The organism is Streptomyces dengpaensis, from assembly GCF_002946835.1.
Lineage (GTDB): Bacteria > Actinomycetota > Actinomycetes > Streptomycetales > Streptomycetaceae > Streptomyces > Streptomyces dengpaensis.
This window is the reverse complement of sequence record NZ_CP026652.1, coordinates 3,323,817-3,438,146: the sequence shown is the minus strand read 5'-3', so window position 1 is coordinate 3,438,146 and position 114,330 is coordinate 3,323,817. Positions and strand designations below refer to the sequence as shown.

Below are 114,330 nucleotides of genomic sequence, written 5' to 3'. Positions count from 1 at the left end.
AGCACGGTCGGTGCCGACCGGGCGCTGCTCAAGGGGCTGCCCAAGGCGAAGGCCGACCTGACGTGGGTCCCGTGGACGCACCGCCGACTGGCGCGGGTCAGTGGGTACGGCGCGGGCATCGACTCGCCGGGTTGGTACGGGCATCTGTTCGGCGCCCCCGACCGCCCGATCGAGCGGTGGATGACCAAGGTGGCCCGCCTGCTGCGCGACGAGGACCGGAGCGTTTCGTCGGCCCACGTCATCGAGGCGGTGCGACTGGCCGACACGCTCGCCGCGATGCGCGGCCGCCCGCTGCCGGGACTGACCGAGACCACCGACGCCGTACGGGCCGTGATGTGCGAGGGCTCGGACGTGCCGCTGTCGCTCGTGCGGGACCAGCTCGTGGTCGGGGACGTGCTGGGGGAGGTACCGGAGTCCGCCCCCGCGGTGCCCTTGCAGCGCGATCTCGCACGGCTCCAGCGGCGGCTGCGGCTCAAACCGGAGGCGTTGGAGCGGGAGTTGGAGCTCGACCTGCGCAAGGAGACCGACGCCGAGCGCAGCAGGCTGCTGCACCGGCTGCGGCTCCTCAGCGTGGAGTGGGGCGAGCCCACCGCCTCGCGCGGCAGCACGGGCACCTTCCGGGAGACCTGGTGGCTGCGCTGGGAGCCGGAGCTGTCGGTGCGGGTCGCCGAGGCCGGCGTATGGGGCACGACGGTCCTGGCCGCGGCGACGGCCAAGGCCGAGGCGGACGCCGTCGCCGCACCCTCGCTGGCGGATGTCACGGCACTCGCTGAGCGCTGCCTCCTGGCCGAACTCCCGGACGCGCTGCCCGTGGTGATGCGGGTCCTCGCCGACCGGGCCGCCCTCGACGCGGACGTCGGTCACCTCGCCCAGGCTCTGCCCGCCCTGGTCCGCTCCCTGCGCTACGGCGATGTGCGCGGCACGGACACCCACGCCCTCACCGATGTCGCGGCCGGTCTCGCCGAGCGCGTCTTCGTCGGCCTCCCACCGGCCTGCGCGGCCCTCGACGCCGAGGCCGCCGAGGACATGCGACGCCATGTGGACGCGGTGCACGGCGCGGTGGGGTTGCTGGGGGAGACGGGCACGGTGTCGCCTGACGGCCCACCGCCCTCGGCGGGCATACGCGGTCGCTGGCACTCCGCGCTCCGGGTGCTGGCCGGGCGGGACACCGTCCCCGGGGTGATCCGCGGGCGGGCGGTGCGACTGCTGCTCGATGAGGGCGAGTTGGCGCAGGACGAGGCCGCGCGACTCATGGGGCTCGTGCTGTCGCCGGGGACGGCACCCGGGGACGCGGCCGCGTGGATCGAGGGCTTCGTCGGGGGCGGCTCCGGCGGAGGGATGCTGCTCGTGCACGACGAGCGGCTGCTCGGGATGGTGGACGCGTGGCTGGCGGGCGTGCCGGCGGAGGCGTTCACCGATGTACTGCCGTTGCTGCGGCGGACGTTCTCGGCATACGAGGCCGGGGTGCGCAGGACGTTGGGCGAGCTGGTCCGGCGTGGGCCGGGAGCGCGGGGGAGCCGGGCGGTTGCCACCTCCGGGATGCCCGGGTTCGCGCCCGACCTCGACCTCGAGCGCGCGGATGCCGTACTGCCGGTGCTGAGCCTGCTGCTGGGGCTGGACGAGTCCGACGACGACAACCTTGTGGAGGCGGCCCGATGACCGTACCGGCGAATGCGACCCCCGAGGGCGCCATGACGGCGGCGACCGGCGCAGGCGCGACAGGGAGTGGGGCCGGCGTAACCGATGCGACCGATGCGGCCGGGGCGGTCGACGGGACCGGCACAGCCGGAACGGGAGCGGCAGGCGCGATGAGAACAGCCGTAAGGGCTGGCAGGACAGGCAGGACAGGCACGGCTGGCGCGACGGAAACGGCCGGAGCAACCGGCACGACGGGCGTGGTCGAAGCAACTGCCACGACGGGCGCCGTCGACGCGGGCAACGAGCGGCTTCGCCGCTGGCGGCTTGTGCTCGGTGGGGACGAGGCGGACGGGACCGGATGTGAGCTCGCCGGGCAGGACGCCGCGATGGACGGGGCGCTCACCGCGCTGTACGGGAAGGGGAGCAAGGCGCAGTCGGGGCGGGACCGTTCGGCGGGGCTCGGGGCGTCGGCGCCGTCGGTCGCGCGCTGGCTGGGGGACATCCGGACGTACTTCCCGTCGTCCGTCGTCCAGGTCATGCAGCGCGACGCCATCGACCGGCTCGGGCTGTCCACCCTCCTGCTGGAGCCCGAGATGCTGGAAGCCGTGGAGGCGGACGTGCACCTGGTGGGCACCCTCCTCTCCCTCAACAAGGCCATGCCGGAGACGACCAAGGAGACCGCGCGAGCCGTCGTGCGCAAGGTGGTCGAGGATCTGGAGAAGCGGCTCGCCACCCGCACGCGGGCCACGCTCACCGGAGCCCTCGACCGCAGTGCCCGTGTCAGCAGGCCCCGCCACCACGACATCGACTGGAACCGCACGATCGCGGCGAACCTGAAGCACTACCTGCCCGAGTACCGCACGATCGTGCCCGAGCGGCTGATCGGCTACGGCCGCGCCTCGCAGTCCGTGAAGAAGGAGGTCATCCTCTGCATCGACCAGTCGGGGTCGATGGCGGCGTCCGTCGTCTACGCGTCCGTGTTCGGCGCCGTCCTCGCGTCGATGCGGTCCATCTCCACCCGGCTCGTCGTCTTCGACACGGCCGTGGTCGACCTCACCGACCAGCTCGACGATCCGGTCGACGTCCTCTTCGGCACCCAGCTCGGCGGCGGCACCGACATCAACAGAGCGCTCGCGTACTGCCAGTCGCAGATCACCCGGCCCGCCGACACGGTGGTCGTGCTCATCAGCGACCTCTATGAAGGGGGGATACGCAACGAGATGCTGAAGCGGGTGGCGGCGATGAAGGCGTCGGGGGTGCAGTTCGTGACGCTGCTCGCGCTGTCCGACGAGGGGGCGCCCGCCTACGACCGTGAGCACGCGGCGGCGCTCGCGGCCCTGGACGCGCCGGCATTCGCCTGCACGCCCGATCTGTTTCCCGAGGTGATGGCGGCGGCGATCGAGAAACGTCCACTGCCGATCCCGGACACCAGGTGAGCAGGAAGGAGAATCCGGACATGAATACCCATCGGTAACAGGGGACTTGCGCAACCTCGGGAGTCTCGTGCGAGGATCGAGGCGGCCTCAGAGCCTTCAGAGCCCTCAATGTGCCTTCGAGTGCTTTCGAGAGCCGTCACTTGCCTTCGCCCGGGAGGACCCTCCCCGTCTTGACCCTGTCAGCAGCGTTGCCCGCTGCCGCTCTGCGCGTGATGCGTACGGCGGCCGGACGACGTGCGCTGCAAGTGGTGCTGCTGGTGGGCGGGTTGTTCGCACTTGGGTTCCTTTGCGGGGAGCGGGCGCACGCGGCCGACGGGGTGGTGCCCACGACGCCGACGCGGGCCGTCGAGTCGGCCGTCCAGCGGACGTCCGAGGGCCTGGCGGGCGGGTCGGCTCACCGGACGGTGGAGGCTCCCGCGAAGCCCTCCGCCGCCGAGCCTCCCGCGAAGCTTCCTGTGCGGCAGGGCACTTCAGCGCCGGAGGCCGGGCCGATCCCGTCGACGAGCGTCACCACAGCCGCGACCGTCCCGGCCATCACGGACGTCACCGACACCGTCCGGCACGTGGTCCGGCCGGTCGCTGACAGGGTCGTCCCGCCAGCCGCCGACGACGCCGTACGGCCGATCGGCGATCTGGTGGAGACGGTCACTGGCGGGCTGGCCGACGCCCCGCCGAAGGCGCTGCCGTCCCTGCCCTCAATCCCCTCTGCTCCCGGTTTGCCCGCACTCCCGGGCGTCGGTGGTCAGACGCCGCCCGCGGGGTCAGCTCCGCAGCAGTCGGGCGGGGCGGTGGAGCGGCAGGGCGCGAGGATCGGGCACCCTGCCGGGCCGCAGGAGGCCGACGGGACGGCGACGTCCGTGTACGGCCCAGGTGTTGTCGTTGACGGCGGCCTCGCCGGCGTGCACCGCCACCGCGATGGCGTACGAGCGGGACACGCCCCCGCGCACCAGGCACCCCCGGGTGACCCGACCGGCGCGCTGGGCAACCGGTCCGCGGTCGACAACGGCGGGCCGCGGTACGGCGATCCGCATGCCGTCACTCCGAACCACCGGGCGCCGCTGCGGCTCGTGCCCGGTGCTTCCGCGGGCGTGACCGCGGCCGAGACCCGGGACAGGTACCGGGACATTCCCGTTTTCCCCGGCTAGGGCAGCCCTTCCCCCGCTGTAGGACCTGCCGCGCGGGGGCGGAGCAGGTCTGCCCGCCGTCCGGACCCCCCTCCGATTCCCGGACGGAAGCCCCGGAATGTCCCGAACTCTCGGAATCCCGAAGGATCTGACGTACGCATGAACAAGAACATTCGCCGTTCCATCGTCATAGCCGCCGGTGTCACCGGCGCGTGGGCGCTCGGCTCCACCGCCGCCAGCGCGGACGAGCTGCCCGCCGCGTCCGTGTCCGTGCCCGATGTGACCGCTGACGCCATGGACACGGTCGGCTCGGTCACCGACACCGTCGACGACGTGACCTCGACCGTCACAAACACCGCCGCCCAGAAGACCGCGGCCACGAAGACCGCGGCCACGAAGACCGCGGCCACGAAGACCGCGGCCACGAAGACCGCGGCCACGAAGACCGCGGCCACGAAGACCGCGGCCACGAAGACCGCGGCCACGAAGACCGCGGTCGCGGACGCCGCTGACGCCGCCGACGCCGCCCGTCGCTACGTCGACGCCGAGGTCCCCTCCGCCACCGACCTCGCGCGGACCAAGGCCGCCGCCACTGCCGCTGCCACTGCCACTGCCGAGCGCACCACCGGCGAGGCCCAGGAGACGGTCGCCGACGTCAGCGCCCCGCAGGACGAGGTCGACTACCTCTTCGGCCCGCTCGCTGCCTTCGCGCCCGAGCTGGAGAAGGCCCTCGCCGGGGCGCAGAGCGAGCTCGCCGGCGCCCAGCGGTCCGTCGCGGGCGCGCCCGCCCAGGTTCAGGGCGCCGTTGGCACCGCCACCGGCATCGCGGTCCCGGTCGTCGACGAGACCGCGGCCGCGGCCCTGCCGCCCGTAGTCGGCACCGCCCTACAGGGCGTCACCCCGGTCGCGGACCACGCCGTCGGGAACGTGACACCGCTGGCGTACGGCGCCGCGGGCAACGCGTCCGCGGCGGCGTACGGCGTGACCGGTGACGCGACGACCTTGGCGCAGGGCGTCGCCGACCAGGCGGCCGCGCTGGTGAACGGCGCCACCACCGACGCGACGACGCTGGGATACGGCGTCACGGGCGGCACGACCACCTTGGCGCACGGTGTCACGGGCGACGCGAGCACGCTGGCGTACGGCGCCGTCGGTGACGTACAGCCGCTCGCCGGTGGTGTCGCCGGTCAGCTCGTCGGCGACACCGCCGCAGCCGTCCTGCCGCCCGTCGCCGCGACCGCCGTGCACGGTGTCGTCCCGGTCGCCGGTCAGGCCGTCGGGGACGCGGGCGCGCTGGCGTACGGCGTCGGCGGCGAGGTGCGGCCCTTCGCTGGCGGCGTCGAGGGCGACGCGGGGACGCTCGCGTACGGCGTGACCGGCCAGGTCGCTCCGTTCGCGCAGGGTGTCGTCACCGAGGACGTGCAGCCGTTCGCCGCGGGTGTGGTCGGCGCGGTGCAGCCGGTCGTCGACCTGGTGCAGCCCGTCGTGGACGGTGTCGCGGGCAGCGCCACGACGCTCGCGTACGGCGTCGCGGGCGACGTGCGGCCCTTCGTCGGCAGTGTGGTCGGCGAGGTCGACCCGTTCGCGGGCGGTGTCGCCGGGCAGGCCGGCTCGTTCGCGCAGGACCTGACCGGAACCGTCGAGGCAGCCGGCGGCCCCCTCGCGGGCAACGCCGTCAGCGGCGTCCAGGGCGTGGCCGAGTCGGTCACGCCGGGCTACCTGCACGGTGCCGCCCAGACCGGCACGCACGGTGCGTACGGAACGTACGGAACGTACGGCGTCTGAGGCGACTCGCGCCGTCCCTCGCCGTAACCGCCGTACGCCCCGCTCTGCTGCGGCGATGACCGACTCCGCAGGGTCACGGCCCCGGACGGCCGAAAGCCGTCGGTCCGTCCGACCGGAACCTCGCGGGTAGGACGGGTGGTCCCCATTGGGGTGGGGACCACCCGTCCTGAGCCCCTACGGGGCCGTTCAAGGGGCCTCACCGGGCAAACCCCAGCCCGGTGAGGCCCTGCCCCGGCCCCTGCCCCGGCCCCTGCCTCGACCAGGGCTGTGACAGGTATCACCGCTCAGGTGTGATCTGCGATTTATGGACCTACCGGCGACGGCGATAACCTGCGAGACGGACATGCCGCGCGCTCGGACACCGTGTGCGCCACCCTTGTGACAGCGGACGTCACGTTGCCCTTCGCGGCACGCCCACGCATCCAACGAACCGCTAGCTCACTGATAGGGACGGACGCGCGTGGACCTGTTCGAGTACCAGGCGAGGGACCTCTTCGCCAAGCACGGTGTACCGGTGCTGGCCGGTGAAGTCATTGACACGCCTGAGGCAGCCCGCGAGGCGACCGAGCGTCTTGGCGGCAAGTCCGTCGTCAAGGCCCAGGTGAAGGTCGGCGGCCGCGGCAAGGCCGGTGGCGTGAAGCTCGCCGCCACCCCGGACGAGGCCGTCGCCCGCGCGACGGACATCCTCGGCATGGACATCAAGGGCCACACGGTCCACAAGGTGATGATCGCCGAGACGGCTCCGGAGATCCTGGAGGAGTACTACGTCTCCTTCCTCCTCGACCGCACCAACCGCACCTTCCTCTCCATCGCCTCCGTCGAGGGCGGCATGGAGATCGAGGAGGTGGCGGCCACTCGCCCCGAGGCCGTCGCCAAGACCCCGATCGACGCCAACGAGGGTGTGACCCCGGAGAAGGCCCGCGAGATCGTCGCGGCCGCGCAGTTCCCGGCCGAGGTCGCCGACAAGGTCGCCGACGTCCTCGTCACCCTGTGGAAGACCTTCATCGCGGAGGACGCGCTCCTCGTCGAGGTCAACCCGCTCGCCAAGGTCACCTCCGGCGACATCCTGGCCCTCGACGGCAAGGTCTCCCTGGACGAGAACGCCGAGTTCCGCCAGCCCGACCACGCCGCCCTCGAGGACAAGGCGTCGGCCAACCCGCTGGAGGCCGCCGCCAAGGAGAAGAACCTCAACTACGTCAAGCTCGACGGCGAGGTCGGCATCATCGGCAACGGCGCGGGTCTCGTCATGAGCACCCTGGACGTCGTCGCGTACGCCGGTGAGGCGCACGGTGGCGTCAAGCCCGCCAACTTCCTCGACATCGGCGGCGGCGCCTCCGCCGCGGTCATGGCGAACGGCCTGGAGATCATCCTCGGCGACCCGGACGTCAAGTCCGTCTTCGTCAACGTCTTCGGTGGCATCACCGCCTGCGACGAGGTCGCCAACGGCATCGTCCAGGCGCTGCAGATGCTCGCCGACAGGGGCGAGGAAGTCACCAAGCCGCTGGTCGTGCGTCTGGACGGCAACAACGCCGAGCTGGGTCGCAGGATCCTGTCGGATGCCAATCACCCGCTCGTGCAGCGCGTGGACACCATGGACGGCGCGGCCGACAAGGCCGCCGAGCTGGCCGCGGCCAAGTAAGGGACGAGGGAAAACCACAGCCATGGCTATCTTCCTCAACAAGGACAGCAAGGTCATCGTCCAGGGCATGACCGGTGCCACGGGCATGAAGCACACCAAGCTCATGCTGGGCGACGGCACGAACATCGTCGGTGGCGTGAACCCGCGCAAGGCGGGCACCTCCGTCGACATCGACGGCACCGAGATCCCGGTCTTCGGCACGGTCGCCGAGGCGATGGAGAAGACGGGCGCGAACGTATCCGTCCTCTTCGTTCCGCCGGCCTTCGCCAAGGCCGCCGTCGTCGAGGCGATCGACGCCGAGATCCCCCTCGCGGTCGTCATCACCGAGGGCATCGCGGTCCACGACTCCGCCGCGTTCTACGCGTACGCCGTGGAGAAGGGCAACAAGACCCGGATCATCGGCCCGAACTGCCCCGGCCTCATCAGCCCCGGCCAGTCGAACGCCGGCATCATCCCGGGCGACATCACGAAGCCGGGCCGCATCGGCCTGGTCTCGAAGTCCGGCACGCTGACGTACCAGATGATGTACGAGCTCCGTGACATCGGCTTCTCGTCCGCCGTCGGCATCGGTGGCGACCCGATCATCGGTACGACGCACATCGACGCGCTCGCCGCGTTCGAGGCCGACCCCGACACCGACCTGATCGTCATGATCGGTGAGATCGGTGGCGACGCCGAGGAGCGGGCGGCCGACTTCATCAAGGCCAACGTGACGAAGCCGGTCGTCGGCTACGTCGCCGGGTTCACCGCGCCCGAGGGCAAGACCATGGGCCACGCCGGCGCCATCGTCTCCGGCTCCTCCGGTACGGCCGCCGCGAAGAAGGAGGCCCTCGAGGCCGCCGGCGTCAAGGTCGGCAAGACGCCGACCGAGACGGCGAAGCTGGCTCGTGAGCTTCTCGCGGGCTGACCTCCTCAGCTGAACGTCGGTGGGCCCGTATCCCTTGCTGGGGTGCGGGCCCACCGGCGTTTCCCTGAAACCTTGATTGCGTGGCACCCGGTGTTGGTGGCTGTGCCCACCCTCCCCCACGCTCGGCTTCTCCCCCAGTGCCTTAAGGGCCTGGGAGGTACCCCCGGAGCGGGGGGACCCCCACCGCCCTGCGGAACGATTGCCCACAGTGGTAACTACCCGAGCTCCGGGGCCAGTCTCTCCGGGCCGTTTGCCGTTTGGGAATTGAGCTTGGCTTGCAGTTTCAGTTGTTGCGGCGACAGGGGGCCCGGGGCCGGGCGGGGTGGGAGGTCGTGGACCGATTCGCCCGGGGCCAGCGGGGGCTCGTAGTGGTCCGGGGCCGTTCCCAGGGTCAGTGCGGTGGCGCCGATGAGGAGGGCCGTGAAGGCGATGGCGGCGCGGGTCCAGCGCTGGGCGCGGGCTTCGCTGACCCAGCGGACGTTGACGGGCTTCGCCGCCCGCAGCCGCTCCGTGCCCGCGAGTCCGACGAGCCGCCGGTGCAGTTCCTGGGGATCCGCCAGCTCCGGCAGGCGCGCCACGACGGCTTCGCGGGCGTACAGCAGCCGGTTGGCCGTCGCGGGCGTGCTCGCCTCCGTCTCGGCCGCGGTCTCGGGCAGGTCGAGCCCGACCCCTTCGTACAGGAGCAGCGTGCGCCGGTGCACGGGCGGCAGGCTCAGGAGTACGTCGAGCAGCTCGCGGTCGGCGGCGTCGGAGGGCGGCGCCTCCGGATGCCGGTGCCGGGGGCGCAGCCGGTGCCAGGGGGAGAGCGCGTACTCGTGCGTGGCCGCCCGCACCCACCCTGCCGGATCCGGGTCCACGGCCACCTCGGGCCAGCGGTGCCAGGCCAGTTCGAAGGCCCGCTCCACGGACTCGCACGCCAACTCGCGCCGCCCGGTGAGCAGATACGCCTGCCGTACGAGGGCGGGGGCGCAGTACGCGTAGAGGGCGTCGAAGGCCTGAGTGGGCGTCAGGGTGGGCGGTGTCGAAGGCGGAGGCGGAGCCAGGGGCGGAGGAGTGGGTTTGGTGTTCTCCAGTGTCGGTGTCGGTGTCGGTGTCGGTGCTGGTGCTGGTGCCAGCGCCTCCTCGGCCGGTGCCGGGCTCGCTTCCGCGCCCACCAGCGCGGGAACCGCGGGCTCGTGACGGGCGGCCACCTCGGTCTCGGCGGGCGTCGGCCGGCGGTGGTCGGCCTCCAGCTCGGCGGCCGCGGTCAACAGCTGTGCGTACGCTTCCCGTTTGTGGCCACGCGGTGTCGTACGGCCGGACTCCCACGAGCGCACCGTCTTGGGGGTGACTCCCACCTTGGCCGCGAACTCGGCCAAGGTCAGCGACTGGGCCTCGCGCAGACGACGGCGCTCCTTGGGGGGCGGCAGCGGGGTGTCAGGGCTCTGCGTCATGTTGGACTCCCCAGGGCGCCCCTTCGTACGAAAAAGTGCATAGCTGCATATTGAGCGACACATCCGGGGTTCGGGTGTTACGACGAGAAAGAGCGTGTCGTTGGGACCATGGCGGTCGTGACCCACATGACCGACCGCAGGCCGCCGTTGTCGCCCCTGCCCTCCCGGATGCCCGACCGATCCCCCGGACTGGCCGCCGGCGTCCTGGGCGGCGCCCTCGCGGCGGGGCTCGGGCTCGGCTCGTTCGCCGTCCTCGTCATGGTGCTGTGGATCAGCTCGCCGTACCCGGACAGCGGGCCGGGCGGAGCGCTGCATGTCGCCGCCGCGTTGTGGCTGCTCGCGCACGGTGTTGAGTTGATCCGCACCGACACCTTGTCGGGGCTTCCCATGCCGGTGGGGGTGACGCCGCTGCTGCTGTTCGTGCTGCCGGTGTGGCTGCTGCACCGGGCGGCGCGCGACGCGGTGGACGGCGACTCCGACGCCGAGTCCGACGCTGACTTCGGTTCCGCTGCCGGCCACCTCGGATCCGGATCCGAGCCGGCCGGGCGCGCTGTGTGGGCCGGGATCGTCGTCGGTTATCTGTCCGTCGGTGGGGCTGCCGCGCTGTATGCCTCGGGCGGGGCGTTGCGGCCGTCGTGGGCGGGGGTCGTCGTATGCCTGCCGCTGCTGGTCGGGGGTGCGGCCGGGGCGGGGGTGTGGACGGCGTACGGGCGTCCGTGGGGGCCGATGCCGCTGTGGGTGCGACGGGTTGTCGCATCGCTGCCGTCCCTGCCCTTGCTGTCCTCCCTGCCTCCGTCCGTTGTGCGGCTTTCCGGCGTACGTGGTCTCGGCGGAGCCTCCGATGCCGTGGTGCCGGGGGCTCCTCGGTTCCTCGCGGGTGCGGTGCGGGCCGCCGGGGCGGGGGTGGCGGTGCTGGTGGGGGGAGGGGCGCTGCTGGTGGCGGCGTCGCTGGTGTGGCACGGCGGGATGGCTCGGGACTCGTTCGCGCAGCTCACCGAGGGGTGGTCGGGGCGTTTCGCCGTACTGCTGCTGTGTCTGGCCCTCGTGCCGAACGCGGCGGTGTGGGGGGCGGCGTACGGGCTCGGGCCCGGGGTCGTCCTCGGCGCGGGCCAGGTGGCGGGGCCCCTGTCCACGACCGCGCCGGGACCGCTGCTGCCTTCCTTTCCGCTGCTGGCGGCGGTGCCGGGGGCGGGCGGGCCGTTGAGCTGGGCGACCGGGGTGGTGCCGGTGGCCGCGGGGGTGACGGTGGGGTGGTTCGTGGCGGTGGCTGCCGTGCCGGGGGGTGGGTCGAAGGAGCGGTGGTCCCGGCGGCGGACGGTTGGCGCCGTCGGGCTTGCTGCCGTGGTGGGCGGGGCCGGGTTCGCGGTGCTTGCCGGGCTGGCCGGTGGGCCGCTGGGGGTGGCGGCGCTTGCCCACTTCGGGCCGGTGTGGTGGGAGGTGGGGGCCGCGGCGGGGGTATGGACCGGGGTGGTGGGGGTTCTTGTGGGGGTGGGGGTGCGGGAGTGGAGGGTGCGGGGGCTGCGTGTGGCGGTGCCCTCGTGTTTGTCCCGGCGGGATGGGGATGGGGCAGGGGGTGAGGTGCCGGCGGTGCCTGCTGCTGCGGCGCCGTCTCAGGGTGTGGTGCTGGACTCCGCGGGTGAGTCCTCTGAGGCGTACGACCTGCTGCCGGCCGACACCACGGGGGTCGGCTGGCACGAGGACGGCTCCCGCGAGGTTCGCTGGGCGGCGTTGAAGGACGCGGAGGCGCCTCCGGAACCGACGGAACCGGGCTGAGGCCGGTTGGGGGTGGGTTTTTCGCCCCCGCCGCCCCTACCCACTCCCGAACCTGGGGCTCCACCCCAGACCCCGCTCCTCAAACGCCGGAGGGGCTATCACAGGGGCGGAGGGGGAAATTCCTCCCCGGCCCCGGCGGTCAGCCGCGGGTGCCCAGGACGCCCTGCAGCTCCTTCGGGAGGAGGTCGTTGCAGGACTCCCTCGCGGCGCTGGTGAGAGCGTCGTTCGTGCAGGCGTAGTAGTCGCTGTACACGAGCTGTGCGGTGAAGGTGGCCGCCACCATCAGGATCGCGAGGGACGCGGTGACGATCCCGCTCACGGCGGCGGTCGTCTGCGGCCGCGCGTTCCGATCGGGCGCCGGCACGTCCGGATCCGGAGTGCGCGGCTTCGCGCGGAGGGCGCTGCCGCCCCAATACAGCGCGAGCGCACCGAGCAGCAGTGCCACGTACGGCCAGCTGAAGAGGGCGAAGAAGAACGCCCACATCCCGGAGAGCAGCGCGTAGCGCGCACGGCGCTGGGCCGGGTCCGTCGGGTCCCAGCGCATGCCGCTGCCCGGACCGCCGGCGGGTCCTTCCGGACCGCCCTGCCCCTGTGGCGCTCCCGGCCGGTCGCCGAAGCCCCCGCCGCTCGAAGGTCCGGGCTGCCGGTCGCTCCACTGGCTGCCCCAGGGGGACTCCCCGCGCGGGCCGGACCCCGCGTTCTCGTCGGCTCCCTGCCCGCCCGCGGGCCGCCTCGGCTGCCACGGCCGGTCGGGCGTCCCCTCGGGCGGCGGCGCGAACGGATTGTCGTCGGAGTTCGAGGGGGTGGAGGCGGGGGCGTCGGGTGCGGAACCCCGTCCGCCGGAGGAGTCGCCGCCACCCGCCGAGCCGTTCCCGTCCGCGGGGCCGTCTCCGCCCGAGGGCGCGTCCCCGCTGGACCGCGGCGGGGTAGGCGAAGGGCGCTGCTCGCGCAGCAGGAGTGGAGGGAGTCGGAGACTGCGGTCCGGCATCAGGTGTGCGTCTTCCCCTTGGTGGTTCTGGCGGGCGGTGTGTCCACACAGCATGGTGCTCGCGACGCGCACCCCGAGCTTGGCAACCCGGACTCGCGCCCCGAGCGTTGTGCCCCGGGCTGGCGCCCCGAGCGTTCGTACTCCGGGCTGGTACCCCGAGCGTTCGTGCCTGGGGCAGGCGCCCCGAGCCTTCGTACCCGGGGCTTACGCCCCGAGCATTCGTGCCTGGGGCAGGCGCCCCGAGCCTTCGTACCCCGGGCTCGCGCCCCGAGTGTCGTGCCCCGGGCTCGCGCCCCGAGCGTTCGTACCCATGTCAGATCAACGTCCCGCAGGCGCAGGGCGTTCCCCCGTGCTGGACGGGGTACCCGGGTGGATCCTCCCCAGACGCTACCTTCCGGCCACGCGCCCGTCCCGTGGGGGCCGCCCTGTGTGCCGGTATCGTTGCTGACGGTCGGCCGGTTCGTAGACTTCCCCGTATCCCGGGGCGCGAAGCATTCGTACGACCGTACAAACACTCCCCCGAGAAAGGGCCCCGCCGTGGCCAAGACCAAGCGCCTCGTCGTGCTGGTCTCCGGATCAGGTACGAATCTGCAGGCATTGCTCGACGCCGTCGCGGAGGCGGGACCCGAGGCCTACGGAGCCGAGATCGTGGCCGTCGGGGCCGATCGTGACGGCATTGAGGGACTCGCCCGTGCCGAGCGCGCCGGGCTGCCCACCTTCGTGTGCAAGGTCAAGGACTACGGCAGCCGGGAGGAGTGGGACGCGGCGCTGACCCGGGCGACCGCCGCCTACGAGCCCGATCTCGTCGTTTCCGCCGGGTTCATGAAGATCGTGGGGAAGGAATTCCTCGCCAGGTTCGGCGGGCGGTTCGTCAACACGCATCCCGCCCTGCTGCCCAGCTTCCCGGGGACCCACGGCGTACGCGACGCGCTCGCGTACGGCGCGAAGGTCGCGGGATGCACCGTCCACTTCGTCGACGACGGCGTCGACACCGGACCGATCATCGCTCAGGGCGTGGTGGAGGTCCGGGACGAGGACGACGAGAGCGCTCTGCACGAGCGCATCAAGGAAGTCGAGCGAAGGCTGCTCGTCGATGTCGTGGGGCGGCTCGCCCGCAACGGCTATCGCATTGAGGGACGAAAGGTAGTTATCCAGTGACCGCCGAGAGCAACGAGCGCAACGAGACCAGCACGCGGCCGATCCGCCGCGCGCTGGTCAGCGTCTACGACAAGACCGGGCTCGAGGAGCTCGCGCGCGGGCTCCACGAGGCCGGTGTCGAGCTCGTCTCCACCGGGTCGACCGCCGGGCGCATCGCCGCCGCCGGCGTTCCCGTCACCAAGGTCGAGGAGCTCACCGGCTTCCCCGAGTGCCTGGACGGCCGCGTCAAGACCCTGCACCCCAAGGTCCACGCCGGCATCCTCGCCGACCTGCGGCTCGACAGCCACCGGCAGCAGCTCGCGGACCTCGGTGTCGAGCCGTTCGACCTCGTCGTCGTCAACCTCTACCCGTTCCGCGAAACCGTCGCCTCGGGCGCGACGCCCGACGAGTGCGTCGAGCAGATCGACATCGGCGGTCCGTCGATGGTCCGCGCCGCCGCCAAGAACCACCCGTCCGTGGCCGTCGTCACCGACCCGGACGCCTACGCCGCGGTCCTCCAGGCGGTCAAGGAGGGCGGTTTCACGCTGGAGCTGCGCAAGCGGTTCGCCGCCAAGGCATTCCAGCACACGGCCGCGTACGACGTGGCGGTGGCGAGCTGGTTCGCCGACGACTACGCCGCGGCCGACGACAGCGGCTTCCCGGACTTCCTCGGTCACACCTACGCGCGCAAGAACACCCTCCGCTACGGCGAGAACCCGCACCAGGGCGCCGCGCTCTACGTCGACGGCACGGGCGGCCTCGCCGAGGCCGAGCAGCTGCACGGCAAGGAGATGTCGTACAACAACTACACGGACACGGATGCCGCGCGCCGTGCCGCGTACGACCACGAGGACCCCTGCGTCGCGATCATCAAGCACGCCAACCCGTGCGGTATCGCGGTCGCGTCGAATGTCGCCGAGGCGCACCGCAAGGCGCACGCCTGTGACCCGCTGTCCGCGTTCGGCGGTGTCATCGCCGTCAACCGTCCGGTGACGAAGGAGATGGCCGAGCAGGTCGCCGAGATCTTCACCGAGGTGATCGTGGCGCCCGAGTACGAGAACGGCGCTCTCGAAGTCCTCACCCAGAAGAAGAACATCCGTGTGCTGCGCGCTCACCGGGCGCCCGCGAGCCCGGCCGAGGTCAAGCAGATCGACGGCGGCGCGCTGCTCCAGGTCACCGACCGCCTCCAGGCCGACGGCGACAACCCGCAGAGCTGGACCCTCGCGACCGGCGAGGTCCTCAGCCAGGGCGAGCTGGACGAGCTGGCCTTCGCCTGGCGCGCCTGCCGCGCGGTGAAGTCCAACGCGATCCTGCTCGCCAAGGACGGCGCCTCGGTCGGCGTCGGCATGGGCCAGGTCAACCGCGTCGACTCCGCGAAGCTCGCCGTCGAGCGGGCGGGCGCGGAGCGGGCCCGTGGCTCGTACGCCGCCTCGGACGCGTTCTTCCCGTTCCCCGACGGCCTGGAGATCCTCGCCGACGCAGGCGTCAAGGCCGTGGTCCAGCCGGGCGGTTCGGTCCGCGACGAACAGGTCGTGGAGGCCGCGAAGAAGGCGGGCGTCACGATGTACTTCACGGGGACCCGTCACTTCTTCCACTGAGCCCATGACATGAATGCCGCGGCCTCCGGCGCTCCCCCGAGGGAGCCGGAGGCCGCTTTCTCGTGCGTCAGCAGGTCGGCGGGCCTGGGATCGGCTCGTAGTTGTTGCCGGGCGCGGAGCGCCGGGGGTGGCCGGGCACATCGCCAGTCCGACGGATCCGGGGGATCAGTAGCGGGGGCGCGCGAACCAGGCGGTGCCACTGGGGACGACCGGGGCCGCCGTGATGACGACGGCGAAGGCGACCCAGATCAGCGGGAGGATGACCGCGGTGGCGAGCCCGGAGTCCAGGCCGATGAACAGACCGATCAGACCGACGATTCCGCCGAGCGCGCCGTAGACGACGGTCGTGATCCGGATGCCCTGGCCGCCGTTGCCGAACTTGACGCCGAGCGTGATGGAGAGCGCCGCCAGGCCCAGCGCGATCAGCGCGATGATCACGAGGGCGCCCGCGGCGATGTCGGCATTGTCACCGAACGCGTTGAACGGGTTGTCCGAGGACGAGCCGTAGCTGTCCGCCGCGTCCGAGACGTCGTTGGCGATGGCGGCGCCGTAGAGGTAGGCGATACCCGCGAGGATCTGCACCGCCGAGATGAGGAACAGGAACACTCGAGCCGTGACCAGAAGCCCCGGCATGGTCGGCGGAAGCATCTGGTTGCCCCCGGGGTAGCCGGGGTACCCCGGCTGCTGTGGGTAGCCGTAGCCCTGCGGGGGTACGCCAGGCGGAGCCTGCGGGTAGCCGTAGCCGGGAGTGGCCGGGGGCTGCTGGGGCGGCTGCCCGTAAGGGTTGTTCGGGTCGCCGAAACTCATGGCGGGTTTTCCTCCGTTGCCTGGTGCGGGGACGACGCGGCACGGTTCGGAGGAATGGCTGCAGAGCGGTTCGTCCCCCCGGTACTGCCCGCGGCACTGTTCGCTCATCGTTCTTCAGCAAGCTCTGACTTGTCCAGCCGCAATCGATATGTGTTGTGCAAGTGCAACATCGGTGATCATGGGCGGATCACAGCCTGTTCGTGACGTACTCACAGCCGCGCGGGCTGCCCGGCGCCGGACGGCGGCCTGGGTGGCCGGATTGGAACCAGGGCCGGGTCATCCGGGAGGATGGGGCCATGACCGCCCAGATTCTCGATGGCAAGGCCACCGCAGCCGCGATCAAGTCCGATCTGACCGCCCGCGTGGCGGCCCTGAAGGAGAAGGGCGTCACGCCCGGCCTCGGGACGATCCTGGTCGGGGACGACCCCGGCAGCCAGAAGTACGTCGCGGGCAAGCACCGCGACTGCGCCCAGGTCGGCATCGCCTCCATCCAGCGCGAACTGCCCGCGACCGCGACGCAGGAGGAGATCGAGGCGGTGGTCCGCGAGCTGAACGAGGACCCCGCCTGCACCGGCTACATCGTCCAGCTGCCGCTGCCCAAGGGCATCGACGAGAACCGCATCCTGGAGCTGATGGACCCGGACAAGGACGCGGACGGCCTGCACCCGATGAACCTCGGGCGCCTCGTGCTGAACGAGTCGGCCCCGCTGCCGTGCACGCCCAACGGTGTCCTCACCCTTCTCCGCCAGTACGGCGTGGAGATCAAGGGCGCCGAGGTCGTGGTCGTCGGCCGTGGCGTGACCATCGGGCGCCCGATGCCGCTGCTGCTGACGCGGCGCAGTGAGAACGCCACGGTGACCCAGTGCCACACCGGCACCCGTGACCTCTCCGCCCACCTGAAGCGGGCCGACATCATCATCGCCGCGGCGGGGTCCGCGCACCTCGTGCGCGCCGAGGACGTGAAGCCGGGGGCCGCCGTCCTCGACGTCGGTGTCTCGCGCAGCGCCGAGGGCAAGATCGTCGGCGACGTCCACCCCGACGTCGCCGAGGTCGCCGCCTGGATCTCCCCGAACCCGGGCGGCGTCGGCCCGATGACCCGCGCCCAGCTGCTCGTCAACGTGGTGGAAGCGGCGGAGCGCAGTGTCGACTGAGGGCGGATCGAAGAACGGTGAGGTGCGGGGCGCCGGTACCTCTCCGACGGTGAGGGATGCACGGGACGCCGGTGCGGAGCCCACGGCGCGGGACGCCGGTGCGGAGCCCGCGGCGCGGGACGCCGGTGCCGGTGCCGCGGACCGTGCCGTGACCACAGACGGTGCCGAGGCCGCCGTACGGGATGCCGAGGCCGCCGTGCGGGACGCCGTCAGCGCGCCCGACGCCGAGGGCACGCCGCGGCGGACCACCCGGCGGTTCCCGCGGATCACCCGGGACACCGCGCGGCCCGAGGGCGGTGGCCGGGCGGCGCGCGGGGACGCCCCGGCGCCGGCGCGTCAGTGGCCGATCCTGGCCGTGCTGTCGGCCGTCGGGCTCGGCCTGCTGCTGACCGCGCTCGACGTGTTCCGGTTCGGGACGATTCTCATCGGCGCCGCGCTCCTCGCGGGCTGCGTGATGCGCTGGATACTGCCCGACGTGGGAATGCTGGCGGTCCGCTCCCGCTTCACGGACATGCTCACGTACGGCGTGCTCGGCGTGGTCATCGTGCTGCTCGCGATGATGGCGCAGCCCAACCCGTGGCTGGAGATCCCGTTCCTGGACGACACGTTGCACTTCACGGTGCGCTGAGCCCCGTACAGCCGTGGCCCGTTCTCCCTGGGAGGACGGGCCACGGCGTTTTCGGTTTCCGGGGGCGGACATGACCGTGGCCCGTCCTCTCCCCCGAGTAAGGACGGGCCCCGATCGGGCGGGTGTTCCGCCCAGGGTCAACCCTTCTGCACACGAACAGGCTGTTCAACACTTGGCCGTTCGCTGTGGCACGGAAGTGACCATTCCGCCACGGAGTCCGCGTGGGGTGACGGGAACCGGGCGCCGACACGTCCGGGAGGTGGAACGCCGTCACGTCCGAGCGGGCGGCATGCCGTCACGCCCGAGTGGGTGGAACGCTGCCGTGACCCCTGAGGTCGCACCTGTGTTCTCGTTGTGTCGATGTCTTGACAAGTTCAAGGATTTGCACTGATCCATCACAACAGGCGCGTTAACGTGGGCAATCGGGACGGTCCGGGACGTCCCGTGCGAGGCCAGGGGTTCGACCGGCCGCACAAGGGGTCGGTGGGACACTGGACCGCAGCCCAAGGGGCGTGCGACGGTGCATGCCCCGGCCCGAATGCTCCCGTGCGCCCCCACCCCGGGAACTGAGATCCTGACCGAGTGCATCCCTGTGGGTAGCCACAACGGGGACTCGGCGGAGGGGCGCCACGCGCGGGGAAAACAGTTGTGCACGTACGGGGGGAAGAGGGGGGAAGCAATGCCTCGTTGGAGGGCCTTGCCGGATGAACTCGATCCGCAGGTCAGGGAGTTCGCCAGCCAGCTGCGGCGGCTCGTCGACCGGAGCGGGCTGAGCATCGCGGCCGTGGCCGACCGCACGGGCTACAGCAAGACGTCCTGGGAGCGCTATCTCAACGGCCGGCTTCTCGCGCCCAAGGGCGCGATCGTCGCCCTGGCCGAGGTGACCGGGACCAATCCCAACCATCTGACGACCATGTGGGAGCTGGCCGAGCGTGCCTGGAGCCGTTCGGAGATGCGCCACGACATGACCATGGAGGCGATCCGGATATCCCAGGCGCGTGCCGCGCTCGGGGAGTTCGGGCCGACTCCGGCGAAGGGGAGCAACGGGCAGCAGGCTGCCCGCAAGCGGGGCGGCGCGACCGGGATCGCAGGGCCGGCGGGGATCTCACCGACGCTGCCGCCGTCGGTACCGGCACAGCCGACCGGGCCGGATGCGGGGGAGTCGACGTCGTACGGGTCGTCCTCCTCGCAGGGGGCTTCGTCGTACGGGGGTGGCTCGCGGGGCGGCGGCTGGGGGGCTGTCGCCACGCCGTCCGACGGGGCGGGGCAGTTCGGGCCCTCGGCGCCGGCCGGGCCGGTGCGGGCGGCCGGGGGGCCGCCGCGGGATGCCCGGCCGGGTGGAGCGGGTGCGGGGGGCGGATCCCGTCGGGGGCGGCGGCTCACGATGTTCCTCGCGGGGGTCGTCGGGGCGCTCGTGGTGGTCGCGGCGGCGGTGTACCTCACCAGTGGCGGCGACGACAACAAGGCGAAGGACACGCCCAAGACGCCCGCGACCTCCGCCGGCACCAACCCCGATCTGCCGGCCGGGGTGAAGTGCAGCGGCGCGGGCTGCACCGGGAAGGACCCGGAGAACATGGGCTGCGGAGGGGAGTTGGCCACCACCACGACCAGCGTCACCGTCGGTACGGCGCTCGTGGAGGTGCGCTACAGCAAGACCTGTGGCGCCGCCTGGGCCCGCATCACCCAGGCCGCGATCGGTGACCGGGTCGAGGTGTCCTCGGGCACCGCTGCCCAGCAGACCGGGTCGGTCGACGCGGACGCCGACGCATACACCCCGATGGTCGCGGTCAAGGACGCCGGCGACGCCACGGCGTGCGCGACGCTGAAGTCGGGCCAAAGGGGCTGCACGAAGTAGGAGATTTCAGCCCGTCCGGCGTTTGAGGACGAGCGCGAAGCGCGGTAAGGGGGTCTGGGGGGGGCGGAGCCCCCAGGTACGGGAATGGGTAGGGGCGGAGGGGGCGAAATAGCGCCGGGCGCGACACCGGGTCCGGGAGAACTCGTGGCCCGGCAGGGGCATGCAAGACCCCGTCCGGGGCAGGCGCACCGTACCCCCACGGGGATCCGGTGCGGCAGGGCATGAGGCGGCCCGAAAGCCGGCCCGGTACCCCAGGGGCGGCCGCCACGCCTTACTCTCCCGGGCCTGGCGGCCGCCTCCCGGGGGCTCTGTGGGGCGGGCCACACGGGCCCGGACGTCGGGGCTGCCGGATGCGCGATAGCCTGACGGCGGATCTCTCTTGACGCCAAGATATCGATCATCACTACCCCTGATCGATCATCGCGGCGCACAAGGGGAAGATCCTGCACCCCGGGGCAGGGACGCCCCACCGCCAGCTGTCATACGGAGAACGCCATGACCCGCACTCCCGTGAATGTCACCGTCACCGGCGCGGCCGGCCAGATCGGTTACGCCCTGCTCTTCCGCATCGCCTCCGGCCAGCTGCTCGGCGCGGACGTGCCGGTCAAGCTGCGCCTCCTGGAGATCACCCCGGCGCTCAAGGCCGCCGAGGGCACCGCCATGGAGCTGGACGACTGCGCGTTCCCGCTGCTCCAGGGCATCGACATCACGGACGACCCGAACGTCGCCTTCGACGGCACGAACGTCGGTCTGCTCGTCGGCGCCCGCCCCCGCACCAAGGGCATGGAGCGCGGCGACCTCCTCGAGGCCAACGGTGGCATCTTCAAGCCGCAGGGCAAGGCCATCAACGACCACGCCGCGAACGACGTCAAGATCCTCGTCGTCGGCAACCCGGCGAACACCAACGCGCTGATCGCCCAGGCCGCCGCCCCGGACGTACCGGCCGAGCGCTTCACGGCCATGACCCGCCTGGACCACAACCGCGCGCTGACCCAGCTCGCGAAGAAGACGGGCTCGACGGTCGCCGACATCAAGCGCCTGACCATCTGGGGCAACCACTCCGCCACCCAGTACCCCGACATCTTCCACGCCACGGTCGCCGGCAAGAACGCCGCCGAGGTCGTCAACGACGAGAAGTGGCTGGCTGAGGACTTCATCCCGACCGTCGCCAAGCGCGGCGCCGCGATCATCGAGGCCCGTGGCGCGTCGTCGGCCGCGTCCGCCGCCAACGCCGCCATCGACCACGTGTACACCTGGGTCAACGGCACCGCCGACGGCAACTGGACGTCGATGGGTATCCCGTCGGACGGGTCGTACGGCGTTCCGGAGGGCCTCATCTCCTCCTTCCCGGTGACGACGAAGGACGGTTCGTACGAGATCGTCCAGGGCCTGGACATCAACGAGTTCTCCCGCGCCCGCATCGACACGTCGGTGAAGGAGCTGGAGGAGGAGCGCGAGGCGGTTCGCGGCCTCGGCCTCATCTGAGCCACGCCATCGCGTAGTTGATGCCCGGGCGGCCGGAACCGCCCGGGCATCAGTGCGTCGCGTCCTCGACGATCAGCTCCGCCAGGTCCAGGAACGCCCGTGTCGTCGCCGCCCGCAGCCGGCCCAGCTCGCGGAATCCGGGCGAGCGCAGGGAGAGGTCGAAGGGGACGACGACCACGGGGCCGGTGATGTTGCCGGGGCGCAGGGTGCCGCCGGTGGGCAGAACCCGGTTTCCGGTGCCCTCGGTGTCCGTGGCCACCACGATCGCCTCGTCCGCGAGCCTCGCGTGACCCGCCTCGTGCAGCCGCGCGAGCGCGCGGGTGGCGGCGGAACGGAACCAGTCGGTGGTTCCGCAGCACAGGATCAGCCGGTCCGTGTGCGCCAGCGCGACCTCCGCGGAGCTGTCGAGCTGCGTCGGTGACCAGTCGGTGAGGACGAAGGAGTAGTACGGCGCCGTCTGGGCCAGTACGCGGGCGTACTCCTGGGCATGTACGGGGCTGGAGTTGAAGTGGCCCGTGCGGTGGGCGATCACTTCGAGGCCCGAGGGGAGGCGCGTGGTGTGGGCCCTGATCTGGTCGTACGAGGCGTCGGGCGGAAGGGCCGCGAGGTCGCGCAGGGTGGCCCGGTTGCGGTCCTTCAGGAAGGAGTCGAGGGATCCCTCCGAGGGTGCCCCGTCGAGGGCCAGTACGGGTTCGGCGCGGACGGCGGCGAGCAGGGAGCCGAGGACCATCGTCGTCGTGGCCCGTCCGCTGTAGTGGTAGGCGCCCAGGAGAGTGATGCGGCGGCTGCGGCGCAGGGGTACGCAGAGCCGTTCGAGGCGGGCCTCGCGGCCGCCGATGCCGAAGCGGGGCAGCCGGTGCCGGCCCGTGGGGCGGGCATCGGCCGGGGGCGGGGAGAGCGGTACGTCCGTCAGGGCGTGGACCGGGGTCTTGGCCTGTGGTTCCGCCGGGTCCTTCGCCGCCCGGGCCATGGCGATGTACCGCGCCAGGACCCCGGCGACCTCGCCCGCGGTGGGGCGCGCCGCCGGATCCGGGTCGAGGCAGCGGAGCACCAGCAGCCGCAACTGCTCCCAGGTGTCGCCCTGCCACATATGCATGCCCTCCGGCAGGCCCGGCACCTCCCAGCCGGCCTTGGTGCTGACGAGCTGAAGCATCTCGCCCAGGGAGCGCACATTGTCCTCGGCGGTCGGCACAGGGCCCGTGCCCAGGTACCGCCCGTCGACCACGCAGTCCGACAGGTCCCCGAGGACCACGGAGCGCCGCAGGACGAACACGCTGTCGGCGCTGAAGTCCGCCGGCACGAGCCCGCTGACGTGGCAGACGGCGAGGGCGCTCGCCAGGTGCCAGGCGACGAGCAGGCCCGCCACCTTGTCGAAGGGGGCCGTGCCCTCGAGGAGGGCCCTGCTGAAGAGCTCCGAGAGGCGCGGCGGCTGGGCGTCGGGGGCGTCGGTGTCGGCGATGGGCGCCATCGCGAGCCAGGGCGGGTTCCGGTCGAGCGCCGTACCGAGGAGCGCGGGCGCGTACTGCCCGTTCAGCCGGAAGAGCGCCTCGGCCTCCACCTCGATCAACTGGGCGTTCACCGTGGGGAGATCGGGACGGGGAACGCGGAGGACGGCCACGGTGCTCGGCGCGATCACGCCTCGGTAGACGACGGTCCTGCGGCCCTTGCGCCGCCCGACCAGCGTGTAGGGTCCCAGCTCCCGCGGATCGTCGTCCGTCAGCGGCTCCCAGTCGTCCGCGCCGGAGACGGGCGCTCCCCGCTCGTCGGGTTCGAGGCCGGCGGGTCCCGCCTCGACCGAGACGCCGAAGCGGGTCAGCAGCCGCCGTTCGACGCTGGTGAACGGGCGGTGCGAGCCGGGGAGTTGGGCGCTGCCGTCCGGGTGGGCCAGCCAGGCGGGGAAGTCGGGGGAGTTGCCCGCGAGTTGTTCCAGGCGGCGGCCGATGCTGCGGCCCGTTCTGAGGAGTTCGGCCTGGGGGACCGCGTCCAGGAGCACCGACTTGGACTCGTCGGAGAAGTCGAAGATGAGGTGCTTGGCGGGCAGCGGACCCGGCACGGGCGCGGGCCGCGGACGGATGAGGCCGCCGAGGAACACCTCCGCGAGATGCGAGGTACGCGCGGGCCACGGCACCGCCGTCTGCACGAGCCGCATCACCGGCACCGTCAGCGGTGAGACGGCCGCCAGATGAGCCGCGAGACGGTACGCCTCCGGAGTGGCCGCGTCGCGGAAGTGCTGGGGGCTGCCCAGGTCGCGGGCGGCGGCGACGGCGGCGTACTGGCTGGGGCGGGAGAGCAGCGGGAGTTCCATGGTGGCGCCGGGGGAGGCGAGCAGCTGCGCCCAGTCCCGCAGGGCGCCGGGTGTCGGCTCCAGGACCGGTACCGGTACGCCGTCGAAGCGGGCCAGGCCCGGCGGCAGCACCCGGTCGGTGATGTCCCAGGACGTGTTCGCGCCGCCGATCCGCCGAGTGGTGGCCTGCCAGCGCTCGGCGTGGATGCCGGACGCCTCCCACATCTCGGGCGGCAGGGTGTGCAGCACCGCGACGGGGCCCCGGGCGGCCCACGCGTACAGCAGTTCGTGCATCGTGCCGTGCCGCCAGGCGGCGCCCATGCCGTCACTGACGACCAGGACGAGGGTGCGCCCCGACGGGTCGTTGACCGTGCTCAGCGGCACCTGGGTGCTGTCGTGCTGGAACGGCCGGGCGCGCAGCCGGGGTTCGCGGGCGGAGCGGGTGTCGAGACCGAGTACGCGGGTGGTCGCGAAGGCGCCGAGCCGTTCGAGCAGGGCGCGCAGTTCGGCGCCCAGCCGGTGCCACAGCAGCATCGACAGGCCGTCGTCGACGAGCAGCACCAGGTTCAGCCAGCGTTCCTGCACCGGCCGTTGCACCACGTCGGGCAGCCGGGTGTCGGCGAGCTCGTTCGCGGTGCGCTCCTCGTCGATCTCCAGCCGGTGCCTGCTGGCCAGACGGCGGCGCAACGGCCGTAACGCGCGGCCCAGTTCGAGTTCGTCGCTCAGCGCCTTGCCCTCGGGGACCCGGACGGGCAGCGCCCTGCGCGGCTCCCGCTCCCGCTCGGGCCCCCGCAGCCGTACCTCGGGAGCCGGTGTCTGGCGGGCCGCCGCGTACAGGGAGGGGCTGGTGAGGTCGGGCAGATCCGGGTCGTCGGGCTCCGGCGCCGGCTGCGGCAGGGGCTGCTCGTCGGGTGCGGGAGCGGTCGGGGGCGGCGGGGGCTCCTGGGCGGCGCGCAGGCCCCGGTGCAGCGGTGCGTCCTCGGTGGCGGGCAGGCGGCGGGCGAGCCAGAGCACGTCGAGCACCTGGTCGGCGTCCAGGTCGTGCCCGGCCGCGCCGAGCACGCGCAGCGCCTGGGCGAGGCGCTCACCGCCGCCCGCCATGGTCACATCGCCCCGGTCAGCTGGTGCAGTACGGCGTCGAGCAGGCCCTCCGCGTCCAGGTCGACGCCTCCCGCGCGCAGGAAGACGGCGTTCAGCAGCTGGTCGGTGGCGAGTTCGCCGGGGGCGCGGCGGCGCAGGAACGCCTCCAGCAGGTCGTCGGCCTCCCGCAGCGCGTCCTCGCCGAGGTGCGCGGCGACGATGGCGCGCAGCCGCTCCTCGTCGGGCACCGGCAGATCGAGGCGCACGCAGCGGCGCAGGAACGCGGGCGGGAAGTCACGCTCTCCATTGCTGGTGATGACGACCACCGGGAACTCGGCGCACTGGATCCGCCCCTGGTGCACTCGCACGGTGCCCCGGTGGTCGGCGGTCTGCACGTCCACGTCGGCGATGTCCTCGGGCAGCCGGGTGAGTTCGGGGATGTCGAAGACGCCCTCCTCGAACACGGTGAGCAGGTCGTTCGGCAGGTCGACGTCGCCCTTGTCCATCTCGTCGATGAGCAGGGCCCGCGGTACGACGGAGGGCACCAGCGCGGTGCCGAGCGGGCCGAGCCGGATGAACGTGCCGATGGACGGCTCGCGTTCGCCCCGGTCGCGGCTGAGCGTCGTCTCGCGCAGGCGGCCGATCGCGTCGTACTGGTAGAGGGCCTCACGCACGGTGGAGCGGCTGTTGATGGGCCAGCGCAGCAGCTCGCCCAGGTTCAGCTCGTGCGCCACGGCCCGGGCGAGGGACGACTTGCCGGTGCCGGCCGGTCCCGTGACGAGCAGCGGGCGGCGCAGATGCAGCGCGGCGTTGACGACGTCGGCGTGCTGCCGCTCGATCAGGTACGGCAGTTCGGGCCGTACGGTCCATGCGGGCGTGAAGCGGCGCCAGGGCGGGGCCGGCGGAAGGGCGACGTCCCGTGGCTCGCCGTCACCCCGGAACAGACGCCAGCCGGCGTCGGGAGCGGGTGTCATGCGCTCTCCTGTGGTTCGGTCAGATGGAGGCGGGGCACTGTGCGGTCGGCGTCGGCCCAGGCGAGGACCGGACGGCCGGGGAACTCATGAGGGTTGGCCATGATGTTGGCGCGGTAGGAGCGCACGCCGTCGGGCAGTTCACGCGTGGCGACCTCCGCCATGTGTCTCACGGCGTGCGAGTCCTTGTCCCGTCCCCGGTCCCACACCACTACTGGTACCCCAACGGCGAGACAGACCTGCACGATGCCGTCGCGCAGGCCCGGCGGCACGTCGACGGAGACCCGCACCGCGTCGAGCTGCTCCATCAGTTCGTAGTAAATCTGGTTCGGATCCTTGGACGCGTCCGAGAAGACCAGGGTTGCTCCGGAGTCCAGGCGGCTCCACCGGCGGCGCCAGTCGGGCAGGAAACGCTCGTGCCGGCGCAGGAGTTCGGGGCAGTGCACGACCAGCGGGAACTCCACCCCGAGCACACCCGGGACGATCTCGTCGGGTGCCGCGCCCTCCCATTCGTCGACGGGCAGGTTGAGGCTGGTGCGGTCGACCAGGACCTCCACCAGCGGGCGCCGGCCGTCCACGGCGGAGGGGCCGAGGGACTCCAGGACGCGCAGCAGCTCGCGCGCCCCCTCCGAGGCCGAGTAGGAGACGGCGGCCGTGGCCGACACCTGCCGGGGCCCCGCGCCCTCGTCGCACCAGATCCGCAGCCGGTGCCGCCCCGGCTCCGCCCGCCGCACCTCCACAAGCACCCGTACGCGCACGGACCGGTTCCGTATCTCACGCGCCCATTCCTGGGCGTCCGAGCGCCGCTCGGCCAGCGCCGAACGCGGAATGCCGAGCCGGGTGATCACCCCGTCTGACCACATGCGCAGACCCGCGCGCTGCGGCCCGGGGCACAGCACACTGACGTACTCGATGACGCGCAGCAGCGCCGGAACCCGCGGCCCGCCGTCGTCCGAGCGGCCGTCGCCGTGCAGCGCCTCCAGGTGGTCGAGCAGCGCGTCCAGGCTGCCGCCCCCGGGGAACGCGGCGGCCAGTGGCAGCGCGGCGCGCACCGCCTCACCGAACCGCGCGAGCACCGCCTTCTCGACGCCCCGAAGGAGCTGGTGCAGGCGGGTGTACTCGCGGGGGGAGAGCAGCCGGGGTCCGCGGGCGAGGCGGCCCGCGGTCAGGATGCGGTCGGCCGCCGACGCGTCCCTGCGCCGCAGGACCTCGGTGAGGGCCGCCAGGGCGCGCGGATGCGTGAGGAGGAACTCCGCGAACTCCTCGACCGTCGGCGGTGTCACCTCGCTGCCCGCCCCGACACCGCAGGCGCGGGCCAGTTCACGGGCGACGTCGCCACGCCCGGACGAGGACGGGAACGCGCGGTCGATCTCCTCCGCGAGCAGGAGGTGGGCCGGGTCGTCGACGTCGGCGTGCGGGAGGTCCTGCGTGTCCAGGGCGCCCGCGGAGCGCAGTTCGGCCTCGACGCGCTGCCAGGGAATGCCCCAGCTGCGCCGGATCAGATGCTGGGGGCTGTGGGGTGCGTAGCCGCCGGTGTGCGGGTCGCGGGGCGGCATGAAGTGCGCGACGACGAGACCGACCACGGCCTTGTCCTCCTCGCACCACAGGGGGCCGCCGCTGTAGCCGGGGCCGACGGCCATGCCGGTGGCCACCCCGTCGAGGTAACCGAAGGGACCACCGTCGGCGGACTTGACCGTGAGGTCGGCGAAGGTGGGGCCGCCCGCGCTGCCGTGCCAGGCGCGCACCTCCTGACCTGCCTCCATCGCGATCCGGCGGGCCGGCGGGTGGACGGCGTCGTCCGGCGCGTCGACCCGCAGGACGGCGAGGTCGCCCAGCCACTCGCTGTCGCCCTCGACGACCACGCGGCCGTCCCTGGTGCGCGGCGCGATCCAGTGCGCCACGCGCGCGGGATACCGGTCGTGGCCGCGTGGCCCCCTCAGCTCGACGGGGATCTCGTCAGGACCCGGTGCCGAGGCCTCGAACAGGCCCCTGCCCAGGGCGTCGTTGACGACATGGGCGCACGTCAGCACCGTGTCGGCGCCAAGAATGAGGCCCGCCCCCGCCACCTTGCCGTCCCGGGTGCGTCGTACGGATGCCACGCACGCGACCGGGGTGCCCCCGTCCATGGACCCGCGGGCCCTGAACCACCCCACGGATCACTCCGCGCGCGGGGGCGTCGGCGGGTTCCAGGTGGCGGTCACCGTGAGGTGGGCCTGTCCGTTGCCGCCGACGATCCCCAGCTTGAGGTCCTGACCGACCTGGACCCCGAAGGTCACGCTCAGCTCGGAGGGCGGCTCGGGTGCGGCCTGGACCGCGTCGTGGACTTCCTGGAGCAGCGGGCCGAGCGGCCGCAGCGCCCGGCGCAGGGTACCGACGGCGAAGGTCGCGACCGCTCCGCCGCCCGTGGCGACGGGGACAGCGGTCCCCATGCCCTCGGGAAGGTCGTCGTCCGGTTCGGGCAGCACCGCGCCCTGAACGGGAGTGAGCAGGAACCTGACGGGAGTACCGTCCTCGAACTGCGTTTCCGTTGAGGTGGACACGGAGACATTGTGGCCGAGACGGGCCCATGACAGCGGCACGTGTGCCCAACTCGGTTACCACATCGATGCATTGCGCAGCGGAACCGGACATTGCCGGTTCAGGAGTGATCACGCCACGTCAGCCGCGCGTCCGCGGCGTGATCCGCGGGACAGGCCCTAAGGGTTGCGCAGCTCTTCCGGGAGCTCGGAGATGTCCACCGACTCGGCGGCCGGCGGCGTGGCCGACGGGACGGGCTCGTTGTAGTCGGCGAAGGTCAGCGCCAGGTCGGTGTCGTCGCCCTTCTTGGTGGCAAGGACGAGGTGGTGGTCGGAGTCCGTGCTGATGTAGAGGGTGGTGGTCGTGCCCTCATCCACGAACGTCACAGGGATGACCTCGGCACCCTCGACCGTCGTCTCGGCGCCCTTCTTCAAGGCGTGCCGCTCTCCGGACTCGGCGACCTCCGACTGGAAGGTCTTGAGATCGCAGGCGTCGGCCATGCCCGCGAGGAGGGCGTCGTTCGTGGAGCCGTGGACATAGCGGTTCTTGACGGTCTTCGCGGCCGTGTCGCCCTGGCCGTCCGGGAGTTGCGCCTTCCAGAAGGCCGTGTCGGGCTTCACCCAGGCCTGGTCGTCCCGGATGACGACCTTCACGCTGCCCCCGTCGCCGCCCATCCGTATCGAACCCGCGCAGTTGCCGTCCCGGTCGAAGGAGAGGTCGAGCGAGGTCGGCGAGCTCTCGCTGGCCCTCGCGTTCGCGCTCTTGTCCAGGAGCTTCAGATGGACCGACTTCGCTTCCGCCAGCGTTTCGCGCGCCTGGTCGGAGAGTTCCTTCGCCGACGGATCCTTTCCGTTGTCCGCCAGGGCCGCGGCGGGGGACAAGAGCAGGGCCGTGGCTGCCGCCGTGCCGGTCGCCGCGGTCCTGAGGCGGTGCGTCCGCAGATGGCTGGACATCGCGTCACCTCCAGGGTGCCGGTCACACTCAGCGTAGGTTTCAACCCATCCGTTCGCATATTGGGCGATTTGTCAGTGACTCGGCGCACTTCTGGTCACCGGTTGTGCATGCATCCGGGGCCGGGGGGCAGGCGCTCCCGGTCCCCAAGGGCGACACGTGTGTCGCGGGAGCGGCATGTGTGCGACGCAGGGGCACGGAACAGGAACGGAAGGCAACACCGATCATGGCAGGACAGCAGGCACAGCAGACCCTTCACGTGGGCGGCGAGTGGCGCGAAGCCGTCTCCCGCGCCACCCGCGAGATCGTCGATCCCGCGGACGGCAAGCCGTTCGCCGTGGTCGCGGAGGGTGACGAGAGGGACGCGGACGCGGCCGTCGCGGCGGCCCGCAGCGCCTTCGACGAGGGCCCCTGGCCCCGCACCCCCGTCGCCGAGCGCGCCGCACTCCTGCGCCGTGTCGCCGATCTCCTCGTACGCGACCGCGAGCGGCTCGGGCTCCTGGAGAGCCGCGACGCGGGCAAGACCCTGGAGGAGGGGCGCGTCGACATCGACTGTGTCGCCGACGCCTTCCGGTACTTCGCCGATCTCGTCGTGGGCGAGGGCGGCGGACGGGTCGTCGACGCGGGCTCCGACGACATCCACAGCGTCGTCGTGCACGAGCCCGTCGGCGTCTGCGCCATGATCACGCCCTGGAACTACCCGCTGCTCCAGGCCAGTTGGAAGATCGCGCCCGCGCTCGCGGCGGGTAACACCTTCGTGATCAAGCCGAGTGAGATCACCCCGCTGACCACCATCGCCCTGCTCCGGCTGCTCGCCGAGGCCGGACTGCCCGACGGTGTCGCCAACATCGTCACCGGGCCCGGGCACACGGTCGGCGCCCGCCTCGCCCAGCACCCCGGCGTCGACCTCGTCTCCTTCACCGGCGGCCTCGTCAGCGGTACGAAGGTCGCGCGCTCCGCCGCCGTGACCGTCAAGAAGGTCGCCCTGGAACTGGGCGGCAAGAACCCAAACGTCGTCTTCGCCGACGCCTGCGCGACCGAGGAAGGCTTCGACACCGCCGTCGACCAGGCCCTCAACGCCGCCTTCATCCACAGCGGTCAGGTCTGCTCGGCGGGCGGCCGTCTCATCGTCGAGGAGTCCGTGCGCGAGCGCTTCGTCGCCGAACTCGCGCGCAGGGCCGGGAAGATCAGGCTCGGGCGCGGCACCGAGGAGGGCGTGGAGTGCGGCCCGCTCGTCTCCGAGCAGCAGCGCGAGAAGACCGAGGCGTACGTCGCGTCCGCGCTTGCCGAGGGCGCGGTGCTGCGCGCGGGCGGCAGGCGGCCCGAGCCGTCCGGCATCCGGCCCGCCACCGGGTACTTCTACGAGCCGACCGTCCTCGACCAGTGCCACCGCGAGATGAAGGTCGTCCGCGAGGAGGTCTTCGGGCCCGTCCTCACGGTGGAGACCTTCCGCACCGAGGACGAGGCCGTCGGGCTCGCCAACGACACCGAGTACGGGCTCGCGGGCGCCGTCTGGACCACCGACGCGGGCCGCGCGCGCCGCGTCGCCGCACGGCTGCGGCACGGCACCGTCTGGATCAACGACTTCCACCCCTACCTCCCCCAGGCGGAGTGGGGCGGCTTCGGCAAGAGCGGGGTGGGGCGGGAGCTCGGCCCGGCCGGTCTCGCCGAGTACCGCGAGACGAAGCACGTGTACCAGAACCTCGCGCCGAAGCCGGTCCGCTGGTTCGCGGGCTGATCCCGCCTTCCCGGTCCGCCGGACGAATCCCCGCGGCGCACCGCCGACTTGGGCCTTCTCACCGCACCCTCCCACCGCACCCCCCACCGCACCCCCCACCGCAACACAGCACCCTGGAGCACCACTTCATGTCCCAGCACGAGAACACGTACGACTACGTCGTCATCGGCGGCGGCACGGCAGGCTCCGTCATCGCATCCCGCCTCACCGAGAACCCGGACGTCACCGTCGCCGTCATCGAGTGGCGCACACCGTGTACCACCCGGCGGGCACCTGCCGTATGGGCGCGCCGTCGGACGAACTCGCGGTCGTCGACCCCGAGTTGCGCATCCGCGGCCTCGACGGCATCCGGATCGCCGACGCGTCCGTCTTCCCGGCCATGCCCGCCGTGAACCCGATGATCGGGGTGCTCATGGTCGGGGAGAAGTGCGCCGAGCTGCTTGGGGGTGGTGCGTGATGAGTACGACGGTCAGCGCTGCTGCCGAGTTGTCGGCCGCTGCTCCGGTGTCCTCGGCCGCTCCCGGGGTCGCGGCCGCTCCCGTGTTCTCGGTGGACGGCCTCTGGAAGGTCTTCGGCCCGAAGGCCGAGCGCGTCCCCGCCGACCCGGAACTCGCCGCCCTCACCCCCGCCGAACTGCGCTCCCGCACCGGCTGCACGGCGGCCGTCCGCAACGTTTCGTTCGACGTCCGCAAGGGCGAGGTCTTCGTGGTCATGGGCCTGTCCGGCTCCGGCAAGTCGACGCTTGTCCGCTGTCTGACCCGGCTGATCGAGCCCACCTCCGGCGGCCTCGCGATCGACGGCGAGGACGTCCTCGCCATGGACAAGACCCGGCTGCGCGAACTGCGCCGCCACCGCGCCGCGATGGTCTTCCAGCACTTCGGCCTGCTCCCGCATCGCACCGTCCTCGACAACGTGGCGTACGGCCTCGAGATCCAGGGCGTGGGCAAGGCGGAACGCCGCGCGAAGGCGGCCGAAGTCGTCGCCAAGGTGGGTCTGGAAGGCATGGAGCAGCGCAGGCCGGGCCAGCTGTCCGGCGGCCAGCAGCAGCGCGTGGGCCTGGCCCGCGCGCTCGCCGTGGACCCCGAGGTCCTCCTCTTCGACGAACCGTTCAGCGCGCTCGACCCGCTGATCCGGCGCGACATGCAGGAGGAGGTCATCCGGCTCCACCGCGAGGAGGGCCGCACGATGGTCTTCATCACCCATGACCTGAACGAGGCGCTGCGCCTCGGCGAGCGCATCGCCCTGATGCGCGACGGCCGCATCGTCCAGCTCGGCACCCCCGAGGAGATCGTCGGCTCACCCGCCGACGACTACGTGCGTGAGTTCGTACGGGACGTGCCGCGCGAGCAGGTCATGACCGTCCGCACGGCCATGCGCACCGCGTCCGCGGAGGAGGCGGGCAACGGCCCTGCGGTGGCTCCGGACGCGACGGTCTCGGAGGCGATCGAGGCGGTGGCGCGCGCGGGATGCGCGGCGCGGGTCGTGGACTCCGGGCGCTGTGTGGGGGTTGTCGACTCGGGGGCGCTGCTTGGGGTGGTGGCCGGTGTGGGCGGCGACGCCAATGCGGCGGTCGGTGACGGCCGGGCCTCGGTTGGGGGCAGCCAGGCTGCGGTCGGCGACGACGGAGCCCCGGCCCGCGGCAGCCAGGCCCCGGCCCGCGGCAGCCAGGCCCCGGCCAAGGCCGACCCCGGCCTCGCCGCCGGCGACGACGAAGAGGTGGCCTGATGGCTGCCGTCACCGCATCCGTCGGCCCTAGTGGCCCGGCCGACCGGGCCAGAGCCCTCGTCCGGCAGCCGGCCGCCCGCAAGGTGCTCGTGCTCGCCCTGGCGGCAGCCGTCCTCGTGCCGTTGCTCGACTCCCGCTGGGCGAGCGGCACATGGCCGCACGCCCTGACCGTGGACCTCGGCGAGCCGCTCGGCAGGGCCGGCGACTGGATCATCGACAACCGCGACAGCCACCCGCTGTTCCTGTACTTCTTCGGGCACGTCAGCAACGCCGTCGTCCTCTCGGTGCGCGCCGTCTACCTGGTGCTGCTCGCGCCGGGCTGGGCCGGTGTGACCGCGGTCGCCGGGCTTGTCGCCTGGCGGGTCGCCGGGGTCAGGCTCGCCCTCGGGACGGCTGCCGCGTTCCTCACCTGCGGCCTGCTCGGTATGTGGGTGCCCACCATGCAGACGCTCGCGCTCATGGTGGTCGCCGTGCTCGCGTCCGTCGCACTGGGCGCGCTGCTCGGCCTGGCGGCGGGCCTGTCCGACCGTACGTACCGCGCGCTGCGGCCCGTGCTGGACACCATGCAGGTGCTCCCGGCGTTCGCGTACCTCCTCCCCGTCGTGCTGGTCTTCGGCATCGGCGTCCCCGCGGCCGTGCTCGCCACCGTCGTGTACGCGGCGCCGCCCATGGCCCGCCTCACCGCGCTCGGCCTGCGCGGCGCGGACACCGGAGTGATGGAGGCCGTCGCCTCGCTCGGCGCCACGGCCCGCCAGCGGCTGCTGACCGCCCGCCTCCCGCTGGCCCGCAAGGAACTCCTTCTCGGCCTCAACCAGACGATCATGATGGCTCTGTCCATGGCCGTCATCGCCTCCGTGATCGGCGCGGGCGGCCTCGGTGACCGCGTCTACCAGGCACTCGCCTCCGTCGACGTGGGCGCCGCGCTCGCCGCGGGCATCCCGATCGTGCTGCTCGCGGTGGTCCTGGACCGGGTGACGGCAGCGGCGGGGGAGGGCGGCCTCGGGGACTCGTCGAAGGGCCTCGGAGGCTCGTCGCAGGGCCTCGGGGACGCGTCGAAGAGCGTCACCCTCTGGGCGTACGCGGCTGCCGGCGCCGTCGTCGTCGCGCTCGCCGGACGCCTCACCGGCCGCCTCGACTGGCCCGAGTCCTGGGTGGTGAACATCGCCGAGCCCGTGAACCACGCCGTCGACTGGATGACGAACCACCTCTACTCCGGCGTCCCCTACATCGGCGGCACCGCCGACTGGGCCGGCCACTTCACGACCGGGGTCCTGAACCCGCTGCGGGACGGCCTCCAGTGGCTGCCCTGGTGGTCCGTCCTGCTGATCGTCGCGACCCTCGCCTGGCTGATCGGCACTTGGCGCACCGCGCTCACCGCCGTCCTGGCGATGGCCGCGATCGGTGTGCTGGGTGTCTGGAAGCCGTCCCTCGACACCCTGTCGCAGGTGCTGGCGGCGGTCGCCGTCACCCTCGTGCTCGGCTTCGGCATCGGCATCGCGGCGGCGCGCAGTGCGGCGGTCGAACGCCGGCTGCGGCCCGTGCTGGACGTCTTCCAGACCATGCCGCAGTTCGTGTATCTGATCCCCGTGGTGGCGCTGTTCGGCGTGGGCCGCGCCCCTGCCGTGGCCGCGGCGGTCGTCTACGCCCTGCCCGCCGTCGTCCGCATCACCACCCAGGGCCTGCGCGCCGTCGACCCCGCCGCGCTGGAGTCGGCGCGCTCGCTCGGCGCGACCAGCGGGCAGCAACTGCGCCAGGTCCAGCTGCCGCTGGCCCGCCCCGCCCTGCTCCTCGCGCTCAACCAGGGCTTCGTGCTCGTCCTCGCCGTCGTCATCATCGGCGGTCTCGTCGGCGGCGGCGCCCTCGGCTACGACGTCGTCTTCGGCCTCGCCCAGGGCGACCTGGCGACCGGCCTGGTCGCCGGCTCCGCGATCGTCTGCCTCGGCCTGATGCTCGACCGGGTGACCCAGCCGACGGAACGCCGCTCGAAGAAGGGAGCGTGACATGCGACTTCGTACGACATCCGCGGTGGCCGGCGCAGCGGCCCTGTTGCTGCTGACCGGCTGCGGCGCCGCCGATATGACCCAGCAGGCCTCGCCCTTCGCCAACGCGCAGGGCGCCAGGACCGTGACCCTCTCCGTGCAGTCCTGGGTGGGCGCCCAGGCCAACGTGTCCGTCGCCCAGTACCTGCTCGAGCACGAACTCGGCTACCGCGTCGACACCGTCCAGGTCGACGAGGTCCCTGCCTGGGACGCGCTCAGCCAGGGCCGGGTCGACGCGATCCTGGAGGACTGGGGCCACCCCGACCAGGAGAAGCGGTACGCCGAGGACAAGAAGACCATCGCGCGCGGCGGCGACCTCGGGGTCACCGGCCACATCGGCTGGTACGTCCCGACGTACTTCGCCAAGGAGCACCCCGACGTCACCGACTGGAAGAACCTCGACAAGTACGCCTCGCTGTTCCGCACCGCCGAAAGCGGCGGCAAGGGCCAGCTGATGGACGGCTCACCCTCCTACGTCACGAACGACAAGGCGCTGGTGAACAACCTGCAGCTGGACTACCAGGTCGTGTTCGCCGGTTCGGAGGCGGCGCAGATCACGCAGATCAAGCAGTTCGCGAAGGAGAAGAAGCCCTTCCTGACCTACTGGTACTCGCCGCAGTGGCTCTTCAAGAAGGTCCCGATGACCGAGGTGAAGCTCCCGGCGTACAAGGAGGGCTGCGACGCGGACCCGGCGGAGGTCGCCTGCGCGTACCCGCACACCCCGCTGCAGAAGTACCTCAACGCGGACTTCGCGCGGAGCGGCGGCAAGGCGGCCGCCTTCCTGAAGAACTTCAAGTGGACGACCGAGGACCAGAACGAGGTGTCGTTGATGATCGCCAACGACAAGCTGTCGCCCCAGGAGGCGGCGAAGAAGTGGGTGGACAGCCACGAGTCGACGTGGAGGTCGTGGCTGTCCTGAGCGGGCCCCTGCCGCGCGCCCCGGGGGGCGGCAGGGGCACGCTCCAGGGGCGACGCCAGCTCCAGGGGCGGGGCGCCGGCAGGCGGAAGGGGCTGGTCAGCGGGCCGACGGCTTCGTACGGCTCACTTGTACTGCCCGGCCTCGTAGTGCCCGGGCACCAGGCGGCAGGTCACTCCGAACCGGTTCCACGCGTTGATCACCGTGATCGCGGCGATCAGCTGGGCCAGCTCGGCCTCCTCGAAGTGCTCGGCGGCGTGCTCGTACACGTCGTCCGGTACGAAGCCGTCCGTCAGGACCGTGATCGCCTCGGTCAGCGCGAGCGCCGCGAGCTCCTTCTCCGTGTAGAAGTGCCGCGACTCCTCCCACGCGCCGAGCTGAATGATCCGCTCGGCGCTCTCGCCCGCCGCGAGCGCGTCCTTGGTGTGCATGTCGAGGCAGAACGCACAGTGGTTGAGCTGTGAGGCGCGGATCTTCACCAGTTCCAGGAGTACGGGGTCCACACCCCGTCGGGCCGCCGCGTCGAGCTTGATCATCGCCTTGTAGACGTCGGGGGCGAACTTGGCCCATTCCAGACGGGCCGTGTGCTCGGGGGCGTATGTCACGGTCTTGCCGGCCTCGTCGCTCGCGGTGGCGGTCGTGTGGGCGTCGGCGTGGGGTGTGGTCATGTCTAGGGACCCTACGAGCGGACTAGCCCAAGGGTATGGTCCATTTCCATGGAAGAAACGTGGGCCACTCTGGGGGTGGACCTCCATGTTGAGCCGACCGGAGCGACGGGCGTCCGCAAAGGCCTGACGGACGCGTTGCGCGAGGCGGTCCGCAGCGGCCGGCTGGCCCCCGGTATGCGTCTCCCGTCCTCCCGCTCGCTCGCCGCCGACCTGGGCATCGCCCGCAACACGGTGGCAGACGCGTACGCCGATCTCGTCGCCGAGGGCTGGCTCACCGCACGCCAGGGCTCGGGCACGAGGGTGGCCGAGCGGACGGTCGTACAACCGGCTCCGGAGACGGCGCCGCGCAGACGCGAGCAGGGGCGCCCCACGTACGACCTCGTCCCCGGCAGCCCCGACCTGGCCTCCTTCCCGCGCGCCGCGTGGCTGAAGGCGGCCCGCCGCGCGCTGACCGCCGCGCCGCACGACGCCCTCGGCTACAGCGATCCGCGCGGCCGTCCCGAACTGCGCACCGCCCTCGCGGGCTACCTCTCCCGGGCCCGCGGTGTCCGGGCCGACCCGGACCGCATCGTGATCTGCTCCGGCTTCGCGGACGGCCTGACGCTGCTCAGCGCGGTGCTGCGGCAGCGGGGTCTGCGCTCGATCGCCGTGGAGTCGTACGGACTGGACGTCCACTGGAACCTCCTGCACCGCTCGGGCCTGCGCACGACCCCCCTCCCCTTCGACGAACGCGGCACGCGCGCGGGCGACATGACGGGCGAACGAGCCGTCCTGCTGACCCCCGCCCACCAGTTCCCCATGGGCGTGCCGCTCCATCCGGACCGCCGTGCCGCCGTCGTGGACTGGGCCCGCCGTACGGGTGGGCTGATCCTGGAGGACGACTACGACGGGGAGTTCCGCTACGACCGCCAGCCGGTCGGCGCGCTGCAGGGCCTCGACCCCGACCAGGTCGTCTATTTCGGCACCGCCAGCAAGGCCCTGGCCCCCGGGCTGCGCCTGGGCTGGCTGGTCCTGCCACCGTCGCTCGCGGCCGACGTCACGTCGCTGAAGGACGGCGGTGGCTGGTCCACCGGAGCCCTGGACCAGCTCACCCTCGCCGAATTCATCACCTCCGGCGCCTACGACCGCCACGTCCGCGCCACCCGCCTCCGCTACCGCCGCCGCCGGGACGCCCTCGTCGCCGCCCTCGCCACCCGCGCCCCCGCCGTCCGCGTCACCGGCATCTCCGCCGGTCTCCACGCCGTCCTCCAACTCCCCCCGGGCACCGAGCAGTCAGCAGTCCATACCGCCGCCTGGCAGGGCCTGGCCGTCTACGGTCTCACCCGCTTCCGCCACCCCGACGCCACCACGGATCGCCTGGACGCGCTGGTGGTGGGATACGGCACACCAGCGGACCACGCCTGGTCGGGGGCGCTGGATGCGCTGTGCAGGGCGCTGGCGGTTTTCAGCCCGGAACCAAGGGCGCACATCACTCCAAAGAGCACGAAGTGACGGCAGGGGACGCCGCATCACAGGGGGGCCACCGCGCAGCGGCCGGGAGCGATCTCTAAGGTGACTGTCTGCGAAATTGAAGACCTGAACTGACTGAACAGATCTGCACGCAACGGAACCACGGGGGAACGGAAATGGCAGACACACGACGGCAACTGCGCTCGGGCACGGTCGTCCTCGGCGGCATGGGACTCCTCGCGGCAGCGCTCACCGCCTGCTCCTCGGACCCCGACAAGCGCTGCGTCGACCGCGACAGCTACAACCTCACCAAGGGCTACAAGGTCGTCGCCGACAAGAACTGCAAGTCGGCCAAGACGTCGTCCGGCGGCGCCTGGTACTACGGCGGCAAGAAGAACAGCGGCTGGGTCGACGGCGGCTCCTTCACCAAGCCCAAGGGGTCCGGCGGCTCGGGCGGCTCCGGCGGCGGCAGCAGCGTCGACCGCGGCGGCTTCGGCAGCGGCAAGGGCAGCTCCGGCGGCTGAGCCGCGACAGGACAAGGGAACCAGGACAGTGGAACGCCGCACGATCGCCCCCCGCCCCGGCTGGCAGCAGACCGTCGAGGAACAAGGCCTCATCTACCCGCTCACCCGCTACCCCGACGACTCCCTGCGCCCCTACTGGGACGAGAGCGCGTACTACGTCTTCTCGCTCCCGGAGGTGGAGGCGCTGGAGGAGGTCGTCGAGGAACTGCACCGCATGTGCCTGGCGGCGGCCGACCACATCGTCACCGAGAACCGCTTCGCGGACCTGGGCATCACCGACCCGCGCGTGGCGCAGGCGGTCGCCGAGGCATGCCACCGCCGCGCCGAACTCCCCTCCGTCTACGGCCGTTTCGACCTCCACTACGACGGCACGGGCCCAGCGAAGCTCCTCGAGTACAACGCCGACACCCCGACCTCCCTGGTCGAGGCCGCCAGCCCCCAGTGGTTCTGGATGCAGGACCGCTTCCCGGGCGCCGACCAGTGGAACTCCCTCCACGAACGCCTCATCGCCGCCTGGAAGAAACAGGCCGCCCTCCTGCCGCCCGGCGGCCCTCTCTACTTCGCGCACTCCGCCGCCGACGAACTCGGCGAGGACCTGATGACGGTCGCCTATCTGAAGGAGACTGCGGAGCAGGCCGGACTCGACACGGACTGGATCTCGATGGAGGAGATCGGCTGGGACCCGCTCTCCGGCCGCTTCGTCGACAACCAGCTCCGCTTCATCCGCAGCTGCTTCAAGCTCTACCCCTGGGAATGGCTCACCACCGAGCGCTTCGCCGACCACGTCCTGGACACCCTCGACAACGGCGGAGGCACCGGCACGACCCTGTGGATCGAGCCCGCCTGGAAGATGCTCCTGTCCAACAAGGCCCTCCTCGCCATCCTCTGGGAGCTCTACCCGGACCACCCGAACCTTCTCCCCGCCTACCTCGACGGGCCACGGGAGCTGGCCACGACCGCGGGTTACGTCGCCAAGCCCCTCCTCGGCCGCGAGGGCGCGGGCGTGACGGTCCACGAGCCGGGCGCCACCCCCGTCGCGCGCGACGACGAAGACCCCTGTTGCTACCAGGAGTTGGCGCCCCTGCCCGACTTCGACGGCAACCGTGTCGTCCTCGGCGCCTGGGTCGTCGAGAACGAGTCGGCGGGCCTCGGCATCCGCGAGTCCTCCGGCCTGATCACCGACGAGTACGCCCGCTTCCTGCCCCACGTGATCCTCTAGGGCCTGTCGTCGCGGCCCGCCTCGCGCAGGCCGTGCTCGGGCCGGCCGCCTTCGCGCAGGCCGAACAGGAAGCGGGTCACGCGCGTGCGCCGGACCAGCACGTCGTACGCGGCCACGGTCAGCGCGAGCGAAACCGCGACGATGCGCAGCCCAGTGCGCCATCCCGGCACTGACTAGACCCCCAGTACGCCCCGGAGTTGGGCCAGTCCCCAGTCCAGGTCCTCCTTGCTGATGACCAGGGGCGGGGCGATCCGGATCGTGGAGCCGTGGGTGTCCTTGACGAGGACGCCCCGGTCCATCAGCTTCTCGGAGATCTCCCGTCCCGTGCCGTACGCCGGGGCGATGTCGATGCCCGCCCATAGCCCCCGCCCGCGCACCTCGGTCACATGCCCCGAGCCCGTCAACAGGCCCAGCTCGTGGTGCAGATGCTCGCCCAGCTCGGCCGCCCGCCGCTGGAACTCGCCCGACCGCAGCATCGCGATCACCTCGAGCGCCACCGCGCACGCCAGCGGATTCCCCCCGAACGTCGACCCGTGCTCCCCGGGCCGGAACACCCCGAGCACCTCCCGGTCGGCCACCACCGCCGACACCGGAACGACCCCGCCTCCCAGCGCCTTGCCCAGCACATACACATCCGGCACGACCCCCTCGTGCTCACACGCGAAGGTCTTCCCCGTACGGCCGAGCCCCGACTGGATCTCGTCCGCGACGAACAGCACGTTCCGCTCCCGCGTCAGCTCGCGCACGCCCTGGAGATAACCGGGCGGCGGCACCATCACCCCCGCCTCGCCCTGAATCGGCTCCAGCAGCACAGCGACCGTGTTCTCCGAGAGCGCCGCCCGCATCGCGGTCAAGTCCCCGTACGGCACGATCTCGAACCCCGGCGTGTACGGCCCGAAGTCCGCCCGCGCCTCCGGGTCCGTGGAGAAGCTGATGATCGTCGTCGTACGGCCGTGGAAGTTGTTGCCCGCGACCACGATCTTCGCCATCTCCCCAGGCACGCCCTTGACCCGGTACCCCCACTTCCGGGCCGTCTTCACCGCGGTCTCCACCGCCTCCGCGCCCGTGTTCATCGGCAGCACCATCTCCTTGCCGCACAACGCCGCCAGCTCCCGGCAGAAGTCCGCGAACCGGTCGTGATGGAACGCCCGCGACGTCAACGTCACCCGCTCCATCTGCGCTTTCGCCGCCTCGATCAGCCGCCGGTTGCCATGGCCGAAATTCAGCGCCGAGTATCCGGCCAGCATGTCGAGGAAGCGGCGCCCCTCGACATCCGTCATCCAGGCCCCGTCCGCCGTCGCCACGACGACCGGCAGCGGGTGGTAGTTGTGCGCGCTGTGCGCGTCGGCCGACGCGATGTACGCCTGCGTCGTCTCCGTAGCGGTCACGGGATCTCCGTTTCTTGACGCCGGCACGGGGGGCGTTTTCCCGAGCACGGGGAGCAGCCCGCCGTGGGGGTGCATATGGCCTCCTTCCTATAGTCGCTGGCACGGTGGACCACGCGCGATCAATCCGCGGCTACTCCGCGTGGCCGACGATCCGGCGCGCCCGGTAGGCTGACCGGCGGGGCCGTGACTGGCGCGCTGGGATGGGACCGACCATCGGGGAGCGGCCCCGGAACTGTGTGCCGTGCGCCTGGGCCGAACCGTGAATCGTGTTTGCTGAACGCCACGCCGTCCGGAGGCCGACATGCCCGAGCAGCCCCTCTCCACCGAAACCACCGCCGTCCGCAGCGCCCTCGACGTGATCCGCGCCGTCGAGCCCCGCGTCGCCGACGCCATCGGCCAGGAACTCGCCGATCAGCGCGACATGCTCAAACTGATCGCCTCCGAGAACTACGCCTCCCCGGCCACCCTCCTGGCCATGGGCAACTGGTTCAGCGACAAGTACGCCGAGGGCACCATCGGCCGCCGCTTCTACGCCGGCTGCCGCAACGTCGACACCGTCGAGGCCCTCGCCGCCGAGCACGCCCGCGAACTCTTCGGCGCCGAGCACGCCTACGCCCAGCCGCACTCCGGTATCGACGCCAACCTCGTCGCCTTCTGGGCCGTCCTCGCCGCCCGCGTCGAGGCCCCCGCCCTGGAGCGGGCCGGCGTCCGCAACGTCAACGACCTCTCCGAGGCCGACTGGGCCGAGCTGCGCCAGGCCTTCGGCAACCAGCGCATGCTCGGCATGTCCCTGGACGCCGGCGGCCACCTCACCCACGGCTTCCGCCCGAACATCTCCGGCAAGATGTTCGACCAGCGCTCCTACGGCACCGACCCCACCACCGGCCTCATCGACTACGAGGCCCTGCGCACCTCCGCCCGTGAGTTCAAGCCCCTGATCATCGTCGCGGGCTACTCCGCCTACCCCCGTCTCGTGAACTTCCGCATCATGCGGGAGATCGCCGACGAGGTCGGCGCCACCCTCATGGTCGACATGGCCCACTTCGCCGGTCTCGTCGCCGGCAAGGTCCTCACCGGCGACTTCGACCCGATCCCGCACGCCCAGATCGTCACCACCACCACGCACAAGTCGCTGCGCGGCCCGCGCGGCGGCATGGTGCTGTGCGACGAGACCCTGGCCGAGCAGGTCGACCGCGGCTGCCCGATGGTCCTCGGCGGCCCCCTCCCGCACGTCATGGCCGCCAAGGCCGTCGCGCTCGCCGAGGCCCGCCGCCCGGAGTTCCGCGACTACGCCCAGGCCGTCGTCGACAACTCCCGCGCCCTCGCCGAGGGCCTGATGCGCCGCGGCGCCACGCTGGTCACCGGCGGCACGGACAACCATCTCAACCTGATCGACGTCGCCTCCTCCTACGGCCTCACCGGCCGCCAGGCCGAGTCCGCACTGCTCGACTCGGGCATCGTCACCAACCGCAACGCCATCCCCGCCGACCCCAACGGCGCCTGGTACACCTCCGGCATCCGCATCGGCACGCCCGCGCTGACCACCCGTGGTCTGGGCACCGCCGAGATGGACGAGATCGCTGCTCTGATCGACCGCGTCCTCACCGCCGCCGAGCCCGGCACCACCGCCAAGGGCAGCCCGTCCAAGGCCCAGCACGTCCTGGACCCGAAGATCTCCGACGAGATCGCCCACCGCGCCACCGACCTGCTCACCGGCTTCCCGCTCTACCCGGAGATCGACCTCGGCTGACGCCCCGGCGCCTCACCCGGGGCTACAAGTCGATCAGCTCCTGTCGTGGTTCCCGCAGCGGTCCGGCAGCTTCACGCCGGGCCGCCGCGCCGCGTATCAGAAGGGTGCCGCCGACGCCGAGGACCAGGCCCGCCGCCAACCCGGGTATCGCCCACTCCCCACGCCCCGCCGCGTCCTGTTGCGAGGCGGCCACCGGGTCGCTCGGGGAGCCGAACAGATCCCCGCGCACCGCCATGTCGTCGAACAGCCAGCGCGGCGCGCGATGCCAGCGGATGTCGTCGTCCTCCACGTCGGGCGAAGGATCCGACCGCACCCAGGGCGTGCCGTCCGCCGCGAGGAGGACCTGGTCCTGGCGCTCGATGGCCACATCGCCGCCAGGCGCCCTGCTGGTCTGCGGCCAGCCCCCGACTCCGGTCAGCCCCCAGATCACGGTGGTCAGCACCTTTGGGTAGCGGCCCTCCGCCCAGGCATCGGGCACCCTTTCCGTCCCGGTGAACTGGGGCGACAGCAACCGCCAGAACCGTATGAAGTCCTCCTCGCCGGCGTGCAGGGTGGTTGTCCGCCCCGTGTCACCGGCGACGACCAGGGCCAGATCCGGGGTGTCGGCCTTCGCATGGGCCATGGTGCGCGTCGAAGCATGGGCTGCTGGTGCGCCGAGCGCGGGCAGAGCCACGGAAACCAGGCACACGAGCCATAGCCTCCTCAACCTCGTCCTTCCGGCCTGAAATCTCATCCAGCCCCCTTGTCCGTCCATCCCCCTCGTGCCTCTCGCCCGTTCATCCCCCTCGTGCCACTTGTCCGGCCAGCACCTCATACGTCCCGCAACTCCTGCCGGGGCTCTCCCTTACGCGGCAGCCGTACCCGCGCCAGCAAGGCTCCGGCCGCCGCCCCCGGCAGTGCCCACCACCAGTCGGTCCCGTCGTCGGCCGCGGCGGCGGTGGTCGAGTTGGGTTGCGCGGTGCGCGCGGGCGCGGTGGACCTGTTCTCCGTGGTCTTCGAAGGTGCCGGACCCATGGCCTCGGTACCCTCACCCGATGACGTGCCCGTCACGCCGAGCTTCTTGAACAGCTCGCGCACCTCGGCCGGATGCTTTGCCTTGTGCCAGCGGCCGTTCAGCGACCGCATATCGGTCGCTGTGTATATCCAGACCTCATTGCTTCGCGGGGTGTTCGGGTACACGCGGTCGACGCGCCAAGGCGTCACCTCGTGGGCCATCCATGTGACATTGATCTGACGACTGCCGTCGCCCGTGTTGAGACCCGGCGGCTTCGGCTCCTCGCGTATGCCCGAGCCCAGCGTGCCCAGCAGCTGCATCAACTTCTCGTACTCCTCGTCCGAGTAATACAGCGCGGTGATCTCCTCGCTCTCCGGCGAGACCACCAGCACACTCGTCGAGCCACCGGCCGTCGCGGGCGGTGCCCCCAGCAGCACCGCCGCGAGGGCCACCGCCAACGCCCCTGTTCCCGCGATCAGTTCACGAAGCCTGCGCATTCGAACCCCCAACCAGCTAGTCGATCCGCGTGCGGTCCGCCCGCCCGCGGTGTGTCACTTCTGGTACACCGCTCGACCCGTCGGGGTTCCCACTCGGCACCGGCCAATTTGCGGGCTACTTCAGCGCATGCGCAGTCCCGTTACTTCAGCGACTTCGCGATCTCCACCGCCCGCGCCTTCGACGCCACTCCCTCGAGCCGGAGGGTCACCTCCTGCTCGTGCATCCACAGCAGCGTGGGCCCCGCTGTCCGCTCGGAGCGGGTGAAGCGGTCCCCGTCCGCGTCGATGAGCCAGAAGCTCAGCAGATGCGGCTTCGGAAACCACAGCGCCTGACTGCCGTAGTCCTCGGAGCCGCCCATCTGCACCCACTCCGGATGCTCCCGCACCGCCTTGGCGAAATTGATGTCGAGGCTCTCCGGATACTCGTCCAGCCGGACCGTGTGCCCGTGCTCGCGCCAGCACAGGCTCATCAGGAGCCGTCCCTGCGGCTGGGGTGTCACCGTCACCGCGTCCGGCATCCCGAGGGCGTCGGGCACGAGAGGCGCGAACCCGGCCCGCCGCTCGGCCTGCGCCGACGTCAGCGAAGGGCCGCACCCCGGCACCCGGGCCCCGGGCGAGGGGACCGCCGACGGGTCGTACCGCACCTCGACCCCGCCGAAGTCGAACCAGTCCACGACCGCGGCGCGCACCGGAGGCGTGAGCACGAGTACCGTCAGCACACCGCACAGGCTCGCGGTCAGCGCGCGCCAGCGCACCCGCGCCCAGCGGCGCACCGCCCGGAGCCGCTCGCCGGGCCCCGGCGGCTCTGCCACCGGAGCCGGGATCCTCTCGGCGAGTATCTGCTCCAGCACCCGCTCGACCATCGAATCGCTCCCGGCCGCCCCGGGCCCATCCAGCGACCGCCCGAGCTGCCGCAGCTCCTCCGGTAGCCGCGAGCCGCCCGCACGGGCACGCCCACTCCGCTCACCGGAGGGCTCCGTGCCTCCCGCGCCCTTCTCGTCGGGCGACTCGTGCGAATCAGGCGACTCGTACGACTCATTCATGCTCATCACCCCCTTCCCCTTTCCGAGGTTCGAAGTCGGGCAGCAGTCGGCCCAGCTTGCGCAGGGCGCGGTTGAGCCGGGACTTCACCGTCCCGCGCGGCCAGCCCAGCGCCTGGGCCGTCTCCGGTCCGTCCATCTCCAGGAGATAGCGGTATGTGACGACCAGGCGGTGCTCCTCGCTGAGCTGCTCCAGGGCGGCCAGCAGCGCCGCGCGGCGCTCTATCTCCAGCGCCGCGACCGCCGGGTCCGCCGATTCCTGTATCAGCGGCTCCGCCTCCGCGAACGCGGCCTCCCGGCCGGCCAGCGTCCGCTGCCGCACCGCCGTCCGCACTGTGTTCCTCGTCTCATTGGCGACGATCGAGAGCAGCCACGGCTTGAACGCCGCGCCGTCCCTAAAGCGCCCCAGCGAGCAGTACGCCTTGATGAACGCCTGCTGCACCACGTCCTCCGCGTCCGCACCCGCCCCCAGTGCCCTGGCCGCCCTGATCGCGATGCCCGTATGGGCACGGACCAGTTCCGCGTACGCCTCCGGCTCACCGGCGCGTACGCGTGCGATCACCACGGCCTCGTCGACGACGATGCGGCCCCCCTCCCGCGTCCTCACATTGTTGTTACACCGCCCGAGGCAGATCGGTTCCCACCTGTTCCCGAGCAATGTGAGTCACCTGAGAGAATGGCCCCATGGCCTCTGACAGTCCTCGCGTGCTCTCCGGAATCCAGCCCACCGCAGGCTCTTTCCACCTCGGCAACTACCTCGGCGCCGTTCGTCAGTGGGTGGCGCTGCAGGAGACTCACGACGCGTTCTACATGGTCGTCGACCTGCACGCGATCACCGTTCCGCAGGACCCCGCGGAGCTGCGCGCGAACACCCGGCTCGCCGCGGCGCAGCTGCTCGCCGCCGGTCTCGACCCGGAGCGCTGCACGCTCTTCGTCCAGAGCCATGTCCCCGAGCACGCCCAGCTCGCCTGGATCATGAACTGCCTCACCGGCTTCGGCGAGGCGTCCCGCATGACCCAGTTCAAGGACAAGTCCGCCAGGCAGGGCGCCGACCGCGCCTCCGTCGGCCTCTTCACGTACCCGATCCTGCAGGTCGCGGACATCCTGCTGTACCAGGCCAACGAGGTCCCGGTCGGTGAGGACCAGCGTCAGCACATCGAGCTCACCCGCGACCTCGCCGAACGTTTCAACGGCCGCTTCGGCCAGACGTTCACGGTCCCGAAGCCGTACATCCTCAAGGAGACGGCGAAGATCTTCGATCTTCAGGAACCGTCGACCAAGATGAGCAAGTCGGCGTCGACTCCCAAGGGCCTCATCAACCTCCTCGACGAGCCGAAGGCGACCGCCAAGAAGGTCAAGAGCGCCGTCACCGACACGGACACGGTCATCAGGTATGACACCGAGCAGAAACCGGGTATCAGCAACCTGCTGACCATCTACTCGACCCTCACCGGCACCGGTATCGCGGAACTGGAGCAGAAGTACACCGGCAAGGGCTACGGTGCGCTCAAGACGGACCTCGCCGAGGTCATGGTCGACTTCGTGACGCCGTTCCGGGAGCGCACCCAGCAGTATCTGGACGACCCGGAGACGCTCGACTCGATCCTGGCCAAGGGTGCCGAGAAGGCGCGTTCCGTCGCCGCGGAGACGCTCTCCCAGGCGTACGACAGGGTGGGCTTCCTGCCCGCCAAGCACTGACCGGCGGCCCGGCAGCACCCGTACCACACCGCTTCCGGCCGCCAGTACGAGACGAGCACAACACCCGTACGACGGCCGGAACCGGGCTGCATCGCCGTACAGTCGATAGCCGAACCAACCCGGGCGGTGACCCCTGCCCGCGACGAACATCGGATCATCGGGACAACGACAGGAGATGACGTGGGGACCGTAACGATCGGCGTGTCGATCGCGGTCCCGGAGCCTCACGGCAGCCTGCTCCAGGAGCGGCGCGCGGGCTTCGGCGACCCCGCGGCTTCCGGTATCCCCACGCACGTCACCCTGCTGCCGCCGACGGAGATCGAGGACTCGGCGCTGCCCGCGATCGAGGCGCATCTCGTCGAGGTCGCGTCCACCGGGCGTCCCTTCCCGATGCGGCTGTGCGGCACGGGCACCTTCCGACCGCTGTCGCCCGTCGTGTTCGTCCAGGTCGTCGAGGGCGCCGAGGCCTGCGCCTGGCTGCAGAAGCAGGTCCGGGACGCGTCCGGGCCGGTCGCGCGCGAACTGCAGTTCCCGTACCACCCGCACGTCACGGTGGCGCACGGCATCGAGGACGAGGCGATGGACCGGGCCTACGAGGAGCTCTCCGGCTACGAGGCCGAGTGGCCCTGCAGCGGGTTCGCGCTCTACGAGCAGGGCGCGGACGGCGTCTGGCGCAAGCTGCGCGAGTTCGCCTTCGGCAGCGCCGTGGTGCCCCCACAGGCGTGCGCATCCGAGCGGGACACCACACTGCCGACCCGTTAGAACGCCCCACTGACGGAGAAGCAGAACGACCGGAAGCGAACGCCCCGCCGACGGAAGCGACGGAAGCAAACGCCCCGCCGACGGAAGCGACGGAAGCGAACGCCCCGCCGACGGAAGCGACGGAAGCGAACGCCCCGCCGACGGAAGCGACGGAAGCGAACGCCCCGCCGACGGAAGCGACGGAAGCGAACGCCCCGCCGACGGAAGCGACGGAAGCAAACGCCCCGCCGAAGGAAGCGACGGAAGCAAACGCCCCGCCGAAGGAAGCGACGGAAGCAAACGCCCCGCCGACGGCAGCGTCAGATCGGCAGCCGCCGGAACACCGCTCGCGGTACGTGCCGCAGCGCCGACATCACCAGCCGCAGCGCCCCCGGCACCCACACCGTCTCCGACCGGCGTCGCAGCCCCGTCTCGACGGCCGTCGCGACCGCCTCCGGAGTGGTCGCCAGCGGTACGTCCCTGAGGCCCGCCGTCATCCGCGTACGGACGAACCCGGGGCGTACGACCATCACGTGCACGCCCGTGCCGTGCAGCGCGTCGCCCAGGCCCTGCGCGAAGGCGTCCAGGCCCGCCTTGCTGGAGCCGTAGATGAAGTTGGAGCGGCGGGCGCGCTCGCCGGCGACCGAGGAGAGGACCACCAGGGAGCCGTGCCCCTGTGCCTGGAGTGCCCGCGCGCACACCAGCCCGGCCGACACCGCGCCCGTGTAGTTGGTCTGCGCGACCCGTACCGCCGACACGGGCTCCTTCTCGTCGCGCGCCTGGTCGCCGAGCACCCCGAACGCCAGCAGCACCATGTCGATGTCGCCCTCCGCGAAGACCTTGCCGAGCACGGCTTCGTGGGACGCGGGGTCGAGGGCGTCGAACGCGACGGTACGGGCGTCCGCGCCCATCCCGCGCAGTTGCTCGGCGGCCTGCTCCAGGGCGGGCGACGGCCGTCCCGCGAGCCACACCGTGCGGGTGCGCCGGACGATCAGGCGGCGCGCGGTGGCCAGCGCGATCTCGGACGTGCCGCCGAGGATCAGCAGGGACTGGGGGATACCGAAGGCGTCCTTCATGACAGCTCCTAGAGACGGGGACTAGAGACCGAGGCGGCGGGAGAGGTCCGAGGTGAAGACCCCCCGGGGGTCCAACTCCTCGCGCAGGGAACGGAATTCACCGAGCCGTGGATACATCCCGGCCAGCAGCTCCGGCCGCAGCCGGGAGTCCTTCGCGAGGTAGACGCGTCCGCCGGCCTGCGCCACCTCCTCGTCCAGCTCGTCGAGGAAGGCGCCGAGCCCCGCCAGGTTCGCGGGGATGTCCAGCGCGAGGGTCCAGCCGGGCATGGGGAAGGACAGCCAGCCGGGATCGCCCTCTCCGAAGCGCTTGAGGACGGCGAGGAAGGACGGGCACCGGCGCTCGGAGATGCGCCGCACGATCCGGCGCAGGGCCTCCTCCTGCCCGTGTCCGACGGCGCACTGGTACTGCACGAAGCCGCTCCGTCCGTAGACACGGTTCCAGTGCGGCACTCCGTCGAGGGGGTGGAAGAAGGTCGAGATCTTCTGCAGTTCACCGGCACGCGCGCGTGGAGCCTTGCGATACCAGAGCTCGTTGAAGAGGCCCACCGTCGTGCGCCCCAGGAGTCCTTCCGGCACGAAGGCGGGCGCGGACGGGAACTGCGAGGGGCGGAACGCCAACGGGTGTCTACGCACGCGTGGGGGCAGCGCGTCCAGGGGCGCGTGATCGCCGCGGGTCAGGACTGAGCGCCCCATCGACGCGCCGCGCGCGAGCAGGTCGATCCAGGCGACCGAGTACCGGTAGTGGTGGTCCGTGGCGGTGAGGCGGGCCATCAGGTCGTCCAGGTCCGCCGCGCGTTCCGTGTCGACGGACATGAGCGAGGTCGCGACGGGCTGGAGCCGGACGGTCGCCGTGAGGATCACGCCGGTCAGGCCCATGCCGCCCGCCGTGGCGTCGAAGAGCGGCGTGCCGCGGCCGACCGTACGGATCGCACCGTCGGCGGTCAGCAGCTCGAAGGCGAGGACGTGGCGGGCGAAGGAGCCCGAGGCATGGTGGTTCTTGCCGTGGATGTCCGCGCCGATCGCGCCGCCGACGGTCACATAGCGGGTCCCGGGTGTGACCGGCACGAACCAGCCCAGCGGCAACAGCACTTCCATCAGCCGGTGCAGCGAGACACCCGCGTCGCAGAGCACGGTGCCGCCGTCCGCGTCGATCGCGTGGATGCGGTCCAGGCCCGTCATGTCGAGCACCGCCCCGCCCGCGTTCTGCGCGGCGTCACCGTAGGCCCGCCCGAGGCCCCGGGCGATGCCGCCGCGTGTCCCGCACTCCCGGACGGCGGCCGCCGCCTCCTCGTACGTGCGCGGGCGGACGAGACGGGCCGTGGTCGGGGCGGTGCGGCCCCACCCCGAGACGGAGACGGTGTCGGCAGGCATGACCGTGACCGTAGCGTCGGCAAAGGGCGTGAAGGGTGCATAACACCCCCATCCCTCCGGCCCGTACAGCTCCTCACCGAAATGGGTGATTAATGGGATGTCGCCCTAGATTGCCGTAGTTCTGTGGCCACTCCCTAGAAGAGTGAGACCACATGGACGACCTTGACGACCTCGACGACGTGGATCGCCGACTCGACGACCAGGACGACATGGACCGCCGGCTCGACGATCTCGACGACATGGACCGCGGCATGGACGGCCTGGATCGTCGACTGCTGTCGGCACTCCACGCGTGCGGTAGGGACCCGCGCGTGGCGGCCGTCGCGCGCGCCCTGTCCTGGACCGGCGAACACGGCGCGCTGTGGCTCGCGGCGGGGCTCGCAGGGGCGGCCGTCGACCGGGAGCGGCGCGGCGCGTGGTTGCGCGCCACGGCGCTCACCGCCACCGCGCACCTCGCCAGCATGGGGGTGAAACGGATCGTGCGCCGCCCGCGCCCCCCGCACGTGATGCCGCTCGTGAGCACGGCCGGACGGCACTCCTTCCCCAGCTCGCACGCCTCCTCGGCGGCGGCCGCGGCGATCGCGTACGGCGCGCTCGGCGCGCGCAGCGCCTTTGTCGGTCGGCCGCTCGGCGCGCGCGGCGCCCCCATCGGTCCACCGCTCGACGCGCGGAGCAGCCCCGTCGCTCCGCCGCTCGCCGCCGCGTTGTGCGCCTCTGTCACCCCGCTCGCCGCGGCCATGTGTGTCTCGCGGATGGTCGTCGGCGTCCACTACCCCTCGGACGTCGCCGCGGGCGCCGTGCTGGGGGCGCTGACGGCCCGTCTGGGCGCCCGCTGGATCGGGGACGGCCATGCCTGAGCCCACCGCACTCCTGGAGCGCACAGAGGCCGCCCCGGCACCCGCGAGGAGCCTCGGCGGCCTCGTCCGGGGTCTGGTCAGGACCGCGCGCCCCCGCCAGTGGGTGAAGAACGTGCTGGTCGTCGCCGCCCCGGCCGCCGCGGGTCAGCTGTTCGTAGGGCACGCGCTCACCCAACTCGCGCTCGTCTTCGCGCTGTTCACGGCCTGCGCCTCCGCCGTGTACCTGATCAACGACGCCCGGGACGCCGCCGCCGACCGCGCTCACCCGGTCAAGTGCCACCGCCCGGTCGCCGCGGGCCAGGTCCCCGTCTTGGTCGCCTACGCCGTCGGGGGCGCCCTCGCGCTCCTCGCCCCGGCCGCCGCCGTATGGCTCTGCTCGCCGGGTGTCGCCGCGCTGCTGATCGCGTACATCGGCATGCAACTGGCGTACTGCGTCAGCCTGAAGCACATCCTGGTCGTGGACCTCGTCGTCGTCACGACCGGGTTCCTGATGCGCGCGATGATCGGTGGTCTCGCCCTCGGCATCCCGCTCTCGCGCTGGTTCCTGATCACCACCGGCTTCGGGGCGCTGTTCATGGTCGCGGCGAAGCGTTACTCCGAAGCCGTGCAGATGGCCGGGAAAGCGGGCGCCACGCGCGCGTTGCTCACCGAATACACCACCGGCTATCTGCGCTTCGTCTGGCAGCTGGCCGCCGGGGTCTCCGTCCTCGGCTACTGCCTGTGGGCCCTGGAGGAGGGCGGCGCGCCCAGCGCCGGTGTGCTGCCCTGGCGGCAGTTGTCGGTGGTTGCCTTCATTCTGGCCATCCTGCGGTACGCCGTCTTCGCCGACCGGGGGACGGCCGGTGAGCCCGAGGACGTGGTCCTGCACGACCGCGCGCTGGCGCTCATCGGGCTGGTGTGGCTGGCGATGTACGGCCTCGCCGTGGCGAACTGGTGAGCCTCGCCGGACGCCCCAGCGCGCGACCCGCCGAGCGGCTCACCGGGCGCCTCACCGCGCGCCCCATGGCGCGCGAACTCCTCGGCTTCGCCACCGCCGGAATCCTCGCCTACGCCGCCGACCTCGGCCTCTTCATCTGGCTGCGCGGACCCGTCGGCCTCGACCCGCTGACCGCCAAGGCGCTGAGCTTCGTCGCGGGTTGCTCGGTGGCGTACGCGGGCAACGCGCTCGGCACCTACCGGCACGCCGCCGCACGAGGCACGCGCCAGTACGTGATCTTCTTCGCGGTGAACGTCGCGGGCGCCCTGGTCCAGCTGCTGTGCATCGCCGTCAGCCACTACGGCCTCGGCTTCACCTCGCAGCGCGCGGACACCATTTCGGGCGCCGGAATCGGCATGGCGCTCGCCACTGTTCTGCGATTTTGGGGTACCCGCACCTTGGTGTTCCGAGGCGTCGGCGTTCCTGGGTAGGGCAGAGTCGGATCATGGACTGGCTGAAAAAGCTTCCCGGCGTGGGGCCCTTGGTCACCCGCCTGATGGCCACGCACGCGTGGCGGTCGTACGAGCGTCTGGACCACGTGAAGTGGACGCGGCTCGCCGCGGCGATGACCTTCATCAGCTTCGTGGCGCTCTTCCCGCTGCTGACCGTCACCGCCGCGATCGCGGCCGCCACGCTGAGCGGTCAGCAGCGGAAGGACCTCGAGGACAAGATCGCCGAGCAGGTGCCGGGCATCTCCGACCAGCTGGACATCCAGGGCCTCGTCCATAACGCCGGCACGGTCGGTGTCGTCGCCGGCGCCGTCCTGCTGTTCACCGGCATCGGCTGGGTCGGCTCGATGCGGGACTGTCTGCGCGCGGTCTGGGAGCTGCCCGACAGCGACGAGAACCCCGTGCTGCGCAAGCTCACCGACGCCGGCGTACTCGTCGGACTCGGCGGCGCCGTGCTCGTCACCATCGCCGCCTCCACCGTCGCGTCCACGGCGGTCGGCTGGACCGCCGGGCAGCTCGGCATCGACGAGGCCGGCTGGGGCGGCACGCTGCTCCGGGCCGCCGCGTTCGCCGTCGCCGTACTCGCCGACTTCCTGCTCCTGCTGTACGTCCTCACGCTGCTGCCCGGCGTCGAGCCGCCGCGGCCCCGGCTGATCGTCGCCGCGCTGATCGGCGCCGCCGGGTTCGAGCTGCTCAAGCTGCTGCTCAGCGGCTATATGAAGGAGGTCGCGTCGAAGAGCATGTACGGCGCTTTCGGGGTTCCGATCGCGCTGCTGCTGTGGATCAACTTCACCGCGAAACTGCTGCTGTTCTGCGCCGCCTGGACGGCGACGGGGCCGGCAACGGACGAGCGGAGCGACGAGGAGCCCGCCGGCGTCAGCGACGACGGCGCATCAGATCCGGCAGCGGCCACCGGCGGTTGACGACGAAGATCCCGGCCGCGAGCAGAGCGAGGAGACCGCCCGTGATAGCCAGGGCGATCCCGACACCGCTCGAACCCCCCTGCGCGCCGGAGGCGGCCACCGGCTTCGCGGACGCCTCGTCCGTACCCCCCTTGCCCGAGCCGTCCGCGCCGGAGTTGGACGCCTTCGCGCCCGGCTGCGCGCCCGTGTCGACGCCCTTCGGCGGGACCAGCTCGCCCACCGGCTCGACCTTGCCCGAGGCATGGAAGCCCCAGTCGAAGAGCCGTGCGGTCTCCTTGTAGACCTCGTTGTGCCCGCCCTTCTCCGGGTTCATGACCGTGACGAGCAGCACCTTGCCGTCGCGCTCGGCGACGCCGGTGAAGGTGGCGCCCGCGTTGGTGGTGTTGCCGTTCTTCACGCCCGCGATGCCCTGGTACGTGGAGATGTCGCTGTCGCCGGTCAGGAGGCGGTTGGTGTTCTGGATCTCGAAGGACCCGCGGGTTGTCTTGCCCTTTTTGCTCTTCTTTGTCTCGCCCGGGAACTTGGCCCGCACGGTCGAGCAGTACTCCCGGAAGTCCTTCTTCTGCAGCCCGGAACGCGCGAAAAGCGTCAGATCGTACGCCGACGACACCTGCCGCTTCGCGTCGTAGCCGTCCGGGCTGACCACGCGCGTGTCGAGGGCCTGGAGCTCCTCTGCGTGCGCCTGCATGTCCTTGACGGTCTGGTCGACGCCGTCGTTCATCGAGGCCAGCACGTGGACGGCGTCGTTGCCGGAGCGCAGGAAGACGCCGAGCCACAGGTCGTGGACCGTGTAGGTCTCGTCCTCCTTTATCCCCACCATGCTGGAGCCCGAGCCGACGCCCGCCAGGTCGGAGGGGACCACCTTGTGCTTGGCGGTCTTCGGGAACTTCGGCAGCACTGTGTCGGCGAACAGCATCTTCAGGGTGCTCGCCGGGGGCAGCCGCCAGTGCGCGTTGTGGGCGGCCAGCACATCGCCGGACTCCGCGTCCGCGACGATCCAGGAGCGGGCGGTGAGGTCCTTGGGCAGGACCGGGGCGCCGGTGCCGAGATTCACCTGGGTTCCGGGCCGGCCCAGCCGCTCGCCACCGACGGTCGACATGTTCGCCGGGGGAGTGGCGCTCGGGCTCGCGCCCGGTGACGGGGCCGCCGCGGCCGGAACGGCCGTCAGGGAAAGGGACAACACGGTGGCAGAAGTGACCAACAAGGATCGCTTCACGGTCTTTTTGGTGGCTGGCACGGTCGAGAACGTACAGGGCTTGGTGAGAGAAGTCCCACTGCCCACCCCACCCCGGCACACGGTTCCGGACGGTGGCGGTGATACTGAACCCATGAAGCTCAGCCGCCCCGTGTCCTGGTTCCTGCTCGCTTTTGGGGTGTGGAGCTGGGTCATCTGGATCACTTTCATCAAGAACTTGTTCAACGACGGCAGCGGGCTCGCGTTCGACGACGCGGGTGATCCGACGGCGTACTTCTGGGTGCACCTGACGCTGGCCGTCGTCTCCTTTGTGTTGGGGACGGTCGTCGGCGTGATCGGGTTGCGCGGGGTGCGCGCCTCGCGACACACATCATCAGGGGATTCAGCTTCGTGATCTTTGTGTTTGTGCTGGTGGGCATCGTTGTGCTGGCCGTGATGGGTGGTCTGCACTGGTATGCGTGGCGGCGGCTGGTGCGGGACACCACGTCCGGGCCGGGGGTGGTCCGTCGCCTGGGCGCCGTCGTGTTCGTGGCCGGGCCCGTGCTGATGTTCGGCGGCCTCGCGAGTGAGCGCGCGGGTGCCCCGTTCTGGCTCCAGCAGATGCTGGCCTGGCCGGGCTTCCTGTGGATGGCGCTGTTCCTCTACGGGGTGCTGGCGCTGTTGGTGGGGGAGTTCATACGGCCGGTGCTGCGGCGGGTTCTGGAGCGGCGTGCGGGGGCGGCGTCCTCGCACGCGGCAGCCGTGGAGTCGGTGTCGATGTCGGTGTCGATGCCGGAGTCGGAGTCGGAGTCGGAGTCGGAGTCGCGCGAGAGCGTCCCGTCCCCGTCCGGCGCGCAATCGGTCACGCGAGAAGCGGACGGCGTGGACGCGCCATCCGCTGCGGGCGGACCCTCCGGCGCTACCGGCGCGACCCCTTGTGTGGCTTTGGCCGACGCGGACGACCGTCCCGCGCCGACGCCGCCAGGGCCCTCCCGTCGGCTCTTCGTCTCCCGGGTGGTGGGCGGTGCCGCCGCCGCGGCCGCGGTCGGAACGGTCGGGTACGGGACGTACGGCGTTCTGCGGGGACCCAAGGTGAAGCGGGTCACCGTGCCGTTGGCCAAGCTGCCGCGGTCCGCGCACGGTTTCCGGATCGCTGTCGTCAGTGACATCCATCTCGGACCGGTCCTGGGGCGCGGGTTCGCCGAGCGGGTCGTCGACACCATCAATTCCACGCAGCCCGATCTCATCGCCGTGGTCGGTGACCTGGTCGACGGCAGCGTGAAGGATCTCGGCCCGGCGGCCGCGCCCCTTGCTCAGCTCAGGGCCCGGCACGGTGCGTACTTCGTCACCGGGAATCACGAGTACTACTCCGGTGTCGGGCAATGGGTCCAGGAAGTGCGGGAGCTGGGGATCCAGCCGCTGGAGAACGTGCGGACCGAGTTGGCCGGATTCGATCTCGCGGGCGTGAATGACGTAGCGGGTGAGGCCGAGGGGCAGGGGCCCGACTTCGCCAAGGCGCTCGCGGATCGCGACAGGTCACGCGCGGTCGTGCTGCTCGCGCATCAGCCGGTGCAGATCGACGACGCCGTCCGGCACGGGGTCGATCTTCAGCTGTCGGGGCACACGCACGGAGGCCAGTTGTGGCCCGGCAATCTCATCGCGGAGGCCGCCAATCCGACGGTCGCGGGTCTTGAGCGGTACGGCGACACCCAGTTGTACGTGTCCCGGGGCGCAGGTGCCTGGGGGCCGCCTACGCGCGTGGGGGCGCCGTCGGACATCACGGTCGTGGAGCTGGCTTCCAGGCAGGCCTGAGCGCATGCCCTGAAACAGGCCGGAAATGATCGTTTGGATCGGGTCGAAGCGGTCATCACGATTCCCTTCCCCCGGCTGAAACTCCTGTGGTTAGGTGATCCGCGTCACTAGGGGAGTGGCGTGCGGTGGGAGGGGCACCGATGCGATCGGTTCGCTTACGCATTCTCGTGGCGCTGTGGCGCGGCCTTGAATTCCCGTGTGTACGGCCCTTGATGCTTACGGGTGCGGTGTGGAGCCGTACGCCGTCAGGAAGCGGTCGCGGAACGCGTTCATCTTCCAGACCGGGGCGTCCTGTTGGGGCCGCAGGCCGTCCGTCCAGTTCCAGTCGGCGATCTCGTCGAGCACCTTCGGGTCCTTGGCGACGATCGAGACCGGCACATCACGGCTGGCGTTGTTGCCGCTGACCCGGGCGATCGGCTGGTGGTCGCCGAGGAAGACGAGCACGGTGTTGTCGTTGCCGTACCGCACCAGGTAGTCGATGAGGCTGGTCACCGAGTACTGGATGGACTTGCCGTACTCCTCCTTCGACTGGGCCGAGTCGGTGAGGACGTCCCCCGGCTTCTTGCCGGCCTTCGCGATGGCGTCGTAGACCGAGCCGTCGCCGACCTGGTCCTGGGGGACCGTCTCGGGGAGCGGTGCCCAGGGCTGGTGGCTGGAGGTCAGGATGATCGTCGACATCAGCGGCTTGTCGTGCTTCTTGCCGTGCTCCAGGCGCTCGAACGCGGTCAGGGCGTACTGGTCGGGCATGGTCGACCAGCTGAACTTCGGCCCCTTGTAGCCGAGATCGCGGGAGTCGTAGAGCCTGTCGATGCCGTAGAACTTCTGCTCCGGCCAGCCCTTCTGAACGCCCGGCATGACGCCGACCGTGTCCCAGTTGCCCGTCTTCTTGAAGGCGCCGGGGAGGGTCAGGTGCTCGCCCGCGGTGACGGTGCGATAGCGCTGCTGGTTGCTGATCCACAGGCCCGACAGGAAGGTGGAGTGACCCAGCCAGCTGCTTCCGCCGTACGTCGCCGACGTCAGCCAGCCGCTCTTCGCCGCGAACCCGGCCTTGCGCAGCTTCTCGTCCCCGGACGCGAGGGTCGCGCCGACGCCCGGCGCCATGACCGGATCCTCGATCGCGCTGCGGCCGTAACTCTCGACGAACGTGATCATCATGTCCTTGCCGCGCAGCCCCGTCAGCAGCTGGTCCGGCGGGGTGTCGGCGAACGCGTCACTCTTGGCGATCTTCGCGAACGCCGCCTCGTCCCGGAGCGTGTTCCGCACCCGCTCGGCACGGTCCTGGACGACCAGCGTCGTGTGCTCGGAGGCGATCGGAACACCGCTGACCCGCACGCCGAGCGCCGCGCAGAGGACCCAGACGATGGCCAGCACCAGCGTCGTACGCGTCGCCGTCTCGTTGTGCCGGGCCACCAGGTTGCCCAGCCGGACGACCGCCAGCGTCATCACGGCGAGCAGGACGAGCACAAGCGTGACGGCCGCGACGACGATGAGGAGCGTGCCCTTCTTGCCCATCGTGTCCTGGAGGTACGCCTGGGCGTCGCTGAACAGCGCCCAGTCGAGAACGAGGTTGAAGCCTCGTCCGAGATATTCGTTGAAGCCGATGTCGAGGAAGTTCAGGACGGTCAGCGCGCCGAGGCTCAGCCCCGCCAGTGCCGCCACGGCGATACGCGGCTTGCGCGGCAGGACGATCAGCAGGGCGGCGCCGAAGATCGCCTCGACCGGGAGACGGATGAACTCGGCGGGCCGGAAGCCCTCGGCCTTGTTCGGCATGTGCAGCGCGACCAGCACGAGCACGGCCGCCAGGGCGGTGGTGGTCCACGCCAGGGTGCGGGCGGCCACCGGGTACTTCTCCCGCCAGCCGCGCCAGCGGCGCCATATGCGCAGGCCGTGCCGGGGGGCGGCGGCTTCCGGCTTGGGCTCGGGCTTCGGTTCCTGCTCCGGCTCGGGCTCGGTCGGGCCCTCCGACTCAGGGGCGCTCTCCTCGCGGGGCTCGGAAGGCTTCGAGGTCTCCTTGGGCTCGGACGGCTCCTGGGGCTCCGGAGGCTCCGAGGTCTCCTCGGGCTCGGATGTCTCCTCGGGCTCCGAGAGCGTCTCATCGCTCGCCTCGTCCGTGTTCGGCAGCTGTCGAGAGCTCGTGTTGAACGACAACCCGGCGGTCCTTCCGTGCGAAGCCCGGTAGTGGTGCTGGTGGCGCGGCGGACCAGGCTGGGGACGTCGGACCGCCTTATCTGCGTGCTCTCATCCGTGTACGGCGCGGTGGCGACCCCTGTTCAATCATCCGGGTAAGCCTTTGTCCAAGCAGGTCACCGCGGAAAGCCCGAGCGCCACGGACGGTGAAGCCCGAGCACCGGGTACCGAACAGCGCGAGCGTCACCGTGCCGGAAGCGTCACCGTGACCGCCAGTCCCTCGCCCGGGGCCGTCCGCACCGCCACCTCGCCCCCGTGCGCCGCCACGACGCCCTGCACGATCGCCATGCCGAGCCCGCTGCCCGCGCCGCCGCCCGCCCGGAAGAAGCGGTCGAAGATGCGGCACGCGTCCTCCTCCGCCAGCCCCGGACCCTCGTCCGCGACACACAGCCGTACGACACTGTCCTCGCGTTCCAGACCGAGCCGCACCGGCACCTCGGCGGGCGTGTGCGTACGTACGTTGGCCACGAGGTTGCCGAGCACCTGCCGCAGCCCCGACTCGTCGGCCCGTATGAGCAGCGTGCCGTCGGCACCCACGGAAACCGGGCGGTCCGGCTGCTGGGCCCGCAGATCCTCGGCGGCGTCCCGTACCAGTCGGCTCAAGTCGACGCTTCTGAACCGCAGTTCGGGCCCTTGGTCGAGGCGGGCCAGGGTGAGCAGCTCGTCCACGAGGCGGCCCATGCGGTCGGCTTCCGCGTTCATCCGGTCCCAGGCACGCTTGCGCTCCCCGGGGTCGGTCAGCATCCCCTTCTCGTACAGCTGGAGATAGCCGCGTATCGCCGACAGCGGTGTGCGCAGCTCGTGCGAGGCGTCCGCGACGAACCGGCGCAGCTGGGCCGCGCTGCGCTCCCGCGTCCGGTACGCCGACTCGACCTGGTGGAGCATGGAGTTGAGGGCGAGCCGCAGCTGCTCTACCTCCTGGGTCGGATGGTGGCTGGAGGGCACGCGCCGGGTCAGATCCCCCTCGGCGATCGCCGACGAGGTCTCCACCATGTCCTCCAGCGGCCGCATCCGGCGGCGCACGCTGAACATGGTCACGCAGGCGAGCAGCGCCAACAGCAGGGTGCCGACGGTCAGATCGAGCTTGAGTGCCTTCGCAATGCCCTTGTGCAGCGCGTCGGTCGAGGTGGCGAGCAGCAGGGTCGTGCCATCGGTGAGCCGGGTCCCGACCGCCCGGTAGGGGGCGCCGCGCACGGTGACGTCGTGCGGTTCGGTGTCGTCGACCAGTGCGCGCGGGTCGTCCACGGCGTCGGCCAGGGCGCGCTGGGTGTCCGTCGGCGCGAAGCCGCCGATGGCGACGGCCTTCCCCCGGCGGTCGAGCGCCGCGAAGATCGAGTCCGGGGTCGATGACTCGGCCGTGCGGTGCGTCAGCTGGTCCCGGACGACGGCCAGCGCGGTCAGCGAGTCGAGCTGCCGGAGCGTGAGCTGCGTATTGCCCAGCGATTCACGCATCGTGACCAGCTCCGTGTCGACCTGGTCGAGCAGATAGTGGCGCATGCCCATCAGGCTGACGGCGGTCGCCACGATGATGCCCAGGGCCAGCAGCGCCACGTTCGCGATCGTCAGCCCGCCGCGCAGCGAGTGGATCCCGTGCCGGTGGCGGGGGCGCCGGATCTTCAGCCGGTCCTTCAGCCGGTCCTTCAGCCGGTCCTTCAGCCGGGCCTTCATCCCGGCCTCCGTACGAGCCCGGTCGTTCATGCCCGCCCGGTCGTTCCTGCGCGCCCGGACCTTCATGCGAGCCCGTATCCGACGCCCCGCCGGGTGGTGATCAGCGGTGGCCCCAGTGGTTCGAGCTTGCGCCGCAGATAGCTGATGTACGTCTCCACGACGGTCGACTCGGGCGGTGTGTGTTCGTACTGCCAGACATGGCGCAGGAGTTGCTCCTTGGGCACGATCCGCCCGCCGTTGCGCACCAGGAAGCGCAGCAGGGCGTACTCGGTGGGGGTGAGCTCCACCGTACGGCCCGCGCGGTGGACCCTGTACGTCGTCTCGTCGAGCTCCAGGTCGCCGTACCGCAGGGGCGGGCGCTCGGGCAGGACGTCGTCGGCGCGCGTACGGCGCAGTACGGCCGTGATCCGGGCGATGACCTCGTCGATGTTGAACGGCTTGGTGATGTAGTCGTCGCCGAAGGCGAGCGCGCCGACGATCTCGGCGGGGGCGTCCCGCGCGGTGAGGAAGACGATCGCCAGATCCGGCTGCCGTATCCGCAGTTCGCGGCCGAGCGCGCGGCCGTCGCCGTCCGGCAGCATCACGTCGAGCAGCGCCGCGTCGGGGCGGGTGCGCTCGGCGAGCGTGAGCCCCTCACGGACGGTGCCCGCGGTCATCACCTCGAAGTGGTGGTAGCGCAGGGCGATTTCGAGGACGTCCGCGATGCTCGGTTCGTCCTCCACGACCAGCACGGTGCCAGGAGCCGTCATGCCCCCAGTATCGGCGGGGGCACTGACAGTCGGGTCCGTTCGGTCTTTGGAGTTCCTTGTGAGTCATGGGCGGGTCATGTCCACACGCGCGTGCGGTCGCCAATTCTGTTGCCCAGGACCTGGGGGACCGACCGAACCGAGTGAGCTGACCGACTAAGGAGCGTTGAACGTGGCGGCATTGGCACGGTGGTGCTATCGGCACCGGCTGGTGGTCCTGTTGCTGTGGGTGGGGGCGCTGTTCGGCCTGGGCGCGGCGGGTTCCGCCGCCGGCACGGACTACGCGAACGTCTTCTCCCTCCCCGACACGGACTCCAAGCGGGCGTACGACCTGATGGAGAAGGCGTTCCCGGAGGGCTCCGGAGACACCAACACGGTGGTGTGGAAGGTCGACGGGGAAGGCGGGGCCTCGGTACAGGACGCGTCCGTACGGTCCCGGCTCGAGCCCGCGCTCGAGGAGATCGGGCGGATGAAGGGGGTCGGTGAGGTCACCAACCCGTACGCCGGATCCCAGGGCGCGGCGGGGATCAGCCAGGACGGGCGGATCGCCTACGCCCAGGTCACCTTCACCGAGCAGGCGAACGGCGTGCCCAAGGAGCTGGTCGAGGACGTCGTCGACACGGCCAAGGGCGCCGAACGCGCCGGTCTCCAGGTCGAGCTGGGCGGCCAGGCGATCGCCCGTACGCAGGAACCGCCCCAGGGCATCGCGGAGGGGGTCGGCATCCTCGCGGCGGCCGTCGTCCTCTTCCTCGCCTTCGGCTCACTGTTCGCGATGCTGCTGCCGATCGTGGTGGCGATCGCGGGCGTCGGCAGCGGCATGATGGCCACGATGCTGATCAGCCACGTCACGGACGTGCCCGAAGTGGCCCCGCTGCTCGGCTCGTTGATCGGTCTCGGCGTCGGCATCGACTACGCGCTGTTCATCGTCACCCGGCACCGGCGCGGCATCCTGCGCGGCAATGAGCCGGAGGAGTCGGCGGTGACGGCCCTCAACACCTCCGGCCGCGCCGTGCTGTTCGCGGGCGGCACGGTCTGCATCGCCCTCGCCGGCATGCTGGTGATGAACCTGCGCTTCCTGGACGGCGTGGTCATCGCGGCATCGCTGACCGTCGTCCTGAGCGTCCTCGCGGCCGTCACCCTGCTGCCCGCGCTGCTCGGGCTGCTCGGCATGCGGGTCCTCAGCCGCCGCCAGCGGCGGCGGCTCGCCGCCGCGGGACCGGAGCCGGAGGAGACGAGCGGGCTCGCGGCGCGCTGGTCGTCGTACGTCCAAAGGCGCCCGCGCTCGGTCGCCGCGGGTGCCCTCGTCGTCATGATGGTCCTCGCGCTCCCCGTCCTGTCGATCCGGATCGGCACCACCGACCAGGGCAACCACCCCGACTCGACGACGACCCGGCAGGCGTACGACCTGCTTGCCGAGGGCTTCGGCCCCGGCTTCAACGGCCCGCTCCAGGTGGTCGTGGACGGCGCCGCTCCCACCGGGCTGGTGTCGGCCATCGAGTCGGCCGAGGGCGTCGCCCAGGTCGCCGCCCTGCCGCCCGCGAACGGCGTCACGGTGATCCAGGTGGTACCGACGACGTCACCGCAGTCCGAGCGGACGGACCAGCTGATCGACCGCCTGCGTGACGACGTGATCCCGTCCGCGGACGTCGAGGCCCATGTGGGCGGTGTGACGGCGGTGTTCAAGGACTTCGCGTCGGTGACCGGTGACCGCCTGCCGTACTTCATCGCGGCGATCATCTCGCTCGGTTTCCTGCTCCTGCTGGTGGCCTTCCGCTCCCTGGTGGTGCCGCTGACGGCCGCGCTCATGAACCTGATCGCCGCGGCGGCGTCCTTCGGCGTCCTGGTGGCCGTCTTCCAGTGGGGCTGGGGTACGGAGCTCATCGGCATCGGCAAGGAGGGCCCGATCACCTCCTTCCTCCCGGTGATCATGCTGTCCCTGCTCTTCGGCCTCTCGATGGACTACCAGGTGTTCCTGGTGAGCCGGATGCACGAGGAGTGGGTGCACACCAAGGACAACGCGCGCGCGGTACGCGTCGGCCTGGCCGAGACGAGCCGGGTCATCAACTGCGCGGCCCTGATCATGATCTGCGTGTTCAGCGCGTTCGTGCTGAGCGGCGACATGGAGGGCGCGATGGCGGGCATCGGCCTGGCGGCCGCGGTCGCGCTGGACGCCTTCATCCTGCGGACGGCCCTGGTGCCGGCCGCCATGCACCTACTGGGCAAGTCCAACTGGTGGCTGCCAGCCGGGCTGGAGAAGCGGCTGCCGCATCTGGCGGTCGAGCCTCGGGAACCGGAGCCCGAGGAAGCCGCCCCCGCGAGCGGCGGTGCGACGGTGGTGCACGGCTTCGTCCGCGACGCCGAGGGCACACCGGTCGACGGGGCGGTCCTCACCCTGCTCTCCAAGGGCGGCCGCCAACTGGACCGGGTGGCGTCCCTGGCCGACGGCTCGTACATCGTCTCGGTCCCGGCCTCGGGGACGTATCTGCTGGCGACGACGGCTCCGTCGTACGGCGCCCGGGCACAGCATGTCGTCGTGACGGATGAACCGCTGGTGTACGACGTGGAGTTGGCGGAGGGCGAGTTGGACGCGGTCAACTGACCGGAACGCGGGCAACACGGCGCAGGCGGGCCGTTGCCGACCGCCTGCGCCCCTGCGCGCCCTCGCGAGCCCGCCCGATCGGGCGACCGGCACCGGATCCGGTCGCGCACGGTCAGTGACGGTTTTACGTTCTTCCGTAACACACAGTCGCGGCGGTGTCGTCGGGACGCACGGCCGAGAAGTCGTCGGGACGCACGGCCGGGAGGGGGAGCAGCGCGGTGAGGTTGCGGCAGCGGGGGCAGGAAGCGTGGCGGATCACGCGAAGGTCCCCCGGAACGGCGGCGCGTCGGCCGTACTGGCCGCCCTGCACACGGTCGACCTCGCGGGAGGCGCCACCGGGCACATCCGCCTACGGGACGCCGACGCGAGCAGACCGAACGCGCGCGGACACGGCATCGGGCTCTACCGGGTCGCACAGCAGCACAAGGGGGACCGGCTCAAGCCCGAACCCCTCTGCGGCCGCCTCGCCGGAGGGGACCTGCTCCAGAAGGACTGGTGCGGCAAGTGGGCCGGACAGGCCCTAGTTGCTGGTGGCGGCGGCCCTCGACGCGGGATCCGGCAGCACGTTGGTCATCCCCGGCAGGAAGTCCGTGAACAGCTCGTGCACCTCGTGGACGAGGGGCCGCAGGACGCGGAAGCGGGCCAGTGAGACGCCGCGCGCGGTCAGCCGTGCCCCGCGCTGGGCGAGCCGGTAGCTGCGCTCGCGCCCCTCCGTCCGGTCGAAGACCCAGTACAGGACGAGCCCCATCTGGGAGAGCCACATCAACTCGGGCAGGACGTCCCGGAGTTCGTCCGGCACCTTGGTCTTCGCCCCGGCCAGCACCTCCCGGTGGACGCTGATGGCCTCCACGCGCGCGTGCTCCGACTCGGGGGAGAAGGGGCTGAGCGGGCTGTCCGGATCGGCCGCGTTCTTGAAGAACTGCACTGCGAATTCGTGGTACGGGGTGGCGATGTCCAGCCACGCCTTCAGCACCCCGCCGAGCCGGGCCTCCAGGTCGGTCTCGCGGTCCAGCACCTCCCGCACGGCCGCCTGGTGTTCGGCGGCGATCCGGTCGTAGAAGCCCTGGATGAGGTGCTCCTTGCCGGCGAAGTAGTAGTACGCGTTCCCGACGGAGACCCCGGCCTCCTTGGCGATGGCCCGCATGGTCGTCTTGTCGTACCCCCGCTCCTGGAACAGCCGCATCGCGGTCTCCAGGATGAGCGCGCGGGTCTGCTCGGACTTGGTGGCCGGGGCGGCTTCGGGGGAGGGGCCCTCGTCGGGGCCGTCGTTCTGTTCGGGCACGGAGCGAGCCTAACGAGTCGTGCAGGCGCCGCTGTCACAGCCGGGGGCTGTGTACGTCCACCCCGTACTCGGGTCGTAACTCCAGCCGTCACCCGAGTAGTACGCACCACCGCCCCACCGCCGCTGGGCCTTCCACTGCTGCCGGGCGCCGGCCTCCCCCCGGCCCCGGGTGTTGGCCTCCCGCTGTCCCGGGGTGTGGCCCTCCCGCCACTTGGCGGCGGCGAGGGTCGCGCCCTTCGCGAGCCGGGCACCCGCCGGGGTGCTCAGCCGATGGGCGAGCGGCCGGTACTCGCGCAACGCCCAGAGCGTGACGACCCAGGCGACGGCCCCCGTGTACACCTGCCCTCCGTCTCCCACGACGGTGATCTCGCCGAGGGTGGCCTCGTGATCGAGTTCCGGGAAACGCCGCCGGGCCTCGTCGGACCCGGCCGGAACGAACCGCAGCGGAACGAGCTGCGCCTGCTTGCCGAGCCAGTCCCGCAGGAAGGTGCACAGCGAGCACCGCGCGTCGTAGAGAACGGTGAGCCCGAGGACCGGGACGCGCGCGGCGCCCCGGTCGCGGGTGGCTGACGAGCCCGCCACCGTGGTCACGCCCCGGCCGCCGGGGCGACCCAGTCGGTCGGCGCGACGGGCGGCATCTGCTCCCGCTCCATCACTCCGCGGCGTCGGATCTTGTTGAGCACGTACACGTTCCCCAGGTGCATGACGCCGAGGACGAGCAGCACCACACCGAGCTTGGTCGAGAGGGCCTCGAAGATCCCGCGGGCGTTGAGGATCTCCTCATCCTGGTTCAGATAGAGCGCGACGAAGCCCAGGTTGACGAGGTAGAAGCCCACCACCAGCAGGTGATTGACGGCATCGGCGAGCTTCTCGTTCCCGTGCAGCACATCGGCCAGGAAGATCCGCCCGTTCCGGCTCAGAGTGCGTGCCACCCAGACGGTCAGCGCGATGCTGACCAGCAGGTAGATGACGTACGCGACGACTGTGAGATCCATGTCCCCACCCCTTCTTGAACGCGTTCAAAACGCTGTCGAGGAAGACTGTAGACCTGCTTTTGAACACGTTCAAGTCGAGGAGGTGGGGAGATGGCCGAGGGGGATCGCGGAGGGGGAATCGCTGGGAGGGCTCTCGGGGGGTCTAGGTCTGCCGCCCGAGCTCGGGCCGCTTGCTGTAGTCCGTCAGGCCGATGACGTTCCCCCAGGGATCGGTGAACTCGATGGTCCACCCAGTGGCGACGGGGAACGGGGCGCCCAGCGGCTGAATGCCCGCCGCCGCGAGGGCCTCCGCCGCGACCCGCGCGTCCCGCACCTCCAGCCACACCCGCGCCGAGCCCCACGACGGCGGGCGATGGCTCAGCTCCTCGTCCGCCCGCAACAGCACACCCGGCGTCTCCTTGCCCACCTTCAGCAGCGCGATCCCGGCCTCATCGAGCCGGAACGCCACGGGAAACCCGGCCCGCTCGTAGAACCTCACAGCCTCGCCGAGGTCCCCGACGGGCAGAAGGACGTTGTCGAACCCGAGCAGCTCGTATGACGCATCATCTGACATGCCATCAGATTAGGGCGGTGCGGGGAGCCGGCGCGGAGGGGCTGACCGCGGTCCGAACATGCGATCACCCGTTGAGGTGAAGCGCCGCTCATTCCCCCTGGGTACGCTGAATCGACAGGCGAGACTCCGTCGCATGGGAGCACTGATGAGCGCCGCATCCGAGAACGGGCTCGACGACGAGCGGCCGTACCGCTGGCCGATCCCGCCCCCCGAGGGCTGGACCGCGGACGACCTCGACCGTATCCCGGGCCTCCCGCCGCACACGGAGCTGATCGACGGGAGTCTCGTCTTCATGAGTCCGCAGACCGCATTTCACGGGCGCTGCATGCGTCTGCTGGAGAGCACTCTCCTGGCGCAGGCCCCGGACCATCTCGACGTCATGCGGGAGATGACGGTCAAGCTGGACGCCAAGAACCGGCCCGAGCCAGATGTCCTCGTGTTTCCGGTGGAGGCGAACACGGGACCCAACCAAACCTGGTACAAACCCGAGGACATTCTGCTGGCTGTCGAAGTGGTCTCGCTCGACTCTCGCGAACGCGACCGCGAGGTCAAGCCCCGCAAGTACGCCGAGGCCGGCGTCCCGCATTTCTGGCGTGTCGAGCAGGACGAGGACAAGGGCCTGCCCGTCGTCTACGTCTACGAGCTCGACCCGGCCACGAAGTCGTACGGTCTCACCGGGATTTTCCACGAGCGGCTCAAGGTCGTCGCCCCCTTCGAGATCGAGATCGATCTGACGGCCGTCGACAGGCGGCGAGGCGGCTCGGAGCCCGCATAGAAGCCGCGCGGTGGTCGGCCACAGGGCGTGGCCGACCACCGCAACGCGCCCTCAGCCGATGGCGATCCGTGTCTTCCAATAGCTCGCGGGGCCGATGATCTCGTTGCCGGCCCCGGGGAGCGTCGCCTTCCCACCGGCATAGAACCGCACGGACCCATCGGACCGCACAGCCCAGATATCGGGGACGGAGTCCCCGTTGACATCCGGCGTGCCGATCAGGAGTGGCACGCTGCTGCTGGACCATCCTGAGGCGGCGTATTCGGTGTCGATCCCGCCCGAGGAATTGGCGCCGGACGCCAGCGAGGTCAGGTCGACACCGCCATCGCTCGCCGCGATGCCCTTGCGGAGGAGCAGCCTGGACGAGATGTCGGTCCGGTACACGATGTCGGTGACGCCGTCGCCGGAGATGTCCTGGGCGGTGACGATGTCGCGCTCCGTCCAGGCCGACGCGGATAGGCGAGTCGCCTGGTCGATGGTCGCCCCGCGGTAGCCGGTGAAGACCCACAGCTCGTCGCCGACAGTGGCGAAGAAGTCGCTCTGACCGTCGCCGGTGGCGTCGCCTGCGGACACGATCTGAGTCAGGGCCGCCGGGCTGGGAGCCCCCTCCGGCAGGAGGATTTCGCGGCGCTTGTCGATGTTGACGGCGCCGTAGCCGTCACCCGGGTAGACCCACAGTTTGCCGTCGAGACGGACGACGAGGTCTTGGAGGCCGTCGGCACCGTAGATGTCGCCGTTGTGGGTGATCAGCGCGCCCTTGAAATGGCCCGAGGGCGCACCCACGAAGGGCGGCAGATCGTCTCCGTTGGGATCCTTTGCCGGGTTGCCCCGGTAAGCGCCGGACATCGAGTAGTCGAGGTCGCCGCTTCCCTTGGTGAGGTCGTCGGCGGTTGCTTGAGAGGGGTAGAGAGACAGGTTGCCGCCCTCGGTGACGACCATGAGGTCGGCGAGCTTGTCGCCGGTGAAGTCGCCTGGGGTGTCCGCTTGGTCGCGGGGGGAAACGTAGAAGAAGTACTTGGTCGGCTGGGAGACGTTGCCCGCGCCGTCCACGGTCCGGACGTACAGCACGTTGGGGCCCGCCGTCGGTGGCTTCGCATCCGTCAGGGTCGCGCTGACGGTGGTGGCCGTACCGGGTGTCCGGTTCACGTGGAACGTGTAGTACGGCGAGTTGAATCCGTACTCGTAGCGGACGACATCGGTGTTCAGCGCGCGCACTGTGAACGTTCACGCGTGGTCCGTTCCTGGTCCCGCTCCAAGTGGTCCGGGGGACCTCGCCGTGTTCGGTCGCCGTTCGCTTGCCCGTCACCGCCGCCTGCGGCGGACAGTCGTACCCGCCGTAGGAGCAGCCCTGTTGGTGGGGTTGCTGCCCGCGCAGTCGCTGGCGATCCCGCCGGATCCGGGGCAGGCGGAGACCGGACGCGAGACGCTGTCCCTGGAAGAGCTGAAGCGAGACTTGCCGATCCCCGGCAAGGTGTTCAGCCGCCATCTGGACACGCTCAAGGCCGATATTCCCAAGGACCTGGTCCAGGCCCCGACGGGCACGACGAGCCCGCCTTCCAACCTCACGGGCTCGGTCAGCTTCGGCTCGACCACGACTCCTGCATCCGCGCGGACTGCTGTCACCGCAGCCGATCAGGCGGCGCTGACCCCCGTGGGAACCCTGCCGGTCAGCCTCGGTCAGGCCCCCGACCAGTTGGCGCCGACCGGCACTTGGCAGGTCACCATCCCGGACCAGGCCTCCGCGGTCAGCCAGGGCGTGGACGGTGCCGTGCTTGTCGTGCAGGCGCCGGACACGGGCTCGGTCCCGATCTCCGTCAAGCTCGACTACTCCAAGTTCAAGAACCTCTACGGCGCGGACTGGGCCTCACGCCTGCGTTTCGTGCAGTTCCCCGACTGCTATCTGCAGACGCCGGACGACGAGGCCTGCCAGACGTACGAGGAACTGGAGACGACCAACGACACGGCGTCCAAGTCCCTTACCGCAACCGTCGACCCGGCGACCGACGGCACGGTGACCCCGGCTTCGGCCGCGCCCTCGTCCACCAACGGCTCCGGCGTTGCGCAGGCCGCGTACCGGACATCCACTTCGGCGACGCCCGCGGCGGCCGGAGGCACGGCTGTGCTCGGTGCGGTCGACTCGGGTGGTGCAGAGGGCGGCAGCTTCAAGGCGACCCCCCTCGCCTCCGACGGCAAGTGGGAGGCGGGGGGATCGTCGGGCGCGTTCAGCTGGTCGTATCCGCTGAACGTGCCGTCCCCGCCGGCGGGTCCTGCCCCCAAGATCTCTTTCAACTACAACTCGCAGGCCGTGGACGGCCGTACGGCCGTCTCCTCGCCGCAGGCGTCCTGGATCGGCGAGGGCTGGGGCTACGACCCCGGCCACATCGAACGCCGTTACCGCTCCTGCCAGGACGACCGCAAGACTCTCAACTCCGGTGCGCCCAACAACACCGCCAAGAAGGACAAGACGTCCGACCTGTGCTGGGTGTCGTACAACGCGGTGATGTCGCTGGCGGGCAAGACCACCGAGCTCGTCCGTGACGCGCCCGCGGGCAGCAATCCCGAAACCGACACCGAGATCTACCGCCCGCAGCAGGACGACGGCACGCGCGTCCAGCGGAAGACGGGCGGCAGCAACGGCGACAACAACGGCGAGTACTGGATCGTCACCACTCCGGACGGCACCACGTACTACTACGGCCTGAACCAGGTCGGTGGCGGGCACGCCGACACCGACTCCGTCTCCACCGTGCCCGTCTTCGGCAACCACCCCGAAGAGCCGTGCCACGCGACCGCCTTCGCGGACTCCCGCTGCGGCGCGGGCAAGCAGCAGGCCTGGCGCTGGGGACTGGACAAGGTCGTCGACGTCCACGGCAACGTGATGGTGATCGACTGGCACCAGTCCACCAACTACTACGCCGTCAACAAGAAGTTCAAGTCGCCCGAGAAGTACGACCGCGCCGCCTACCCGGACGTCATCGAGTACGGCATGCGCTCCTCGGACCTCACCAAGCCTTCCGCCAAGGTCGACTTCGTCGCGGCCCAGCGCTGCCTGGCCTCCGCCACCGTCTGCGACGGCGACAACTTCGACAAGACCGACGACCCGGGCGCGTACCGCCCCTGGTGGGACAGTCCCGGCAACCTCAACTGCAAGTCCACGTCCAAGCTCTGCCCCGCCTTCCCGTCCTTCTGGACCCGGCTGCGCCTCTCAGCGGTCACCACATACGGCCAGCGGCCCGGTTCCGGCGACCTCCAGAAGGTGGACACGTACACGCTCCACCAGTCCTTCCCCCAGGACTGGTACGACACCTCACCCGGCCTCTGGCTCAACTCGATTACTCGCACCGGGTATGGGCCCGGCGACACCACCGGCACCCTCCAGTCCAAGGACGGCATCAGCTTCGCGCCGTACACCGTCGGTTCCACCTCGCCCCTGCACAGGCGCCTGAAGGACCGGCAGCTGCCGAACCTGGTACGCAACGGCACAAGTGACCAGCGCCCCGGCTTCACCCGCCCGCGCATCGGCACCGTCTCGACGGAGTACGGCGGTGACATCGAGGTCGAGTACACCGGCGGCTGCTCGGCCCCGCCCGCGGAGGACAAGGGCAAGAGCAACGGCACCTGCTACCCGGTCCGCTGGTCGCCCGACGGAGACGAGAAGACACCGGCCAAGGCGTGGTTCAACAAGTACGTCGTCGACGCCGTCATCGAGACCGACAAGGTCACGTCACACGGCAAGCCGGTCATCACGAAGTACAAGTACGCGGGCGCGGCCTGGGCCAAGAGTGATGACGAGTTCGCGCGGCCCGCGCTGTGGACGTACAGCGACTGGCGGGGATACCGGCAGGTCACGGCCATCAAGGGCAGCAAGTCCGTGTCCCAGCACGGCGTTCCGCAGTCCCAGTCCTCTTCGGTGACCCGCTACTTCCAGGGATCCGGCGGAGAGGTCAAGGACTCCATGGGCAAGCACACGCTGCTGTCGGACGACGCACCGCAGTACGCCGGAATGCCCGCGGAGACCATCACCTACCGAGACTCCGACGGCGAGATCCTCAAGCGCGACCTGAACTTCCCCTGGTCCCAGCAGACCGCGTCCCGCTCGCGCGAGAACGAGGACGGGACCGACGGCGACCCGCTGCTCGCGCACCGCGTGGGCGTCAAGCGGACTGACGCGATCCAGACGGTTGACGACGACGGCGGCTGGCGCGCTGTCCGCACGCTGACCTCGGTCGACGACACCTACGGCCTTCCCATCCAGGTGGAGACCGCCGTCGTCAAGCCCAACGGCACTGATGAGACGCTCTCCGACCAGACCTGCACGAAGACGTTCTACGTGCACAACACCTCGGCCTGGCTGATCGGTCTGCCCAAGGAGCAGCGCACGACGGCCACTTCCTGTGCCGGGTACGACTCCGCCGACCCGGGCACGCAGCTCAAGGCAGCGGTGCGGAACACCTACGACAACTTGGCTTATGGCGACGTGCCTACCAAGGGCCTGATTACCTCCGCGGCACAGACCAACGGGGCCGGCACGTCGTACTCCGTGGTCATGACCACCACGTACGACCCGCTGGGACGGGTCCGCGCATTGACCGCTCCGGGCGTCGGCACGACAGAGAAGCAGTACACCCCGGGTGACGAGGGTGGTCCCGTCACATCGGTCAAGACGGTCAATGCCAAGGGTCATGCGACGACCACGACCTATGACCCGGGTCGCGACCTGCCTCTGACGGTCACGGACCCCAACGATCGTGTGAGCCGCTCTGAGTACGACGATCTCGGTCGCTTGGTGAAGGGCTGGTCCCCGTCGCGCTCGTCTGGCGGCAAGTCGCCGAACGTCGAGATCGAATACCAGGCGGCGATCGCCACGTCCGACAAGAACAGCCCGGCCGCCGTGACGCTGAAGACCCTCAAGGACGACGGCTCATTTGCCCGCGAGGTGACCCTCTACGACGGCCTGACCCGCGAGGTCCAGAAGCAGACCGATGCCCATGGCCCCGGCCGGATCATCGTCGACACCACGTACAACGATCACGGTCTGGTTGATGATCAGACCGGTGCGTACCTGGCGAAGGACGAGCCGGACACGGAACTCTTCGCTCCCCGGTCCAAGTCCCAGATCCCCAGCTGGGTCAAGCACCGCTATGACGGCCTGCAACGCGAGGTCCGTGCGTCGACCTACCACGACGGTGACTACAAGCACGCGACATACATGGAGTACGGCTACACCAGCACCTGGGTGAACCCGCCCGGCTCGACGACCCCGACCACCCGCACGTACACCGACGCGCTCGGCCGGGTCACCTCCATTAAGCACTACACCAAGGAGGACTCCGACGCGACCGCCGGGCGCACGACGAAGTACGAGTACGACGCGAGGGGCAACCGCGACAAGATCACCGACGCGGCGGGCAACGTCTGGTCGTACACCTTCGACGCCCGAGGCCGGGTCACGTCCTCCACCGACCCCGACACCGGAACGACGTCGACCTGGTACGACGACGCCGACCGCGCAAACCACGTCAAGGACGCGCGCAACCAGGAGACGTTCACCGAGTACGACGTCCTCGGGCGCGTCCTGAAGGTGAGGCAGGGCTCCGCGACCGCGACCCCCGTCAAGGAGTACACCTACGACACGTTGTCCGGCGCACTCGGCAAGCCCGTCGCGTCGATCCGGCACACGAGCAACGGCGACTACATCAACCGCGTCACCGGCTACGACACCGAATACAGCGTCACCGGCAGCGAAACGGTCATCCCGGCCAACTCAACGACCACCGGCCTGGCCGGCACCTACGCCTACGAGTACACCTACACGCCCACCGGAAAGCCGCAGACGGTCACGCTGCCCGCGGCGGGCGGCCTGGCGAAGGAGAAGGTCGTCACGCGCTACAACGGCGACGGCCTCCCGGAGTCGACGTCAGGAACGGCCTGGTACACGACCGACGCGACCTACTCGCCCTACGGCGAGGTGCTGCGGACGGTCACCGGCGCCCAGCCCTACCGCGTCTGGACGACGAACTTCGTCGACCCGCACACAGGCCGGCTCCAGCGCACGGTGACCGACCGCGAGACGGCCGACCCGCACCGCATCACGGACAGCTACTACTCCTACGATGCGTCTGGCACCATCACGTCCAACGCCCGCAACCTGGGCGAGTCGACGGGCAGCACCTGGGACAACCAGTGCTTCACGTACGACGTGACGGGCGAGCTGGCGCACGCCTGGACGTCGAAGCTCACACCGGACGGCAAGGGCACGGGCTGCAAGTCGTCGAATGGGGCGAGTTGGGGTCACCGTACCGACTATGCGGCCTCGACCGGCCCGGTCGCCGAAGCCCCGGACGCGACGGCCCCGGATTCCTCCCTGACGTCGACGCTTTCCGCATCCGCGCCGGACGCGACCACGGTGTCGACAGGCACGACTGCCTACCGCCAGTCGTTCACCTTCGACTGGCTCGGCAACCGTGCCACGCTGACCGAGCACGACACGGCGGACGCGACGAAGAACGTCACGTTCACCTACCAGTACGGCAAGACGGTCACGGGGACGTCGACCCTGGCCCAGCCGCACACGGCCACGTCGATCAGCTCCAGCCCCTCCGGCAAGGGCAGCGCCTACACATACGACGACACGGGCAACACCACGGTCCGGGACCTGCCCAGCACCACGCAGGACCTGGTCTGGTCGCCCGAGAACAAGCTCGACTCGATCACGGACGACGGCAAGAAGACGACGTACGTCTACGACGCTGACGGCAACCGCATCCTGGAGAACTCGCCTTCCGGCTCCACGCTGTACTTGGGCGAGACCGAGCTGACGACAAATTGGACGGGAAGGATCACCCAGGCCTCGCGTTCATATGCCCAGCCAGGCGCGCCGACGGTCGTCCGCAGCACCACCAACGGAGCGACGACAGGCCACAAGCGCAGTGTCCTGATAGCCGACCACCTCGGCACGGCGAACACGTCGGTCGACCTGGCCACCGGCCAGCCCGTCACCCGCCGCGCCTTCAAGCCCTACGGCGAAGTCCGCGGCACCAAGCCGACCAACTGGCCCGACAAGCACAGCTACTTGGGGGTCGGCATCGACGACGCGGCCACGGGCCTGACGCACATAGGCGCTCGCGAATACGACCAGAACTCCGGCCGCTTCCTCTCGGCGGACCCGGTGATCGACTTCGCGGACCCGCTGCAGATGAACGGGTACGCGTACTCCAACAACAGCCCGGTGAGTTATTCGGATCCGACAGGTCTGGAGCGTGAGCACACGCCGGACGGCGGGTGCGACCCCATCACCTGTCCCGACGCGGACTGGGGTACCGAGGAAGAGGCCCAGGCCCTCGTCGACGGGATTTACGGCGCAGGGACCGCAACCGTGACGGTCACGAAGACCGGCACGGCCACCAAGCCGTCGACCAACTGCGACTGGAAGTGCAAGCTCGGTAACTGGTGGGACGAGAACAAGGTCACGGTCGTCACCGTCACCACCGAAATCGCGGTGAGCGCGACGTGTTACACCACTGCTGGTGTGACAGGCACCGCAACCGGCGGTTTGGGCTACGGAATCGCGGCCGGCTGCGGGGCCATCGCAGGCGCGGCGGGCGCCGCTGCCGGTAACGCGGTAGACGACAATGCCGATCACAGCGTCGGCGGCCAACTGGGCGGCATGGCCGAAGGCGCCGTGTGGGGCGGGGCTGGCGGCGTGCTCGGGCAGGGGCTCGGCAATTTGATGCAGAAGGGCGCCAACGCCCTTGCCGGCAAAATACTCAGTGGCTGTTTCAAGAACAGCTTCGTTCCCGGCACCCTCGTCCTGATGGCCGACGGCTCCACCCAACCCATCGAAGAGCTCGAGCTCGGCGACGAGGTCTTGGCCACCGACCCGGAGACCGGTGAGACCCGGCCCGAGAAAGTAACCGCAACCATCCTGGGCAAGGGCTCAAAGCACCTGGTCAAGATCACCGTCGACATGGATGGTGAGAAGGGTGGCGAGACCGCATCCATTACCGCAACGGACGGACATCCCTTCTGGGTTCCGGAGCTGGGTGAGTGGATTGAAGCGACTGATCTGAAGTCGGGCGACTGGCTGCGGACAACTGAGGTTTTCGCTTCGGGGTGACGTCATGGCGGTGTCCAGGTGAGGCCGGTTTCGGCGATGAAGCCGTCGAGGAGGTCGGGCCGGTACTGCATCTTCTTCAGCCGGGTGCGGGTGAGGTCGGCGAGGGCGTCGACGGTGCATGCCGCAAGGTTGCCCAGGTCGTTCTTCAGGTTCGCCCACACGCCTTCGGCCGGGTTGAGGTCCGGGGCGTAGGCCGGCAGACGGAAGACGGTCAGCCACCGCTTGCGGGCGGCCAGTAACTCGCGCATCAGCGCATCCTTGTGCTGGGTGGAGTTGTCCCAGACCAGCACGATCTTCCCGCCGAGTTGCTGGTGGGCGGCCTCCAGCAGCTCGGCGAAGTCCTGCTCCTTGAAGCCGTTCTTCTCACCGCGCCGACCGGGGTGGTGGGCGAGCATCCGGTAGATCAGGCGGGTCCGCTCACCCGGCTTCGCGCAGACCATCCCGGCCACCGAGACCCTGCCCGATCCCTTCCCCGACACCCTGACCTGCGGCGGCACTCCGATACGGGACCAGGTGCGGGCCTTGGGCGGCCGTAGAGCCTGCCCCGACTCGTCCTCGAACACCAGCCACGCATCCTGCTCCCTCACCTTCTTTCCACGCGCGCCCATGTCTCCTCCCGCCACACCCGCACCTGCTCCTCGTCCCGCTCGGCGGCCCGGTGCACCGGAACCTGCACCGAGAAGCCCATCTGCCGCAGGATCCGGGACAGTTGCGGCTGGCTGAAGCGCACGTGGAAGCGCCGGGCAACCAGCACCGAGATCCTCGCCAGCGTCCACCGCTGGTCTTCCCTCCAGCCGTGTACGGCCGGGCCCTGCTCCAGCGCACGCGCCAGCCAAGCCCGCCAGCCCGGCTGCATCCGCGACGCGACCCCCGAGGGGCCCTTGGAGCGCAGGGCGTCCCTACCGCCCTGACGCCAGGCGGCGTGCCAGGCATAAGCCGACTTCCGCGACACCCGTAACACCCGCGCGACCTGCGGCGGCCGCATCCCCGCCGCGAACATCTCGGCGGCCTGGAACCGCACCCGCTCCCGCCGGGCCCGCTCCACCGCGGTCAGGCCACCCCCATCGGGATACCTCATGCCACCGGACTACACCCACCCACCGAACCCGCGTCACCCCGACGCGAAAACCTCAGTAGCTTCGCGTAAGGCGTGCATAGACGCGTGGGCCGAGGCCGTCCGTTCGCATCCCGATCACTGGGATCCGGCAGAAGGTGAGGAGCCTGAGGAATGTGCAGGCTTTAGCGGGGACAGGGACAACTTCATCAGCCTGTACGTGCTGGGCAGGGACAAAGCTGTCCGCGAGAAGATGGAGAGAATGCAGCAGGACGCGGAAGAGGCCGCCTCCGAAGCTGCCTCCAAGAGTCCTCAACCCTAACTCGCTCAGGGTCGGACCCTTCTCGCCTCGAGTTGCCAGATAACAGTCAGCCCAGAAGTCTTCGTGACCTCGTGTCCGTCCAGCACCCTGAGCTGTCGGGCAGCCTGTGGGGCCTTGCCCGTACACGAACGACCACCGTGGTCAGAAGCTGATCCACCTTGGTGCACTTCGACGCAATCCTCGCCGACCGTGCGGACAAGGCGGGCGGGTTCCGACGTGGTCGTCATGACCCAGCTTGCCAAGGTGAAGTAGGTGCGGCAGCGAGCTGCAAACTAGTGAGGGCCCTGAGCGGGCGGGAGTATGCCCTTGCGGGCCGCGGAGAGGAGCGGGGTGAGCGTGGTCGCTCGGAGGGTGAGAGTGACGCTGGCGTCGTCGGATTCGCGGAGGCGGATCGTTCCGTCGGGGGCGGCTGCGAGTTCGAGGCAGTTGCTGGCCTCGCTGCTGAACGAGGACTTCTGCCAGTGGAGTTCGGGCACGGTAGGGCCTTTCAGAGGCTCGCGGTGAGGGTGTGGATGAAGTCGCGGGATGCCGAGGGGGACAGGGCGAGGTCCTCCATGCGGGCCATGATTGTGCGGTACTTCACCAACTGAGCCTCAGTGTGCAGGAATTCCGAGCCATGTTCCGTGTCCAGCTGCACGGTGTCCAGCTGGGGGTGCGGTCCATGCGCGATGACGACGGTCTGTCCTGCGCCGGGGAAGATCCCTGCGGAGAAGGGGAGGACGAGGACCGTCACGTCCTCACGCTCGCTCATCTCCGTGATGTGCGCCAACTGTTTGCGCATGATCTCGGGGCCCCCGAACTGCATTCGCAGAGCGGCCTCGTGGATGAGCCCCGTGTATGGCGTCGGGGTTTCGCGGTAGAGGACGCCCTGGCGCTTGATGCGGTGGGACAGGCGGTGCTCGACCATCGGCGGCGAGAGCGCGGGGACGTTCTGCTGGAAGACCACGCGTGCGTAGTCCGGGGTCTGGAGCAGCCCGGGCAGGTGGGTGAACTGGACGGTGCGCACTGCCGTCGCGTGTTCCTCCATCTCCGACAGGTCCAGTAGGACCGGCGGGAGGAGATCGCGGTAGTCGTCCCACCAATTGCGGGAGCGGCCTGTCGTCATGGCCGCCAGCGCGTCGATGTACGCCTCGTCGTCGCAGTCGTATCCGAGTGCGAACGTTCGAACGCGGTCCGCGCTGACGCCGAATCTGCCGGACTCGATATTGCTGATCCGGGCCGGATCCACCCCGAGTTTCTGACCGGCCTCACGCGAGTTGAGGCCGGCGCGCTCGCGGAGTTTGCGCAGCTCGGCGCCAAGTCGTTGCTGTCTGACGGTTGCCGTCGGCCTTGGTGGCACAGCCCCTCCATTCCAAGAAGTTCCCGTGTTCGGTAGCAGTATTGTAGTCGCTTGCCCTACGGTGAGTGTCACGCCAACTACTCATCGTGGCACCGGGGTTCCCGGAAGCGCACCGCGCTGCCCCCGCTCACCGCGGCGGCAGCGCGACAGAGCCACCGCCCGCGTGTCACCCGACTCACCCATCCAATCCCCGTACCTCAACGAGGAGTTACGGACATGACCGAACTCGCCCCGAAAACCCTCGCCAACCTCCCGCTCGATCCGCTGGGCGCCGACTGGGAGTACGCGCTCCGAATCCCCCACTCGCCCCTCGGGCCCGGCATCGTCCGTGCCCACGTGCGTGCCGTACTCACCCGGTATCGCGTACGCGACGTCGTCCTGGACGGCGTTGAACTCGTCGCGTCCGAGCTGGTCACCAACTCCCTTGCCTGTACGTCCGATCCGGTCAGTGTGCGGCTCGGGCGTGCTGACGGGCGGTTACGGCTCAGTGTGTGGGACAGCAATCCGTTTCCGCCTAGGGAGAGCCCGCGGTCGGGGGCGGATGTCGACGCCGAGAGTGGGCGTGGGCTCTGGATTCTGCGGGAGTGCACCGACGACTGGGGGCACTACCGGCTCCTCAACGGGAGCCGTATGAGCGGAGGGAAGGAGGTGTGGGCGGAGTGGCGGGCACCCTGTGCGTGACGGGGGCCGGGGCGGGGGCGATCTCCGTCCTGCCCGTGTGGCGGCCGTCTGCCCGTGTGGCGGCCGGCCGCCTGGGGACGCGAGGCACTCGATTGTCAGTGGTGGCTCGTACTGTCGTCGGCATGGCAACGGTGACATTCGTCGATGAGACGACCAGTGGGGACCGGCGTGCGGGCTGGGGGATCGAGATCGCGGAGGAGCGGCTCGCGTTGCGGGAGCTGATCCGGCGGCGGGTTTTCCAGGAGGTCGCGGAGTACAACGCGCGGACGCCGGGGGTGTTCCAGGGGCTCGTGCAGCCGGAGGACACCGAGCGCGTGCTGAACGGGTACGCGTTGCGGACGCCGCGGCGGATAGACCCCGAGGCGCAGACCGAGCTGGCTCTCAAGGCCTTCGCGGGGAATGGGTTCCTGGTGCTGGTCGGGGACCGGCAAGTCACCGATCTCGACGAGGAGATCGACCTGCTGCTCGGCACCGCGGTCACGTTCCTGAAGCTCGTCGCGCTGGTGGGTGGCTGATGATTGACTCTCCTTCCGAGTACGCCCGGCTCGTGCAGGATGTTCACGGTCTGATCGCCGCCGGGGACACCGAGCGGCTCGTGCCCGAACTGCTCGCGCTCGCCGAGATGGTCGACGACCACTGGGGCTGGGAGGGCCGCAAGGTCATCGACGCGGTGCGCGCCGCGGACGGCCGGTTCCAGGCCGCGCTGGTGCACCGCCTGTCCGTCCGGTATCACGAGCTGGAGCCCGGTGCGGTCGGCCGCCGCAGCATCGTGCGTCTGCTCGACAACTTCCCTGGCCTGGAGCTGGTCGATGAGAAGGTGCGCGACACCCGGGCCGCGCTGATCAGACTGGCCGCGGAGCAGGAGACGCAGTACAACACCCAGCATCTGATCCGGCTCGCCGAACTCGAACTCGCCGAGGGCCGCGAACTCCCCGGCGATTTCATCGCCCTGATCCGCCGTTCGCACCTGATGCTGTGGAACGGCACGAGCGAATTGGGTTCCCTTGCCGGGCGGCTCTCCCGTCCTGTCGTGAACCCCGGGGAGGCGTGGGCCGATCGGGCCCTGGCGGAGCTCGCCGAGCTGGGCGAGGGCAAGGGCAAGGGCAGGGACGAGGGTGAGGACGAGGGCTGGCAGCGGCTGCTCGCCCACGCCGCCACGGCCACCGCCGCCCGACCCTCCGCCAAATGGGAGCGCACCGGCCGCGCACTGATCGAAACCCTCGGCCCCGACGAGGTGCGCGAGCGGCTGCTGCCCTGGCTGCGGCTGGTGGGCAAGCCCCGCACCCGCCCGCTGCTGGCCTCGGGCTACGGCGCGAACCCCAACGAGACCTTCGACCCGTACAACGCCAACGTGCTGCGCGGTCTGGCCTGGTTGCTCTCCTCCCTGCCCGCACACGCCGAGACCGCCCGCGTCCTCGGCACCCTCGTCGAGACGGCCCTGCGCAAGGTCGCGGGCCTCGGGCCGGTGAACCCCAAGGTCGCCAACGCGGGAGTCGTCGCCCTCTCGCGGATCGACAGCGAGCCGGCCCTCGCCGAACTGGCCCGTCTCGCCACACGCGTCACCTACAAGGGCACGCTCAAGCTGCTCAACACCGCACTGGACAGCCGGGCGGAGGCGCTGGGCCTCAGCCGCGAGGAGATCGAGGAACTCGCCGTTCCCACCTATGGATTGACGGAGATCGGCCGAGCCCGCCACCAGTTCGGCGAGATCACCGCCCTGGTCGAGGTCCACGGCTCCAAGGCGGTCCTCGGCTGGCACAACGCGGCAGGCAAGGCGGTCAAGACCGTGCCCGCGATCGTCAGGCGCGACCATGCCGACGAGCTGAAAGAGCTGAAGGCGGCCGTCAAGGACATCGACAAGATGCTGTCGGCCCAGAGCGAGCGCCTCGACCGGCAGTTCCTCGCCCGGCGGTCATGGCCGTACGAAACCTGGCGCGAGCGCTACCTCGACCACCCCCTCGTCGGCACACTCGCCCGCCGCCTTCTGTGGACGGTCGACGGCACGACGGTCGGGTACGCGGACGGATCCCTGCGCACCCTCACCGACGACCCGGTCGACCCGGTCGACCAGGGCGCCGAAGTCCGGCTCTGGCACCCAGTCGGACACGAACCCGCCGCGATTGTCGCCTGGCGCGACTGGCTGGAGCGGCATGAGATCACCCAGCCCTTCAAGCAGGCCCACCGCGAGGTGTACCTGCTCACCGACGCCGAGCGGGCGACGGGGACGTACTCGAACCGCTTCGCGGCGCACATACTCCGTCAGCACCAGTTCCACTCCCTGGCCGCCGTCCGAGGCTGGCGCAACAAGCTGCGCCTGTGCGTCGACGACGAGGCACCCCCCGCCACCCGCGAACTGCCCCAGTGGGGCCTGCGCGCCGAGTACTGGATCGAGGGCGAAGGCGAGGAGTACGGCGTGGACACGACGGAGTCCGGCAGCTATCTGCGCCTGCGCACCGACCAGGTCCGCTTCTACCCGATCGACGCCCCGGATAACTCCGCGCACTGCTACGGCGGCGAGTACCGCATGTGGCTGCGCGACGGCGCCCAACCCGTCGACCCCATCCCCCTCACCGACATCCCGCCCCTCGTCCTCTCCGAAGTCCTGCGCGACGTCGACCTGTTCGTGGGCGTCGCCAGCGTCGGCAACGACCCGACCTGGCAGGACGGCGGCCCCGACGGCCGCTTCCGGGAGTACTGGACGTCGTACGGCTTCGGGGAACTGAACCAGAGCGCGGAGACGCGACGTGTCCTCCTCGACCGCCTGATACCCCGGCTCGCGATAGCCGACCGCTGCACCCTCGAAGGCCGCTTCCTCCACGTCAAGGGCGAGCGTCACACGTACAAGATCCACCTCGGCTCGGGCAACATCCTGATGAGCCCGAACGACCAGTACCTGTGCATCGTCCCGAAGGGGAGCGCGGGCGGGCCGCAGGCCGGTTATCTGCCGTTCGAGGGCGACCGGATGCTGGCGGTGATCCTCAGCAAGGCGATGATGCTGGCGGACGACACGAAGATCACGGATCCGACGATCCTGAGCCAGTTGTGATCGACTCTGAGTCAGTTGCGATCAGGGGGCCTGCTTCGGGCGACCTGCTTCGAGGATCTCGGCCACGTCGAGGGTGACCTTGGCGCCGATGGAGTCGGGGAGCTGGGCGATCTCGCCGGGGGCGTGAACGCGATGGCTTGCGTACTCGCCTCCGGCGGGGTCGGTGAGGACGTGGAGGCGCTGGTGCTGGCGGTCGACGATGACGTAGACGGGGATCTTTGCTTCGGCGTACACGGAGTCCTTGATGCGGAGGTCAGTCGTCCGGTTGCTGGAGGTGACTTCCAGGACGAGGCGGAAGCAGACGGGGTCGTAACAGTTGCGCTTGACAAGGTGCTCTTCGAAGTCGCCGTCGACTACGGCGAGGTCAGGAACGGCGAAGCCTTTGTTTTCTTCGGGTAGCCAGAGCCCGACGGCTTGGAGCACATTTGTCTCTTCCTCGTCCAAGCCCGACGCGATGAAAGGGCGCATGAGCTTAGTCAGGGCGCGGGCGTGGGCGCCGTCCGGGGGCGGGGTCACGAGGATCTGGCCTCCGATGATCTCGACGCGGTAGCCCGGCATCTGGTCCATGATGTCGTCGGCCATTTCAAGGAGCGTCTTCGACCGACGGTGCTCGGTCGGGTGCTCGGACCATTCGACAGGTGCTGCGGACATCACGTGCCTCCTGTGGGCTGGTGTCGAGGCCATCATCGTAGGCCGGGCGGGCCGCGGGCGTCCCGTTCATGCCGCTTCAGTCGATCGTGGCCCGGCATGCGCGAGGGCCCCGCTCCCAAAGGGAAACGGGGCCCACAGCGACGTACAGGAAACGACGTCAGAACCGCCGAGTGATCAGCGCCCTCTTCACTTCCTGGATCGCCTTCGTGACCTCGATACCGCGCGGGCAGGCGTCCGTGCAGTTGAAGGTCGTGCGGCAGCGCCAGACGCCGTCCTTGTCGTTCAGGATCTCCAGGCGCTGCTCGCCCGCCTCGTCGCGCGAGTCGAAGATGAAGCGGTGCGCGTTGACGATGGCGGCAGGACCGAAGTACTGGCCGTCGTTCCAGAAGACCGGGCACGAGGAGGTGCAGGCCGCGCAGAGGATGCACTTCGTCGTGTCGTCGAAGCGCTCGCGGTCCTCGGCCGACTGCAGGCGCTCGCGCGTGGGCTCGTTCGTGTCCTTGGTGATCAGGAACGGCATCACGTCGCGGAACGCCTGGAAGAACGGCTCCATGTCGACCACGAGGTCCTTCAGGACCGTCAGGCCCTTGATGGGCTCGACCGTGATGGGCTTCTCAGGGTTGATGTCCTTGATCAGCGTCTTGCAGGCAAGGCGGTTCTTGCCGTTGATCCGCATGGCGTCCGAGCCGCAGATGCCGTGCGCGCAGGAGCGGCGGAAGGTCAGCGTTCCGTCGACGTCCCACTTGATCTTGTGGAGACCGTCGAGGACGCGCTCCTTCGGGTCGATCTCCAGCTGGAAGTCTTCCCACACGGCCTCCGCCGAGACCTCCGGGTTGAAGCGGCGGATCCGGAAGGTGACCGTGATGTAGGGGGAGGCGGCGGACTCTGCCTCCGCCTTGTCCAGAACAGGGGTAGCCATCAGTACTTACGCTCCATCGGCTGGTAGCGGGTCTGGACGACCGGCTTGTAGTCGAGACGGATGGACTCGGTGCCGTCGTCGCCGACCTCGCGGTACGCCATGGTGTGGCGCATGAAGTTGACGTCGTCGCGGTTCGGGTAGTCCTCGCGGTAGTGGCCGCCGCGGGACTCCTTGCGGGCCAGGGCCGATACGGCCATGACCTCGGCCAGGTCGAGCAGGTTGCCCAGCTCGATGGCCTCCAGGAGGTCCGTGTTGAACCGCCTGCCCTTGTCCTGGATCGAGACGTTCCGGTAGCGCTCGCGCAGCTCCGCGATCTTCTCGACCGCCGTCTTGATCGTCTGCTCCGTGCGGAACACCATCACGTTGGCGTCCATGCACTCCTGGAGCTCCCGGCGGATGTCGGCGACCCGCTCGGTGCCCGTGGAGTTGCGCAGCCGCTCGACCTGCTCGATGACCAGCGACGCCGGGTCCTCGGGCAGCTCGACGTAGTCGGCCTTCGCCGAGTACTCGGCCGCGGCGATGCCCGCGCGGCGCCCGAACACGTTGATGTCCAGGAGGGAGTTCGTGCCCAGGCGGTTCGCGCCGTGGACCGACACACACGCGACCTCGCCGGCCGCGTACAGGCCCGGGACGACCGTGGTGTTGTCGCTCAGCACCTCACCCTCGACGTTCGTCGGAATGCCGCCCATCGCGTAGTGCGCGGTGGGCTGGATCGGGATCGGGTCCGTGTACGGCTCGATGCCCAGGTAGGTGCGGGCGAACTCGGTGATGTCGGGCAGCTTGGCGTCCAGCTGCTCCGGGGGAAGGTGCGTCAGGTCCAGGTAGACATGGTCACCCTCGGGGCCGCAGCCCCGGCCCTCGCGGATCTCGGTGTAGATCGACCGCGAGACGACGTCACGGGACGCGAGGTCCTTCATGACCGGCGCGTACTTCTCCATGAAGCGCTCGCCGTCCTTGTTGCGGAGGATGCCGCCCTCACCGCGGGCGCCCTCCGTCAGCAGGATGCCCATGCGCCAGATGCCGGTCGGGTGGAACTGGAAGAACTCCATGTCCTCCAGCGGCAGGCCCCGGCGGTAGACCGCCGCCTGGCCGTCACCCGTCAGGGTGTGCGCGTTGGACGTCACCTTGAAGAACTTGCCGGTGCCGCCGGACGCGTAGATCACGGACTTCGCCTGGAAGACGTGGATCTCACCGGTCGCGAGCTCGTACGCGACGACGCCCGCCGAGCGCTTGACGCCGTCGACCTCGGTGATCAGCTGGTCGAGGACGTAGAACTCGTTGAAGAACTCCACGCCCTCCTTGACGCAGTTCTGGTACAGCGTCTGGAGGATCATGTGGCCGGTGCGGTCGGCCGCGTAGCAGGAGCGGCGGACCGGCGCCTCTCCGTGGTTGCGGGAGTGACCGCCGAAACGGCGCTGGTCGATCGTCCCGTCGGGCGTCCGGTTGAAGGGCAGGCCCATCTTCTCCAGGTCGAGGACCGAGTCGATGGCCTCCTTCGCGAGGATCTCGGCGGCGTCCTGGTCAACCAGGTAGTCACCGCCCTTGACGGTGTCGAAGGTGTGCCACTCCCAGTTGTCCTCCTCCACGTTGGCCAGCGCGGCGGCCATGCCGCCCTGCGCGGCGCCCGTGTGGGAGCGGGTGGGGTAGAGCTTCGTCAGCACGGCGGTGCGGCTGCGCTTCGTCGCCTCGATGGCGGCGCGCATGCCGGCGCCGCCGGCGCCGACGATGACGGTGTCGTACTTGTGGAACTTCATGAGTGGTTGCCTCAGCCCCGTGCCTAGCGGATGTTCGGGTCGAAGGTGAAGATCACCAGCGTGCCCAGCAGGATCGTGAACACCGTGGCGGTGTACAGCAGGCCCTTCAGCCACAGACGCGTGTTCGGGCGCTCCGCGTAGTCGTTGATGACCGTACGCAGACCGTTGGCGCCGTGCAGCATCGCCAGCCACAGCATCAGCAGGTCCCAGGTCTGCCAGAACGGGGAGGCCCAGCGGCCGGCCACGAAGGCGAAGCCGATCTTGGAGACGCCGCCGTCGAGGACGAGCTGGATGAGCAGGTGGCCGATGACCAGGACGACCAGCACGACGCCGGACAGGCGCATGAAGAGCCAGCCGTACATCTCGAAGTTGCCGCGGGTCGACTTGGGGGTCTTCGTGGTGCGCTTGCGCGGGGCCTCGATGAGGGGGGCAGGGTTGTCGACGCTGAACGACGACAGCGCGCCCGCGCCCTCGACGGGCCCGATACCGGAAGCGGAGGTCTCAGTGGTGGACATCTGTGTCAGCTCCCGAAGACTTCGCGGACTGCGTGACCGAGGACGGGGTACAGCGCCCCGGCCATCAGCACGACCCAGATACCGACGACGGACCAGAGCATCTGCTTCTGGTAACGCGGGCCCTTCGACCAGAAGTCGACGGCGATGACCCGCAGGCCGTTGAGCGCGTGGAAGAGGACGGCGGCCACGAGGCCGTACTCCAGCAGCGCGACGATGGGGGCCTTGTAAACGGCTACGACCTTGTCGTAGTCCTCGGGGGAGACACGGACGAGAGCGGTGTCCAGCACGTGTACGAACAGGAAGAAGAAGATGAGGACGCCGGTGACTCGGTGAGCCACCCAGGACCACATGCCTTCCCGGCCGCGGTACAGCGTTCCAGCCGGCACGGAAGAACCCTCCGGGAGCGGGGATTGAGAGCCGCGCCGGCTTCTCTGTCGGTCGGGCCCGGCCGGGTACGGTCCACCGGCCCCGGCCATCGTAGCGACGTGTTGTCGGAACGCTTACAGCGGCCCTGTCAATGTGATCAAACTGGCAATCAAACAGGCACGGACGGTCTATTACGTACGCGCTGTCAGCGGGCGGCTTCCCCCAGCCCCAGGGGCTGCGGTGAGAAGTCGTTCCGTACGAGGCGGGACAGGCGGCCCTTCGCTAGGCGGCGGAGCTCCTCCGCCGTGATGACGCGCTCCTCCTCGGGGTCGTTCGTCAGACGTGACCGGATCGCGGCGAGTACCTGGTCCAGGGTCTCGGCCGGGGCGACAGCGTCCAGGCAGATGACGAACACATGTCCGAAGCGGCTCTCGTACGCGGCGTGTGCGGCGCTCAGCGCGGTGTGGGCGGCGGAGTACGCGCCGTCCGGGAGCGGCGTGAGCGACTCGGCCGCCAGGGCCTCGGCGAGGTCGGCGGGGGTCAGGTCGTACGCCGCCTCGTCGGCCGCGGCGAGCAGCGCGTCCAGGTCCGGGTAGGGCCGGTGGTCGGCCAGGCGGTGGGCCCAGCGCAGGCTGTGGCAGCACGCGAGGAGGGCGCTCATGACCTCGTCGGCGGGCGCGGAGTTGAACCGCTCGAGGCGGGCCGGGGACGGCGCCGCGCTCTTCTGCTCGGGGAGGGCGACCTGGCCGGGGAGGCGTGGGAGACGGTGTGACGTCAGCGTGGGTCCTCGGCGGTGGGATGAAGAGACGGTGTTTCGGCAGGGGAAGAAGTGAGAGTCGTGCCGCTCACGCTATAGAGGGGTGTCAGCGACTGTCCGACGGATGCCTGAATTTCACCCGGACGGGAGAGTTTCAGAGCGTGTGGTGGACGGTTGACCGGCGGCGAGGTCGGCTTACGTTCACCCGGTGGACGCGGGAAAGACGCGGAGGCCGTGTACGCAGAGGCGCGCAGACATGGATATGCGCACACGTGTATGAAGAGGCGCACCGCGAGGCGTACCGAAAGGCGCAGCGAGGTGCGTACCGAGGGGTGCACCGAGAGGCGCACCCGGCGACGCGCGGAGAAGATGAGCGCGGAGATGCATACCAACGTGACGGCGTGACGGCTTAACAGCGTGAGGGTGTGAGGGCCAGATGCGGAAGGCCAACAGAAGGCGGCGCGTGCCCGCTCGGCGGAAGCGGGGGGCCCTGGCGGCGGGGGCGGCTGTGGCCGTGACCGGTATCGCCACTGCCGTGGCCGTCGCCGTGTGGCCCTCGGGCGGAGGCGATTCCACGGGGGCGTCGGTGCCCGGCCACAAGGCGGCCGTGACCGACCCTCCTTCACCGACTCGGACGTATTCCCTCTCCCGGACCCCGCGCACCATCCCGGCCGTACGCGAGCACACCCCGGCCCGGGGACCCGGATGGCGCCCCGTCACCGGCGCCCGGGTGGTCGTGTCCGACGCGGACCTCGCCGACGAGGGGCGGCTGCTCGCGGGGGAGCTCAATCTGACGTACGCGGGGCAGACGGGCGCCCGGGACGGCGATGTCGCGCTGGGGCTCGACGAAGGGAGCGGGGGAGCGGAGTCGTACACCCTGACCGTCAGGAACGGGCGGGTCACGATCACCGGTCCGAGTGACGCAGGCGTCTTCTACGGCACGCGCACCCTGAAGCAGGAGGTGCACGGAGGCGGTACGGCCCCCGAGGGTGTCGTACGCGACCGGCCCGCGAAGGCGCAGCGCGGACTCATGCTCGACATCGCGCGCAAGCACTTCACGGCGGACTGGATCGAGGACCGGGTCCGGGAGCTGGGCGACCTGAAGTTCAACCAGCTCGGGCTGCACTTCTCCGACGACCAGGGGTTCCGTATCCAGTCCGACACGCACCCCGAGATCGTGTCGAAGCAGCACCTCAGCAAGGCGGAGGTGCGCAGGATCATCGACCTCGCGAAGAGCCGGCACATCACCGTCGTGCCCGAGATCGACTCACCCGGCCACCTGGGCGCCGTCATCGCCGCGCATCCCGACCTCCAACTGCGCAATGTGTCGGGGGTCGCCACGCGCGGGGCCGTCGACATCTCGAAGCCCGCCGCGGCGGACCTCATCGACGAACTGCTCAATGAGTACGCGGGTCTCTTCCCCGGCGCCTTCTGGCATCTCGGCGGCGACGAGTACCAGGCGCTGACGGTGGCGAACCCGGAGGCGTCGTATCCGCAGCTGGCGACCGCGGCCCAGGCCGCGTACGGCTCCGGGGCGACCGTCGCCGATCTGGCGACCGGCTGGCTCAACGACCGCGCGGCCGTGGTGCGCGGGCACGACCGGACTCCGCGGGCGTGGAACGACGGGTTCTTCCGCGGGGGCGAGGTCCAGGCGGACGCCGATCTGCAGGTGGCGTACTGGACGGGCAAGGAGATCGGGGCCCGGCAGCCGGTCGAGTACCTGAGCGCGGGGCGCGAGCTCATCAACTACAACGACGAATTCCTCTACTACGTCCTCGGGCAGCCGCAGACCTTCGTCTATCCGACCGGTCAGCGCATCTACGAGCAGTGGACCCCGCTCGTGGTGCGCGGCACGACGGCGGTTCCCACGCAGTACGACGCCCAGATCCTTGGCGGGGTCTTCGCGGTCTGGGCCGACCTCTCGGGCGCGCAGACCCAGGATCAGGTGGCGGCGGGGATTCGGATGCCGCTGCGCGCGACGGTGCAGAAGCTGTGGAATCCGGAGCGGCCGGGGCTGTCGTGGGTGGAGTTCAAGACGCTGGCGGACCGGCTGGGTTGAGGCCGGTGGTTCCGGCGGTAGTGAGGTCGGCAGGCCAGCGGGGGTGAGGTGGGCGGACCAGCGGCGGTGAGGTGGGCGGGTCGGCCGGGTTGGGACTCTGCCAGCAGAATGCTGGCATTGCGACTAAAGTGGATGCATGGCGACTCTGTATGTGCGTGATCTGTCCGAGGAAGCGCTCACCGAGCTGAAGATAAGGGCGGCCAGGAACAGGCAGTCCTTGCAGGCTTACGCCCGTGCCCTGCTTGAGCAGGAGGCGGCCACGCCGTCGTTGGAGGATGTACTGGAGCGCATCCGTGAGCGTGCCACTGCCCGTCTCTCCACCGACGAGGTGCTCCGGGATATCAACGAGGGCCGGCGTTACGAGTGATCGTCATCGACGCCGGAGCGCTGGTCATGCTCGTGGCAGACGCAGGACCAGTCGGCGAACGGGTGCGTGAACGCGTCAGTGGCGAGCGACTCCTGGCTCCGTACCTGGTCGACGTGGAGGTCGCCTCGGCGCTGCTCGGCAGGCACCGCGGACGGAAGCTGAGTGACGTCCAGCTGGACGATGCGATGACCGAGTTCGCGGCACTACCGATCCGGCGGTCGGAGCACGTGCCGTTTCTGGCGCGGGTTCGGGAGCTGAGGCCGAACCTGACCGCGTACGACGCGACGTACGTGGCTATCGCCGAAGGGTACGCGGTCCCGCTGGTCACCAGCGACGGCCGCATCAAGGACGGCGCCCGCGCCGCTCGGGCGAAGTGCGTGGTCGAGGTCATCAACGAGAACACCGTAGGGGCCCGCGGCGGCGCATGAGGCCTCCGGGGTTCGATCTGGCCGGCGTGACTGTGTCGCGGCCTTCTCGGGCCCCGGCGCATGGCGACGCTGTTGGCGAATCCTGCCTGACGGGAACAGCGAATCCCGCCCGCATCTCCGCGGCCCTGGGCCGATTCGTCCGTTCCCTGGCCAACCCCCGCACCCTTGTGGTGTATTCGGCCCGAGCCGAAGCACAAGCCGAACCGACACCCAGGGGGAAGCGGCATGGGCTACTGGGGGTACTACGTCGTGGGCAGAAGTGAGCGGCCGCTCGCGGAGCTGGAGGCGCTGGCGGGCGCGCGGGGCATGGTGCCCCGGACCATGGCGCCCGACGGCTGGCAGGTCTGGGAGTACGCGAGCGGCGACGGCGACATCGGGAACATGAACACGCTCGCCCAGGAGACCGGCGCGCCCGCGCTCTTCGGGTACGTCATGGACAGCGACTGCGTGGCCGTCGAAGCGGCCGCGCCCCGCAGCGGCACGTGGACGACGTGTCTGGCGCGGGACGCGATGGCCGGGTACGTCGGCGGCGAGGACGGACTCGGCGTCGACGACTACTTCCTGGAACCGGCCGACGCCGCCGACCGGGCCGTCGCCTGGGCCGCCGAGGCCGGGCACACCGTCAGCGCCGAGCCGCTCCTCGACGTACTGGCCGCGGATCCCGACCCTGTGGCCGAAAACCTCTTCTTCCGGTTCCTCGACCGGCTCGGTGTGGTGCCGCTGTGACACTCCTGGTCCGTCGCACGCAGTAAGGGAAGGTGCGGGCTCCGTTAGAAACACGCAGCCTGTCGACGGAGTTCGAGGAGTTCGAGGAGGCGTGATGAGCCTGGTGGAACTGATCGCACAGGCCGACGAGCGCGGTCTGGCAGCAAGCGGTCTGGCTTGTTTGGATCGGTGCGTGCCTCTGCTGGGCGGTGACGACGAGATCCTGCGGCCCCTGTGGACGAGCCTGGCGGACGGGAACGCGTGGGGCGAACGCCTGGAGCAGGCACGCGTCGAGCTGGACACGGACGACCCCGAGCCGCCCGTGACCGACGAGGACGAGGCCGCCGTACTCGCCCGCCGGATGCTCGCCGCAGTCCCCGCCGAGCCCTCCGCCGCCGACATGCGCGGCTGGGCCGACGCCTGCTCGGTGGCGGCCCTCCAGATACACCGGCTCCTCGACCACGCCGACGACGGCGAGTCCTGTCTGACGGCCCGTCGCGAGGGCCGTACGGACGGCATGTCGCCGCTGGTCGCCGCCGAACTGCGCCGCCAGGTCGCCATCCTGGAACTCCTCGCCGACCGTGGCGCGGGCGGGCTGCGGCCGGCCCTGGAGGTGTCGACGGAGGGCCGGCGCGTGCTGCGGGCGGTGGTGTCGCGCAGGGCGCGGGGGAGGGCGTGAACACGCCGCGGGGGAGAGTCGGACAGGGCCGGGCGCAAACCTGATTCCCTGAGTGGTTCCTGTGACCGTCCTGGGGTGGAGATGGGGGTCGTGAGCCGGTGTCGCGAACACGGCTCGGGCGCGTGACGAATCCCGCCCCCCACACGCTCTACGGAGTGTGAACGCAACTCAAGCAACCAGGCCCGTAGCTGCGACGAAGCCCGTGCGCTGGGCCGGTGACGCCGTCGTGGCGATGCGCGAGGGCGCCCGGCTGCGCCTCGACTACTCGGCGCAGAGCCTGTGGCGCGTCGACCGGCTGATCGAGGAGATACGCCGGGAGGGGGCGCCGTACGCCGCCGTCGAGGCCGTGCTGCGCGGATTCGGCGCGTACGCCGGTGAGGTCATCGCCCGCCAAACCGGCGCCGAGTGGTGGGAGACGGGCGGCGACCACTGGCTGCGTACCCCGGACGGACGGCTGTGGGACCCGATCGACGAGGCACGCCGCTGCTACGCGGGTGACGGTTCCCTGCGGTTGCTGTGCCGGGAAGCCACACGGTAGTGAACGCGCAACGGCCGAGACCTCATGCAGTGGTAAGAGGTCTCGGCCGTGTGGTGGCCCACCCGCCGCGGCGGTCCCGGGGGGAGTCGGAGCGGCGCGGCGGGAGGACCGGGGGGCGCGAATGTTTTCCGGCCGTGGCCGGAAAACATCCACACTCCCCCAGCGCACGGGGCGCCGTGTCCGTCACACCTACGGGGTGAGCAGCTGCCCCAGGCGCGCCCTCGTCGCCGTACCGAGCTGGGACTTGCTGAGGATCGCCGTCTGGGTCAGGCCCAGGCCCGTGCTGTTGCTGGGTACGTACAGCAGGATGCCGTCGCCGGCGTCCTCGCCCTCGGTGCCCAGGGTCAGGTCGGTGCGCCCGTACCCGGTCAGGTCGGTGAGGGAGACGGCCGAGCCGAGTTTGTCGTCGGTCTCCGTGCTGCCGGGGACGCCGGAGGTGTCCTGCGAGACGGCGATCGCGCCGGAGCCGGTGAGGCCGGCTGAGGTGCCCTTGAGGAGGATCGCGGTGCCGGGGTTGGAGCGGTTGACCGCGTCCCGGGTGATGTCCTCGTTCGGGGCACCCGCGAGGACGTCCGCGTAACCGTCGAGGTTGTAGTCGCCGACGGAGACGGAGGATCCCAGCGCGTCGCCGGACTCGTTGGCACCCGGAACGCCCGAGGTGTCCTGCTGGATCGTCGCCATGCCGGTGGTGGTGAAGCCGGTGGAGGTGCCGGGGACCATCGTGACCTGGCCGCCGGAGACCGCGCCGGACTCGGAGGTGTACGGCTGGCCGATGACGAGGTCGTCGTAGCCGTTGCCGTTGACGTCGCCCGCGGCGATGGAGCGGCCGCCCTTCACGCTGAGCGTGGACACCTTGGTCAGGCCCGAGGCGCCGCCCTTGAACCAGGTGACCCGGCCGATGCCGCCCGCATCACGGTAGTTGAGCGCCACGTCCGCGTAGCCGTCCCGGTTGAAGTCGCCGGTGGTGGCGTCGGGGTACGCGATCGCGCTCGTCGAGGTGGTGAGGGTGCCGGTCTGGGTGGCGCCGTCGGTCAGGCGCGCGTTCCAGTGGCCGCCCTTGCCGGTGCCGGCGGCGAAGACGTCCGCCTTGCCGTCGGCGTTGAAGTCGCCGGCCGTGACGGCCGAGCCGAGCTTGGCGCCGGTCGACGTGACGCCCGAAGTGGCGTACGAGAAACCGGAGTTGAGGGCAGGGCCGTACAGGACGGTGACCGAGCCGCGGTCGGCGTGGCCGCTGGTGTCGTCCTCGCCGGGAGCGCCGACCGCGAGGTCCGCGTTGCCGTCGCCGTTGATGTCGCCCCACGCGGTGGCGGCGCCCCAGTTGTCGCCCGCCTCGGAGTCGCCGGGGACGCCCGGGCTGCTCTGGGTGAGCGTCCTCTTCGACGCCGGGACCGGGCCGTTGAGGCCGCCCGGCACGAGGGTGACGCTGCCGACGCCGCCCGATGCCCCGGGCGTACCGGCGACGAGGTCGCTGATGCCGTCGCGGTTGACGTCGGCGGTCGGGATCGCGGAGTTCTTGCCGGCGCTCGCCGCGTACCGGCGGATCTCGGCGAGCTTGCCGTAGAGGTTCTGGCCCGGGCAGGCGGTCGCGAAGGCGTCGCGGTGACCGGAGACAGTGGAGAGCGTGGCCTGCTCGCCTGCCTTCCACACGCCCGTGTCGGCGGCGGCGGTCAGCGTGACCTTGCCGGTCGGGTTGCCCCCGTACTGGCCGAGCTTCCAGGCCGCGACGCGCGCCACGGACTCCAAGGTCGCCCTGGTCGGCTTGCCCGCGGGCTTCGGCGGGGTGGCGTTCGGGTTGCCCTCGAAGTCGCCGAGGACGGCGATGCCCGCCGAGTCGGCGTTGAAGCCGAACGTGTGCGCGCCGCGCACCGGCAGGTCGATGCCGCCCGCGCGGCCCTCGAAGACCTGGCCGCACTTGTCGACCAGGAAGTTGTAGCCGAGGTCGTTCCACCCCTCGACCTGGATGTGGTACGCCATGATGCCGCGCACCAGCTGTGCCGACTCCGCGCAGCTGTAGTTGTTCGTACCGGCCGTGTGGTGGACGAAGACCGCGCTGACCTTGTCGATGTACTCCGCCGGATCGTCGACCGTCGACTCGTCGGCGCCCCACTGGGCGCGGGAGATGACGGGCGGCTGGCGGACGGTGGAGGGCGGGGCGGTGGGGACCGTCGGGCTCGGGGACGGGCTCGTGCTCTCGGTCGGGGACGGGCTGGTGCTCTCGCTGGGGGACGCCGAGGCCGACGGGGAGTCGGTGACCGCGGGCGTCTCGGTGGGAGTGTCGGTGGGCGTGTCGGTGGGCGAGGGCTCGGCGGTCGGGACCGGGGACTCCGACGGCGAGGCCGAACCGGGGTCGGAGGGCGATGCGCTCGGGTCCTCGGCGACGAAGGCGGCGGCGTCCATGTCGGAGCCGGTGCCGGTGTTGGTGCCCGTGCCCGCTCCGCCTTCGCCGGAAGTGTCGAGCGCCTTGTTCTTGGCCTCGGCGGCCGTCACGCCCGGGTCGACAAGGTTGACTTCAAGGCCCTTGGGCAATCCGGTGCTCCCGGATCCGTCGGCAGCGACGACGCGAGCCTCGACGCCGTCGGACGGCCCGACCCAGAGCGGCTCGGAACCGCCATGGGCGTCCTGGGCACCGGGCTCGGCCCGGTCGACGGGATGGGCCTCGTCGACGTCCAGGTTCTGCCACCCGGACCACTCCCCGGTCTCGACGCTGCGGGTACGTACCTGGGCGGTCCCCTTGAGCCGCTTGGCGTCCTCCGTCCAGGAGACCCCGAGAAGGGAGAAGGCCTCGGTGCCGGTCTTCGCGAGCTCCAGCTTGCCCGTTCCGGTGGCCTTCATCGCAAGGTCATGAACCTTCACGGGCCGCTTGCTGCGGGCGACATCAGCGGCCTGGTCGGAACCGGGGTCGGCGATGGCGTACGTCACCGCCCCCGCACCCCGAGTACGACCGCCCCGATGGTCAACCACGTTCTCCGCTTCAGACTCAGCGGCTTGTACGCATGGGTCGTCCTGCGACTCAAATGCCCCACCCCTAGAGAACTTTCACAAATAACCCATCCCTCTCGGGGATGGCCTCCTGTACAGCGCAGCGGAAATGCCAAACATCACGGCGCTGGATGTGCCGTACGTCACGGACCGGACCCCGTCAGCTGCCGTGGGGTCCGGTCGCCGAGACGTCCGACGGCGCCGGCGAGGGCAACTCGCCCTGGCGGGTGGCCCGTCCGAACGTCCCGAAGGGGGGCTGTCAGGAAGATCGTGTAAGCCCGGTGTGACCGGTCTGGCGTGAGACGTGGTCTCTGCCGGGAAGGATCATGATGGGCGGCAAGGATGAGCGGTCCCGGGACGGCAGCAAGATCGCACGTACGGGGGCCGAGTTGGCGCGATTGTGGCAACAGGCCGGTCTGCGGCGCCCCGCCCCGATGTGCGCGATGTGCGAGCGCGACATGTGTGCGCCACCTGAGCAACATCGCGGTGAACGCGGTGCCGGTGTTCCTGGTAGCCAACGCGACGGCGACCAACCTCAGCGAGAAGAAGCAGAGCCTGCACGACCGGCTGGTCGGCAGCAGGGTGGTCATGCGGCGTCGCTGACGGCGGTGTTCGGGCGCCCGTGCCCGACTTGTTCCCTCGGGTGCCACGGGCACTGATCCCGGTACCGGGCCGTTCCGGATCAACTGAGGCCCGTGCGAAGGCGGTGTCAGTGCTCCGTGGGAGAGTCGAGCCCGAACCGCGGAGTCGAGGGAGGGGCACATGGGCGTGTTGCCTGAGATTGTCGGGCGTGATGAATTCGCCGCGCTGATCATCAGGACCGACTACGGCGACGAGTCGGCGTGGCAGGCGGTCGTCGCGGAGCTTACTCGGCCGTGGGGAGATGGCGGCGAATACGAGGCTCAAGTGCACCTCGTCGATGATCGGGTCTGGGGCGGTGTCACGTCCGATGAGGTCCTTGACGCGGTGCGACGGGACGAGGAGCTGAGCGTGGTGTTCCTCGCAGACCGGGTCACGATGCAGTCCGCCCATCGTGCGCTGCTCGCCCTTACCCCCTCCGATGAGGACGAGGATCTCGACCCGATGTACTACCAGGAGCTCATCGACTCCCCGCCGCCTCGTGAGTTCCGTACCGTTCCGGTTGGCGTCCACGAGATACACGGGAATCTGTTGATCGGGAACATGGATTTTGAGGAGTTCGCCGAGGTGGCCTTCGCCGATCCCGAGGGCGTCTTCCGCTCCTTCTGAGCCAACTGCCCGCGCCTTCCTGTGCCCCGTCCTTCGCCTCCGGCATGCCCGCATCGCCGGATTGAAGAAACGTCCTAGTCCGCGGTGACACCCCCAGTAGCCGATCTCTGTGGGCTGCCCGTCGTGGTACAGCACCGTGCAGTTCCCGCAGGCGCGTCCGGGGTAGGGGAGCCCTAACTCCCAAATGGCGGGCTTCCCTTGGCGATTGACGATGTGAGTGTCCACGAGGAGGGTGTTCGGGTGATCGGCTGGAGCGATTCGGTGCCCGGTGTCTGGTTCGACGCCGACCCGGAGCTGGAAGCGACCGAGGAAGGCCTGCGTTTCCTCACCGTCCTGCGGGAGAGGGCGGAGGCCGGTGCGTGGCCCTGCGATCCGGACGACACGTACGCATCCTTCGCCGTCTTCGAGAACCGCACCGAGCTCCTGGTCACGCTGGACCTGTGGGACCCCGTCTCCGCGTCGGACGCGCACATCGTCACGGTCGGCGCGTTCTTCACGGGCTTGCGTCTCATCGGCGGGGAGTTCCACGACCAGCTGTACACGCTGGAGTGCCCCCCCGAGACCTTGATCGAACAGTCGGGGTCGCCCGAATTTCTCGCGGAACGCGCCGCGGACTGGTTCACGGCCATGCTCGCCCTGCCCGTCCTGCGGAAGGACTTCATCGTCGACGGCCGCGTCGTGAACCGCCAGTGGGTCCTGGCCCGGACCGGCAGGCAGTTGGCCTCCGAGTTCCGGGTGGAGCCGGGTGACCCTGTCGGTCGTACGGTTCAGGTTCGGGGCGAGGTCGGCGGCACGTAGCGTTGGCCGTGGGCCGCCCTCGGAGGGAGAGAGATGCCCAACCGTCCCGGCCGGCGCGGGGACGCAGGCCTGGCCCTGGCCCTGGTCGTACTGTCGGTGCACAGCAGTTGGCCTCGGGCCCCAAGCGGTCGCGCCTGCGGTGTGCTGTCGTCGCGGGGCCGGTGTCAGTGGTGGCAGGTAGTTTGCCGGGCGTGAGTATGTGGATCTACTTTCAGGGACTCGAGTCCTCCGGGCTGCCCGCGGACGCGGCGGGTTGTGAGGCCCTGCTCGATGTGGAGTTCGACGAGCTGCGCCGGCGTGTCCGGGCAGGTGACGCGGTATGGCTGGAGAGCGGCTTCTTCCAGCTGAACGAGCTTTACTGGCCCCCGTCGGAGCCGGGTGGGGACCGGGAGCTCCCCGTCTTCGGTGGCCGGCACATACAGGATCCCGGCGGCGGCCCGGGCTATGTGGTGCTCGACCCACCGGAGGTAACACGCACGGCGGCGTACCTGGAGCGGGTGTCGTTCCTGGACCGGTGGCAGGAGCGGCGGCAACTGTCCTCGTCCGCGTTGGATGAGGAGCTGCGGGAGCGCCTGGCTCAGTACCACGAGGACCTACGGGCCTTCTACGGCAGGTCGGCGGAGCGGGGCTGGGCGGTGGTCAAGCACTTCTCGTTCTGACCGCCCGGGATTCCCATCCCAGGGGCTCGACCCCAACTTCACTCGTCGTAATACTCGCACTCGTCGCCCTGGACGCGCGCCCCCAGTCTCCCGGCGATTTCCCGCATCTTCTTGAGCAGGATCTCGTCCGGGTTCTTCACCACGATCCGCCCGTCCCGCCAGTCCAACCAGGCACCGTGCGTGTCTCGTTGTGGGTGGCTGACCAGCTCTGCCAGCCACTCGTGCCGGTACTCCAGCACCGCGTCCCGACCGCGCGGAGAAACCCGGGCCACCTGGACCATCTCCAGTTCGGAGTGGGCGGCGACCACCGCCGCCCACTCCTGCGTGGTGATCAGCTCGCCGCCTTCCTCCCACCACGGCGTACGCCGGGTGATGTGCACGTCATAGCCCATGCCCGGCCTTGACGGCGGTGACGAACGACGACCAGGCTCCGGCCTCGAAGATGAGCGCGGGGCCCTGGGGGGCCTTGCTGTCGCGGACCGGGACGATGGTGGGGTGGAAGCTGTCGGCGACCTCGACGCAGTTGCCGCCGTCCGAGTTGCTGTAGCTGCTCTTGCGCCATGTCGTGGTGCTCAGGTCGATGGCTCGCATGGCCCTTCCTCCAACATCCGCAGGATGAACTTCCGCGACTCGGCCGGGGACAACGCCAGGTCGCGCACCGCATCATAGGTGCGCTGGAAACGCTCAACCCTGCTTGATTCTTCGAGGAGTTCACCGCGTACGTCGTGCTCGGCGTATGCCACGGTGCGGCCGTCCAGCAGTCGCAGGAACATCACGTCGGTGCTGTCCAGGCCGTGCAGACCGGTGCCGAACGGCAGTACGTGAAGGGTGATGTTCTGGCGCTCCGAGTCCTTCCCCAGGTTCTGTAACTGCTCCTGCCACTCCCGTGGATCGCGTAGGGCGTTCCGCAGCACCGTTTCGGAGAGGATGACGCGGAATGGGGGAGCGTCCACTCCTTCCAGAACCTTGCGCCGTCCGACGCGCGCTTCGACCTGCTGGTCCAGCTCCTGCCCCCTGAGTCCACCAGCGGCGAGCGCCTCGCGTGCGTAGGCGGCCGTCTGGAGCAGCCCCGGCGGCCTGCACACGGAGTACTGCCACAGACTCACCGCCTCGGCCTCCAGCGTCATGTACCGCCGGTACTGCTCGCGGAACTGCGTCGGATCGCTGACCGCCAACTCCCACAGCGCCAACAGCAGCCCCGGCGTCCCGTAGTACGTGTCCAGCGCCTGTACGACCTCCGGGCCGCCCAGCGTCTGCCCGCTCTCCAATTTGCCGAACTGGGACGGGTCCCACCCCACCACCTTCGCGAGTTCCCGCAGGCTCACACCCCGCGCGGTACGTAGTAACCGCAGCTCCTCCGCGAACCGCCGGCGCGGTTCCTGGCTGCGTCCCGTGATCACGCGTCTCGGCGGCATCGCGCTCCTTCGTGAAGGCCGTAAAGACCCTGAAGCGTGGAAGGTGTGGAATTAGGGTCGCGTGGCGGAGAACGTTGGCCCGCTCGCCGTGTTCGCGCTCGACTCCGGGGTCATTCTCGTAATGCCCAGAACACGCAGAGTAATCCAATTCGTGCCGTACGAGCAGGGGTTCGGCGGGCGGAGACGGAGAAGGAGACGGAGGCGGAGCGCATGAGCAGTACGCGGCACCGGACCGCGACGGCGGCCGAGATCATCAGGGAAGCCGAGGATGCGCGCGATGCCCTCGCCTCCGCCCTCGACCGCGCGGGCCTGCGCCTGCCCTCCCTGAGGCTGGACGCGAACGGTTACGCCAACGCGAGCCCCCGCCCGCCGCCAAGAATCCGGGGGCCGCCCTCGTGCGCCACCGGACGTTCGCCAGGAACGGTTTGCCGGTCGTCCCGGCTCCGGTGGTCGCCCAGGCGTGGCGGGGTGGGGCGACCCGGGCTCACCTGGCCCGGGCGCTCAGGGAATGCGCGGTGGTGTGCTGCTACACCGAGACCGAGTGGCGGCGCGTCGGTGAGCTGATCGGCCGGGCGGACTTGCGCGGTAAGAAGCGGCCCGATCCCGTCGACGGACTGGTTGCTCTCACCGCGCTTCAGATCGGCGCGGCGATGGTCGCCACCCCCGACCCGGGTGACATCCAGGCATACCTGGACCAACTGGCCGGGGCCGAGCCGGTGATCACCGTGCGCGTGTGAGCTGCCGCCGTCTCCGGTCTGCGGCCGTGAACGTGCTGGTGAGCGCTGTGTCGGCCGTGTCGGCCGGACCGTGGTCATCCGTACCGGGGTGTCCGGCGGCTGGCCCTTGGTTCGAAGAACCTGTTTGCCCCACTTCTTCCGGGCGCTCGCCGTCGCGTCGGCTGCTGCTGTATAACCGGGCCGCCATCGAGCTGCCCGTCCCTGCCGAAGGGTTATTGCGTGCCGTCCGGAATACGTCTTTGTTTGAATGACCGCCGTCCGAGTGGGCGCCGCGCCGTCGTCGTCGTGTTGGTCGCGGCCGCCGTGGCCGTGTCCGGATGTTCCCCGCAGGGCGGCAAGCGGAAGCCGGGCGGGCGACACAGATCTTCACAGACGACGCAGGCCCAACCCGATCCGGCGGGTACGTCGCGCCCCACGGCCAAGCCCGCCCCCAAGCCGAAGAACGCCGCGCAGTTCGTCGCCATGGCCCGGCGGGCCATGGGCGCCGAGAAGGGGTGGACGTTCGCCCTGCGCGGCAGCGAGTCCGCCGTCATGCGGGGACAGGCGCCGTCCACCGCCACGTACGACGCGACCGTGCACCGCACCACCGCCCCCGAGGCGCTCCAGCAGACCGGCACGATCACCACCAGCAAGGGAGAGCGCAAGTCCGAGGCGGTGTACGTCGTCGGCGGCACGGGTTACGTCAAGGAGGGCGCCGAGGGGTGGAAGAAGGGTCCGCTGTCCGATCCCGGCATCGCCAATGACATCGAGGATCCCGTGGCCGAGCTGGACGCGTTCGCGGCGTACGCCAAGAGTGCGAAGGTGAGTCGTACGGGGGCCGCCGGCGATGGCGTGCGGCTTCAAGTCACCGCGTCCGGCTGGCAGTTGTCGGCCGCCCGTGACCGTCCGGCGCTGAAGCGGGCGCTGCGGGAGGTGGAGCCCACGCTGGCTCAGTTGCGCGAGGCCGGGGTGACGGCGACCGACCGTCAGATCACGCTCAAGAGCTTCACCGAGAGGTGGGACCTGGACGCGGCGCACGGGTATCGACTCACGTCGCACCGCTATGTGTTGACGTTGCTCGTCCCGTTCCAGGGCGGCGACATCACGGTGAGCCAGGAGGTGCGGGCCGACAACCGTGGCGTGTTCACCGGGAGCGTGGCCTTGCCGCCGGGTGTGAAGTGACGTCTGCCGACCGTGACTTCACTCCGCGACGTACGACGGCCCCAAAGGTCGTATGCCGGCTGTGACTTTCCTGTGTGGCAAGCGACATCCCTGTGACGCGTGATGTTTCTGACCCTGCTTCCGCTGAGTGAAGCGGGGGAAGCGGTTCCGCATGCTCCGTGATCCGGGCGGGGTGGCTACGCGCGCAGTCGGCTGCCGCTGGACCACTCCGAGCGCAGCCGCACGGGCGGGGCGGAGCACTGTCGCGTGATGGCCGAACAGGAGAGTGGGAATGCGCATTTACTACTGTTCTCGGTGTAAACGCCGTCTCAACGGCGTCTTTTCCTGTCCGGGGTGCGGTAGTAGTGCCGGGGGAGATCCTGACCGGCAGGAGGTCGCCGACCGCGCTCCGGCCGTACCCGAGTTTCTCGGGATACCTCAGGCTCCTGAGACTGCGGACCCGACACCGCCTGACCACGCGCCTGACCATGAGAGGGAGGCAGCGGAGGCCGATGGTCCTGGGCCGACGTCCGGTCCCGGGCCATCACCGGTATCCAGCGGCGCGACCGAGGGATTACAGGCCGTCTGGCAGCGCAGACGCCGGGAGGTGCTGGTTTTCGGCGCCGGGGTGGTGGTGAGTGGGCTGGTCGGCGCCCTGTCCTCCGGGTTTCTCACCGCTCCGGATGCCCCGACTCCCAACGCGGTCGGCGTAGTTGACGGAAGCTCCACCCCTCCCGTGCCCTCGTCGACCGGTCCAGCCATCGCTACTGTCCTCCCGAGCAAGGAGGAGGCTCGGCACAGCGCCAAGCCCTCTTCGGCCGGCGCCTCCCCAACGAGCCGCGGCACATCCTCGCCCAGCCCCACGGCAGCCAAGGACACCACTCAGGTGCCGTCGCCGCGTCCGAAAGTGCCCGCACCCCAGGCCTCGAAGGGCGCCAGCACCATCACCGGGTCCGGCGGCAAGTGCCTTGCCGCCGGACCCGTCACCCTTTACGGCGGCACCGCGTTGCAGCTCTACGACTGCGACGGCAGCGCGAGCCAGAACTGGTCGGTCGCATCGGACGGGTCCTTGCGGAGCCGGGGGGAGTGCATGGACGTCAGAGACGCCGGCACCGTGAACGGTTCCCAGGTGCAGCTCTTCAGCTGCAACACCACCCCCGCCCAGCACTGGACCTACACCTCCCGTCGGGAGCTGGTGAACCCCCAGTCAGGCCGGTGCCTGGACGCCGATCGCCTCGAGATCTGGGACTGCACGGGAGGCACCGACCAGAAGTGGACTCTGCCTTCCCCTTGATCAGCGTTTACGGGCGGCTCTGACAAAGGGGCCGGCTGAAGCGCTCAGCCGCGGCGCCCGAACGCCGGGGGACCGGGGCGCGGTGGTCGGCCGCGTTGGGCGCATCCGTCCGGCGCGGGCGCGCGAGGCGGCCCGATCGCCCGTGAGAGGTGCGCGAGGGACACGTGAGAGGTGCGCGAGGGACACGCGAGCGGTGCGCGGGGGACAATGGAGGCGTGGCCACCGCGCACGGGGCGGTCCGGGCGCGCCACGGCACGTACAGCACGCACGCCACGCACGGCACCGCCGCCCCCGTACCGCCTCCCGTCGGTGGGATGCTGTGGCACCTCACCGGGGAGGTCAGGGCCGTGCTGGCCCTTCCCGCCGCGCTGACCCTGCAGGTCGCACACCCCGCGGTGGGCGCCGGCGTGGATGATCACTCCGTCTTCCGCACGGACCCGTGGGGACGTGCGCAACGCTCCGTGGCATCCACCCAGCTGTGGGTGTACGGCGGTGAGGCCGCGCTCGAAGAGGGCCGCCGCCTGCGACGGCTCCACCGGCACATCCACGGCACCGACGCCCTCGGCCGCCTGTACCACGCGCTCGACCCCGCCACCTACGGCTGGGTCCACGCCACCGGCTTCCCTGCCTACCGGTACGCCCAGCGCGTGATGGGCACCCGCCCGTTCACCGAGGCCGAGGAGCGGCAGCTGTACGCGGAGTGGCTGTGCGTCGGCCGGGTGCTGGGGATCGCCGACCGCGACATGCCACAGACGTTGGAGGAGTTCTGGCCGTACTACCGCGGCGTGCTGCGCGAGGAACTGGAAGCGACGGCGGTGGTACGGGAGCTGGTCGCGACGGACGTGGACGTACCGCTCCCGCCCGGCAGGGCCGCCCGGCTCCTGCGCCCCGCCTGGCCGCTGCTCGTGCCGCCCCTGCTGCGGGCGCGCCGGTTCCTGACGATCGGCCTGATGCCGCCGGACGCGCGCGAGGCGATCGGGCTGGAGTGGACCGCGCGACAGGAGCGTTCGCTGCGGCGGTTCGGGCGGGTCGTACGGGTGGCGGTGCCGCTGCTTCCGGAGCGGCTGCGGTACCTGCCGTACGCCCGGAGGGCCCGCCGCGCGGCCCGCCGCGTCAACGACGCAAGGCGGGAAGCGCGCCGCCCCTGACAGCCATGACGAACCATGACCACCTTTCCGGGGCGATTGGCCGCCGAGCAGCAGGGACTCGGCGGCCCGGGTGAGGTGGCGACGACCGTCCCGTTACGCCGACTTGACCGCGTCCGCCAGCTTGGTCATCTGCGTGTCGAAGAGGTCCTTCGGCAGCTCCGTCTTCTCCGGGGACAGCAGGTGGATCGTGAAGAAGACCGCGAGGGTGTTGCCCTCGCGCACCGCGGTCAGGTGCATCGGCACCTGCTGGCCCTGCGCCTCCCCGGTCATCACCCAGGACACCGCCTCCTCGCCGCCCTCGAGCGGCTGCTCGGCGGTCACCGATGTGTAGGTGATCGTGGCGCCGCCGTTGTTCCCCGTGGTCGTGAAGCCGTCGGCGCAGGCGTCGAGCGCCTCGCGGATGCCGGCGACGGTCTGCTGGGCGCCTTCGCCCTCGTACGAGAAGAGGCTGGTGGTCACCGACAAGCCGGGCTCGGCGCTCTCGGAGGTGAAGGACCGGCTGGCCCAGGCGTTCGCTTCGGGGGTACGGGTGGTCCCGGTCGCGGTCATGTCGGCGAGGGCGCGGCACGCGGCCTTGTCGGCCTTGGGGCGCGTCGCCGGGACGTCGTTGTCCTTGGCCTGGTAGCCGGTCGCCTCCGTCGCGGTGGCGAGCGCCTGCCGCAGCTCGGCCTCCGAGAGGACCGCGCCCGCGGCGGCCTTCTGGTCGGGCTGCCGGCCCGCCGTCTGCTCGGAGCCGGGGCTCTTGGCGCCGGGCTTCTCGGAGCCGGAGCCGGAGTCCGAACAGCCGGTCAGCAGGGCAGCGGCCGTGGCGACGGCGACCGCGGTGGTTCGGATGCGCATGGGACGTCCTGTCGGTGGTGGTGGTGCGGATGATGCGGGCAGGGGTGAGTGCGCCGGTCCGACCCGGCACGTTCAACCCAGCGCATCGTGCCGCCGAAACATCACGCCCCACAGAGATCACAGACGCGGGGCCATGACAGGCTCGGGGGTGGCATTCGCCCCGAATATCCTTACGGTCGCGACCGTGTTCGGCGCTCATGTATAACCGGCCCGCTTCGTAGGACGAAACAGGGAGACCGGAAATGAGAGCCCACTTCGGACGCGTGGTGTTGGCCGGTGCCCCGCTCTGCATCGCGTTGGCCGGCTGTTCCGAGGGAAGCGGTACGGGGGAGCCGGCCGACACGGGGCGTCCGGCGGTCGGCGCGGCCCCCGAGGTGAAGAGGGAGCGGCCGCCCGCGGAGCCCAGGACGCCCGAGGAATTCCTCGAGCGTGCAAGGCGGGCGATGGCGTCCGAAGGCGGGTGGACCTTCGCGGCGAAGGGGAAGGAGGAGCTCGTGCTGCAGGGGCGGACGAGTGCCGCCTTCTATACGTCCACCGTGCGGCGGACCGGGGATCCTGAAGCCCTCCACTCGACGGGGGCCATCGTCAGTAAGGGAGTGGGCAGGTCCGAAGAGGTCTTTGTCGTCCGGGAAGTCGGCTATGTGAAGGAGGGAGGGGCGGGCAAGGTCTGGAAGAAGGGGCCCGTCTCCGACCCGGACATCGCCGACAAGGTGGAGGACCCCGTGGACGCTCTTGAGGCGTTCACGCATTACGCCAAGGCGGGTGAAGGCGCCGTTGAGGTGGTCGAGGCGGACGGCCATGTGCGGCTTCAAGTGCACACCGCCTCACGGCGGTTGGCTGAGGTCAGGGACCGGCCCGCCGTGGAGAAAGCGGTACGGGAATTGGAACCGGCCCTCGCGCAACTGCGGAAGGCCGGGATCAGGGCCGGCGAGGATCAGCTTCTGCTGGACCGTGTCGACGAAACGCTCGTCCTGGACACGAAGACCTTCCGGATCACTTCCCACCGCTTCGCGTGCAGCTTTCTGATCCCTTATCAGGGGCGGACCATCGCCTACAGCCAGGATGTGCGGGAGGAGACCCGAGGGGTGTTCGCCGGCGAAATCCGCCTTCCCGCGGGCGTGAGTTGATGGCGGGCGCCCTCCCCGGCGGCGCCGTGTTCCGCAGCCGGGCCTGGCCGCCCGCGCATTCGCATGGCATTCCATGGCATTGCGGGCGAAAGGCGCTCCCGACGCTCGGGGGAGACGAATGGTTGTACGGGGCCGCCAGCCCGTCACATGATCTTTGTCACTACAGGTGAGCGTGATGTTCGGGGTCCTCGCCCCGCTTGGTCTGGTGGACCCATGGGGACGGCGAGGGGCGGGGAGTCATGACCATGAAGGAGCGGACGTCGGCCGAGGTGTGGATGCGGCGGCACGCGGCGCAGTTCGTGCGGCAGATCACGGCGCGGCACCGCCTGCCATTGGACTACTCCGTGAACAGCCTGCGTGTGGTCGACTTCATCGTCGACGGGCTGCGGAAAGGGGAGCCCGACCGCGCCAGCGTGCAGCCCGTGCTCTTCGGGCTCGGCGCCTACGCCGGTGAGGTGCTCGTGCGGCGCGCCGGGGCCGAGTGGGTCGAATTCGATGCGGATCAACGGAAGCTGTTCGGCCAGTCCGTCGGCGTTCGGATGCCCGACGGGCGCGTGTGGAACCCGCTCGGCAAGGTCGTGAAGCGATTCGAGGCGGGCGAGCGGGAGTCCATGCGGACGCTGTATCTGCAGCTGCACGGACGTATGGCCCCGCAGGCCGTCTGTGCGCAGCGGTCCGCGTGAGGCGGCAAGGGTTCCTGGTGTGCGGTGACATTTCTGTGAGTCCCGACGCTGATGACCACGGGGGCGGCGACACGGCAGACCGTGTCGACCGGTGTTGATTTCGAGTGAACTCGGTACGAACGAGGACAGCGTTGGGTCAGGGAGGGGAATCCCGCCGCGTGCAGGCGTACGACGGGGAACTGGGCGTGGCTGTCGCGCGGGCGCAGGAGGGGGACGAGGCCGCCTTCGCGGCCGCGTACCGCATCGTGCAGCCCGGACTGCTCGGGTATCTGCGCGGGATAGTCGGCGACGACGCGGAGGACGTGGCGTCCGACGCGTGGCTGGAGATCGCGCGTGACCTGGGGCGGTTCCGCGGGGACGGAGCCGGGTTCCGCGGCTGGACCGCGACCATCGCCCGGCACCGCGCACTGGACCATCTGAGGCGGTTGAAGGTACGGCCCCGGGCGACCGTGCTCGAACAGGATGTGCTGGAGCTGCCCGGCACACACAGCACGGATGACCAGGCACTGGAGACCCTTTCCACCGAGTACGCCCTGGAGTTGGTCGCGCGGCTGCCGCGCGACCAGGCCGAGGCCGTACTGCTGCGGGTCGTGGTCGGCCTGGACGGGCCGGCGGCGGCGCGCGTCCTGGGCAAGCGTCCGGGCGCGGTGCGCACGGCCGCATACCGTGGTCTGAAGAGCCTCGCACGGCTGCTCGGTGCCGAGGGTGTGACGGATGAGGGCCCTCGAACGCTGGGGGAGTCGAGATGAACGGCAAGAAGTCGTCGGGCAGGGATGGAAGCGGACATGGGTGAACGGCACAGCGACGGCGGAGTCCCCGACCGTCGGGTCGCGCGCCCGGCGGGCGAAGAGCCCGCCGTCGAGACGCTCCTGGCCGCCGCCCTGCGTCGCCGCGCGGACGGCACCGAGGCGCAGGCGCAGGCCGTCGCCGCCTTCCGTGCCGCGCGGGACAGCGGCGCGCACACCGCGCGTACCCGACGGCGGGACGACTGGCGGCCGCGCGAGCAGCGGCGGTTGAGCCGCTCGGTGAGGGCCACGGCCGCCGTGCTGCTGGCGAGTCTGACGCTGGGCGGGGTCGCCGTCGCCGCCATAGGTGCGTCCTCGGGCGACGACAGGGACGAGCGGGACAAGACCCAGCCGTCGAACAGCGCCCAGGACCGGTCCGCGGCGTCCGACTCCGGTCGGCCGGCGGAGCCCGGCGCTTCCGATGCCACCGCCCCAGGGGCCTCCGCGGAGCCCGGCCTCCCCTCAGGGCGTCCGACGCAGGCTCAGGACATGGCGGCCCACTGCCGCGCGTACGAAGCGGTGAGCGGCCGGGGCAACGCCCTGAACGCGACGGCCTGGCAGCGGCTCGTCACCGCCGCGGGCGGCGAGGACAAGGTCGCGGCGTACTGCGCCGAGCAGTTGGCCGGGGACGCCGGATCCGCGAAGAGCAGGACGAGGACGGCGGACAGCACGCCGAGCCCGGCCCCCACGGTCGAGACGCCGGCGTCGGCGCCGGCGACCCTCATGCCGGGGAAGTCCAAGCCCAGGCCGTAGGCCGGGAATTGGGAAAGTCTCTGGCGGAAGCCGGGGGATAACAGCGGGCGCCTGAACGGCTGCCGACGCGCCCCGAAGGCTCGGAAGGTCCCCGCCGCACGCCCTCGCACACGCCCCACCTCTGCCGCTGGCAACGGCCGGGGCCGCCACCCCCCACAGGAGAGGCCCCGGCCGTCGCGCGGCACGGGCCGCGCGGCGGCCCGTACTCTCTACAGCGCCGCGACTGCGTTTTGTGTCACACCCCGCTCCGTCACGAGGTAGTTGCATCCTGTACGAACATGGACGGGGAGCGGTTTCACGCCGTAACGTGCCCTTCGCGCCGGGGCTGCGGAAGACGGACGCCCGCAACCACGAGGGACGTTCGACCGCAACCATCAATTGAGGAACCACAACGGCGAGAACCCGGTCCGCGAGAGCGGCGCCGGTTTAGGCGCAAAGAGGTGAACCCGGTCCGCGAGAGCGGCGCCGGCTTAGGCGCAAAGAGGTGAACCCGGTCCGCGAGAGCGGCGCCGGCTTAGGCGCAGAGAGGTGCGCGCGCGGTGCTGGGGGACGACGCGGAGCTGACTGCCGCGGTGCTTGCGGCGCAGGACGGGAACGAGACCGCGTTCCGGACTGTGTACCGCGCGGTGCACCCGCGGCTGCTCGGTTACGTACGGACGCTGGTCGGCGACCCGGACGCGGAGGACGTCACGTCCGAGGCCTGGCTCCAAATCGCCCGGGACCTGGAGCGGTTCAGCGGTGACGCGGACCGGTTCCGCGGGTGGGCGGCCCGGATCGCCCGCAACCGCGCCCTCGACCACATACGCATGCGCGGGCGCCGCCCCGCGATCGGCGGCGACGAGTCCGAACTGACCGGCAGGCCCGCCGAGTCCGACACCGCGGGCGAGGCCATGGAGGCCCTGGCCACCGACAGCACCCTCTCGCTCATCGCCCAGCTCCCGCAGGACCAGGCCGAGGCCGTCGTCCTGCGCGTCGTCGTCGGCCTCGATGCCAAGACCGCGGCCGAGACCCTCGGCAAGCGCCCCGGCGCGGTCCGTACGGCGGCGCACCGTGGTCTGAAGCGGCTCGCCGAACTGCTCGGCGAGGATCCGGAATCCGCCGGCGCACTCGACGCCGTACCCCCACAACGAAGGCCGCGCACACGCGCGGTGACGTCCGCCGGTGTGACGCATACGCGGTCGCGGACGCAGAAGGACATGTGATGGCCGACGAGCGCTGTGTCTTCCCGGGGGACGCCCCCCGGCCCCCCGGCCAGTGGCTGGACCGCGATGCCGCGGAGTGTTTGCTGCGCGGAGAGCCGCTGGAAGCCGTCGACGCCGACACCCAGGTCCAGGCCGACCGACTCGCCAAGACCCTCGGTGCGCTGGCCGCCGGACCCGTGTCGAGCAGCGCCGAACTCCCGGGCGAGGCCGCCGCGTTGGCCGCCTTCCGCAAGGCGCGCGACGACAGGAGCGGCGAGGCCGTACAGCTCGGCCGCCGTGGCCGCGTGCCCTCTGCCGCCCACGCCTCCGACGCCGGTCTCGTACGTCTGGGGCGCCCCGCGGGGGCGTACGGTCGCCGGGTTCGCGGGGGCATCCCCGTGCGCTTCGGGATCGCCGCGGCGCTGGCCGTCGGGATGGTCGGCGGGGCCGCCTTCGCGGCCGGAAGCGGAGTGCTGCCGACTCCGTTCAGTGACGAAAGACCGGGCCCGGCCGCCTCGGTCACGGAGGCCGGTACACCGGAGCGGCCGCTGGTCTCGCCGTCGTCGCCCGGGGTCTCGGCGGCCGGCGGCTCCCAGGCGCCGGTGCCCGACGCCACCACGGGCGGGCCGTCCGACCAGGCCTCCCCCGGCGACGAGGCGGCCGGTGGCGGCGGCACGAGCGCGCGGCCCTCCGGCGGCGCGAGCGACTGGCGGACCCGGACGCGCCGGTTCTGCCGGGCCGTCCTGAACGGCGACGACCTGTCGTCCGGCCAACGACGCGCCCTGGAGGACGCCGCGGGCGGTGCCGGCCGGGTGAAGTCGTACTGCGCCGGCTTCCTCGGGCAGGTCGGAGGCGACTCCGATGACGACGAGGGTGACGACGAGGGGGCGCAGCAGGGGGACCAAGGGAATCAGGAAGACGGGAGAGACGAGGGGAGCAAGGGGGACGGCGAAGACGGGGGCGATGACGACGACTCCCACATACGGCCGAGTGCCAACGACCCCCGCGCCAACGGCGGCGTCCTCACCCCGTCGCCTTCGCCCTCGGCCCCGGTCCTGAGCCCGCTCCTGCCGAAGAAGACACTCGCGTCGCCGGCCCCGAGTCCGACGTACAGCGCGCTGTCGTCACTCACGGCCCGCTGAGCGCACCGCCCGTCGCACCGGCTCATCACACCGGCTCATCGCACCGCAGGTAGCCCGCTGACCTGCGGTTTTGTGTTTCTTTGATCTTTCCTCGGCTCGGGAGTGACGTTTTCGGCCGCCGTGGCGCAGTAATGGGTGAGCCGACTGGTCATCGGCCGTAGCACAGAGCCGGGGTTCCCCCCGTACCCACGGCTCGGTGCACACGGCGCGGGCGGGATACGTTCCCCCGGTCCCGCCCGCGCCCCCACACTTCCTCCGCACCGGCCGTCACCAGTAGACGACGACCTTGTCGCCCGTGCGGACCTGCGCGAACAGCGCCGCGATCTTCCCCTTGTCCCGTACGTTGACGCAGCCGTGCGAGGCGCCGTAGTAGCCGCGTGCCGCGAAGTCCGAGGAGTAGTGGACCGCCTGGCCGCCGCTGAAGAACATCGCGTACGGCATGGCCGTGTCGTAAATCGTCGACACATGGTGGCGTGATTTGAAGTAGACGCTGAACACACCTTCGCGGGTCGGCGTGTACTGCGAGCCGAACCGCACGTCCATCGTCGAGACCGTCTTCCCGTCGATCATCCAGCGCAGGGTGCGGCTCGTCTTGCTGACGCACAGCACGCGGCCGTTCATGCAGCGCGGGTCCGGGGCCGCGGCCGACTGTCCGCCGTACGGGTACAGCTCCCAGTTGGCCGGCTTGTGCGTCATCCGCTTCAGCCGCTCCCAGGTGACGGTGTCCAGATCGCCGGTGCGCGGCAGCCCCCGCTTGCCCTGGAAGCCCTTGACGGCGGTCACCGTCGCGGAGTCGTACGTCCCTGTCGGCGCCGTGATCAGCCAGGCGACCTGGTGCAGCCGGGCCTGGATCTTGCGGATGTCGGTGCCCTTGTCGCCGCGGGACCAGAGGACCTTGGGGGCGGGCGGCTCCGGCGACTCGGGGCTCCGCGAGCTCGGCTGCTTGGCGTCCTCGGCCGTGGGTATCGCGGTGGGCGTGGATGTGGCGCCGGCCCCGCGGTCGGTCGGCGCGGCCGGCGTCTTCCCGTGCGCGCCCACGGCCTGCGCCGTACAGCCGCTCACCAGGGCGAGAGCCGCGAGGGCGGCCAGCGATCTCTTCATGCCTGTCGTCGTGACGCCTGTCGTCCTGCCTGCTGCACGCATCCGGACCCCCCGTTGTGCCGTTGTGTCACCTGAGATGCTCCCCGCGCGTGACCGGTTGCGAACTTGGCGGCATGGTGGAGAGCGAAACCGTGAGAAGGCGAACGCAGCGAAACTGCAGCGGGAGGCACAGCAATGGCGCACGAATCCGAGTCCGGTCTGCCCATCGAACCGGTGTACGGGCCGGAGGCTCTGGGGGACTGGGACCCGGCCGAGAAGCTGGGCGCGCCGGGTTCGTACCCCTACACCCGTGGTGTGTACCCGTCGATGTACACGGGCCGTCCGTGGACGATGCGGCAGTACGCCGGCTTCGGTACGGCCGTGGAGTCGAACGCCCGCTACAGGCAGCTGATCGCCCACGGCACGATGGGGCTGTCGGTCGCCTTCGACCTGCCGACCCAGATGGGCCACGACTCGGACGCCCCCATCGCGCACGGCGAGGTCGGCAAGGTGGGCGTCGCCATCGACTCGATCGACGACATGCGGGTGCTGTTCGGCGGAATCCCGCTGGACAAGGTGTCGACGTCGATGACGATCAACGCGCCGGCCGCGCTGCTGCTCCTGATGTACCAGCTGGTCGGCGAGGAGCAGGGGGTGCCGGCCGCGCGGCTGACGGGCACGATCCAGAACGACGTACTGAAGGAGTACATCGCGCGCGGGACGTACATCTTCCCGCCGAAGCCCTCGCTCCGGCTGATCGCGGACATCTTCAAGTACTGCAGGGCCGAGATCCCGAAGTGGAACACGATCTCGATCTCCGGCTACCACATGGCCGAGGCGGGAGCCTCCCCCGCACAGGAGATCGCGTTCACGCTCGCCGACGGCATCGAGTACGTCCGTACGGCGGTCGCGGCGGGCATGGACGTGGACGACTTCGCCCCCCGCCTCTCCTTCTTCTTCGTCGCCCGTACGACGATCCTTGAAGAGGTCGCCAAGTTCCGTGCGGCCAGGCGTATCTGGGCCCGGGTGATGCGGGACGAGTTCGGTGCGAAGGACCCGAAGTCCATGATGCTGCGCTTCCACGCGCAGACGGCGGGCGTGCAGCTGACGGCGCAGCAGCCGGAGGTGAACCTGGTGCGCGTCGCCGTCCAGGGCCTGGCCGCGGTGCTCGGCGGCACGCAGTCCCTGCACACGAACTCCTTCGACGAGGCGATCGCGCTGCCGACCGACAAGAGCGCGCGGCTGGCGTTGCGTACGCAGCAGGTGCTGGCCCACGAGACGGACGTGACCGCGACCGTCGACCCCTTCGCGGGCTCGTACGCCGTCGAGAAGATGACCGACGACGTGGAGGCCGCCGCGGTCGAACTCATGGCCAGGGTCGAGGAGTTGGGCGGTGCGGTCGACGCCATCGAGCACGGCTTCCAGAAATCCGAGATCGAGCGCAGCGCCTACCGCGTCGCCCAGGAGACCGACTCCGGCGAGCGGGTCGTGGTCGGCGTCAACCGCTTCCAGCTCGACGAGGAGGAGCCCTACGAGCCGCTCCGCGTCGACCCGGCCATCGAGGCCCAGCAGGCGGAGCGGCTCGCCAAGCTCCGCGCCGAACGCGACCAGACGGCGGTGGACGCCGCCCTCGCCGGCCTGAAGAAGGCGGCCGAGGGCACGGACAACGTCCTCTACCCGATGAAGGACGCGCTGCGGGCCCGGGCGACGGTGGGGGAGGTGTGCAACGCGCTGCGGGAGGTTTGGGGGGCTTACGTGCCGAGCGATGCGTTCTGAGAGGTGGGCGCGCACGAAGCCGGCCGCCGCCTTCCGCCGCCGGAAGCGGCTGTCGGCGACGGCGACTTGGCGGCGGGGGCGCTGTTCCTCGGCTTCGCGGTGAAGCTGTCGCCGGCGAGCGCGTAACTGGCGCGGCTCTGGTAGCTGTTCCTGTCAGCGCGTCGCCGAGCGCCTTGCCCTGAGGGCGTTGCGGATCGCGCGGGTGAGGACCGGCGGCAGCAGGTCGACGGCGAGGCGGCGGGTGCGGCTGCCGCCGCGAGGACGGGCAGCGGCGGCTGGGCCGGAGGAGGTCTGGCCGTGCGGCGCCGCATCCGCGCCCTGGGAGTCCGCGCCCTCGGGCTCCTTGCCGTACCGCGACAGCGGGAACGGCGGAGCCTGCATCCCCTTGGACTTGAGACGGACGATGCGGTGTCCGGCCGCCTCCTGCACGCTGATGTGGCAGTCCCCCCGCTTCCGCGCCATGTCCAGCAGTTCGTCCTGGACGGCCTTCGGGTCGTCCCAGGTCCCGTACAGCTTCTGCGTGCTCAGGCAGACCGGGTGCAGGCCCCGATTGAGCACGGCCTCCCAGGCCGCGATGGAGACGCCGGGTGTGTGCTCCGAGCGGAAGTCGTCCAGGACGACGATGCCGCCGGGCTTCAGCGCGTCCTGAGCCGCGCCGATGTCGCCGTAGACATGCTCGTAGAGATGTGAGGCGTCGACGTGGACGAACCTGCAGGAGTCGGGTTCCACCTCGGAGGGCACGACCGAGCTGGGGCCCTGCAGTACCCGGGGCAGCTCGTCGTGGAAGGAGAGGTAGTTCTCCTCGAACAGCCGCCGGGTGAGCGCGCTGTACGACTTCGTCGACTCGGCCCGGTTGGCGCCGTCCGGTGCGTCGCCCTCGAAGAGGTCGCACACCGTGTAGCGCTCGCCCTCCCGCAGATGATGCCCGAGGAAGATCGCGCTCTTGCCCATATAGACGCCGACCTCCAGCAGGTCTCCGCGCATTCCCGCGGAATCCTGCCGGTTCAGGAACCAGTCGAAGAGTATCTGGTCGAGAACGGGGAACCAGCCGGGGACGTCGTCGAGGCGGTGCGGCGGCTGGGTGGTGCCTTGTACGTCGGTCATGAGGAGAGAGCGCTCCCTAGTGCGGACGAGGCGAACAGGCCCGGATCCTATGAGAAGCCTGTCAGTAGGTCAGAACTACTGCGCAACTGCCCGGTGAGAGAATTCCAAACCGGCAGCCGATGTGACGGCGCTCACATGCTGCGCGTACTCCGTCAGCCCCTCCGCCGTCGCGCCCGCCCAGCCGACGTAACCGTCGGGTCGTACGAGGAAGACACCGGTTGCGTACGCCTCGCACGACGGGATCCGGACCGTGGGGACGGCGAGCGGGGGCAGCTCCGTGTCTGTGCCCACCGTCAGCAGCGTCCAGTGCGGGCCCCGGAACGCGTCGAAGAGGCGTACGCCGTCGTGGATGGCGTCCGGTTCGCGGTCGCCCGCGTGGAGGGCGTCGTCCGGGAGGCCTGTGCGGGTCTCCACCGCGAGCGAGGAATCCCGGTAGCCGAGGCCTGACCCTGCGCGCCATCGCCAAGGAGCTGGATGTCAAGGCGCCCGCCCTGTACTGGCACTTCAAGGACAAGCAGGCGCTGCTCGACGAGATGGCGACGGAGATGTACCGCCGGATGATCGCCGGAAGCGATCTCGGCCCCGAGGACACCTGGCAGGAACGGCTCCTCAAGGCCAACCACGGACTGCGCTCGGCCCTGCTCGGCTACCGCGACGGCGCCAGGGTCTTCAGCGGCTCACGCTTCACGGGTATCGAACACGCCCATCAGATGGAGGACACCCTGCGCCTGTTCACGGCCCATGGGTTCACCCTCTCCCAGGCCGTCCGCGCGACCTCCACGACGTACCTGTACACCCTCGGCTTCGTCACCGAGGAACAGGGCGTGCAGCCGCTCCCGGACGAACGCCGGGAAGGCTACGACCTCGAAGACCGCGCCCGCCGGATGGCCGACTTCCCCCTGTCGGCCGCGGCGGGCGCGGAGATCTTCGAGGACTACGACCGGCACTTCGAGGAAGGGCTGGCCTTGGTGATCGCGGGCATCGAGGCCCGGTACGGGGTCAGCTGATGCGGTCGGTCCAGCCGGCCTCGAGGTAGGTCCTGCGGCCGGGGCCGGGGAAAAGACGACCGCCCCCGGTCATGGGCGACCGGGGGCGGATGTGTTCGGCGGAGGGGCGACTTTCAGCCAGAGCC

At 70.6% G+C, this 114,330-nt stretch carries 98 protein-coding genes, 5 pseudogenes and 1 riboswitch (1 of these 104 cut by a window edge); of the genes and pseudogenes, 60 read left to right on the top strand and 43 right to left on the bottom strand.

Features of this window, described 5'->3' with window-relative positions; genetic code table 11:
* From C4B68_RS15605 to sucD, 6 genes are all read left to right on the top strand, one after another.
* On the top strand, window positions 1-1,659 hold the 3' portion of the coding sequence (locus C4B68_RS15605; RefSeq protein ID WP_099500712.1) for a DUF5682 family protein. Its footprint begins 768 nt before the window's first position; only the last 1,659 of its 2,427 coding nucleotides appear in the window; the start codon falls outside the window, past its left edge; the stop codon is at window positions 1,657-1,659.
* 149 nt (window positions 1,660-1,808) lie between these two features.
* Window positions 1,809-3,074, top strand: coding sequence for a VWA domain-containing protein (locus C4B68_RS15600; protein ID WP_373682199.1), 1,266 nt, complete (start codon window positions 1,809-1,811; stop codon window positions 3,072-3,074).
* Between the two features lie 170 nt (window positions 3,075-3,244).
* Window positions 3,245-4,219 (top strand): hypothetical protein, encoded by a 975-nt coding sequence (locus tag C4B68_RS15595; protein ID WP_143674309.1) that lies wholly within the window; start codon window positions 3,245-3,247, stop codon window positions 4,217-4,219.
* A gap of 138 nt (window positions 4,220-4,357) precedes the next feature.
* Window positions 4,358-5,983: a hypothetical protein gene (locus tag C4B68_RS15590; protein ID WP_180289207.1), complete on the top strand. Its 1,626-nt coding sequence runs from the start codon at window positions 4,358-4,360 to the stop codon at window positions 5,981-5,983.
* A 460-nt stretch (window positions 5,984-6,443) separates the two neighbouring features.
* Window positions 6,444-7,622: an ADP-forming succinate--CoA ligase subunit beta gene (sucC, locus tag C4B68_RS15585; RefSeq protein WP_099500715.1), complete on the top strand. Its 1,179-nt coding sequence runs from the start codon at window positions 6,444-6,446 to the stop codon at window positions 7,620-7,622.
* Between the two features lie 22 nt (window positions 7,623-7,644).
* A complete protein-coding gene (gene sucD, locus C4B68_RS15580; RefSeq protein ID WP_099500716.1) occupies window positions 7,645-8,529 on the top strand; it encodes a succinate--CoA ligase subunit alpha in 885 nt (294 codons plus the stop codon).
* A gap of 215 nt (window positions 8,530-8,744) precedes the next feature.
* On the opposite strand, the gene C4B68_RS15575 is transcribed toward sucD, so the two are convergent.
* Window positions 8,745-9,962 (bottom strand): helix-turn-helix domain-containing protein, encoded by a 1,218-nt coding sequence (locus C4B68_RS15575; RefSeq protein WP_099500717.1) that lies wholly within the window; start codon window positions 9,960-9,962, stop codon window positions 8,745-8,747.
* A gap of 108 nt (window positions 9,963-10,070) precedes the next feature.
* Here C4B68_RS15575 and C4B68_RS15570 point away from each other — a divergent pair, with 108 nt between their 5' ends.
* Window positions 10,071-11,735, top strand: a complete 1,665-nt coding sequence (locus C4B68_RS15570) for a cell division protein PerM (protein WP_167459094.1) — start codon at window positions 10,071-10,073, stop codon at window positions 11,733-11,735.
* Between the two features lie 139 nt (window positions 11,736-11,874).
* On the opposite strand, the gene C4B68_RS15565 is transcribed toward C4B68_RS15570, so the two are convergent.
* Window positions 11,875-12,723, bottom strand: coding sequence for a hypothetical protein (locus C4B68_RS15565; protein WP_099500718.1), 849 nt, complete (start codon window positions 12,721-12,723; stop codon window positions 11,875-11,877).
* Between the two features lie 537 nt (window positions 12,724-13,260).
* On the opposite strand from C4B68_RS15565, the gene purN reads away from it, so the two are divergent.
* The gene (gene purN, locus C4B68_RS15560) at window positions 13,261-13,881 is read left to right on the top strand and encodes a phosphoribosylglycinamide formyltransferase (RefSeq protein ID WP_099500719.1); all 621 of its coding nucleotides are present in this window, start codon (window positions 13,261-13,263) and stop codon (window positions 13,879-13,881) included.
* The gene (purH, locus tag C4B68_RS15555) at window positions 13,878-15,458 is read left to right on the top strand and encodes a bifunctional phosphoribosylaminoimidazolecarboxamide formyltransferase/IMP cyclohydrolase (protein WP_099500720.1); all 1,581 of its coding nucleotides are present in this window, start codon (window positions 13,878-13,880) and stop codon (window positions 15,456-15,458) included. Before purN ends, purH begins: the two co-directional genes overlap by 4 nt.
* Before the next feature lie 165 nt (window positions 15,459-15,623).
* On the opposite strand, the gene C4B68_RS15550 is transcribed toward purH, so the two are convergent.
* Window positions 15,624-16,265 (bottom strand): hypothetical protein, encoded by a 642-nt coding sequence (locus tag C4B68_RS15550; RefSeq protein WP_099500721.1) that lies wholly within the window; start codon window positions 16,263-16,265, stop codon window positions 15,624-15,626.
* Window positions 16,266-16,561: 296 nt separating this feature from the next.
* Here C4B68_RS15550 and C4B68_RS15545 point away from each other — a divergent pair, with 296 nt between their 5' ends.
* The 4 genes from C4B68_RS15545 (at window position 16,562) to C4B68_RS15530 (ending at window position 21,384) form a co-directional block, all read left to right on the top strand.
* Window positions 16,562-17,416 carry a bifunctional methylenetetrahydrofolate dehydrogenase/methenyltetrahydrofolate cyclohydrolase gene (locus tag C4B68_RS15545; protein WP_099500722.1) on the top strand — a complete coding sequence of 285 codons (855 nt, stop codon included), beginning with the start codon at window positions 16,562-16,564 and terminating at the stop codon, window positions 17,414-17,416.
* Window positions 17,417-17,564: 148 nt separating this feature from the next.
* The gene (locus tag C4B68_RS15540; protein ID WP_167459311.1) at window positions 17,565-18,044 is read left to right on the top strand and encodes a DUF3017 domain-containing protein; all 480 of its coding nucleotides are present in this window, start codon (window positions 17,565-17,567) and stop codon (window positions 18,042-18,044) included.
* A 679-nt stretch (window positions 18,045-18,723) separates the two neighbouring features.
* Complete coding sequence (locus C4B68_RS15535) at window positions 18,724-19,899, top strand: helix-turn-helix domain-containing protein (protein ID WP_099500723.1); 1,176 nt, start codon at window positions 18,724-18,726, stop codon at window positions 19,897-19,899.
* A gap of 495 nt (window positions 19,900-20,394) precedes the next feature.
* A complete protein-coding gene (locus C4B68_RS15530) occupies window positions 20,395-21,384 on the top strand; it encodes a malate dehydrogenase (protein WP_099500724.1) in 990 nt (329 codons plus the stop codon).
* 49 nt (window positions 21,385-21,433) lie between these two features.
* Here the strand turns inward: C4B68_RS15530 and C4B68_RS15525 are convergent, their stop codons facing one another.
* From C4B68_RS15525 to C4B68_RS15505, 5 genes are all read right to left on the bottom strand, one after another.
* Window positions 21,434-24,769, bottom strand: a complete 3,336-nt coding sequence (locus C4B68_RS15525) for an SAV_2336 N-terminal domain-related protein (RefSeq protein ID WP_099500725.1) — start codon at window positions 24,767-24,769, stop codon at window positions 21,434-21,436.
* Between the two features lie 2 nt (window positions 24,770-24,771).
* Window positions 24,772-25,722 carry an AAA family ATPase gene (locus C4B68_RS15520; RefSeq protein WP_099500726.1) on the bottom strand — a complete coding sequence of 317 codons (951 nt, stop codon included), beginning with the start codon at window positions 25,720-25,722 and terminating at the stop codon, window positions 24,772-24,774.
* Window positions 25,719-27,872 (bottom strand): VMAP-C domain-containing protein, encoded by a 2,154-nt coding sequence (locus tag C4B68_RS15515; protein WP_240634363.1) that lies wholly within the window; start codon window positions 27,870-27,872, stop codon window positions 25,719-25,721. The genes C4B68_RS15520 and C4B68_RS15515 overlap by 4 nt, the downstream gene beginning before the upstream one ends.
* Window positions 27,873-27,875: 3 nt before the next feature.
* The gene (locus C4B68_RS15510) at window positions 27,876-28,259 is read right to left on the bottom strand and encodes a CU044_2847 family protein (protein ID WP_099500789.1); all 384 of its coding nucleotides are present in this window, start codon (window positions 28,257-28,259) and stop codon (window positions 27,876-27,878) included.
* Between the two features lie 156 nt (window positions 28,260-28,415).
* A complete protein-coding gene (locus C4B68_RS15505) occupies window positions 28,416-29,189 on the bottom strand; it encodes a LolA-like protein (RefSeq protein ID WP_240634362.1) in 774 nt (257 codons plus the stop codon).
* Window positions 29,190-29,413: 224 nt separating this feature from the next.
* Between C4B68_RS15505 and C4B68_RS15500 the strand changes: the two genes are divergently transcribed.
* The 5 genes and pseudogenes from C4B68_RS15500 (at window position 29,414) to C4B68_RS15480 (ending at window position 35,608) form a co-directional block, all read left to right on the top strand.
* Window positions 29,414-30,925 carry an aldehyde dehydrogenase family protein gene (locus tag C4B68_RS15500; RefSeq protein ID WP_099500728.1) on the top strand — a complete coding sequence of 504 codons (1,512 nt, stop codon included), beginning with the start codon at window positions 29,414-29,416 and terminating at the stop codon, window positions 30,923-30,925.
* 238 nt (window positions 30,926-31,163) lie between these two features.
* Window positions 31,164-31,382, top strand: a pseudogene (locus tag C4B68_RS15495) (GMC oxidoreductase); the annotation flags it as partial.
* The gene (locus C4B68_RS15490) at window positions 31,382-32,650 is read left to right on the top strand and encodes a quaternary amine ABC transporter ATP-binding protein (RefSeq protein WP_240634361.1); all 1,269 of its coding nucleotides are present in this window, start codon (window positions 31,382-31,384) and stop codon (window positions 32,648-32,650) included. The pseudogene C4B68_RS15495 and the gene C4B68_RS15490, both read left to right, overlap by 1 nt.
* Window positions 32,650-34,650, top strand: a complete 2,001-nt coding sequence (locus C4B68_RS15485) for an ABC transporter permease (RefSeq protein WP_099500729.1) — start codon at window positions 32,650-32,652, stop codon at window positions 34,648-34,650. Before C4B68_RS15490 ends, C4B68_RS15485 begins: the two co-directional genes overlap by 1 nt.
* Before the next feature lies 1 nt (window position 34,651).
* Window positions 34,652-35,608: an ABC transporter substrate-binding protein gene (locus C4B68_RS15480; RefSeq protein ID WP_099500730.1), complete on the top strand. Its 957-nt coding sequence runs from the start codon at window positions 34,652-34,654 to the stop codon at window positions 35,606-35,608.
* A 122-nt stretch (window positions 35,609-35,730) separates the two neighbouring features.
* On the opposite strand, the gene C4B68_RS15475 is transcribed toward C4B68_RS15480, so the two are convergent.
* A complete protein-coding gene (locus tag C4B68_RS15475; RefSeq protein ID WP_099500731.1) occupies window positions 35,731-36,273 on the bottom strand; it encodes a carboxymuconolactone decarboxylase family protein in 543 nt (180 codons plus the stop codon).
* A 48-nt stretch (window positions 36,274-36,321) separates the two neighbouring features.
* On the opposite strand from C4B68_RS15475, the gene pdxR reads away from it, so the two are divergent.
* From pdxR to C4B68_RS15460, 3 genes are all read left to right on the top strand, one after another.
* Window positions 36,322-37,764: a MocR-like pyridoxine biosynthesis transcription factor PdxR gene (pdxR, locus tag C4B68_RS15470; protein ID WP_099500732.1), complete on the top strand. Its 1,443-nt coding sequence runs from the start codon at window positions 36,322-36,324 to the stop codon at window positions 37,762-37,764.
* Window positions 37,765-37,898: 134 nt separating this feature from the next.
* Complete coding sequence (locus tag C4B68_RS15465; RefSeq protein WP_099500733.1) at window positions 37,899-38,246, top strand: hypothetical protein; 348 nt, start codon at window positions 37,899-37,901, stop codon at window positions 38,244-38,246.
* A gap of 28 nt (window positions 38,247-38,274) precedes the next feature.
* The gene (locus tag C4B68_RS15460) at window positions 38,275-39,465 is read left to right on the top strand and encodes a glutathionylspermidine synthase family protein (protein ID WP_099500734.1); all 1,191 of its coding nucleotides are present in this window, start codon (window positions 38,275-38,277) and stop codon (window positions 39,463-39,465) included.
* On the opposite strand, the gene C4B68_RS41875 is transcribed toward C4B68_RS15460, so the two are convergent.
* Together C4B68_RS41875 and rocD are read right to left on the bottom strand one after the other, a co-directional pair.
* Window positions 39,462-39,635, bottom strand: a complete 174-nt coding sequence (locus C4B68_RS41875) for a hypothetical protein (protein ID WP_167458942.1) — start codon at window positions 39,633-39,635, stop codon at window positions 39,462-39,464. The genes C4B68_RS15460 and C4B68_RS41875 overlap by 4 nt on opposite strands.
* Window positions 39,636-39,638: 3 nt before the next feature.
* Entirely contained in the window at window positions 39,639-40,853 is a 1,215-nt protein-coding gene (gene rocD / locus C4B68_RS15455) for an ornithine--oxo-acid transaminase (protein ID WP_167459093.1), read from the bottom strand.
* 173 nt (window positions 40,854-41,026) lie between these two features.
* Window positions 41,027-41,113: riboswitch (ZMP/ZTP riboswitch) on the top strand.
* A 41-nt stretch (window positions 41,114-41,154) separates the two neighbouring features.
* On the opposite strand from rocD, the gene C4B68_RS15450 reads away from it, so the two are divergent.
* Window positions 41,155-42,603, top strand: a complete 1,449-nt coding sequence (locus tag C4B68_RS15450; protein ID WP_099500735.1) for a glycine hydroxymethyltransferase — start codon at window positions 41,155-41,157, stop codon at window positions 42,601-42,603.
* Window positions 42,604-42,625: 22 nt separating this feature from the next.
* Here the strand turns inward: C4B68_RS15450 and C4B68_RS15445 are convergent, their stop codons facing one another.
* The 4 genes from C4B68_RS15445 to C4B68_RS15430 form a co-directional block, all read right to left on the bottom strand.
* Window positions 42,626-43,291 carry a hypothetical protein gene (locus C4B68_RS15445; RefSeq protein ID WP_373682200.1) on the bottom strand — a complete coding sequence of 222 codons (666 nt, stop codon included), beginning with the start codon at window positions 43,289-43,291 and terminating at the stop codon, window positions 42,626-42,628.
* A 122-nt stretch (window positions 43,292-43,413) separates the two neighbouring features.
* Window positions 43,414-44,094 carry a hypothetical protein gene (locus C4B68_RS15440; protein WP_240634360.1) on the bottom strand — a complete coding sequence of 227 codons (681 nt, stop codon included), beginning with the start codon at window positions 44,092-44,094 and terminating at the stop codon, window positions 43,414-43,416.
* A gap of 140 nt (window positions 44,095-44,234) precedes the next feature.
* Window positions 44,235-45,137, bottom strand: coding sequence for a hypothetical protein (locus tag C4B68_RS15435; protein ID WP_099500794.1), 903 nt, complete (start codon window positions 45,135-45,137; stop codon window positions 44,235-44,237).
* The gene (locus C4B68_RS15430; protein ID WP_180289209.1) at window positions 45,130-45,741 is read right to left on the bottom strand and encodes an RNA polymerase sigma factor; all 612 of its coding nucleotides are present in this window, start codon (window positions 45,739-45,741) and stop codon (window positions 45,130-45,132) included. The genes C4B68_RS15435 and C4B68_RS15430 overlap by 8 nt, the downstream gene beginning before the upstream one ends.
* 77 nt (window positions 45,742-45,818) lie before the next feature.
* On the opposite strand from C4B68_RS15430, the gene trpS reads away from it, so the two are divergent.
* Window positions 45,819-46,832 (top strand): tryptophan--tRNA ligase, encoded by a 1,014-nt coding sequence (trpS, locus tag C4B68_RS15425; RefSeq protein WP_099500737.1) that lies wholly within the window; start codon window positions 45,819-45,821, stop codon window positions 46,830-46,832.
* Window positions 46,833-47,012: 180 nt separating this feature from the next.
* Window positions 47,013-47,594, top strand: coding sequence for a 2'-5' RNA ligase family protein (locus C4B68_RS15420; protein ID WP_099500738.1), 582 nt, complete (start codon window positions 47,013-47,015; stop codon window positions 47,592-47,594).
* Window positions 47,595-47,893: 299 nt separating this feature from the next.
* Here C4B68_RS15420 and C4B68_RS15415 read toward each other — a convergent pair whose 3' ends face one another.
* Window positions 47,894-48,649: a decaprenylphospho-beta-D-erythro-pentofuranosid-2-ulose 2-reductase gene (locus C4B68_RS15415; protein ID WP_099500739.1), complete on the bottom strand. Its 756-nt coding sequence runs from the start codon at window positions 48,647-48,649 to the stop codon at window positions 47,894-47,896.
* Between the two features lie 21 nt (window positions 48,650-48,670).
* Window positions 48,671-50,020: a decaprenylphosphoryl-beta-D-ribose oxidase gene (locus C4B68_RS15410; RefSeq protein WP_099500740.1), complete on the bottom strand. Its 1,350-nt coding sequence runs from the start codon at window positions 50,018-50,020 to the stop codon at window positions 48,671-48,673.
* A 251-nt stretch (window positions 50,021-50,271) separates the two neighbouring features.
* Here C4B68_RS15410 and C4B68_RS15405 point away from each other — a divergent pair, with 251 nt between their 5' ends.
* The 4 genes from C4B68_RS15405 (at window position 50,272) to C4B68_RS15390 (ending at window position 53,225) form a co-directional block, all read left to right on the top strand.
* Window positions 50,272-50,877, top strand: a complete 606-nt coding sequence (locus C4B68_RS15405; protein ID WP_099500796.1) for a phosphatase PAP2 family protein — start codon at window positions 50,272-50,274, stop codon at window positions 50,875-50,877.
* The gene (locus tag C4B68_RS15400) at window positions 50,870-51,814 is read left to right on the top strand and encodes a decaprenyl-phosphate phosphoribosyltransferase (protein ID WP_099500741.1); all 945 of its coding nucleotides are present in this window, start codon (window positions 50,870-50,872) and stop codon (window positions 51,812-51,814) included. The genes C4B68_RS15405 and C4B68_RS15400 overlap by 8 nt, the downstream gene beginning before the upstream one ends.
* Window positions 51,815-51,879: 65 nt before the next feature.
* Window positions 51,880-52,284, top strand: a complete 405-nt coding sequence (locus C4B68_RS15395; protein ID WP_099500797.1) for a GtrA family protein — start codon at window positions 51,880-51,882, stop codon at window positions 52,282-52,284.
* Between the two features lie 14 nt (window positions 52,285-52,298).
* A complete protein-coding gene (locus tag C4B68_RS15390; protein ID WP_099500742.1) occupies window positions 52,299-53,225 on the top strand; it encodes a YihY/virulence factor BrkB family protein in 927 nt (308 codons plus the stop codon).
* On the opposite strand, the gene C4B68_RS15385 is transcribed toward C4B68_RS15390, so the two are convergent.
* Entirely contained in the window at window positions 53,179-54,462 is a 1,284-nt protein-coding gene (locus C4B68_RS15385) for a D-alanyl-D-alanine carboxypeptidase family protein (protein ID WP_338059735.1), read from the bottom strand. The genes C4B68_RS15390 and C4B68_RS15385 overlap by 47 nt on opposite strands.
* A 91-nt stretch (window positions 54,463-54,553) precedes the next feature.
* Here C4B68_RS15385 and C4B68_RS15380 point away from each other — a divergent pair, with 91 nt between their 5' ends.
* The gene (locus tag C4B68_RS15380; protein ID WP_099500744.1) at window positions 54,554-54,814 is read left to right on the top strand and encodes an SCO4848 family membrane protein; all 261 of its coding nucleotides are present in this window, start codon (window positions 54,554-54,556) and stop codon (window positions 54,812-54,814) included.
* On the top strand, window positions 54,811-56,211 hold the full coding sequence (locus C4B68_RS15375) for a metallophosphoesterase (protein ID WP_099500745.1): 1,401 nt from the start codon (window positions 54,811-54,813) through the stop codon (window positions 56,209-56,211). The genes C4B68_RS15380 and C4B68_RS15375 overlap by 4 nt, the downstream gene beginning before the upstream one ends.
* A gap of 216 nt (window positions 56,212-56,427) precedes the next feature.
* Here C4B68_RS15375 and C4B68_RS15370 read toward each other — a convergent pair whose 3' ends face one another.
* From C4B68_RS15370 to C4B68_RS15360, 3 genes are all read right to left on the bottom strand, one after another.
* Entirely contained in the window at window positions 56,428-58,359 is a 1,932-nt protein-coding gene (locus C4B68_RS15370) for a sulfatase-like hydrolase/transferase (RefSeq protein ID WP_107475397.1), read from the bottom strand.
* Window positions 58,360-58,581: 222 nt separating this feature from the next.
* Window positions 58,582-60,066, bottom strand: a complete 1,485-nt coding sequence (locus tag C4B68_RS15365; RefSeq protein WP_099500799.1) for a sensor histidine kinase — start codon at window positions 60,064-60,066, stop codon at window positions 58,582-58,584.
* A gap of 62 nt (window positions 60,067-60,128) precedes the next feature.
* Entirely contained in the window at window positions 60,129-60,815 is a 687-nt protein-coding gene (locus C4B68_RS15360; RefSeq protein WP_099500746.1) for a response regulator transcription factor, read from the bottom strand.
* A 178-nt stretch (window positions 60,816-60,993) separates the two neighbouring features.
* Between C4B68_RS15360 and C4B68_RS15355 the strand changes: the two genes are divergently transcribed.
* Window positions 60,994-63,411, top strand: coding sequence for an MMPL family transporter (locus tag C4B68_RS15355; RefSeq protein ID WP_099500747.1), 2,418 nt, complete (start codon window positions 60,994-60,996; stop codon window positions 63,409-63,411).
* A 520-nt stretch (window positions 63,412-63,931) separates the two neighbouring features.
* Here C4B68_RS15355 and C4B68_RS15345 read toward each other — a convergent pair.
* The 4 genes from C4B68_RS15345 to C4B68_RS15330 form a co-directional block, all read right to left on the bottom strand.
* On the bottom strand, window positions 63,932-64,693 hold the full coding sequence (locus tag C4B68_RS15345; protein ID WP_099500749.1) for a TetR/AcrR family transcriptional regulator: 762 nt from the start codon (window positions 64,691-64,693) through the stop codon (window positions 63,932-63,934).
* Between the two features lie 9 nt (window positions 64,694-64,702).
* Window positions 64,703-65,275, bottom strand: a complete 573-nt coding sequence (locus C4B68_RS15340; RefSeq protein ID WP_373682202.1) for a thiol-disulfide oxidoreductase DCC family protein — start codon at window positions 65,273-65,275, stop codon at window positions 64,703-64,705.
* Between the two features lie 5 nt (window positions 65,276-65,280).
* Complete coding sequence (locus C4B68_RS15335) at window positions 65,281-65,688, bottom strand: hypothetical protein (RefSeq protein ID WP_099500751.1); 408 nt, start codon at window positions 65,686-65,688, stop codon at window positions 65,281-65,283.
* A 142-nt stretch (window positions 65,689-65,830) separates the two neighbouring features.
* Entirely contained in the window at window positions 65,831-66,241 is a 411-nt protein-coding gene (locus tag C4B68_RS15330; protein ID WP_099500752.1) for a VOC family protein, read from the bottom strand.
* A gap of 145 nt (window positions 66,242-66,386) precedes the next feature.
* On the opposite strand from C4B68_RS15330, the gene C4B68_RS15325 reads away from it, so the two are divergent.
* Window positions 66,387-67,016, top strand: coding sequence for a Uma2 family endonuclease (locus C4B68_RS15325; RefSeq protein ID WP_099500753.1), 630 nt, complete (start codon window positions 66,387-66,389; stop codon window positions 67,014-67,016).
* Window positions 67,017-67,067: 51 nt separating this feature from the next.
* Here C4B68_RS15325 and C4B68_RS15320 read toward each other — a convergent pair.
* Window positions 67,068-68,237: pseudogene (locus C4B68_RS15320) on the bottom strand (DNRLRE domain-containing protein); the annotation flags it as partial.
* Window positions 68,238-68,367: 130 nt separating this feature from the next.
* Here C4B68_RS15320 and C4B68_RS15315 point away from each other — a divergent pair.
* Entirely contained in the window at window positions 68,368-75,129 is a 6,762-nt protein-coding gene (locus C4B68_RS15315; protein WP_240634359.1) for an RHS repeat-associated core domain-containing protein, read from the top strand.
* Window positions 75,130-75,131: 2 nt separating this feature from the next.
* On the opposite strand, the gene C4B68_RS44725 is transcribed toward C4B68_RS15315, so the two are convergent.
* From C4B68_RS44725 to C4B68_RS15295, 3 genes are all read right to left on the bottom strand, one after another.
* A protein-coding gene (locus tag C4B68_RS44725; RefSeq protein ID WP_420824024.1) for an IS630 family transposase occupies window positions 75,132-76,207 on the bottom strand; the annotation gives its coding sequence in 2 pieces (ribosomal slippage) (window positions 75,132-75,718 and window positions 75,718-76,207; 1,077 coding nt in all).
* A 570-nt stretch (window positions 76,208-76,777) separates the two neighbouring features.
* Window positions 76,778-76,981 carry a DUF397 domain-containing protein gene (locus tag C4B68_RS15300; RefSeq protein ID WP_099505419.1) on the bottom strand — a complete coding sequence of 68 codons (204 nt, stop codon included), beginning with the start codon at window positions 76,979-76,981 and terminating at the stop codon, window positions 76,778-76,780.
* Between the two features lie 11 nt (window positions 76,982-76,992).
* Complete coding sequence (locus C4B68_RS15295; protein ID WP_099505420.1) at window positions 76,993-77,844, bottom strand: helix-turn-helix domain-containing protein; 852 nt, start codon at window positions 77,842-77,844, stop codon at window positions 76,993-76,995.
* 216 nt (window positions 77,845-78,060) lie between these two features.
* Here C4B68_RS15295 and C4B68_RS15290 point away from each other — a divergent pair, with 216 nt between their 5' ends.
* The 3 genes from C4B68_RS15290 to C4B68_RS15280 all read left to right on the top strand — a co-directional run bounded on the left by C4B68_RS15290 (window position 78,061) and on the right by C4B68_RS15280 (window position 81,571).
* The gene (locus tag C4B68_RS15290; RefSeq protein ID WP_099505421.1) at window positions 78,061-78,525 is read left to right on the top strand and encodes an ATP-binding protein; all 465 of its coding nucleotides are present in this window, start codon (window positions 78,061-78,063) and stop codon (window positions 78,523-78,525) included.
* Between the two features lie 122 nt (window positions 78,526-78,647).
* Complete coding sequence (locus C4B68_RS15285) at window positions 78,648-79,040, top strand: hypothetical protein (RefSeq protein ID WP_099505489.1); 393 nt, start codon at window positions 78,648-78,650, stop codon at window positions 79,038-79,040.
* Window positions 79,040-81,571 carry a DUF4132 domain-containing protein gene (locus tag C4B68_RS15280; protein WP_240634358.1) on the top strand — a complete coding sequence of 844 codons (2,532 nt, stop codon included), beginning with the start codon at window positions 79,040-79,042 and terminating at the stop codon, window positions 81,569-81,571. The genes C4B68_RS15285 and C4B68_RS15280 overlap by 1 nt, the downstream gene beginning before the upstream one ends.
* A gap of 21 nt (window positions 81,572-81,592) precedes the next feature.
* Here the strand turns inward: C4B68_RS15280 and C4B68_RS15275 are convergent, their stop codons facing one another.
* From C4B68_RS15275 to C4B68_RS15250, 6 genes are all read right to left on the bottom strand, one after another.
* On the bottom strand, window positions 81,593-82,222 hold the full coding sequence (locus C4B68_RS15275) for a Uma2 family endonuclease (RefSeq protein ID WP_099505422.1): 630 nt from the start codon (window positions 82,220-82,222) through the stop codon (window positions 81,593-81,595).
* 157 nt (window positions 82,223-82,379) lie between these two features.
* Window positions 82,380-83,141, bottom strand: a complete 762-nt coding sequence (locus C4B68_RS15270; protein WP_099505423.1) for a succinate dehydrogenase iron-sulfur subunit — start codon at window positions 83,139-83,141, stop codon at window positions 82,380-82,382.
* Window positions 83,141-84,895, bottom strand: coding sequence for a succinate dehydrogenase flavoprotein subunit (gene sdhA, locus C4B68_RS15265; protein ID WP_099505424.1), 1,755 nt, complete (start codon window positions 84,893-84,895; stop codon window positions 83,141-83,143). Before sdhA ends, C4B68_RS15270 begins: the two co-directional genes overlap by 1 nt.
* Window positions 84,896-84,918: 23 nt before the next feature.
* Window positions 84,919-85,410 carry a succinate dehydrogenase hydrophobic membrane anchor subunit gene (locus C4B68_RS15260; RefSeq protein WP_099505425.1) on the bottom strand — a complete coding sequence of 164 codons (492 nt, stop codon included), beginning with the start codon at window positions 85,408-85,410 and terminating at the stop codon, window positions 84,919-84,921.
* Window positions 85,411-85,415: 5 nt separating this feature from the next.
* Window positions 85,416-85,796 (bottom strand): succinate dehydrogenase, cytochrome b556 subunit, encoded by a 381-nt coding sequence (gene sdhC / locus C4B68_RS15255; protein WP_099505426.1) that lies wholly within the window; start codon window positions 85,794-85,796, stop codon window positions 85,416-85,418.
* 185 nt (window positions 85,797-85,981) lie between these two features.
* On the bottom strand, window positions 85,982-86,554 hold the full coding sequence (locus C4B68_RS15250; RefSeq protein WP_099505427.1) for a 2-oxo-4-hydroxy-4-carboxy-5-ureidoimidazoline decarboxylase: 573 nt from the start codon (window positions 86,552-86,554) through the stop codon (window positions 85,982-85,984).
* Between the two features lie 415 nt (window positions 86,555-86,969).
* On the opposite strand from C4B68_RS15250, the gene C4B68_RS15245 reads away from it, so the two are divergent.
* The 6 genes from C4B68_RS15245 (at window position 86,970) to C4B68_RS15220 (ending at window position 91,309) form a co-directional block, all read left to right on the top strand.
* Entirely contained in the window at window positions 86,970-88,592 is a 1,623-nt protein-coding gene (locus C4B68_RS15245; protein WP_099505428.1) for a beta-N-acetylhexosaminidase, read from the top strand.
* A gap of 136 nt (window positions 88,593-88,728) precedes the next feature.
* Window positions 88,729-88,959, top strand: a complete 231-nt coding sequence (locus tag C4B68_RS15240; protein WP_099505429.1) for a FitA-like ribbon-helix-helix domain-containing protein — start codon at window positions 88,729-88,731, stop codon at window positions 88,957-88,959.
* Window positions 88,956-89,387, top strand: a complete 432-nt coding sequence (locus C4B68_RS15235; RefSeq protein WP_099505430.1) for a type II toxin-antitoxin system VapC family toxin — start codon at window positions 88,956-88,958, stop codon at window positions 89,385-89,387. The genes C4B68_RS15240 and C4B68_RS15235 overlap by 4 nt, the downstream gene beginning before the upstream one ends.
* A gap of 225 nt (window positions 89,388-89,612) precedes the next feature.
* Entirely contained in the window at window positions 89,613-90,113 is a 501-nt protein-coding gene (locus C4B68_RS15230; protein ID WP_099505431.1) for a hypothetical protein, read from the top strand.
* 94 nt (window positions 90,114-90,207) lie between these two features.
* A complete protein-coding gene (locus C4B68_RS15225; RefSeq protein ID WP_099505432.1) occupies window positions 90,208-90,771 on the top strand; it encodes a hypothetical protein in 564 nt (187 codons plus the stop codon).
* A gap of 157 nt (window positions 90,772-90,928) precedes the next feature.
* The gene (locus C4B68_RS15220) at window positions 90,929-91,309 is read left to right on the top strand and encodes a hypothetical protein (RefSeq protein ID WP_099505433.1); all 381 of its coding nucleotides are present in this window, start codon (window positions 90,929-90,931) and stop codon (window positions 91,307-91,309) included.
* A gap of 189 nt (window positions 91,310-91,498) precedes the next feature.
* On the opposite strand, the gene C4B68_RS15215 is transcribed toward C4B68_RS15220, so the two are convergent.
* Window positions 91,499-94,228, bottom strand: coding sequence for an FG-GAP-like repeat-containing protein (locus C4B68_RS15215; protein ID WP_240634356.1), 2,730 nt, complete (start codon window positions 94,226-94,228; stop codon window positions 91,499-91,501).
* Window positions 94,229-94,750: 522 nt separating this feature from the next.
* Here C4B68_RS15215 and C4B68_RS41870 point away from each other — a divergent pair.
* From C4B68_RS41870 to C4B68_RS15200, 4 genes are all read left to right on the top strand, one after another.
* Entirely contained in the window at window positions 94,751-94,891 is a 141-nt protein-coding gene (locus C4B68_RS41870) for a hypothetical protein (RefSeq protein WP_167459092.1), read from the top strand.
* A gap of 159 nt (window positions 94,892-95,050) precedes the next feature.
* On the top strand, window positions 95,051-95,536 hold the full coding sequence (locus tag C4B68_RS15210; RefSeq protein WP_099505434.1) for a DUF6924 domain-containing protein: 486 nt from the start codon (window positions 95,051-95,053) through the stop codon (window positions 95,534-95,536).
* A 198-nt stretch (window positions 95,537-95,734) separates the two neighbouring features.
* Window positions 95,735-96,334 (top strand): hypothetical protein, encoded by a 600-nt coding sequence (locus C4B68_RS15205; protein WP_143674451.1) that lies wholly within the window; start codon window positions 95,735-95,737, stop codon window positions 96,332-96,334.
* Window positions 96,335-96,525: 191 nt separating this feature from the next.
* Entirely contained in the window at window positions 96,526-96,993 is a 468-nt protein-coding gene (locus C4B68_RS15200) for a hypothetical protein (protein ID WP_099505436.1), read from the top strand.
* Window positions 96,994-97,031: 38 nt separating this feature from the next.
* On the opposite strand, the gene C4B68_RS15195 is transcribed toward C4B68_RS15200, so the two are convergent.
* Genes C4B68_RS15195 through C4B68_RS15185 form a run of 3 tightly spaced genes read right to left on the bottom strand, consistent with a single transcriptional unit; the run spans window position 97,032 to window position 98,408 of the window.
* Complete coding sequence (locus tag C4B68_RS15195) at window positions 97,032-97,385, bottom strand: hypothetical protein (RefSeq protein ID WP_143674453.1); 354 nt, start codon at window positions 97,383-97,385, stop codon at window positions 97,032-97,034.
* On the bottom strand, window positions 97,375-97,584 hold the full coding sequence (locus C4B68_RS15190) for a DUF397 domain-containing protein (RefSeq protein WP_099505438.1): 210 nt from the start codon (window positions 97,582-97,584) through the stop codon (window positions 97,375-97,377). Before C4B68_RS15190 ends, C4B68_RS15195 begins: the two co-directional genes overlap by 11 nt.
* Window positions 97,566-98,408, bottom strand: a complete 843-nt coding sequence (locus C4B68_RS15185) for a helix-turn-helix domain-containing protein (protein ID WP_099505439.1) — start codon at window positions 98,406-98,408, stop codon at window positions 97,566-97,568. Before C4B68_RS15185 ends, C4B68_RS15190 begins: the two co-directional genes overlap by 19 nt.
* Window positions 98,409-98,803: 395 nt before the next feature.
* On the opposite strand from C4B68_RS15185, the gene C4B68_RS41335 reads away from it, so the two are divergent.
* The 5 genes and pseudogenes from C4B68_RS41335 to C4B68_RS15165 all read left to right on the top strand — a co-directional run bounded on the left by C4B68_RS41335 (window position 98,804) and on the right by C4B68_RS15165 (window position 102,727).
* Window positions 98,804-99,145 (top strand): hypothetical protein, encoded by a 342-nt coding sequence (locus C4B68_RS41335; protein WP_143674455.1) that lies wholly within the window; start codon window positions 98,804-98,806, stop codon window positions 99,143-99,145.
* A 243-nt stretch (window positions 99,146-99,388) separates the two neighbouring features.
* Complete coding sequence (locus tag C4B68_RS15175) at window positions 99,389-100,306, top strand: hypothetical protein (protein WP_143674456.1); 918 nt, start codon at window positions 99,389-99,391, stop codon at window positions 100,304-100,306.
* Window positions 100,307-100,577: 271 nt separating this feature from the next.
* Window positions 100,578-100,934 (top strand): annotated as a pseudogene (locus C4B68_RS44720) (SCO2400 family protein); the annotation flags it as partial.
* A gap of 258 nt (window positions 100,935-101,192) precedes the next feature.
* Entirely contained in the window at window positions 101,193-101,579 is a 387-nt protein-coding gene (locus C4B68_RS42445; protein WP_206337079.1) for an RICIN domain-containing protein, read from the top strand.
* Between the two features lie 314 nt (window positions 101,580-101,893).
* Window positions 101,894-102,727 carry an oxygenase MpaB family protein gene (locus C4B68_RS15165; protein ID WP_099505491.1) on the top strand — a complete coding sequence of 278 codons (834 nt, stop codon included), beginning with the start codon at window positions 101,894-101,896 and terminating at the stop codon, window positions 102,725-102,727.
* A 93-nt stretch (window positions 102,728-102,820) separates the two neighbouring features.
* Here C4B68_RS15165 and C4B68_RS15160 read toward each other — a convergent pair whose 3' ends face one another.
* A complete protein-coding gene (locus C4B68_RS15160) occupies window positions 102,821-103,567 on the bottom strand; it encodes a hypothetical protein (protein WP_099505443.1) in 747 nt (248 codons plus the stop codon).
* A 242-nt stretch (window positions 103,568-103,809) separates the two neighbouring features.
* Here C4B68_RS15160 and C4B68_RS15155 point away from each other — a divergent pair, with 242 nt between their 5' ends.
* The 6 genes from C4B68_RS15155 (at window position 103,810) to C4B68_RS15130 (ending at window position 109,238) form a co-directional block, all read left to right on the top strand.
* Complete coding sequence (locus C4B68_RS15155) at window positions 103,810-104,694, top strand: hypothetical protein (protein WP_099505444.1); 885 nt, start codon at window positions 103,810-103,812, stop codon at window positions 104,692-104,694.
* Between the two features lie 245 nt (window positions 104,695-104,939).
* Window positions 104,940-105,377, top strand: coding sequence for a hypothetical protein (locus C4B68_RS15150; RefSeq protein ID WP_240634355.1), 438 nt, complete (start codon window positions 104,940-104,942; stop codon window positions 105,375-105,377).
* Between the two features lie 131 nt (window positions 105,378-105,508).
* Complete coding sequence (locus C4B68_RS15145; protein WP_099505445.1) at window positions 105,509-106,126, top strand: RNA polymerase sigma factor; 618 nt, start codon at window positions 105,509-105,511, stop codon at window positions 106,124-106,126.
* Window positions 106,127-106,162: 36 nt separating this feature from the next.
* Window positions 106,163-106,915: a hypothetical protein gene (locus tag C4B68_RS15140; RefSeq protein ID WP_099505446.1), complete on the top strand. Its 753-nt coding sequence runs from the start codon at window positions 106,163-106,165 to the stop codon at window positions 106,913-106,915.
* Window positions 106,916-107,454: 539 nt separating this feature from the next.
* Window positions 107,455-108,117 (top strand): RNA polymerase sigma factor, encoded by a 663-nt coding sequence (locus C4B68_RS15135; RefSeq protein WP_099505447.1) that lies wholly within the window; start codon window positions 107,455-107,457, stop codon window positions 108,115-108,117.
* Window positions 108,117-109,238, top strand: a complete 1,122-nt coding sequence (locus tag C4B68_RS15130) for a hypothetical protein (RefSeq protein ID WP_099505448.1) — start codon at window positions 108,117-108,119, stop codon at window positions 109,236-109,238. The genes C4B68_RS15135 and C4B68_RS15130 overlap by 1 nt, the downstream gene beginning before the upstream one ends.
* Before the next feature lie 267 nt (window positions 109,239-109,505).
* Here the strand turns inward: C4B68_RS15130 and C4B68_RS15125 are convergent, their stop codons facing one another.
* Window positions 109,506-110,339, bottom strand: coding sequence for a L,D-transpeptidase family protein (locus tag C4B68_RS15125; protein WP_099505449.1), 834 nt, complete (start codon window positions 110,337-110,339; stop codon window positions 109,506-109,508).
* Window positions 110,340-110,513: 174 nt separating this feature from the next.
* Here C4B68_RS15125 and C4B68_RS15120 point away from each other — a divergent pair, with 174 nt between their 5' ends.
* On the top strand, window positions 110,514-112,094 hold the full coding sequence (locus tag C4B68_RS15120; RefSeq protein WP_099505450.1) for an acyl-CoA mutase large subunit family protein: 1,581 nt from the start codon (window positions 110,514-110,516) through the stop codon (window positions 112,092-112,094).
* A gap of 3 nt (window positions 112,095-112,097) precedes the next feature.
* Window positions 112,098-112,220, top strand: a complete 123-nt coding sequence (locus C4B68_RS44070; RefSeq protein ID WP_257217487.1) for a hypothetical protein — start codon at window positions 112,098-112,100, stop codon at window positions 112,218-112,220.
* Between the two features lie 27 nt (window positions 112,221-112,247).
* Here the strand turns inward: C4B68_RS44070 and C4B68_RS15115 are convergent, their stop codons facing one another.
* Both C4B68_RS15115 and C4B68_RS15110 read right to left on the bottom strand, forming a co-directional pair.
* Complete coding sequence (locus C4B68_RS15115; RefSeq protein ID WP_099505451.1) at window positions 112,248-113,198, bottom strand: class I SAM-dependent methyltransferase; 951 nt, start codon at window positions 113,196-113,198, stop codon at window positions 112,248-112,250.
* A 75-nt stretch (window positions 113,199-113,273) separates the two neighbouring features.
* Window positions 113,274-113,642: pseudogene (locus C4B68_RS15110) on the bottom strand (aromatic-ring hydroxylase C-terminal domain-containing protein); the annotation flags it as partial.
* Here C4B68_RS15110 and C4B68_RS15105 point away from each other — a divergent pair.
* A pseudogene (locus C4B68_RS15105) lies at window positions 113,630-114,205 on the top strand (TetR/AcrR family transcriptional regulator); the annotation flags it as partial. The pseudogenes C4B68_RS15110 and C4B68_RS15105 overlap by 13 nt on opposite strands.
* Window positions 114,206-114,330 lie beyond the last annotated feature (125 nt).

Excerpts from the sequence above, each read along its gene's own strand:
- C4B68_RS15600 (WP_373682199.1), top strand. The coding sequence starts at position 1,809 with ATGAGAACAGCCGTAAGGGCTGGCAGGACAGGCAGGACAGGCACGGCT.
- C4B68_RS15590 (WP_180289207.1), top strand. The coding sequence starts at position 4,358 with ATGAACAAGAACATTCGCCGTTCCATCGTCATAGCCGCCGGTGTCACC.
- sucD (WP_099500716.1), top strand. The coding sequence starts at position 7,645 with ATGGCTATCTTCCTCAACAAGGACAGCAAGGTCATCGTCCAGGGCATG.
- C4B68_RS15575 (WP_099500717.1), bottom strand. The coding sequence starts at position 9,962 with ATGACGCAGAGCCCTGACACCCCGCTGCCGCCCCCCAAGGAGCGCCGT.
- C4B68_RS15570 (WP_167459094.1), top strand. The coding sequence starts at position 10,071 with ATGGCGGTCGTGACCCACATGACCGACCGCAGGCCGCCGTTGTCGCCC.
- C4B68_RS15565 (WP_099500718.1), bottom strand. The coding sequence starts at position 12,723 with ATGCCGGACCGCAGTCTCCGACTCCCTCCACTCCTGCTGCGCGAGCAG.
- C4B68_RS15550 (WP_099500721.1), bottom strand. The coding sequence starts at position 16,265 with ATGAGTTTCGGCGACCCGAACAACCCTTACGGGCAGCCGCCCCAGCAG.
- C4B68_RS15545 (WP_099500722.1), top strand. The coding sequence starts at position 16,562 with ATGACCGCCCAGATTCTCGATGGCAAGGCCACCGCAGCCGCGATCAAG.
- C4B68_RS15535 (WP_099500723.1), top strand. The coding sequence starts at position 18,724 with ATGCCTCGTTGGAGGGCCTTGCCGGATGAACTCGATCCGCAGGTCAGG.
- C4B68_RS15530 (WP_099500724.1), top strand. The coding sequence starts at position 20,395 with ATGACCCGCACTCCCGTGAATGTCACCGTCACCGGCGCGGCCGGCCAG.
- C4B68_RS15525 (WP_099500725.1), bottom strand. The coding sequence starts at position 24,769 with ATGGCGGGCGGCGGTGAGCGCCTCGCCCAGGCGCTGCGCGTGCTCGGC.
- C4B68_RS15520 (WP_099500726.1), bottom strand. The coding sequence starts at position 25,722 with ATGACACCCGCTCCCGACGCCGGCTGGCGTCTGTTCCGGGGTGACGGC.
- C4B68_RS15505 (WP_240634362.1), bottom strand. The coding sequence starts at position 29,189 with ATGTCCAGCCATCTGCGGACGCACCGCCTCAGGACCGCGGCGACCGGC.
- C4B68_RS15500 (WP_099500728.1), top strand. The coding sequence starts at position 29,414 with ATGGCAGGACAGCAGGCACAGCAGACCCTTCACGTGGGCGGCGAGTGG.
- C4B68_RS15490 (WP_240634361.1), top strand. The coding sequence starts at position 31,382 with ATGAGTACGACGGTCAGCGCTGCTGCCGAGTTGTCGGCCGCTGCTCCG.
- C4B68_RS15485 (WP_099500729.1), top strand. The coding sequence starts at position 32,650 with ATGGCTGCCGTCACCGCATCCGTCGGCCCTAGTGGCCCGGCCGACCGG.
- C4B68_RS15480 (WP_099500730.1), top strand. The coding sequence starts at position 34,652 with ATGCGACTTCGTACGACATCCGCGGTGGCCGGCGCAGCGGCCCTGTTG.
- C4B68_RS15475 (WP_099500731.1), bottom strand. The coding sequence starts at position 36,273 with ATGACCACACCCCACGCCGACGCCCACACGACCGCCACCGCGAGCGAC.
- pdxR (WP_099500732.1), top strand. The coding sequence starts at position 36,322 with ATGGAAGAAACGTGGGCCACTCTGGGGGTGGACCTCCATGTTGAGCCG.
- C4B68_RS15465 (WP_099500733.1), top strand. The coding sequence starts at position 37,899 with ATGGCAGACACACGACGGCAACTGCGCTCGGGCACGGTCGTCCTCGGC.
- C4B68_RS15450 (WP_099500735.1), top strand. The coding sequence starts at position 41,155 with ATGCCCGAGCAGCCCCTCTCCACCGAAACCACCGCCGTCCGCAGCGCC.
- C4B68_RS15440 (WP_240634360.1), bottom strand. The coding sequence starts at position 44,094 with ATGCGCAGGCTTCGTGAACTGATCGCGGGAACAGGGGCGTTGGCGGTG.
- C4B68_RS15435 (WP_099500794.1), bottom strand. The coding sequence starts at position 45,137 with ATGAATGAGTCGTACGAGTCGCCTGATTCGCACGAGTCGCCCGACGAG.
- trpS (WP_099500737.1), top strand. The coding sequence starts at position 45,819 with ATGGCCTCTGACAGTCCTCGCGTGCTCTCCGGAATCCAGCCCACCGCA.
- C4B68_RS15415 (WP_099500739.1), bottom strand. The coding sequence starts at position 48,649 with ATGAAGGACGCCTTCGGTATCCCCCAGTCCCTGCTGATCCTCGGCGGC.
- C4B68_RS15410 (WP_099500740.1), bottom strand. The coding sequence starts at position 50,020 with ATGCCTGCCGACACCGTCTCCGTCTCGGGGTGGGGCCGCACCGCCCCG.
- C4B68_RS15405 (WP_099500796.1), top strand. The coding sequence starts at position 50,272 with ATGGACGGCCTGGATCGTCGACTGCTGTCGGCACTCCACGCGTGCGGT.
- C4B68_RS15400 (WP_099500741.1), top strand. The coding sequence starts at position 50,870 with ATGCCTGAGCCCACCGCACTCCTGGAGCGCACAGAGGCCGCCCCGGCA.
- C4B68_RS15395 (WP_099500797.1), top strand. The coding sequence starts at position 51,880 with ATGGCGCGCGAACTCCTCGGCTTCGCCACCGCCGGAATCCTCGCCTAC.
- C4B68_RS15390 (WP_099500742.1), top strand. The coding sequence starts at position 52,299 with ATGGACTGGCTGAAAAAGCTTCCCGGCGTGGGGCCCTTGGTCACCCGC.
- C4B68_RS15380 (WP_099500744.1), top strand. The coding sequence starts at position 54,554 with ATGAAGCTCAGCCGCCCCGTGTCCTGGTTCCTGCTCGCTTTTGGGGTG.
- C4B68_RS15365 (WP_099500799.1), bottom strand. The coding sequence starts at position 60,066 with ATGAAGGCCCGGCTGAAGGACCGGCTGAAGGACCGGCTGAAGGACCGG.
- C4B68_RS15360 (WP_099500746.1), bottom strand. The coding sequence starts at position 60,815 with ATGACGGCTCCTGGCACCGTGCTGGTCGTGGAGGACGAACCGAGCATC.
- C4B68_RS15335 (WP_099500751.1), bottom strand. The coding sequence starts at position 65,688 with ATGGATCTCACAGTCGTCGCGTACGTCATCTACCTGCTGGTCAGCATC.
- C4B68_RS15330 (WP_099500752.1), bottom strand. The coding sequence starts at position 66,241 with ATGTCAGATGATGCGTCATACGAGCTGCTCGGGTTCGACAACGTCCTT.
- C4B68_RS15325 (WP_099500753.1), top strand. The coding sequence starts at position 66,387 with ATGAGCGCCGCATCCGAGAACGGGCTCGACGACGAGCGGCCGTACCGC.
- C4B68_RS15290 (WP_099505421.1), top strand. The coding sequence starts at position 78,061 with ATGACCGAACTCGCCCCGAAAACCCTCGCCAACCTCCCGCTCGATCCG.
- C4B68_RS15285 (WP_099505489.1), top strand. The coding sequence starts at position 78,648 with ATGGCAACGGTGACATTCGTCGATGAGACGACCAGTGGGGACCGGCGT.
- C4B68_RS15280 (WP_240634358.1), top strand. The coding sequence starts at position 79,040 with ATGATTGACTCTCCTTCCGAGTACGCCCGGCTCGTGCAGGATGTTCAC.
- C4B68_RS15275 (WP_099505422.1), bottom strand. The coding sequence starts at position 82,222 with ATGTCCGCAGCACCTGTCGAATGGTCCGAGCACCCGACCGAGCACCGT.
- C4B68_RS15270 (WP_099505423.1), bottom strand. The coding sequence starts at position 83,141 with ATGGCTACCCCTGTTCTGGACAAGGCGGAGGCAGAGTCCGCCGCCTCC.
- sdhA (WP_099505424.1), bottom strand. The coding sequence starts at position 84,895 with ATGAAGTTCCACAAGTACGACACCGTCATCGTCGGCGCCGGCGGCGCC.
- C4B68_RS15260 (WP_099505425.1), bottom strand. The coding sequence starts at position 85,410 with ATGTCCACCACTGAGACCTCCGCTTCCGGTATCGGGCCCGTCGAGGGC.
- C4B68_RS15245 (WP_099505428.1), top strand. The coding sequence starts at position 86,970 with ATGCGGAAGGCCAACAGAAGGCGGCGCGTGCCCGCTCGGCGGAAGCGG.
- C4B68_RS15240 (WP_099505429.1), top strand. The coding sequence starts at position 88,729 with ATGGCGACTCTGTATGTGCGTGATCTGTCCGAGGAAGCGCTCACCGAG.
- C4B68_RS15230 (WP_099505431.1), top strand. The coding sequence starts at position 89,613 with ATGGGCTACTGGGGGTACTACGTCGTGGGCAGAAGTGAGCGGCCGCTC.
- C4B68_RS15225 (WP_099505432.1), top strand. The coding sequence starts at position 90,208 with ATGAGCCTGGTGGAACTGATCGCACAGGCCGACGAGCGCGGTCTGGCA.
- C4B68_RS15210 (WP_099505434.1), top strand. The coding sequence starts at position 95,051 with ATGGGCGTGTTGCCTGAGATTGTCGGGCGTGATGAATTCGCCGCGCTG.
- C4B68_RS15195 (WP_143674453.1), bottom strand. The coding sequence starts at position 97,385 with ATGGGCTATGACGTGCACATCACCCGGCGTACGCCGTGGTGGGAGGAA.
- C4B68_RS15190 (WP_099505438.1), bottom strand. The coding sequence starts at position 97,584 with ATGCGAGCCATCGACCTGAGCACCACGACATGGCGCAAGAGCAGCTAC.
- C4B68_RS15185 (WP_099505439.1), bottom strand. The coding sequence starts at position 98,408 with ATGCCGCCGAGACGCGTGATCACGGGACGCAGCCAGGAACCGCGCCGG.
- C4B68_RS15165 (WP_099505491.1), top strand. The coding sequence starts at position 101,894 with ATGCTGTGGCACCTCACCGGGGAGGTCAGGGCCGTGCTGGCCCTTCCC.
- C4B68_RS15160 (WP_099505443.1), bottom strand. The coding sequence starts at position 103,567 with ATGCGCATCCGAACCACCGCGGTCGCCGTCGCCACGGCCGCTGCCCTG.
- C4B68_RS15155 (WP_099505444.1), top strand. The coding sequence starts at position 103,810 with ATGAGAGCCCACTTCGGACGCGTGGTGTTGGCCGGTGCCCCGCTCTGC.
- C4B68_RS15150 (WP_240634355.1), top strand. The coding sequence starts at position 104,940 with ATGAAGGAGCGGACGTCGGCCGAGGTGTGGATGCGGCGGCACGCGGCG.
- C4B68_RS15140 (WP_099505446.1), top strand. The coding sequence starts at position 106,163 with ATGGGTGAACGGCACAGCGACGGCGGAGTCCCCGACCGTCGGGTCGCG.
- C4B68_RS15130 (WP_099505448.1), top strand. The coding sequence starts at position 108,117 with ATGGCCGACGAGCGCTGTGTCTTCCCGGGGGACGCCCCCCGGCCCCCC.
- C4B68_RS15125 (WP_099505449.1), bottom strand. The coding sequence starts at position 110,339 with ATGAAGAGATCGCTGGCCGCCCTCGCGGCTCTCGCCCTGGTGAGCGGC.
- C4B68_RS15120 (WP_099505450.1), top strand. The coding sequence starts at position 110,514 with ATGGCGCACGAATCCGAGTCCGGTCTGCCCATCGAACCGGTGTACGGG.
- C4B68_RS15115 (WP_099505451.1), bottom strand. The coding sequence starts at position 113,198 with ATGACCGACGTACAAGGCACCACCCAGCCGCCGCACCGCCTCGACGAC.